Annotated in this window: 93 protein-coding genes, 3 tRNA genes and 1 pseudogene (1 of these 97 running past the window's edge); 47 read left to right on the top strand and 50 right to left on the bottom strand. The window is 68.1% G+C overall.

Annotated elements, in window-relative coordinates; translation table 11 throughout:
• Together tmk and mltG are read right to left on the bottom strand one after the other, a co-directional pair.
• A protein-coding gene (gene tmk / locus U9J41_RS03525; protein WP_322400305.1) for a dTMP kinase crosses the window boundary here: on the bottom strand, window positions 1-305 show its 5' portion. Its footprint begins 322 nt before the window's first position; 305 of the gene's 627 nt are visible here — the first part of the coding sequence; it begins with the start codon at window positions 303-305; the stop codon falls past the left edge of the window.
• A 15-nt stretch (window positions 306-320) separates the two neighbouring features.
• On the bottom strand, window positions 321-1,325 hold the full coding sequence (mltG, locus tag U9J41_RS03520; protein ID WP_322400304.1) for an endolytic transglycosylase MltG: 1,005 nt from the start codon (window positions 1,323-1,325) through the stop codon (window positions 321-323).
• Window positions 1,326-1,429: 104 nt separating this feature from the next.
• On the opposite strand from mltG, the gene ygfZ reads away from it, so the two are divergent.
• From ygfZ to U9J41_RS03500, 4 genes are all read left to right on the top strand, one after another.
• Complete coding sequence (ygfZ, locus tag U9J41_RS03515; RefSeq protein WP_322400303.1) at window positions 1,430-2,488, top strand: CAF17-like 4Fe-4S cluster assembly/insertion protein YgfZ; 1,059 nt, start codon at window positions 1,430-1,432, stop codon at window positions 2,486-2,488.
• A gap of 5 nt (window positions 2,489-2,493) precedes the next feature.
• Entirely contained in the window at window positions 2,494-2,772 is a 279-nt protein-coding gene (locus U9J41_RS03510; protein WP_322400302.1) for a DUF4936 family protein, read from the top strand.
• The gene (locus tag U9J41_RS03505) at window positions 2,763-3,521 is read left to right on the top strand and encodes an NRDE family protein (protein ID WP_322400301.1); all 759 of its coding nucleotides are present in this window, start codon (window positions 2,763-2,765) and stop codon (window positions 3,519-3,521) included. Before U9J41_RS03510 ends, U9J41_RS03505 begins: the two co-directional genes overlap by 10 nt.
• 132 nt (window positions 3,522-3,653) lie before the next feature.
• A complete protein-coding gene (locus U9J41_RS03500; RefSeq protein WP_322400299.1) occupies window positions 3,654-4,619 on the top strand; it encodes an amidohydrolase family protein in 966 nt (321 codons plus the stop codon).
• Here the strand turns inward: U9J41_RS03500 and U9J41_RS03495 are convergent.
• From U9J41_RS03495 to U9J41_RS03485, 3 genes are read right to left on the bottom strand one after another with little or no spacing between them, the layout of a single operon-like run.
• A complete protein-coding gene (locus tag U9J41_RS03495) occupies window positions 4,601-5,512 on the bottom strand; it encodes an SDR family oxidoreductase (protein ID WP_322400297.1) in 912 nt (303 codons plus the stop codon). The two genes, U9J41_RS03500 and U9J41_RS03495, sit on opposite strands and share 19 nt — an antisense overlap.
• 27 nt (window positions 5,513-5,539) lie before the next feature.
• Complete coding sequence (locus U9J41_RS03490; RefSeq protein ID WP_322400295.1) at window positions 5,540-6,322, bottom strand: SDR family oxidoreductase; 783 nt, start codon at window positions 6,320-6,322, stop codon at window positions 5,540-5,542.
• 17 nt (window positions 6,323-6,339) lie between these two features.
• Entirely contained in the window at window positions 6,340-6,642 is a 303-nt protein-coding gene (locus U9J41_RS03485) for a Dabb family protein (RefSeq protein ID WP_322400293.1), read from the bottom strand.
• A 236-nt stretch (window positions 6,643-6,878) separates the two neighbouring features.
• On the opposite strand from U9J41_RS03485, the gene U9J41_RS03480 reads away from it, so the two are divergent.
• On the top strand, window positions 6,879-7,946 hold the full coding sequence (locus U9J41_RS03480; protein WP_322400291.1) for a tyrosine-type recombinase/integrase: 1,068 nt from the start codon (window positions 6,879-6,881) through the stop codon (window positions 7,944-7,946).
• 108 nt (window positions 7,947-8,054) lie between these two features.
• On the top strand, window positions 8,055-9,755 hold the full coding sequence (locus U9J41_RS03475; RefSeq protein WP_322400289.1) for an MFS transporter: 1,701 nt from the start codon (window positions 8,055-8,057) through the stop codon (window positions 9,753-9,755).
• On the opposite strand, the gene U9J41_RS03470 is transcribed toward U9J41_RS03475, so the two are convergent.
• A complete protein-coding gene (locus U9J41_RS03470; protein WP_322400287.1) occupies window positions 9,740-10,429 on the bottom strand; it encodes a TetR/AcrR family transcriptional regulator in 690 nt (229 codons plus the stop codon). The two genes, U9J41_RS03475 and U9J41_RS03470, sit on opposite strands and share 16 nt — an antisense overlap.
• Window positions 10,430-10,495: 66 nt before the next feature.
• Between U9J41_RS03470 and U9J41_RS03465 the strand changes: the two genes are divergently transcribed.
• A complete protein-coding gene (locus U9J41_RS03465; RefSeq protein WP_322400285.1) occupies window positions 10,496-11,545 on the top strand; it encodes a glycoside hydrolase family 5 protein in 1,050 nt (349 codons plus the stop codon).
• Between the two features lie 20 nt (window positions 11,546-11,565).
• On the opposite strand, the gene U9J41_RS03460 is transcribed toward U9J41_RS03465, so the two are convergent.
• The 4 genes from U9J41_RS03460 to U9J41_RS03445 form a co-directional block, all read right to left on the bottom strand.
• Complete coding sequence (locus U9J41_RS03460; RefSeq protein ID WP_322400283.1) at window positions 11,566-12,186, bottom strand: XAC2610-related protein; 621 nt, start codon at window positions 12,184-12,186, stop codon at window positions 11,566-11,568.
• A complete protein-coding gene (locus tag U9J41_RS03455; RefSeq protein WP_322400281.1) occupies window positions 12,183-13,400 on the bottom strand; it encodes an MFS transporter in 1,218 nt (405 codons plus the stop codon). The genes U9J41_RS03460 and U9J41_RS03455 overlap by 4 nt, the downstream gene beginning before the upstream one ends.
• Window positions 13,401-13,469: 69 nt before the next feature.
• Window positions 13,470-15,557: a 3-hydroxyacyl-CoA dehydrogenase NAD-binding domain-containing protein gene (locus tag U9J41_RS03450; protein ID WP_322400279.1), complete on the bottom strand. Its 2,088-nt coding sequence runs from the start codon at window positions 15,555-15,557 to the stop codon at window positions 13,470-13,472.
• Window positions 15,558-15,665: 108 nt separating this feature from the next.
• Window positions 15,666-17,318 carry a 3-(methylthio)propionyl-CoA ligase gene (locus U9J41_RS03445; RefSeq protein ID WP_322400278.1) on the bottom strand — a complete coding sequence of 551 codons (1,653 nt, stop codon included), beginning with the start codon at window positions 17,316-17,318 and terminating at the stop codon, window positions 15,666-15,668.
• 216 nt (window positions 17,319-17,534) lie between these two features.
• On the opposite strand from U9J41_RS03445, the gene U9J41_RS03440 reads away from it, so the two are divergent.
• The 9 genes from U9J41_RS03440 to U9J41_RS03400 all read left to right on the top strand — a co-directional run bounded on the left by U9J41_RS03440 (window position 17,535) and on the right by U9J41_RS03400 (window position 25,040).
• Window positions 17,535-19,022 carry a protein adenylyltransferase SelO gene (locus U9J41_RS03440; protein ID WP_425260023.1) on the top strand — a complete coding sequence of 496 codons (1,488 nt, stop codon included), beginning with the start codon at window positions 17,535-17,537 and terminating at the stop codon, window positions 19,020-19,022.
• 21 nt (window positions 19,023-19,043) lie between these two features.
• On the top strand, window positions 19,044-19,448 hold the full coding sequence (gene msrB, locus U9J41_RS03435; protein ID WP_322400276.1) for a peptide-methionine (R)-S-oxide reductase MsrB: 405 nt from the start codon (window positions 19,044-19,046) through the stop codon (window positions 19,446-19,448).
• A 19-nt stretch (window positions 19,449-19,467) separates the two neighbouring features.
• Complete coding sequence (locus U9J41_RS03430) at window positions 19,468-20,127, top strand: septation protein A (protein WP_322400274.1); 660 nt, start codon at window positions 19,468-19,470, stop codon at window positions 20,125-20,127.
• Window positions 20,124-20,399, top strand: a complete 276-nt coding sequence (locus U9J41_RS03425) for a BolA family protein (RefSeq protein ID WP_322400272.1) — start codon at window positions 20,124-20,126, stop codon at window positions 20,397-20,399. Before U9J41_RS03430 ends, U9J41_RS03425 begins: the two co-directional genes overlap by 4 nt.
• A gap of 117 nt (window positions 20,400-20,516) precedes the next feature.
• Entirely contained in the window at window positions 20,517-21,308 is a 792-nt protein-coding gene (locus U9J41_RS03420; protein ID WP_322400270.1) for a peptidylprolyl isomerase, read from the top strand.
• Window positions 21,309-21,409: 101 nt separating this feature from the next.
• Window positions 21,410-22,189 (top strand): peptidylprolyl isomerase, encoded by a 780-nt coding sequence (locus tag U9J41_RS03415; protein ID WP_322400268.1) that lies wholly within the window; start codon window positions 21,410-21,412, stop codon window positions 22,187-22,189.
• Window positions 22,190-22,273: 84 nt separating this feature from the next.
• Window positions 22,274-23,575 (top strand): GDSL-type esterase/lipase family protein, encoded by a 1,302-nt coding sequence (locus U9J41_RS03410; RefSeq protein ID WP_322400266.1) that lies wholly within the window; start codon window positions 22,274-22,276, stop codon window positions 23,573-23,575.
• The gene (locus U9J41_RS03405; protein ID WP_322400264.1) at window positions 23,575-24,591 is read left to right on the top strand and encodes a nucleoside hydrolase; all 1,017 of its coding nucleotides are present in this window, start codon (window positions 23,575-23,577) and stop codon (window positions 24,589-24,591) included. The genes U9J41_RS03410 and U9J41_RS03405 overlap by 1 nt, the downstream gene beginning before the upstream one ends.
• 89 nt (window positions 24,592-24,680) lie before the next feature.
• Window positions 24,681-25,040 carry a DUF1304 domain-containing protein gene (locus U9J41_RS03400; protein WP_322400262.1) on the top strand — a complete coding sequence of 120 codons (360 nt, stop codon included), beginning with the start codon at window positions 24,681-24,683 and terminating at the stop codon, window positions 25,038-25,040.
• 4 nt (window positions 25,041-25,044) lie between these two features.
• On the opposite strand, the gene U9J41_RS03395 is transcribed toward U9J41_RS03400, so the two are convergent.
• Window positions 25,045-25,521 carry a hypothetical protein gene (locus U9J41_RS03395; protein WP_322400261.1) on the bottom strand — a complete coding sequence of 159 codons (477 nt, stop codon included), beginning with the start codon at window positions 25,519-25,521 and terminating at the stop codon, window positions 25,045-25,047.
• 179 nt (window positions 25,522-25,700) lie between these two features.
• Complete coding sequence (gene purL / locus U9J41_RS03390) at window positions 25,701-29,765, bottom strand: phosphoribosylformylglycinamidine synthase (RefSeq protein WP_322400259.1); 4,065 nt, start codon at window positions 29,763-29,765, stop codon at window positions 25,701-25,703.
• 181 nt (window positions 29,766-29,946) lie between these two features.
• Here purL and U9J41_RS03385 point away from each other — a divergent pair, with 181 nt between their 5' ends.
• Window positions 29,947-31,659, top strand: a complete 1,713-nt coding sequence (locus U9J41_RS03385; RefSeq protein ID WP_322400257.1) for a tetratricopeptide repeat protein — start codon at window positions 29,947-29,949, stop codon at window positions 31,657-31,659.
• A 34-nt stretch (window positions 31,660-31,693) separates the two neighbouring features.
• Here U9J41_RS03385 and U9J41_RS03380 read toward each other — a convergent pair whose 3' ends face one another.
• Complete coding sequence (locus tag U9J41_RS03380) at window positions 31,694-35,296, bottom strand: hydantoinase B/oxoprolinase family protein (RefSeq protein WP_322400255.1); 3,603 nt, start codon at window positions 35,294-35,296, stop codon at window positions 31,694-31,696.
• A 108-nt stretch (window positions 35,297-35,404) separates the two neighbouring features.
• On the opposite strand from U9J41_RS03380, the gene U9J41_RS03375 reads away from it, so the two are divergent.
• Window positions 35,405-36,901: an NAD(P)H-hydrate dehydratase gene (locus tag U9J41_RS03375; RefSeq protein ID WP_322400253.1), complete on the top strand. Its 1,497-nt coding sequence runs from the start codon at window positions 35,405-35,407 to the stop codon at window positions 36,899-36,901.
• 6 nt (window positions 36,902-36,907) lie between these two features.
• On the opposite strand, the gene U9J41_RS03370 is transcribed toward U9J41_RS03375, so the two are convergent.
• A complete protein-coding gene (locus tag U9J41_RS03370) occupies window positions 36,908-37,627 on the bottom strand; it encodes an ABC transporter ATP-binding protein (RefSeq protein WP_322400251.1) in 720 nt (239 codons plus the stop codon).
• Between U9J41_RS03370 and U9J41_RS03365 the strand changes: the two genes are divergently transcribed.
• Both U9J41_RS03365 and mnmH read left to right on the top strand, forming a co-directional pair.
• Complete coding sequence (locus U9J41_RS03365) at window positions 37,626-38,258, top strand: arylesterase (protein WP_322400249.1); 633 nt, start codon at window positions 37,626-37,628, stop codon at window positions 38,256-38,258. The genes U9J41_RS03370 and U9J41_RS03365 overlap by 2 nt on opposite strands.
• Window positions 38,258-39,310 (top strand): tRNA 2-selenouridine(34) synthase MnmH, encoded by a 1,053-nt coding sequence (gene mnmH / locus U9J41_RS03360; RefSeq protein ID WP_322400248.1) that lies wholly within the window; start codon window positions 38,258-38,260, stop codon window positions 39,308-39,310. Before U9J41_RS03365 ends, mnmH begins: the two co-directional genes overlap by 1 nt.
• A gap of 68 nt (window positions 39,311-39,378) precedes the next feature.
• On the opposite strand, the gene U9J41_RS03355 is transcribed toward mnmH, so the two are convergent.
• From U9J41_RS03355 to U9J41_RS03300, 12 genes are all read right to left on the bottom strand, one after another.
• Window positions 39,379-39,807: a GNAT family N-acetyltransferase gene (locus U9J41_RS03355; RefSeq protein WP_322400247.1), complete on the bottom strand. Its 429-nt coding sequence runs from the start codon at window positions 39,805-39,807 to the stop codon at window positions 39,379-39,381.
• A 109-nt stretch (window positions 39,808-39,916) separates the two neighbouring features.
• Window positions 39,917-41,833 carry a SurA N-terminal domain-containing protein gene (locus U9J41_RS03350; RefSeq protein WP_322400246.1) on the bottom strand — a complete coding sequence of 639 codons (1,917 nt, stop codon included), beginning with the start codon at window positions 41,831-41,833 and terminating at the stop codon, window positions 39,917-39,919.
• A 201-nt stretch (window positions 41,834-42,034) separates the two neighbouring features.
• Window positions 42,035-42,111, bottom strand: a tRNA-Asp gene (locus U9J41_RS03345).
• 53 nt (window positions 42,112-42,164) lie between these two features.
• Window positions 42,165-42,241 (bottom strand) — tRNA-Asp (locus U9J41_RS03340).
• A 73-nt stretch (window positions 42,242-42,314) separates the two neighbouring features.
• On the bottom strand, window positions 42,315-42,725 hold the full coding sequence (locus tag U9J41_RS03335) for an HU family DNA-binding protein (protein WP_322400245.1): 411 nt from the start codon (window positions 42,723-42,725) through the stop codon (window positions 42,315-42,317).
• A 56-nt stretch (window positions 42,726-42,781) separates the two neighbouring features.
• A complete protein-coding gene (lon, locus tag U9J41_RS03330) occupies window positions 42,782-45,193 on the bottom strand; it encodes an endopeptidase La (RefSeq protein ID WP_322400244.1) in 2,412 nt (803 codons plus the stop codon).
• 268 nt (window positions 45,194-45,461) lie between these two features.
• Window positions 45,462-46,730: an ATP-dependent Clp protease ATP-binding subunit ClpX gene (gene clpX, locus U9J41_RS03325; protein ID WP_322400243.1), complete on the bottom strand. Its 1,269-nt coding sequence runs from the start codon at window positions 46,728-46,730 to the stop codon at window positions 45,462-45,464.
• 179 nt (window positions 46,731-46,909) lie between these two features.
• The gene (gene clpP, locus U9J41_RS03320; RefSeq protein WP_082548189.1) at window positions 46,910-47,527 is read right to left on the bottom strand and encodes an ATP-dependent Clp endopeptidase proteolytic subunit ClpP; all 618 of its coding nucleotides are present in this window, start codon (window positions 47,525-47,527) and stop codon (window positions 46,910-46,912) included.
• 171 nt (window positions 47,528-47,698) lie between these two features.
• Window positions 47,699-49,039 carry a trigger factor gene (tig, locus tag U9J41_RS03315; protein WP_322400242.1) on the bottom strand — a complete coding sequence of 447 codons (1,341 nt, stop codon included), beginning with the start codon at window positions 49,037-49,039 and terminating at the stop codon, window positions 47,699-47,701.
• A 32-nt stretch (window positions 49,040-49,071) separates the two neighbouring features.
• Window positions 49,072-49,158, bottom strand: a tRNA-Leu gene (locus U9J41_RS03310).
• 218 nt (window positions 49,159-49,376) lie between these two features.
• A complete protein-coding gene (locus U9J41_RS03305; protein ID WP_322400240.1) occupies window positions 49,377-52,460 on the bottom strand; it encodes an efflux RND transporter permease subunit in 3,084 nt (1,027 codons plus the stop codon).
• Entirely contained in the window at window positions 52,457-53,662 is a 1,206-nt protein-coding gene (locus U9J41_RS03300) for an efflux RND transporter periplasmic adaptor subunit (RefSeq protein ID WP_322400238.1), read from the bottom strand. Before U9J41_RS03300 ends, U9J41_RS03305 begins: the two co-directional genes overlap by 4 nt.
• 120 nt (window positions 53,663-53,782) lie before the next feature.
• On the opposite strand from U9J41_RS03300, the gene hpnC reads away from it, so the two are divergent.
• The 6 genes from hpnC to U9J41_RS03270 all read left to right on the top strand — a co-directional run bounded on the left by hpnC (window position 53,783) and on the right by U9J41_RS03270 (window position 58,729).
• Window positions 53,783-54,592, top strand: coding sequence for a squalene synthase HpnC (gene hpnC, locus U9J41_RS03295; RefSeq protein ID WP_322400236.1), 810 nt, complete (start codon window positions 53,783-53,785; stop codon window positions 54,590-54,592).
• A 63-nt stretch (window positions 54,593-54,655) separates the two neighbouring features.
• Complete coding sequence (hpnD, locus tag U9J41_RS03290; protein ID WP_322400234.1) at window positions 54,656-55,489, top strand: presqualene diphosphate synthase HpnD; 834 nt, start codon at window positions 54,656-54,658, stop codon at window positions 55,487-55,489.
• Window positions 55,476-56,834 carry a hydroxysqualene dehydroxylase HpnE gene (gene hpnE, locus U9J41_RS03285; protein WP_322400232.1) on the top strand — a complete coding sequence of 453 codons (1,359 nt, stop codon included), beginning with the start codon at window positions 55,476-55,478 and terminating at the stop codon, window positions 56,832-56,834. Before hpnD ends, hpnE begins: the two co-directional genes overlap by 14 nt.
• Before the next feature lie 129 nt (window positions 56,835-56,963).
• Window positions 56,964-57,095, top strand: coding sequence for a hypothetical protein (locus U9J41_RS03280; protein ID WP_322400231.1), 132 nt, complete (start codon window positions 56,964-56,966; stop codon window positions 57,093-57,095).
• A 22-nt stretch (window positions 57,096-57,117) separates the two neighbouring features.
• Window positions 57,118-57,912, top strand: coding sequence for a DUF1700 domain-containing protein (locus U9J41_RS03275; RefSeq protein ID WP_322400229.1), 795 nt, complete (start codon window positions 57,118-57,120; stop codon window positions 57,910-57,912).
• A 7-nt stretch (window positions 57,913-57,919) separates the two neighbouring features.
• Window positions 57,920-58,729 (top strand): head GIN domain-containing protein, encoded by an 810-nt coding sequence (locus U9J41_RS03270; protein WP_322400227.1) that lies wholly within the window; start codon window positions 57,920-57,922, stop codon window positions 58,727-58,729.
• Here U9J41_RS03270 and U9J41_RS03265 read toward each other — a convergent pair.
• A complete protein-coding gene (locus U9J41_RS03265; protein ID WP_322400226.1) occupies window positions 58,713-59,969 on the bottom strand; it encodes a TIGR03862 family flavoprotein in 1,257 nt (418 codons plus the stop codon). The genes U9J41_RS03270 and U9J41_RS03265 overlap by 17 nt on opposite strands.
• A 142-nt stretch (window positions 59,970-60,111) precedes the next feature.
• On the opposite strand from U9J41_RS03265, the gene U9J41_RS03260 reads away from it, so the two are divergent.
• The 5 genes from U9J41_RS03260 to dctP all read left to right on the top strand — a co-directional run bounded on the left by U9J41_RS03260 (window position 60,112) and on the right by dctP (window position 64,612).
• Entirely contained in the window at window positions 60,112-60,513 is a 402-nt protein-coding gene (locus U9J41_RS03260) for a hypothetical protein (protein ID WP_322400225.1), read from the top strand.
• Window positions 60,510-60,713, top strand: a complete 204-nt coding sequence (locus U9J41_RS03255; protein ID WP_322400223.1) for a helix-turn-helix transcriptional regulator — start codon at window positions 60,510-60,512, stop codon at window positions 60,711-60,713. Before U9J41_RS03260 ends, U9J41_RS03255 begins: the two co-directional genes overlap by 4 nt.
• Entirely contained in the window at window positions 60,710-61,660 is a 951-nt protein-coding gene (locus tag U9J41_RS03250) for an alpha/beta fold hydrolase (RefSeq protein ID WP_322400222.1), read from the top strand. Before U9J41_RS03255 ends, U9J41_RS03250 begins: the two co-directional genes overlap by 4 nt.
• A gap of 159 nt (window positions 61,661-61,819) precedes the next feature.
• On the top strand, window positions 61,820-63,184 hold the full coding sequence (locus tag U9J41_RS03245; protein ID WP_322400221.1) for a M28 family peptidase: 1,365 nt from the start codon (window positions 61,820-61,822) through the stop codon (window positions 63,182-63,184).
• 408 nt (window positions 63,185-63,592) lie between these two features.
• Window positions 63,593-64,612, top strand: coding sequence for a TRAP transporter substrate-binding protein DctP (gene dctP / locus U9J41_RS03240; RefSeq protein ID WP_322400220.1), 1,020 nt, complete (start codon window positions 63,593-63,595; stop codon window positions 64,610-64,612).
• 221 nt (window positions 64,613-64,833) lie between these two features.
• Here dctP and moaD read toward each other — a convergent pair whose 3' ends face one another.
• The 6 genes from moaD to kbl form a co-directional block, all read right to left on the bottom strand.
• Window positions 64,834-65,091, bottom strand: coding sequence for a molybdopterin converting factor subunit 1 (gene moaD / locus U9J41_RS03235; RefSeq protein WP_322400218.1), 258 nt, complete (start codon window positions 65,089-65,091; stop codon window positions 64,834-64,836).
• Window positions 65,092-65,100: 9 nt separating this feature from the next.
• The gene (locus U9J41_RS03230; protein WP_322400724.1) at window positions 65,101-66,312 is read right to left on the bottom strand and encodes a molybdopterin molybdotransferase MoeA; all 1,212 of its coding nucleotides are present in this window, start codon (window positions 66,310-66,312) and stop codon (window positions 65,101-65,103) included.
• A 35-nt stretch (window positions 66,313-66,347) separates the two neighbouring features.
• Window positions 66,348-67,829, bottom strand: a complete 1,482-nt coding sequence (thrC, locus tag U9J41_RS03225) for a threonine synthase (protein WP_322400216.1) — start codon at window positions 67,827-67,829, stop codon at window positions 66,348-66,350.
• A 321-nt stretch (window positions 67,830-68,150) separates the two neighbouring features.
• Window positions 68,151-69,527 carry an L-serine ammonia-lyase gene (locus U9J41_RS03220; RefSeq protein ID WP_322400214.1) on the bottom strand — a complete coding sequence of 459 codons (1,377 nt, stop codon included), beginning with the start codon at window positions 69,525-69,527 and terminating at the stop codon, window positions 68,151-68,153.
• 318 nt (window positions 69,528-69,845) lie between these two features.
• Window positions 69,846-70,808 (bottom strand): NAD-dependent epimerase/dehydratase family protein, encoded by a 963-nt coding sequence (locus U9J41_RS03215; protein WP_322400212.1) that lies wholly within the window; start codon window positions 70,806-70,808, stop codon window positions 69,846-69,848.
• 99 nt (window positions 70,809-70,907) lie between these two features.
• Window positions 70,908-72,113, bottom strand: a complete 1,206-nt coding sequence (gene kbl, locus U9J41_RS03210; protein WP_322400211.1) for a glycine C-acetyltransferase — start codon at window positions 72,111-72,113, stop codon at window positions 70,908-70,910.
• Between the two features lie 133 nt (window positions 72,114-72,246).
• Here kbl and U9J41_RS03205 point away from each other — a divergent pair, with 133 nt between their 5' ends.
• Window positions 72,247-72,822 carry a helix-turn-helix domain-containing protein gene (locus U9J41_RS03205; protein ID WP_322400209.1) on the top strand — a complete coding sequence of 192 codons (576 nt, stop codon included), beginning with the start codon at window positions 72,247-72,249 and terminating at the stop codon, window positions 72,820-72,822.
• A gap of 97 nt (window positions 72,823-72,919) precedes the next feature.
• Here the strand turns inward: U9J41_RS03205 and U9J41_RS03200 are convergent, their stop codons facing one another.
• From U9J41_RS03200 to U9J41_RS03185, 4 genes are all read right to left on the bottom strand, one after another.
• Window positions 72,920-73,075: a hypothetical protein gene (locus U9J41_RS03200; RefSeq protein ID WP_322400208.1), complete on the bottom strand. Its 156-nt coding sequence runs from the start codon at window positions 73,073-73,075 to the stop codon at window positions 72,920-72,922.
• A 173-nt stretch (window positions 73,076-73,248) separates the two neighbouring features.
• Window positions 73,249-74,703, bottom strand: coding sequence for a tetratricopeptide repeat protein (locus U9J41_RS03195; protein WP_322400207.1), 1,455 nt, complete (start codon window positions 74,701-74,703; stop codon window positions 73,249-73,251).
• A 249-nt stretch (window positions 74,704-74,952) separates the two neighbouring features.
• Window positions 74,953-75,588, bottom strand: coding sequence for a 3'-5' exonuclease (locus U9J41_RS03190; RefSeq protein WP_322400205.1), 636 nt, complete (start codon window positions 75,586-75,588; stop codon window positions 74,953-74,955).
• A gap of 22 nt (window positions 75,589-75,610) precedes the next feature.
• Window positions 75,611-76,861, bottom strand: coding sequence for an Hsp70 family protein (locus tag U9J41_RS03185; protein ID WP_322400203.1), 1,251 nt, complete (start codon window positions 76,859-76,861; stop codon window positions 75,611-75,613).
• A 437-nt stretch (window positions 76,862-77,298) separates the two neighbouring features.
• On the opposite strand from U9J41_RS03185, the gene U9J41_RS03180 reads away from it, so the two are divergent.
• From U9J41_RS03180 to cphA, 4 genes are all read left to right on the top strand, one after another.
• Window positions 77,299-77,751: a DUF2244 domain-containing protein gene (locus tag U9J41_RS03180; protein ID WP_322400201.1), complete on the top strand. Its 453-nt coding sequence runs from the start codon at window positions 77,299-77,301 to the stop codon at window positions 77,749-77,751.
• A gap of 194 nt (window positions 77,752-77,945) precedes the next feature.
• Window positions 77,946-78,860, top strand: coding sequence for an isoaspartyl peptidase/L-asparaginase (locus U9J41_RS03175; RefSeq protein ID WP_322400200.1), 915 nt, complete (start codon window positions 77,946-77,948; stop codon window positions 78,858-78,860).
• Window positions 78,857-79,777 carry a cyanophycinase gene (locus tag U9J41_RS03170; protein ID WP_322400198.1) on the top strand — a complete coding sequence of 307 codons (921 nt, stop codon included), beginning with the start codon at window positions 78,857-78,859 and terminating at the stop codon, window positions 79,775-79,777. Before U9J41_RS03175 ends, U9J41_RS03170 begins: the two co-directional genes overlap by 4 nt.
• Entirely contained in the window at window positions 79,774-82,365 is a 2,592-nt protein-coding gene (gene cphA, locus U9J41_RS03165; RefSeq protein ID WP_322400197.1) for a cyanophycin synthetase, read from the top strand. Before U9J41_RS03170 ends, cphA begins: the two co-directional genes overlap by 4 nt.
• A gap of 26 nt (window positions 82,366-82,391) precedes the next feature.
• Here cphA and U9J41_RS03160 read toward each other — a convergent pair whose 3' ends face one another.
• From U9J41_RS03160 to U9J41_RS03145, 4 genes are all read right to left on the bottom strand, one after another.
• The gene (locus tag U9J41_RS03160) at window positions 82,392-84,818 is read right to left on the bottom strand and encodes a cyanophycin synthetase family protein (RefSeq protein ID WP_322400195.1); all 2,427 of its coding nucleotides are present in this window, start codon (window positions 84,816-84,818) and stop codon (window positions 82,392-82,394) included.
• A 28-nt stretch (window positions 84,819-84,846) separates the two neighbouring features.
• A complete protein-coding gene (locus U9J41_RS03155) occupies window positions 84,847-86,304 on the bottom strand; it encodes an iron-containing redox enzyme family protein (protein ID WP_322400193.1) in 1,458 nt (485 codons plus the stop codon).
• A gap of 184 nt (window positions 86,305-86,488) precedes the next feature.
• A complete protein-coding gene (bcaP, locus tag U9J41_RS03150) occupies window positions 86,489-87,895 on the bottom strand; it encodes a branched-chain amino acid transporter BcaP (protein WP_322400191.1) in 1,407 nt (468 codons plus the stop codon).
• Window positions 87,896-88,145: 250 nt separating this feature from the next.
• Window positions 88,146-88,991, bottom strand: coding sequence for a metallophosphoesterase (locus U9J41_RS03145; protein ID WP_322400189.1), 846 nt, complete (start codon window positions 88,989-88,991; stop codon window positions 88,146-88,148).
• 121 nt (window positions 88,992-89,112) lie between these two features.
• Between U9J41_RS03145 and U9J41_RS03140 the strand changes: the two genes are divergently transcribed.
• The 4 genes from U9J41_RS03140 to U9J41_RS03125 all read left to right on the top strand — a co-directional run bounded on the left by U9J41_RS03140 (window position 89,113) and on the right by U9J41_RS03125 (window position 94,429).
• Window positions 89,113-89,739, top strand: a complete 627-nt coding sequence (locus U9J41_RS03140; RefSeq protein WP_322400187.1) for a LysE family translocator — start codon at window positions 89,113-89,115, stop codon at window positions 89,737-89,739.
• A gap of 91 nt (window positions 89,740-89,830) precedes the next feature.
• Window positions 89,831-91,693: an AI-2E family transporter gene (locus tag U9J41_RS03135; RefSeq protein WP_322400185.1), complete on the top strand. Its 1,863-nt coding sequence runs from the start codon at window positions 89,831-89,833 to the stop codon at window positions 91,691-91,693.
• A 58-nt stretch (window positions 91,694-91,751) separates the two neighbouring features.
• Window positions 91,752-94,010, top strand: a complete 2,259-nt coding sequence (locus tag U9J41_RS03130; RefSeq protein WP_322400183.1) for a protein kinase domain-containing protein — start codon at window positions 91,752-91,754, stop codon at window positions 94,008-94,010.
• Window positions 94,011-94,054: 44 nt separating this feature from the next.
• Window positions 94,055-94,429 (top strand): hypothetical protein, encoded by a 375-nt coding sequence (locus U9J41_RS03125; RefSeq protein WP_322400182.1) that lies wholly within the window; start codon window positions 94,055-94,057, stop codon window positions 94,427-94,429.
• On the opposite strand, the gene U9J41_RS03120 is transcribed toward U9J41_RS03125, so the two are convergent.
• On the bottom strand, window positions 94,430-95,950 hold the full coding sequence (locus tag U9J41_RS03120) for a sigma 54-interacting transcriptional regulator (protein WP_322400180.1): 1,521 nt from the start codon (window positions 95,948-95,950) through the stop codon (window positions 94,430-94,432).
• A 179-nt stretch (window positions 95,951-96,129) separates the two neighbouring features.
• On the opposite strand from U9J41_RS03120, the gene U9J41_RS03115 reads away from it, so the two are divergent.
• Entirely contained in the window at window positions 96,130-97,143 is a 1,014-nt protein-coding gene (locus tag U9J41_RS03115; RefSeq protein ID WP_322400178.1) for a P-loop NTPase family protein, read from the top strand.
• Between the two features lie 58 nt (window positions 97,144-97,201).
• Here U9J41_RS03115 and U9J41_RS03110 read toward each other — a convergent pair whose 3' ends face one another.
• The 3 genes and pseudogenes from U9J41_RS03110 to U9J41_RS03105 all read right to left on the bottom strand — a co-directional run bounded on the left by U9J41_RS03110 (window position 97,202) and on the right by U9J41_RS03105 (window position 98,263).
• The gene (locus tag U9J41_RS03110) at window positions 97,202-97,573 is read right to left on the bottom strand and encodes a DUF427 domain-containing protein (RefSeq protein WP_322400176.1); all 372 of its coding nucleotides are present in this window, start codon (window positions 97,571-97,573) and stop codon (window positions 97,202-97,204) included.
• Between the two features lie 82 nt (window positions 97,574-97,655).
• Window positions 97,656-97,805: pseudogene (locus U9J41_RS29295) on the bottom strand (DUF308 domain-containing protein); the annotation flags it as partial.
• A gap of 86 nt (window positions 97,806-97,891) precedes the next feature.
• The gene (locus U9J41_RS03105) at window positions 97,892-98,263 is read right to left on the bottom strand and encodes a DUF2784 domain-containing protein (RefSeq protein ID WP_322400174.1); all 372 of its coding nucleotides are present in this window, start codon (window positions 98,261-98,263) and stop codon (window positions 97,892-97,894) included.
• 179 nt (window positions 98,264-98,442) lie between these two features.
• On the opposite strand from U9J41_RS03105, the gene U9J41_RS03100 reads away from it, so the two are divergent.
• The gene (locus tag U9J41_RS03100; protein WP_322400172.1) at window positions 98,443-99,249 is read left to right on the top strand and encodes a lipid-binding SYLF domain-containing protein; all 807 of its coding nucleotides are present in this window, start codon (window positions 98,443-98,445) and stop codon (window positions 99,247-99,249) included.
• Window positions 99,250-99,368: 119 nt separating this feature from the next.
• Here U9J41_RS03100 and U9J41_RS03095 read toward each other — a convergent pair whose 3' ends face one another.
• Together U9J41_RS03095 and U9J41_RS03090 are read right to left on the bottom strand one after the other, a co-directional pair.
• Window positions 99,369-99,968 (bottom strand): NF038129 family PEP-CTERM protein, encoded by a 600-nt coding sequence (locus U9J41_RS03095; protein WP_322400171.1) that lies wholly within the window; start codon window positions 99,966-99,968, stop codon window positions 99,369-99,371.
• 10 nt (window positions 99,969-99,978) lie between these two features.
• Entirely contained in the window at window positions 99,979-102,993 is a 3,015-nt protein-coding gene (locus tag U9J41_RS03090; protein ID WP_322400169.1) for a putative Ig domain-containing protein, read from the bottom strand.
• Between the two features lie 448 nt (window positions 102,994-103,441).
• Between U9J41_RS03090 and U9J41_RS03085 the strand changes: the two genes are divergently transcribed.
• The 5 genes from U9J41_RS03085 to U9J41_RS03065 are packed head-to-tail and all read left to right on the top strand — an operon-like array spanning window position 103,442 to window position 108,217.
• On the top strand, window positions 103,442-104,041 hold the full coding sequence (locus U9J41_RS03085) for a hypothetical protein (protein WP_322400168.1): 600 nt from the start codon (window positions 103,442-103,444) through the stop codon (window positions 104,039-104,041).
• 27 nt (window positions 104,042-104,068) lie between these two features.
• Window positions 104,069-105,340 (top strand): glycosyltransferase family 32 protein, encoded by a 1,272-nt coding sequence (locus U9J41_RS03080; protein WP_322400167.1) that lies wholly within the window; start codon window positions 104,069-104,071, stop codon window positions 105,338-105,340.
• A complete protein-coding gene (locus U9J41_RS03075; RefSeq protein WP_322400165.1) occupies window positions 105,337-106,533 on the top strand; it encodes a glycosyltransferase family protein in 1,197 nt (398 codons plus the stop codon). The genes U9J41_RS03080 and U9J41_RS03075 overlap by 4 nt, the downstream gene beginning before the upstream one ends.
• A 5-nt stretch (window positions 106,534-106,538) precedes the next feature.
• Window positions 106,539-107,366, top strand: a complete 828-nt coding sequence (locus tag U9J41_RS03070) for a glycosyltransferase (RefSeq protein WP_322400163.1) — start codon at window positions 106,539-106,541, stop codon at window positions 107,364-107,366.
• Window positions 107,363-108,217 carry a glycosyltransferase family 2 protein gene (locus U9J41_RS03065; RefSeq protein WP_322400162.1) on the top strand — a complete coding sequence of 285 codons (855 nt, stop codon included), beginning with the start codon at window positions 107,363-107,365 and terminating at the stop codon, window positions 108,215-108,217. Before U9J41_RS03070 ends, U9J41_RS03065 begins: the two co-directional genes overlap by 4 nt.
• Here the strand turns inward: U9J41_RS03065 and U9J41_RS03060 are convergent.
• The 3 genes from U9J41_RS03060 to U9J41_RS03050 all read right to left on the bottom strand — a co-directional run.
• Window positions 108,214-108,990: a hypothetical protein gene (locus U9J41_RS03060; protein ID WP_322400160.1), complete on the bottom strand. Its 777-nt coding sequence runs from the start codon at window positions 108,988-108,990 to the stop codon at window positions 108,214-108,216. The genes U9J41_RS03065 and U9J41_RS03060 overlap by 4 nt on opposite strands.
• Entirely contained in the window at window positions 108,987-109,763 is a 777-nt protein-coding gene (locus U9J41_RS03055) for a hypothetical protein (protein WP_322400158.1), read from the bottom strand. The genes U9J41_RS03060 and U9J41_RS03055 overlap by 4 nt, the downstream gene beginning before the upstream one ends.
• Window positions 109,764-109,829: 66 nt before the next feature.
• On the bottom strand, window positions 109,830-115,343 hold a 5,514-nt coding region (locus tag U9J41_RS03050; RefSeq protein WP_322400155.1), incomplete at its 5' end, for an autotransporter-associated beta strand repeat-containing protein.

The following is a 115,343-nucleotide window of genomic DNA, read 5'->3' as shown; positions in this document are numbered from 1 at the left end:
TCGGTGAAACGGTCGGACAGCACCCAGTCGCCGCGCGCGAGCGCCGGTGCGATGACCTGCGCCACGTGTTCGCGGCGGCTGGCGAACATCAACAGCGCCTCCGTCTCGAGGTGCATTTTTTCGTGCAGCACCAGGTCGCGCAGCTTTTCGCCCAGCGGCGTGCCGCCCGGCTCGCGGGTCGAGACGACGGTCTTGCCGGCGCCTTCGAGCAGGGCGATGACGTGGCCGATGTGCGTGGACTTGCCGGCGCCGTCGATGCCTTCGAAGGTGATGAAACGCCCGCGGGTGGCATCGTTGTGGTTCATTGCATTCATTCGTATTTACTGGGGCGCCTGGTTGCGCTGGTACTGGTTGACGGCCTTGTTATGCTCGGTGAGGTTCACCGAGAAATGGCTCGTGCCGTCGCCGCGCGAGACGAAATACAGGGCTTCCGTCTTCGCGGGCGCCGTCGCGGCCGCGAGCGACTGGACGCCCGGCAGCGCGATCGGCGTCGGCGGCAGGCCGGCGCGCGTATAGGTATTGTACGGGGTGTCGGTCTCGAGGTCCTTCTTGCGGATCTTGCCGTCGTAGCGGTCGCCCATGCCGTAGATGACGGTGGGGTCGGTCTGGAGCAGCATGCCGGCCTTGAGGCGGTTCACGAAGACGCCGGCGATCATAGCCCGTTCGCTCTTCTTGCCGGTTTCCTTTTCCACGAGCGAGGCCATGATCAGGGCCTGGTACGGGTCGGTGTACGGCAGGCCCGGGTCGCGCTTCTCCCAGGCGGCCTTCAGGCGCTTCATCATCATGTCGTGCGCCTGCCGGTAGATCGACAGGTCGCTCGCATTCTTGGCGAACAGATACGTGTCGGGGAAGAACAGGCCTTCCGGCGCCTTGTAGTCGGGCGCCACCTTCGCCAGCAATTCCTGGTCGGACAGCTTCGCCGTGTCGTGCTTCAGGTTCGGCGCCGCGTCGACGGCCTGGCGCATCTGGCGGAACGTCCACCCTTCGATGATCGTCAGCGATTCCTGCGCGAACTCGCCGCGCACGAGCTGGGTGAGGAGGCGGCGCGGGGTCGTATCCGGTTTGAGCTCGTAGCTCCCTGCCTTGATCCGGCTGGCCTTGCCCGTGGTGCGCACCAGCACCCCGAACAGGAAGGCGTTGACGGGCACGCCCGCCGTCGCCATCTGCTGCGCCGCGCCGGCCACGCCGCTGCCCTGCGCGATCGCGAACGGGATGACGGGGGCGCCGTCCGGTGTGATCGGCTGCCTGCTCCACCACTGGAAGCCGGCGCCGGCTGCCGCGAGCCCGATCACGCCCGCGACGATGAGTTTTCTGATCAGTGCCATGCTGGTTTCGGTTTTTCGCCGTCGTCGGCGCGTTTTTGAAGGCGAACTTATAATGAGGCCGTAATCATAAAGCCGATACTCCTAAACCGGAAATAATTCGTGTCATGAACCATTGGATCGACCACCTCGCCACCCTGGGCGCCCGTTTCCACCCCGATAGCCCGACGCAAGTCGAGGACTTCGGCCACGTGCCCGGCACCGCCGCCCTCGAACAAGGGTTCGTCGCCGCCGTCACCGACCTGGGCCTGATCGCCGTCGCCGGCGAGGACGCCGCCGGCTTCCTGCACAACCAGCTCACCAACGACGTCGAACATCTCGGCATGGCGGAGGCTCGCCTGGCCGGCTATTGCACGCCGAAGGGCCGCCTGCAGGCCACGTTCCTGATGTGGCGCGACGCCGACGCCGTCTACCTGCAACTGCCGCGCGCCATCCAGCCGCCGCTGCAGAAGCGCCTGGCCATGTTCGTGCTGCGGTCGAAAGCGAAGCTGCGCGACGCCACCGACGAAGCGCGCAACGCGGCCGTCCTCGGCCTGGGCGGCGCGGCGGCGGCCGACGCCCTGCGTACCCAGGTCGGCGCCCTGCCCGAGGCACCGTATGCGAAGATCGACGGCGCGTTCGGCACCGTGATCCGCCTCGCCGACGCCTTCGGCCACCCCCGCTACCTGTGGCTGACGGCGGCCGACGACGGCGTCAAGGCCTTGTCCGCGCTGCGCGCGACGCTCGCGCTGGGCGGCAACGCCGCCTGGCAGCTGGCGGCCGTCCATGCCGGCGTGCCGCAGATCGGCCAGGCGACGCAGGAGCAGTTCGTCCCGCAGATGATCAACTACGAGCTGCTCGGCGGCGTCAATTTCAAGAAGGGCTGCTATCCGGGCCAGGAAATCGTCGCCCGCAGCCAGTACCTCGGCAAGCTGAAACGCCGCATGACGCTGGCCACGCTCGCCGACGCGGCCGCGCGGCCCGGCGACGAGGTCTATTCGGTCGCCGATCCGGACCAGCCGTCCGGCATGATCGTCAACGTGGCGCCCAACGGCGCCGGCGGCGCCGACGCGCTCGTCGAGATCAAGCTGGCCGCGCTGGACGGCGACGTGCGCCACGGTTCGGCCGGCGGCACGAAGCTGGATTTCCTGCCGCTGCCGTATCCGCTCGACGCGCTGGACGCCTGAGCCGCATGATCGACCTCTACGTCTATTACAAGGTGCGCGCGGACGACGCCCCGGCGCTGGCGCCGCGCGTGCGCGCGTTGCAGGCGCGCGTGGGCGGGCAGGCGCAGTTGAAACGCCGGCCCGACGTGCGCGACGGCCTGCAGACCTGGATGGAAGTCTATCCGGGCGTGGACGACGGTTTTCCCGCGCGGCTCGACGCCGCCGCGCAGGGTGCCGGCTTCGAGGGCCTGATCGACGGCCCCCGCCGCGCCGAAATCTTTACGGATCTCCCACCATGTGCCTGATCGTTTTTGCCTGGCGCGTGATCCCGGGCCTGCCGCTGGTCGCCTGCGCGAACCGCGACGAATACTATGATCGTCCCGCCACCCCGGCCGGCCCGTGGCCGGACGCGCCCAACATCGTCGCCGGCCGCGACCTGCGCGGCGGCGGCAGCTGGATGGGCGTGACGAAGACCGGTCCGCACGGTCCGAAATTCGCGGCGCTCACGAACATCCGCGCGCCCAGCGACTGGCGCACGGACGCGCCGACGCGCGGCGCCCTCGTCGCCGATTTCCTCAAGGACGACCTCGACGTACCGGCCTACCTGGAACGCATCGCGCCCGACGCGGACGCGTACAACGGCTTCAACCTGATCCTGGGCGACGCCGCCGGCATGTACTGGTTCTCGAACCGCGCCGGCGCCGACCCGCGCAACGGCAAGCCGCTGGAACCGGGCATCTACGGCGTGTCGAACGGCCTCCTGGACGCGCCCTGGCCCAAGGTCCTGCGCACCAAGGCCACGTTCGCGAGCCTGCTGCTGCAGGGCGCTCCGGAAGAAGCCTATTTCGAAATGCTGGCCGACACGACCCGCGCACCGGACATGCGCCTGCCCGACACGGGCGTGCCCATCGACCTGGAACGGCAGCTGTCCGCCGTCTGCATCGAGATCCCCGGCTACGGCACGCGCACGTCCACCGTCGTCAAGCTGTACGCCGACGCCGGGCCGGAGCTGCATGAACGCGTCCTCAAACCCGGCGACCAGGCCGCGGCGTGATCGGCACGTCGTCGCAGCGCAGGCCGGGACCGGATTTTGCGCGCGCGGCCTGCCCGACTTGGGTTCCGCCGTCGCGGGAACGACGTAAAATTCGTGCTGCCGGCCTTTCGTCAGTCGGATAGGCCCTACCGCATGCATGCCATCCGCGCCGCCGTCGCCGCCCTGCTGCTCGCGGGCGCGGCGCATGCCCAGACCGTCCCCGCCGGCGACTTCCACCAGCACGTGTTCAGCGCCGCCGACATTGCTTTAACCGGCCCGGCGTCCGGCCTCGTCACGCTGGACGCCGGCCAGCTGATCGCATTGCTCGACGCGGCCGGCATCCGCAAGGCCGTGCTGCTGTCCGTCGCCTATATGTACGGGAGCCCGGCGCGCACGGTCGACGACGAATACGCGCAGGTGCGGCTCGAAAACGACTGGACGGCCGCGCAGGCCGCGCGCTATCCCGGACGGCTGATCGCGTTCTGCAGCTTCAATCCGCTCAAGGACTATGCGCTCGCGGAACTCGAACGGTGCGCGAACAAGCCCGGCCTGGACCACGGGATCAAGCTGCACATCGGGAATTCGGACGTCCAGCTGGACGACCCGGCCCACGTCGCGCGCCTGCGCCAGGTGTTCGCGGCCGCGAACGCGCACGGCATGGCGATCGTCATCCATCTACGTGCCAACATCGGCAAGCGACGGCCGTACGGCGCGGCGCAGGCGCGCATCTTCCTCGACCAGGTCATGCCGGCCGCGCCGGACGTGCCGGTGCAGGTGGCGCATTTCGCCGGCTCGGGCCCCGGCTACGACGACCCGGCCGCGCAGGCGGCGATGGGCGTCCTGGCCGCCGCCGTCGAGAACCACGATCCGCACGCGTACAACCTGTGGTTCGACGTGGCGTCCATCGTCGACAGCGACATCGATCCCGCTACGGCAGCCCTGCTGGTGAAATACATCCGCCAGGTCGGCGTCGGCCACGTGCTGTACGGGACGGATTCCGCCCAGGGCGCCAACCTGCGCCCGCGCGAGTCGTGGGCCGCGTTCCGCAAGCTCCCGCTGTCCCCGGCGGAATTCGCGCACATCGCGGCGAACGTGCCGCCCTACTTTCCGGATCCCTGAACGGCCGCCCTGAGCGTGGCGGTGAACTGCGGCGTCGCCGCGTAGGCGTCGGCCGGCAGCTTGCCGTGCACGATGGCGTCCATGCGGTCGGCGACAGCCTGCAGCGCCTGCGGATGGGTGTGGATGTAGAAATCGCCGCGCCGGACGCCGTCGAACGTGATGCGGGCGACGTCCGCCGCAGTCAACCTGCCCGACGCGACGGCCTGTTCGAGCAATGACTGGGCCGCCTGCTGGCTGGGCGTCGGCGCCGCATCGTGGCGGACCTCGGCCGGACGGTGCGCATCCGCGTGGGCAATCCCCGTCGGGACAAAATACGGGCACACGACGGACGCCTTGACCCGCGCATCGACGAGGCGCAGGTCGTGGTACAGGCTCTCCGACAACGCCACGACGGCATGCTTGGACGCGTTGTAGACGCCCATCGCCGGCGGCGCCAGCAGCCCGGCCATCGACGCCGTGTTCACGATATGGCCTTCGTAGCCGGGATCGCGCCGCGCCGCCTCGAGCATCAGCGGCGTGAACACGCGCACGCCGTGGATCACGCCCCACAGGTTCACGCCCAGCACCCATTCCCAATCGGCGTCGCTGGCTTCCCAGATCAGCCCCGCGGCACCCACGCCGGCATTGTTGAACAGCAGGTGCACGCCGTGGAAGCGGATCATCGCGGCGTCCGCGAGTTCTTCCACGTGGGCCGCCTTGCGCACGTCGCAGACCATGGCCAGCACGTCGCCGCCGGCCGCCTGCAATGCGCTGCTGACCTGTCCGAGCGCCTGCGCGTCGATGTCGGCCAGGACCAGCTTCATGCCGAGCCTGGCCGCCTCGCCGGCGAGCTCGCGGCCGATACCGCTGCCCGCTCCGGTGATGACGGCCACCCGTCCCGCAAAATCGTCCATGGCGTCCTCCTGTGGACTGCGTCCAGTTCAGACGGCGGACACCCCGCCGTCCACGGCCAGCACCTGGCCGGTGATGTGTTTGCCGGCGTCCGACGCGAACAGCGCGACGGCGCCTTTCAGGTCGTCGTCGTCGCCGAGGCGGCCCAGCGGCGCATCCTTGGCGAGACGATCCGCGCCGACGGCGTCGAGCAGGCCCTGCGTCATCTTCGACGGGAAGAAACCCGGCGCGATGGCGTTGACGGTGATGCCGTAGCGGCCCCACTCGCCCGCGAGCGTGCGCGTGAGGTTGATCACGGCCGCTTTCGACGTGTTGTAGGCAACGGTCTGCATCGTGCCGGGCGGATTGCCGGCCAGTCCGGCGATCGACGCGACGTTGACGATGCGGCCCGCGCGCGCGGGAATCATCGCCCGCTTGCCGACGGCCTGCGCCAGCAGGAAGACGCTGCGCACGTTCAGGTTCATCACCTTGTCCCAGGCGTCGAGCGGATAGTCCTCGGCCGGCGCGCCCCAGGTCGCGCCCGCATTGTTGACGAGGACGTCGATGCGGCCCAGCCGGGCCAGCGCAGCGTCGACGAACGGCGCGACGGCCGTCTCGTCGGCCAGGTCGACGGCCACCCCCACGGCCTCGACGCCGCGCGCGGCCAGATGGGCCACGGCCGCATCGAGCTCGCCGCGCTTGCGCGCCGCGATGAGCACGCGCGCCCCCTGCTCGCCGAGGGCCTCGGCCATCTGCAGGCCGAGGCCGCGCGAGCCGCCCGTGACGATGGCCGTGCGGCCCCGCAGCGAGAACAATTCCTGTACCGTGCGCATGGCGGCCTCCCCGTCCGTCAGACTTCGTAGTCCATGCACTGGCGCGCCTCGCGGATCGCGCCGATGAACGGTATGACTGCCTGGTGCAGCGGATGTTTCACGTATGCCTCGAGCGCGGCCTTGTCTTCGAATTCGGAATACAGCACGACGTCGTAGGTGGCTTCCAGGCCGGGCTGGGCGACGACGACCTCGAACTTGTGCTGGCCCGGCACGACGTTGGCGCACGCGTCCAGGCGGCGCTTCATCTCGATGGCGTTGGCGGCGCGGTCGGCGCCTTCGGCGTGTTCTTTCAGTTTCCACATGACGATGTGCTTGAGCATGGATTTCCTTCGCTGGTGTTTGGTGGGTGTGCTCCGGCTATTATAAGAGCGATAAGGCGCGCGCGTGCCTCCCGCCCTGGTGGCGGGTTTTGGGTTTGGTGGTGGCAAGCCGAGTGTCGGTTAGTTGCAAAATTTACTTAGCTGACCCGACAGTAGCACGCGCTCGCCGCAGCGCACCCTTGACCATCCGAGTCGGTTAGTTGCAGTATGATGGCAACGTCCATCCCGCCACCGCCATGAGCCAGCCACCTTCCCACGCCGACTGGGACGCCCGCCCGTTCGATGCCTTCGCCGCCTTCGTGGTCACCCCGGAGTTCGTGCTGACGTCCAGCCGCCAGAGCGACCCCGTGCCCCTGCCGATCTCGGCCGAATCCGCGACGATCTATAAATTCATGTTCGGCAAGTTCGCCACGTGGATGCTCGAGCGCGGCCTGACGATGTCGACCGTGAACGCGGCGGACCTGCGCCGCTTCGTCGAGCTGTCGAAAGACGGCCAGCGCGACCTCAACAGCAAGATCGCCTACCGCTACCTGCGCCTGCTGGAGCGCTGCTTCGAGTACCTGGGCCGCGCGCCGAACCCCGCCCGCCAGGCCATCGTCGCGACCGACCGCGCCCACCTGGCCGAGGATGCCCCGATGGCGGCCCTGAGCGCCGACGACCTGCAACGCTTCCTGGTCGCCCTGCCCGCCGGGCGCGGCGACGACACGGCGGGGCACGCCGGCTGGAAACGCCGGCGCGACCGCGCGATGCAGATCGTGATGGCGCTCGCCGGGCTGCGCGTGGCGGAAGCCATCGGCCTGCTCGTGGACGAAGTCGGCCGCCAGCCCGACATCGACGGCGGCCTCGCATTGAACATCACGCCCGAAGCCAAGCACCGCACGAGCTACGAACATACGACGACCCTGCCGCGCGCCGGCGTCGCCGAGCTGACGGCGTGGCTGAAGGAACGCGCGGAACTCGCGATCCCCGGCGACCTCGTGTTCCCCGCGAACCTGGAAGGCGAACCGCTGCACAAGGCAACCGTGTACCGGCAGACGCGCGCGACCTTCGAACGGGCCGGCATCGCCGTCGCGCGCGCGGGCGGGCGCACGCTGCGCAACAGCTTCGCGGTCCAGCAGCTGGAACAGGGCGTGCCGCGCGGCGAGCTGACGACGGTCCTGGGCCTGGCGCTGGAGCGCTCGACCGACGCGTACCGCTACGCGCGGCTGCACGAGACGCCGAACGACGGCGCGGCGCAAGACGGATCGGCGGACGACGCGGACGACGCGGACGAACCGGACGCTCCCCACGCGCCTGCGCCGTAAGCACCACGTAAGTTTGCAGCAAGCATCGCGTAAGTTTCCCGGCGCACAGTCGACCGGCGGCCCGTGCCATCGGGCCGCGCATCAGAATAATCACGACAGGAGACCTCAATGGCAATCACACCCGGCATGGCTGCGGGCGGCAAACCCACGCCGTCGGGCGTCGGGCTGACCAAGGAAGAGCGCAAGATCGTCTTCGCGTCCTCGCTCGGCACCGTTTTCGAATGGTACGACTTTTACCTGTACGGCTCCCTCGCGACCGTGATCGCCAAGCAGTTCTTCATCGGCGATCCGGCCACGTCGTTCATCTTCGCGCTGCTCGCCTTCGCGGCCGGGTTCATCGTGCGGCCGTTCGGCGCGCTCGTGTTCGGACGCCTGGGCGACATGATCGGCCGCAAGCACACCTTCCTCATCACGATCCTGATCATGGGCGGCTCGACGTTCATCGTCGGCCTGCTGCCGGGCTACGCGGCGATCGGCATCGTCGCGCCGATCGTCCTCGTCACCCTGCGCATCCTGCAAGGCCTCGCGCTCGGCGGCGAGTACGGCGGGGCCGCCACCTATGTCGCCGAATACGCGCCCCAGGGCCGCCGCGGCTACTTCACGTCGTGGATCCAGACGACGGCCACGCTCGGGCTGTTCCTGTCGCTGCTCGTGATCACCGGCGTGCGCGCCGGCATGGACGCGGCCGCGTTCGACGCGTGGGGCTGGCGGATTCCGTTCCTCGTCTCCGTGCTGCTGCTGGCCGTCTCGGTCTGGATCCGCATGTCGATGAGCGAGTCGCCCGCGTTCGCGCGCATGAAGGCCCGGGGCCGGACATCGAAAGCGCCGCTCAGCGAAGCCTTCCTGACCTGGAAGAACGGCCGCATCGCGCTGGTCGCGCTGCTGGGCGTCGTGATGGGCCAGGCCGTCGTGTGGTACACCGGCCAGTTCTACGCCCTGTTCTTCCTGACCAAGACCCTGAAGATCGACGATGCGACGGCCAACGTCCTGATCGCCGTCGCGCTCGCGCTGGCGACGCCGTTCTTCATCGTCTTCGGCGCCCTGTCGGACCGCATCGGCCGCAAGACGATCATCCTGGCCGGCTGCCTGGTCGCCGCGCTGACCTACTTCCCCATCTTCAAGGGCCTCACGCACTACGGCAACCCGGCACTGGAGGCGGCGCTGAACAATTCGCCCGTCGTCGTCGTGGCCGACCCGGCAGCCTGCCACTTCCAGTTCAACGCCACGGGCACGAAGAAATTCCCCTCGTCGTGCGACATCGCCACCGCCCAGCTGACGGGCGCTTCCGTCAGCTACACGCGCCAGGACGCGCCGACCGGCACCATCGCCAGCGTCAAGGTCGGCGACCGGGTCTACCCGTCCTTCGACGCGACGATGACCGCGGACGGCCTGAACTTCGACCAGGCCAGCAAGGACCGCGAGACCGTGCTCAAAAAGAGCCTGGGCGCCGCCCTCAAGGCCGCCGGCTATCCGGCCAAGGCCGACCCGGTCCAGTTGAACAAGCCCATGCTGGTACTGCTGCTGTTCGTGCTCGTGCTGTATGTGACGATGGTGTACGGCCCCATCGCCGCGATGCTCGTCGAGATGTTCCCGACCCGCATCCGCTACACGTCGATGTCGCTGCCCTACCATATTGGCAACGGCTGGTTCGGCGGGCTGCTGCCGACGACCGCGTTCGCGCTCGTCGCGGCCAACGGCAACATCTATTACGGCTTGTGGTATCCCAGCGTGATCGCGCTCGCGACCGTCGTCATCGGCATGCTGTTCGTGCGCGAGACGAAGGACAACGACATCTACGCCGCGGACTGAGCCTGGCCGGCCGCCGCGAGCGCCGGTATGGCCAGCCGGCGGAACAGCTGGTCGATCTCGTCGACGGCCATCGGTGCGCGCGCCTCCAGCCACCACGACAGCAAGCCGACGAACGCACCCGCAAAGAACTGCGTCAGCGCGTCCAGCTCGCGCGCCGGGCGGCCGCCGTGCAGCCGTTTCAGCTCGGCCTTCGAACAGTCCACGAGCAAGCGCTGCAGGTGCTGGCGCACCGCGGCCCCACCCCGTTCTTTCGCCATGGCGTAATAGACGGGACGGTACGGCGCCACGTGCGCGAAGATGTGGTGGCTGAAGGCGAACAGCCGCCCTTCCGGATCCCGCGCGTGCGCCGCGTCGCGCTGCAACTGCTTCAGCTCCTCGCGCAGCACGTCGAAGCCGCACAGCAGCAGCTCATCCTTGTTGCTGAAATGGGCGTAGAACGTGGCGCGGCCCACGTTGGCGCGGTCGATGATGTCCTGCACCGACAACGCGTCATAGCCTTGTTCCCTGATCAGCGCGAACAGGCTGGCGCGCAGGAGGTCGCGGGTGCGCTGGACGCGCCGGGCGGACGGATCGTCGCCTGCCGGTACGGGGAGCATGCGGACGACCACCTGTCCGTCGACGAGCTGATCGCGCTGGCGGCCGCGGCGCAACCGGCCCGTGCGCCGGCGTGACACGGATTCGCTTGGCGCGCGACCGAGATAGCGCTACCATCCTGAACGACAATCACGATGGAGACTCTCATGCCCACGCTGCCGCGCCTTGCCGCCGCCGTCACGTTCGCCCTCGCCGCACAGGCCGTCCTGGCCGCCGATCCGCCGCCCAACCCGCCGCCCGCGACGTCGCAGTTCAAGGACATCGATGCGCACGAGCAGGTACGCCTGATGGGCCGCGGCGTGAACATCATCGGCTACGACCCGTTCTGGCGCGACGGCGCCGAGGGCAACTACAAGGACGAGCACTTCGCGAAGATCAAGGCGGCCGGCTTCTCGACGGTGCGCGCGGTGCTGTTCGCGTTCCGCGCCCTCGATGCGCGGAACCGGCTCGATCCGAAATGGTTGAACCGCGTGGACTGGGTCGTCGCCACGGCGAGGAAGCACGGCCTCAACGTCATCATCGACGAACACGATTTCGAGGACTGTTCGAAGGACGCCGCCGCCTGCCTGCCCAGGCTGAAAGCCGTGTGGGGACAGCTGGCGGCACGCTACCGCAACGAGCCGAACACCGTCGTCTTCGAGCTGCTGAACGAACCGCACGGCCAGTTCGACGCGGCAACGTGGAACGCCAGCTTCCCGCAGGTGCTGGCCGTGATGCGCGAGACGAACCCCACGCGCAACGTCATCATCGGCGGCGTGCGCTGGAACAGCCGCGACACGCTCAAGGACCTGCAACTGCCGGCCGCCGACAAGCACATCATCGCGACCTTCCACTACTATGATCCGTTCCCGTTCACGCACCAGGGCGCGTCGTGGGCCGATGAACCGATCCGGTCGACCACGGGCATCCGCTTCGGCAAGCCGGCCGAACTGGCGCGGATCGACGCCGACTTCGCGGCCGTGAAGGCGTGGAGCGACGCGAGCGGCCGTCCCGTCTTCCTCGGCGAATTCGGCGCCTACGACAAGGGCGCCATGGACGACCGCGTGCTGTGGACGGCGACCGTCGCGCGCACGGCGGAAAAATACGGTTTCGCGTGGGCGTACTGGCAGTTTTCCAGCGACTTCGTGCTGTACGACTTCAAGCGCAACGACTTCGTGCGGCCGATCCTGAAGGCGCTGGTGCCGGAAACGCGCTAGGCCCGGGTCCGCGGGCGGCCTCAGAAGCGCTTCGTGCAATCCCTGCGCTCGCGCTTCCTGCCGCCAGCGTGCGTCGTCTCGCTATGCTCGAAACAGGAGAACGTGCCGGTCTTCTTGTCGTACATAGGCCGCACGCTGTAGTCGTTCGTCTTGACGAGCTTGCCCTTGCGCCAGCAATAGCGCTCACCGCCGACGTCGTCCGCGCCGCCTTTCCAGTCACCCGTCAGGCAGTTCGGATCGCGGCTGTCGACGTTGATGTCGCCGATGGCGGACAGCGCCTCGCTGAACACGAAACGCCCGCTCGCGCGGTCGTACAGATAAATCGTGCTGGTCCGGTTGCCGATGGGCGCCACCTCGGTCGTCACGACGAGGTCCGGACAGCCGTCGTTGTTCAGGTCCTGCGCGAACAACCCGTCGTCGTTGCCGTAGTAATTCTGGACGCCGTCCAGGACCTGCACCGTGCGGCCGGTGCGCGTGTCGACGACGTGGACGCTGCCGGATGCCGGTGCGCCGGCATCCGCCGGGCGCCACGCGAAGCCGGCGTGCGCGTCGCACGCGGGGCCGGCCGCCAACGCGGCCAGCGGCACGAGGCCGGCAAGGCCGGCGAGCACGCGCTTCACCATGTACCGCGGCGCCTTCATTTCGCCCCCCCGGCCGGCGACCCGGCGACCGCGGTGCCGCCCCACGTCCGCATGCGGTTCGCGGCCCACGCCGTGAGGATCGCGCCGACCAGCAGCACGAGCCGCGTGTCGATGAGCGTCAGCACCGCACCGGCCGCCGCCATCAGGATGTTCGCAAGGCAGAACGTGGTCGACAGCAGCCCCATGACGGCGCCCTGTCCGTGGCCGCCGCCGAAACGGTCCGCGGCCCACGCCTGCACGACTGCGTTGTAGAACGCATGCGGCAGGCCGAAGGCCATGATGCCGACGAGACCCACCCACAGGTGCCCGACGCCCAGCGACCCGATGGCCAGCGCGACGCACGCCGCGAGCCAGGCGGCGCGGCGCATCGGTTCGGTGCGGCTGGCGCGGCCCGCGAACAGCGCGGAACACGTCATGAGGCCGCACATGCCGACATTCACGAGGGCGATCGCGCGGGTGTCGTAATGCCCGATCTCGACGAGCCACAGCGGATAGAATTCATAGAACGCGGTGACGCCGCACGTGTATGCGAGCTGCACGCCGAACAGCGCGCGCAGGCCGTCGTGGCGCAGCAGGTTGAACGCGTGCCGTTCGCGCGCGACGCGCCACCACGACGGCCCGTCCGTGCGCGGCGTGCGCTCCAGCGCCACGCCGACGAGGATCGCGCCCAGCAGCAGCGCGCCGGCCGCGATGTAGAACGGCACGGTGATGCCCCACGCGATCGTGAACCCGGCCAGCAACGGCCCGAACAACCAGCCCAAGTGCAGCGCGCCGTTCAGCCACGACAGCGCGTGGTTGCGCAGCGGGCCTTGCAGGCGGTCGGCCAGCATCGCGCGCACGATCGCGCTGTGGCCTTCCAGCAGGCCCGTGCCGAAACGGGCGGCGAGGAACAGCGGATACGAGCGGCTCGCCAGCGCCCATGCCGTGAGCACGTGGCCGACGGCGGCGCCGGCGGCCGTGACGAGCAGCAGCGGACGGCGGCCATAGCGGTCGGACAGCGACCCGAGCACCGCGGTGCCCAGCAACAGGCCGACCGGGTTGACCATCAGCGCCAGCGCGAACAGCAGTTTCGGCGGCAGCCCGAGGAAGTGCGTCAGGCTGTCCTGCGCACCGTTCACGAACAGCGGCGGGAGGATCGGGTAAGGCAGCGACGCGCCCGTCGTGGACAGGAGTCCGAGCAGGCAGGCGGTCGCGATCAGGAGGGCGTTCTTCATGTCGGCTCGATCGTCGCGTTGACGGCTAGCCTAGCACGCGCCGCACCCTCCTTGCAGCAGGGGCATTCGTCAGCCGTTGAAGGCCTTGCCTTCGCCCGCCAGGCGCACGAGCAGCGGCGCCGGCGTCCACGCTTCGCCGTGGTAGCCGCGCGCATAGGTCTCGACCGCGGCCAGCACCTCGGGCAGGCCGACGGTGTCGGCGTAGAACATCGGGCCGCCGCGGAACAGCGGGAAGCCGTAGCCGGACAGGTAGACCATATCGATGTCCGACGCGCGCAGCGCGATGCCCTCTTCCAGGATCTTCGCGCCCTCGTTGACGAGCGCGTAGACGAGGCGCCCGACGATCTCCTCGTCCGGAATCGCGCGGCGCGCGACGCCCAGCGCCTGCGAGTGCGCGACGATCATGTCGTCGACCCACTTCGACGGCTGCGGCGTGCGGTCGCCCGCCTGGTAGTCGTACCAGCCGGCGCCCGTCTTCTGGCCAAAGCGGCCCTGTTCGCACAGGAGGTCCGCCGTCCGCGAGTACTTCACCTCCGGCATCTCGACGGCGCGGCGCTTGCGGATGTACCAGCCGATGTCGTTGCCGGCCAGGTCGCCCATGCGGAACGGCCCCATGGCGAACCCGAACTGCTCGATGGCCGCATCGACCTGCTGCGGCAGCGCGCCCTCGTCCAGCAGGAAGCCGGCCTGGCGGATGTACTGCTCGACCATGCGGTTGCCGATGAAACCGTCGCATACGCCGGACACCACGCCCGTCTTCCTGATCTTCTTCGACAGCGCCAGCGCCGTCGCCAGCACGTCCTTGCCCGTCGCCGCGCCGCGCACGATTTCCAGGAGCTTCATCACGTTGGCGGGGCTGAAGAAATGCAGGCCGATGACGTCCTGCGGGCGCGCCGTGAACGACGCGATGCGGTTCAGGTCCAGCGTCGACGTGTTCGACGCGAGGATCGCGCCCGGCTTCATCACCGCGTCGAGCTGGCGGAACACGGTCTCCTTCACGCCCATGTCTTCGAACACGGCTTCGATGACGATGTCGGCCTGGGCGATGTCCGCGTAGTCGAGCGTACCGCGGACCAGGCCGATGCGCTCCTCGGCCTTCTCGGGCGCCAGCTTGCCCTTCCTGACGGTGTTTTCGTAATTCTTGCGGATGGTGGCCAGGCCCTTGTCCAGCGCATCCTGCTTCGTCTCCAGGATCGTGACGGGGATGCCGGCGTTCGCGAAATTCATCGCGATGCCGCCGCCCATCGTGCCGGCGCCGACGACGGCCGCGCTGCGGATGTCACGCACCGGCGTGTCGGCCGGAACGTCCGGCACCTTGCCGGCGGCGCGCTCGGCGAAGAACGCGTGGCGCAGCGCCTTCGATGCGGTCGTCTGGGTCAGGTGGATGAAACGCTCGCGCTCGAATTTCAGGCCGTCCTCGAACGGCTTTTCGACCGACGCGGCGACCGTCTCCACGCATTCGACGGGCGCCGGGAACGGCCCCGCCTCGACCTTCACGCGCGCCCGCGCGGCGGCGAGGAACGCGGCCGCGTCGGGATGCTCGACCCGGCGCTCGCGCACCTTGGGCAGCGGCCGCACGTCCGCCACGCGGCGGGCAAAGGCGACGGCGCCGGCCACGAGGTCCGAGCCGGCCGGCAGCAGTTCGTCGAACAGCGGCGTGCCGGCCAGTTTTTCGGACAGTACCGGCGTCCCCGTCACGATCATGTTCAGCGCGGTTTCCAGGCCCAGCACGCGCGGCAGCCGCTGCGTGCCGCCCGCGCCGGGCAGGAGGCCCAGCTTGACTTCCGGCAGCGCGATCTGGGCGCCCGGCAGCGCCACGCGGTAATTGGCGCCGAGCGCCAGCTCCAGGCCGCCGCCCATGCACACGGTGTGGACGGCGGCGACGGTCGGCTTGTCCGAATCCTCGACCGTGCGGATCAGGGTGTGCAGCGTGGGTTCCGTGAGCGCCTTGGGCGAATTGAATTCGCGGATGTCGGCGCCGCCGGAGAACGCCTTGCCCGCGCCCGTGATGACGATGGCCCTGACGGCCGGGTCCCCCGCCGCGCGCCGCAGGCCTTCCACCGCGGCGGTGCGCGTCGCCAGGCCGAGGCCATTGACGGGCGGGTTGTTCAGCGTGATGACGGCGACGTCGTCGATGACCTGGTAGTCGGCGCTCATGGGTCTCCTTGTGTATGTGTGATGAGAGGTGGCGACAATATAACCCGCAAAAGAACGGTCGTGTTATTTCGTGGGGCGGGCACCCCGTGCCCACGCGTGCGCCGGCCGTCAACCGCCTCCGGGCAGCCGATACGCCGCGAACTGTTCGCGCAAGCGGTTCTTCTGGATCTTGCCGGTCGCCCCGGTCGGCAGCGCGTCCACGAACACGACGTCGTCCGGCATCCAGAATTTCGCGATCCTGCCTTCGAAGAAGCGCAGCATCTCCTCGCGCGTGAGGCTCGCCCCGGGCCGCCGCACGACCACGAGCACGGGCCGCTCGTCCCACTTCGGATGATGCACGCCGATGCACGCCGCCTGCAGCACGGCCGGATGCCCCATCGCGATGTTCTCGATGTCGATCGACCCGATCCACTCGCCGCCCGACTTGATGACGTCCTTGCTGCGGTCCGTGATCTGCATGAAGCCGTCCGCGTCGATCGTCGCCACGTCGCCGGTCGGGAACCAGCCGTCCCGCAGCACGTCGCCGCCCTCGTCGCGAAAGTAGCGCGAGACGATCCACGGCCCCTTCACGAGCAGGTGCCCGGACGTGCGGCCGTCCCACGGCAGTTCGCGGCCGCCGTCGTCGACGATCTTCATGTCCACGCCGAAGATAGCATGGCCCTGTTTCCGCAGGATGGCGCGCTGGCTCTCCACGGGCAGGTCGCGGTGCTTCGCCAGCAGGCCGCCGGTCGTGCCGAGCGGCGACATTTCCGTCATGCCCCAGGCGTGGATGACCTTGACCCCGAGGCGGTCGATCAACGTGTCCATCAGCGCCGGCGGGCACGCGGCGCCGCCGATCACGGTGCGCCGGAACGTCGAGAACGCGAGCCCGTTCTGCAGCGCGTAATTGACCAGCCCGAGCCAGACGGTCGGCACGCCGGCGGAAAACGTCACGCCCTCCGTCTCGAACAACTCGTACAGCGACTTGCCGTCGAGCGCCGCGCCCGGCAACACGAGCTTCGCGCCCGCCAGCAGCACGGAATACGGCAAGCCCCACGCATTCACGTGGAACATCGGCACGACGGGCAGCACGACGTCGGCCGCGCCCACGTTCAGCGCATTCGGCATGGCCGACGCGTACGCGTGCAGCACGGTCGAGCGATGCGAGTACAGCGCGCCTTTCGGATTGCCCGTCGTGCCGGACGTGTAGCACAGCGACGCGGCCGCGTGTTCGTCGAACTCGGGCCAGGTGTAGTCGGCGGGCGCGGCGTCGAGCAGGTCTTCGTAGCACAGCAGGTTGGCGATGCTGTCGCCGGCCGGCATGTGGTCCCGGTCGCTCATCAGCACGAACGCCTTCACCGTCGGGCAGCGCGGCGCGATCGCCTCGACCAGCGGCAGGAAGGTCAGGTCGAAGAACAGCAACCGGTCTTCGGCGTGGTTGACGATGTAGGCGATCTGGTCCGGATGCAGGCGCGGATTGATCGTGTGCAGCACGGCGCCCGAGCCGGATACCGCGTAATACAGTTCCATGTGCCGGTAGCCGTTCCAGGCGAGCGTGCCGACCCGCTCGCCCGGCGCGACGTGCTGCGCCCGCAGCACGTCGGCGAGCCGGCGCGCCCGCGCCTCGCAGTCGCGTACCGTGTAGCGGTGCACGTCGCCCTCGACGCGGCGCGAGACGATCTCGCTGCCGCCGTAATGCCGCGCGGCGAACCGGATGATGCTCGAAATCAGGAGTGGCTGGTCCATCATCGCGCCCATGAGCGGCGGCTGCGGGTTCGTCATCGGTCTCTCGAGGATGTTGTCGGAATATCCAGTTTCGAACGATCGTGCGGACAGCGTCAACGGAAATCGATGCTGCATCGCAGCATCGCCGTTGACCCAACATTACAAAAGGGTTACGGGATGTAACGTGCATAGGTCGTGCACAGGTGGAGCCATAGAATTCGCGCGTGTGCGGTAAAATCCGCCCACCCGCCATCATTTAAACGAGGAAGCGATATCAGCACCCGCACCGCCGACGACCTGCCGTTCGACAATGCCTTTGCCGGGTTGCCGCCCGCGTTCTACACGCGCCTGATGCCGACGCCCCTGCCCGCGCCGTATATCGTCGCGGCCAGCACGCCGGCCGCGCGGCTCGTCGGACTCGACCCGGCCGACCTCGCACATGAGGATATCGTCGCCGTCTTCACGGGTAACGAGGTGCCGCGGCGCGCGCAGCCGCTGGCGGCCGTGTATTCCGGCCACCAGTTCGGCCATTGGGCGGGCCAGCTGGGCGACGGCCGCGCGATCTTGCTGGGCGACATCGCCGGGCCGGACGGCCGCATGGAACTCCAGCTCAAGGGCGCCGGCATGACGCCGTATTCGCGCATGGGCGACGGCCGTGCCGTGCTGCGCTCGTCGATCCGCGAATTCCTGTGCTCGGAGGCGATGGCCGCCCTCGGCATCCCGACGACCCGCGCGCTGATGGTGACGGGTTCGAACCAGGGCGTGATCCGCGAAACGATGGAGACGGCCGCCGTCGTCACCCGCATGGCGCCCAGCTTCGTGCGCTTCGGTTCCTTTGAGCACTGGCGCTACAACAACAAGCCGGAAGAACTGCGCATCCTCGCCGACTACGTCATCAAGACCTTTTACCCGGCACTGGCGGGCGCCCCGAATCCCTACGTCGCCCTGCTCGAGGAAGTCACGCGCCGCACGGCACGGATGATCGCGCACTGGCAGGCCGTCGGCTTCATGCATGGCGTGATGAACACCGACAATATGTCGATCCTCGGCATCACGCTGGATTACGGGCCGTTCGGCTTCATGGAAGCGTTCGACGCCGACCACATCTGCAACCACACGGACCAGGGCGGCCGCTATTCGTATGCGAACCAGGTCCCGGTCGGCCACTGGAACTGCTACGCGCTCGCCAACGCCCTGCTCCCGCTGATCGACGACCACGAAGCGGCGCAGGCCGCGCTGGACGTGTATGTCGACGCCTACGGCGAAAAGTTCGACGAACTTGTTCATGCCAAGCTCGGCCTCAAATCGACGCAAGAGAACGACCGCGTGCTGGCCGACGATATGTTCAAGCTCATGCAGGAGAACCGCGTCGACTTCACACTGTTCTTCCGCCGCCTGGGCGAACTGAAGGTGGACGTGTCCGACGCGCAGCGCGAAACATCGGATGCGCCGCTGCGCGACCTGTTCCTCGACCGCTCCGGCTTCGACGCCTGGGCCGCACGATACCGCGAGCGCCTGCGCCTTGAAGGCAGCGTCGATGCGGCGCGCCGGGTTGCGATGCACGCGGCGAACCCCAAGTATGTGCTGCGCAACTACCTCGCCCAGGTGGCGATCGAAAAGGCGCAGAATGGCGACTTCGACGAAGTGCGAAGGCTGCTGGCCGTGCTCGAGCATCCGTTCGACGAACAGCCCGAACACGACAGCTATGCGGCGCTGCCGCCGGACTGGGCATCCCACCTCGAAGTCAGCTGCTCTTCCTGATTCCATGACGACAGAACAATCATGACCGACAAAGTGACAAAAGTGATCAAGGCGGACGCCGAATGGCGCGCCGAGCTGGACCCGATGGAATACCAGGTGACGCGCCACGCGGCCACCGAACGCGCCTTCACGGGCAAGTACTGGGACCACCACGAGCACGGCATCTACCGCTGCGTGTGCTGCGGCACGCCGCTGTTCGAATCGGACGCCAAGTTCGAATCCGGCTGCGGCTGGCCCAGCTATTTCCGCGCCCTCGATCCGGACAACGTGATCGAAAAGACCGACCGCACCCACGGCATGGTGCGCACCGAAATCATCTGCGCCGTCTGCGACGCCCACCTGGGCCACGTGTTCCCGGACGGCCCGCCGCCGACCGGCCTGCGCTATTGCATCAACTCGGCCGCGCTCCGCTTCGAGCCGGCCTGAACGAGGATAGAGTCCGCTTATGAAATTCCTGTTCGACCTGTTCCCGGTCATCCTGTTCTTCATCGTCTTTAAGTTCGCGGACGGCCACCAGGACGCGGCGCATGCGCTCGCGGTCCAGTACATGGGAGGCCTGATTTCGGGCGGCAACGTCACGCCGGAGCAGGCGCCGATCATGCTGGCGTCCCTCGTGGGCATCGTCGCGACGATCCTGCAGATCCTGTACCTGCTGGCGCGCGGCCGCAAGGTGGACGGCATGCTGTGGCTGTCCCTCGGCGTCATCGTCGTGACGGGCGGCGCCACGATCTACTTCCACGACGAAAGCTTCATCAAGTGGAAGCCGACGATCTTGTACTGGGCCTTCGCGCTGGCGCTGTTCGTCGCCCAGGCCGGCTTCCGCAACAACCTGATGCGCAAGGTGATGGAAGCGCAGATCAGGCTGCCGGACGCCGTCTGGACCAAGGTGGGCTATGCGTGGATGACCTTCTTCGCCGCGATCGGCGTGCTGAACCTCGTCATGGCCTTCATCGTCTTCAAGGGCAATACGGGCGCGTGGGTGAACTTCAAGTTGTTCGGCATCACGGGCATTTTCTTCGCGTTCATCGTCGCCCAGGCGCTGATGCTGTCGAAGTACATCGAAGAGCACGAACAGCCGCAAGGCCAAGGCAAGGGAGACGCATGATGAGCGAGCGCGTGGAACGCATCCGCCAGTTGTTGGACGCCGCGTTGAGCCCGTCCGTACTGGAAGTCGGCGACGATTCGCACCTGCACGCGGGCCATGCCGGCGCGGCCTCCGGCGGGGGGCATTACCGAGTGAAAATCGTTTCCGAACGCTTCGAGGGAGTGAGGCTGGTCATGCGTCATCGACTGGTATATGATGCCGTGCAAGGTATGATGCACGCCGACATACATGCCCTGGCGATCACCGCCCTCGCACCGTCCGAACAGTCGTGACGGCGCGGCTTCAGGGAGTTTTAAGCGAGTTGTAAGTAAGCTGATTCAGAATCCGCTACGCATCACAATAATTATTAATCAAATCTTCGTCCAAGCAACCCCCTCACAGGAAACAAAATGACTTTTAAGCCAGCGCGGCTACTGTTAGCCCTGATCGCTATCGCCGCATCCTTCGCATACTCGCCTTCGTTCGCACAGAACCTCGCCGTGGTGAATGGCAAGGCGATCCCCTCTTCGCGCGCCGACGCCATCGTCAAGCAGGTCGTGGCGCAAGGCCAGGGCACCGACAGCCCGCAGCTGCGTGAGGCGATCAAGAAGGACCTGATCTCGCGCGAAGTGATGATGCAGGAAGCGATCAAGCAGGGCTACGAAAAGAATCCGGAAGTCAAGGCGGCATTGGAGAACGCCCGCCAGACCATCGTGATCAACGCCCTCGCGCGCGACTACATCACGAAGCATCCTGTGACGGACGCCGAAGTCAAGGCCGAGTACGACCGCTTCGCCAAGCAGACGGGCGACAAGGAATACCATGTGCGCCATATCCTGTTCGCGACGGAAGACGAAGCGAAGGCGGCCATCGCCAAGCTGAAAGGCGGCGCCAAGTTCGAGGACCTGGCCAAGCAGTCGAAGGACACCGGCACCGCCAACAACGGCGGCGACCTGGATTGGGCGAGCCCGTCCTCGTTCCCGCCGGAATTTGCCGCCGGCTTCACCAGTCTGCAGAAAGGCGCGATCACCGACACCCCGGTCAAGACCCAGGTGGGCTACCACGTGATCAAGCTGGACGACGTCCGCCCGGCCAAGCTGCCGGCGCTGGCCGAAGTCAAGCCGCAGATCTCCGAGGCGCTGACCCAGCAAAAGCTGGCCGCGTACCAGGAAGAAATGGTCAAAAAAGCAAAGGTGCAGTAACATTGCAGCGCCGGCGGCCCGCGCCGCCGGTTTTCGTCGCCCTGGCGACTTTTCGTGTTGACTACCGGACACCACCACCGGTTTTAGATAGGATCGAATAAATGATTGTGAAGCCAGCCCGCTTGTTGTTAGCCATGACCGCGATGGTAGCCCTGCCGTCGTTCGCGCAGAACGTTGCGACCGTCAATGGCAAGCCCATTCCCGCGGCCAAGGTTGACCAGGTGGTCAAACAGGTCGTCGCCCAAGGCAAGGCAACCGATTCCCCGCAACTGCGCGAGGCAATCAAGAAGGACCTGATCGGCCGCGAAGTCTTGATCCAGGAAGCCGACAAGCAAGGCGTCGGCACCCGTCCGGACGTCAAGAACGCAATCGACAACGCGCGCCAGAGCATCATCATCAATGCGATGCTGGCCGATTACATCAAGAAGAATCCGGTCAAGGATGCGGACATCAAGGCCGAGTACGACAAGTACAAGGCGCAAGTGGGCGACAAGGAATACCACGCCCGCCACATCCTCGTCGGCACGGAAGACGAAGCCAAGCAGATCATCGCCAAGCTGAAGGGCGGCGCCAAGTTCGAAGACCTGGCCAAGCAGTCGAAGGACCCGGGTTCGGCACCGAACGGCGGCGACCTGGACTGGGCAAACCCGGCCTCGTTCGTGCCTGAGTTCTCGAAGGCCATGACCTCGCTGCAAAAAGGTCAAGTCACCGAGACCCCGGTGCACACCCAGTTCGGCTGGCACGTGATCAAGCTGGAAGACGTCCGTCCGGCCAAGGTCCCGCCGCTGGAAGAAGTGAAGCAGCAGGTCGCGGAATCGCTGCAGCAGCGCAAGCTGGCTGCGTTCCGCGAAGAGCTGATGAAGAAAGCCAAGATCCAGTAAGCTGGCTCGGCAAGAGAAAGCGCTCCGTCCGGGGCGCTTTTTTTTGACCTATTTGTTCGACCAAACAACCAAACACGAGACACCATGACTCTCCGCCATTCCACCGCCTTCATCCTGTCCGCACTCGCCGCGACGGCAGCCGCGGCCGCGCCCACGGCGCCCACCCTGCCCCTGTACGTCGCCCAGCCTCTCGCCGGCGCCCATGTGATGTTCGGCGACTTCGACATCCAGAAGCCGCTGACGGCCGACACGGGCCGCATGGACAACGATCCGAAACTGCCGAGCGCCGTCGTCGAAGTGCGCCGCACGAACAAGGACGCGACCGCCGACGCGCTCGGCCTGAGCTGGAAGAACGCCTGGTTCTCGACCGTGCGCGTGGACAGCGCCCCGCTCGACCTGCGCCCCTACCTGGCCAAGGGCACGGTGTCGTTCGACCTGAAGGTGAACGAACTGGCGAAGGGTGGCCTGACCTACCGTATCGATTGCGGCCATGACTGCGAGCGCAAGGTCGTCGACGTGATCCCGGCGCGCGCGGCCCAGGGCAAGGGCTGGCGCCACCTGAGCTATGCGCTGTCGTGCTTCTACCGCAAGGGCGACGATTTCAGCGCCGTGACGACGCCGTTCGCGCTGGACGGCACCGGCGACGGCGACGTCGAGATCGCCAACATCCGCATCGACCGCACCGGCAAGGCCAACGAGACCTGCCCCGACTATCGCACCGCGAGCGTGACACCGTCGCCGCTGAACGAATCGTGGTCGCTCGACTGGTGGATGCCGCGCCACCAGGAAAAACTGGCCGAGATCGCGCGCCGCAAGGCCGCGGGCGAACCGACGGACCTCGTCTTCATCGGCGACTCCATCACGCACAACTGGGAACAGCACAACAAGCCGCTGTGGGACGAGTTCTGGGGCAAGTATCACGCGTTGAACCTGGGCTATGGCGGCGACCGCACGGAAAACGTCCTGTGGCGCCTGCAGCACGGCGAGATCGACGGCATCGCGCCGAAGGTCGCCGTCATGATGATCGGCACGAACAACACGGGCCAACGCCACGAGGCGCCGGAACTGATCTACGCCGGCATCAAGCGCGACATCGAGGAAATCCGCAAGCACCAGCCGCACACGAAGATCCTGCTGCTGGCGATCTTCCCGCGCGGCGCGAAGCCCGACGACGACCTGCGCCTGAACAACGAGAAAGTGAACGCGCTGCTGCCCAAGCTGGCCGACGGCAAGCACGTGTTCTTCCTCGACATCGGCAAGGCATTCCTCGCGCCGGACGGCACGCTGTCGAAGGACATCTTCCCCGACCTGCTGCATCCGAACGGCGACGGCTACAAGATCTGGCAGCGCGAGATGCAGCCGACGCTCGACAAGCTGATGCACTGATGACCCCGCGATCCGTTGCGCGGCGGACGTTCCTGTGCGCGGGCCTGGCCGCGGCGACGCTCGGCCTGCCCCGCCCGGCGGCGGCGCTCGCCGCCGTCCCGCGCCAGCGCGTCATCCTCGACAACGATTTCTCGGGCGATCCCGACGGCTTGTTCCAGCTGGCGCACCATCTCGCATCGCCGTCGGTCGAGATTCCCTTCGTGATCGGTTCCCACATCCATGCCGGCGACTTCCTGGACCGGTCCACGCGCCAGCCGGAGAACGCCGTCGCCACCGTGCAGGCGCTGTACGCGACGATGCGGCTGGACCGCCCGCCGCCAGTCGTGCCGGGCCGCAATGGCGGATCGACGCAGCAAGTCCCGACGGCGCCGACCGAGGCCGCGCGCCGCATCATCGCGGAAGCGCTGCGCACCGACACCAGGCTGCCGCTCTACTATGCTGCCGGCGCGGGTCTGACGGACCTGGCCGTCGCCCTGATGCTCGAACCCCGTATCGGCAGGCGCCTGAAACTCGTCTGGATCGGAGGCATGGAACATCCCGACCTGCTGCCAGGCGTGCCGGCGCGGCACGACCTCGAATACAACCTGACGATCGACCTGCCGGCCGCCCGGTGGATCTTCAACCATGCCGACGTCGAGATCTGGCAGGTGCCGCGCAACGTCTACCGCCAGCTCATCATCAGCCACGCCGAACTGGATGCCGGCCTGCGCGCCGCGGGCAAGCTCGGCACGTTCCTGGTCCAGCAGCTGGAACGGGTAACGGCACTGATGAACGGAGAACTCGGGGAAACGTATATCCTCGGCGACAGCCCGCTCGTCACCCTCACGGCGCTGCAATCCTCGTTCGAGCCGGACAGCGCGTCGAGCGCCTACGTCGTCCGGCCCACGCCGCGCATCGCTGCCGACGGCCGCTACGTTGCCGCGCCCGACGGGCGCCCGATGCGGGTCTACCAGACCATCGACACCCGCCTGACGTTCGCCGACATGTTCGCGAAGTTCGCGCGCGCCGGCCTCTGAGCCGGCATCCGGTCGATCAATGCGTCCGGAAGGCCGCGAACGCGCGCGAATACGGTACAGTACGTACATCTTTCTCGACTGGAACATTCATGCTGCTGATCGCCACCACCCTCACCGCCCTCGTCATCGCCATCCACGTCTACATCGTCCTCATCGAGACCGTCCTGTTCCGCACCCGCGGCAGGAAGGTCTTCGGGATCAAGGAAGGCCAGGTGGACGCGCTGGCGCCGCTGATGTCGAACCAGGGCTGCTACAACGGCTTCCTGGCGGCCATGCTGGGGGTGGGGCTGCTGCATCCCGATCCGGTCGTCGGCCGCGCCTTCGTCGTGTTCGGGCTCGTCTGCGTGGCCATCGCGGGCGTCTGGGGCGCCGCGACCGTATCGCGGCGTATCCTGTTCGTGCAAACCGTGCCGGCCGGGCTGGCGCTGATCGCCCTGCTGTTCGCCTGATCGTTCAGGAATTGCTCCAGGAATTGTTCCAGGAATGTAAAGTCGCGCACATCGCGTTATAGACGGCGGCCGAGTCCGCCAAGATGGTGTTCCAGTCCGTGTTCGTACCGACGTAGGACAGCTTCTGACCGGTGCGCGACGTATAGGAGATGTTCGCGACCGAGCCGTCCATATTGCATGTGATGTGCCCATGCGGCAAGACGGTTCGGTATGTCGCCGTCGGCGCTTCGACAAAGAAGAATTCCTGGTTCAATGCCCCGGGGTCCGTCCCGTCATACGCGACGCCCATCGCAATCGCCGCAACCGGCGTCGACGATGGCTCGAAGACGGCCGCGCTGGCGCTGAGCGTGGACGTCTGCCCGGGCGCCGGATCGGCATCGATCGCCCCTGGCGGGTGACAATTGCACATCATTGGACTCGGCAGCGTAGGGCCGATATAGGTTTTCAGGCATTCAACGCATTGATAACGCGACGTTGTCATAGGTCTCCCTTGTTGGATGCATTCATGCGCCGGCCAATGGGGCTCGTTCGTCCCCGTTTGTAACATTTTTCGTTTAGTAAAATATAACAAAAACCGGCCCGGATACGGGCGGCCGTTCGTGATCGACAAAATAAAAGCGCTCCCGAGGGAGCGCTTCGCGAGCCGGTGCAGGCAGGAAATCAACCCACCCACTTCCTCGCATTCTGGAACATCCGCGCCCACGGCGAATCCTCGCCCCAGCCATCCGGATGCCACGACATGGTGACGGTACGCGCCACGCGCTCCGCGTGCGGCATCATGACGGTGAAGCGGCCGTCCGGCGTCGTGACGGCCGTGAGGCCCTCCGGCGAGCCGTTCGGATTGAACGGATACGCCTCGGTCGCCGCGCCGCGGTTGTCGATGTAGCGCAGCGCCTTCGCGACCTTGGTGATGTCGCCGGTCTGCGAGAAGTCCGCGTAGCCTTCGCCGTGCGCGATCGCCAGCGGCGCGTGCGTGCCCGCCAGGCCCTGGAAGAAGATCGACGGCGACTCCATCACCTCGACCATGCCGAAGCGCGCTTCGAACTGTTCCGACTTGTTGCGGGTGAACTTCGGCCACGCTTCCGCGCCCGGGATGATCGCCTTCAGGTTGCTCATCATCTGGCAGCCGTTGCACACGCCCAGGCCGAACGTATCGGCGCGGCCGAAGAACTGCGCGAACGCGGCCTTCAGCTCGGCGTTGAACAGGATCGTCTTGGCCCAGCCTTCGCCGGCGCCCAGCACGTCGCCGTACGAGAAGCCGCCCACGGCGATCAGGCCCTTGAAGTCGTCCAGCGTCGCGCGGCCCGAGATCAGGTCGCTCATGTGCACGTCGACGGCCTTGAAGCCCGCCTGGTGCATCGCCCACGCCGTCTCGATGTGCGAGTTGACGCCCTGCTCGCGCAGGATCGCGACCGTGGGGCGGGCACCGGTCGCGATGAACGGCGCGGCGATGTTGACCGACGTATCGTGCACCAGCTTCGGCGTGAAGCCCGGGTCCTGCTCGTCCAGCAGGCGGTCGTATTCCTGGTCGACGCAGGCCGGGTTGTCGCGCAGGCGCGCGATGCGCCAGCTCGTCTCGCTCCACAGGCGGTGCAGTTCGCTGCGGCGCTTGCTGTAGATGATCTTCGTGTCGCGCGTGAATTCCACGACGCCGCGGTCATTGACCTTGCCGATGATGTGGCTGCACGCGCCCAGGTCGAACGTCCGCAGCACGTTCATCACGGCCGATTTCTCGGCCGTCCGCACCTGCACGACGGCGCCCAGCTCTTCGTTGAACAGCGCGCGCAGCGTCATCTCGTTGCGGCGCTCGCCCACCTGCGCCGCCCAGTTCTTGGCGTCGCCGTGGTCGGAGGCGTGCTCGCCTTCCATCGTCAGGATGTCGAGGTTGACGGAGACGCCCGCGCGGCCCGCGAACGCCATCTCGCACAGCGTGGCGTACAGGCCGCCGTCCGAACGGTCGTGGTAGGCCAGCAGCTTGCCGGCGTCGTTCAGTTGCTGGATCGCGGCGAAGAAGGCTTTCAGGTCGGCCGGATTGTCGACGTCCGGCGTGTCGTTGCCCAGCTGCTGCGTGACTTGCGCCAGCGCGGACGCGCCCAGGCGGTTCTTGCCGCGCCCCAGGTCGATCAGGATCAGCGACGTCTCGCCCAGGTCCGTGCGCAGTTGCGGCGTCAGGGTCTTGCGCACGTCGGTGACGGGCGCGAAGCTCGACACGATCAGCGACACCGGCGACACGACGGCCTTGTTGTCGCCGTCCTCGCTCCACGTCGTCCGCATCGACAGCGAATCCTTGCCGACCGGGATCGACACGCCCAGCGCCGGGCACAATTCCATGCCCACGGCCTTCACCGTGTCGAACAGCGCGGCGTCCTGGCCCGGCTGGCCGCACGCGGCCATCCAGTTGGCGGACAGCTTGATCGCCGAGATATCGGCGATCGGCGCGGCGGCGATGTTCGTGATGGCCTCGCCGACGGCCATGCGGCCCGACGCGGCGGCGTCGATGACGGCCAGCGGCGTGCGCTCGCCCATCGCCATCCCTTCGCCCTTGTAGCCTTCGAAGCTCAAGGTGGTGACGGCGCAGTCGGCGACGGGCACCTGCCACGGGCCGACCATCTGGTCGCGCACGCTCATGCCGCCCACGGTGCGGTCGCCGATCGTGATCAGGAACGACTTGTCGGCCACGGTCGGCAGCAGCAGCACGCGGCGCGCGACTTCTTCCAGGTCCAGTCCCGTGACGTCGACGGGTTTGAATTCATTCACCACGTGCTCGACGTTGCGGTGCATCTTCGGCGGCTTGCCGAGCAGGACGTCCATCGGCATGTCGACCGGGGACGCGCCTCCGTCCTTTTCCGTGATCGGGTCGATGAGGCGCAGCCGGCGCTCTTCCGTGGCGACGCCCACCGCCGCGAACGGGCAGCGCTCGCGTTCGCAGATGGCGGCGAAGTGCGCCAGGTCGTCCGGCGCGATCGCCAGCACGTAGCGCTCCTGCGATTCGTTGCTCCAGATTTCCTTCGGCGACATGCCGCTTTCTTCCAGCGGCACCTTGCGCAGGTCGAAGGTGGCGCCGCGCCTGGCGTCGTTGGTGATTTCCGGGAAGGCGTTCGAGATGCCGCCCGCGCCCACGTCGTGGATCGAGATGATCGGGTTCGCGTCGCCCAGCTGCCAGCAGGCGTTGATGACTTCCTGCGCGCGCCGCTCCATCTCCGGGTTGCCGCGCTGGACCGAGTCGAAGTCCAGGTCGGCGGTGTTGGTGCCGGTCGCCATCGACGACGCGGCCGCGCCGGCCATGCCGATGCGCATGCCCGGACCGCCCAGCTGCAGCAGCAGGCTGCCGACCGGGATATCGTTCTTGTGCGTGTGGCCGCCCGCGATGTTGCCGATGCCGCCCGCGATCATGATCGGCTTGTGGTAGCCGAACACGGTGTCGCCGCCGGTCTTGGAACTGAGCGCCGTCGGGCCCACGTTCTGTTCGTAGACCCGGAAGTAGCCGCCCAGGTTCGGCCGGCCGAATTCGTTGTTGAACGCGGCGCCGCCCAGCGGACCGTCGACCATGATCTGCAGCGGCGACGCGATGCGTTCCGGCTTGCCGTAGACCTGGTCGGCGCCGGCCTTGTCCGCGCCGTTGACGTTGGCCGCGTTTTCCCACGGCCGCACCGCGTCCGGCAGGTACAGGTTCGACACCGTGAAGCCCGTCAGGCCGGCCTTCGGCTTGGCGCCGCGGCCGGTCGCGCCCTCGTCGCGGATCTCGCCGCCGGCGCCCGTCGAGGCGCCCGGGAACGGGGAGATCGCCGTCGGGTGGTTGTGGGTCTCGACCTTCATCAGCGTGTGCGTCAGGTCCGTGACCGGTGCGTATTCCTGGCTGCCGGCCTGCGGGAAGAAGCGCAGGGCCTCGGCGCCTTCCATGATGGCCGAGTTGTCGCTGTACGCGACGATCGTGCCCTTCGGCTGCAGCTGGTGCGTGTTCTTGATCATCTGGAACAGGCTCTTGTCCTGTTTCGCGCCGTCGATGGTCCACTCGGCGTTGAAGATCTTGTGGCGGCAGTGCTCGGAGTTCGCCTGCGCGAACATCATCAGCTCGACGTCGGTCGGGTTGCGCTGCACGCGCGAGAAGGCGTCGAACAGGTAGTCGATCTCGTCCTCGGCCAGCGCCAGGCCCATGCCGGCATTCGCCTCGGCCAGCGCCACGCGGCCGCGACCCAGCACGTCGATCTGCTCGAGCGGGCGGCTTTCCAGGTCCGTGAACAGCGCGTGCGCCTGGGAGGCGGCACGCAGCACCGTCTCCGTCATGCGGTCGTGCAGGAGCGCGGCGACGGCCGCGATCTCGTCGTCCGCGAGCTTCTTCGGCGCGCCGAACCCCGTGCCGAGGATGCCGCTCTTCAGTACGACCGTGAAGGCGACGCCGCGCTCGACGCGGTGGATGTGGGCCATGCCGCAGTTGTGGGCGATGTCGGTGGCCTTCGAGGCCCACGGCGAGATCGTGCCCAGGCGCGGGATCACGAAGAATTCCTCGGTCACGCCCTCGTACTGCGTTTCCGGCACAGGCTCGCCATAGGTGAGCATTGCGCTCAAGCGTTCCGTGTCCTCCGTGGTGAGGGGGGCGCTTGCATCGATGAAGTGGTAGTAGCGCGCCGACACGTCGGCAATCGTCGGGGCGACGGCTTGCAGTTGCGCGAGGAGGCGTTGGCTACGGAAGGCAGAGAGGGCGTTGGAACCCGGCAGAATCAACATGGCTTGAAAGTCGGTTGATGCAGCGTGGCTGCGGGTGAAAGAAGCCCGCTATTATACAGCGTCGGCCCCGTCCCGGTCGGCCGCCAGGGGCGCACGCGAAGCGAAAAGTTGCCGACCTTGCAGCTTAGCGGTATCGTAGTGCAGAAAAATACCTCGCGCGGACCGACGGATACCGAAACGCATGCCAGAAAATAGCTCATCCAGCCAGTCCGGCACGCCGGCGGCCAATCAACCGGGCGCCCAACTGAATGCTCAGTTGAGCGTGCTGATCGTCGATCCCAACGCCGGCATCCGCGCGAACCTGCAGAACATGCTCAACCAGGCGGGCGTGACGCGGATCGAGTCGGCCGTGAACGCGGGCACCGCGATCAAGGCGCTCGGCCGCAAGTCGTTCGACATCGTGCTGTGCGAGTACGACCTGGGCAGCGGCACGAGAGGGGCGGACGGCGGCGGCGAAGGCCAGGACGGCCAGCAGTTGCTGGAAGACCTGCGCCACCACCGCATCATCCCGCCCTGGTCCATCTTCATCATGCTGACGGCGGAAGGCACGTACGGCAAGGTGGTCAGCGCGGCCGAGCTGACGCCGACCGACTACATCCTGAAACCGTTCACGGTCCAGGTGCTGCACGAACGCATCCAGAAAGCCGTCGCGCGCCGCGCCGCCCTGCTTCCCGTCTACCAGCTGATCGCCCAGGCGAAGCCGCGCGAAGCCATCGCCGCGGCCATCGAATCGGCCCGCACGCGGCCCGCACATGCGCTCGACTTTGCCCGGCTGCGCGCGGAGCTGCACGCCTCGCTCAAGGAGCACGACCTGGCCGAAACCGTGTACCGCGACGTGCTGGCGGCGAAACCGGTGGGCTGGGCGCGGCTCGGGCTCGCGCGCGCCGTCGCCGCCCAGGGCCGCACTGACGAAGCGATCCCGCTGCTCGAACACATCGTGGCCGACAATCCGCGCCTGATGGCCGCGTACGACCTGCTCGCGCGCTGCCAGCAGGAGCGCGGCGACGCGGCGCAGGCCAAGAAGACGCTGGAAGACGCCGTCGCGATCTCGCCCTACGTCGTGCGCCGCCTGCGCCGGCTGGGCGAGGTGGCGCTCGAAACGGGCGACACGGACGGCGCCGAAAAATCGTTCCGCCAGGTCGTCACGCGCTCGCGCTATTCGGAATTCCGCAATCCCGAAGACCACGTCAACCTCGTCCGCGCGCTCGTCGGCAAGGGCGATCCGGCCGGCGCGTCGACCGTCATCCGCGATCTCGAACGCTCGCTGCGCGGCACGCCGGCAGCGGACGCCTGCAAGGCGATCTCGGTGGCGCTGCTGCACGACGCGGCGGGCAACGGCGCCGCCGCGGTCAAGGAACTCAAGCTGGCCGTCGACGCCGTGCGCGCGGGCGGCGCGCTGTCGCCGCATATGCGCGTGGGGCTGGCGCAATCGTGCCTCACGCACCACATGGACGACGAGGCCTCGGAAGTCATGCTGGGCGCGCTGAACGGCGGCGACGACGCGCTGTCGCCGCAGCAGGCGCTGAACGTGTTCGTCAGGGCCGGCCGCCCCGACCTCGCGGACGGCATCGGCAAGCAGCTGCGCGCGCAGGCGCAGATCCTGCTCGGCGTGGCGGACGAAAAGCGCAACATGGGCGACGTGCGCGGCGCCGTGCAAACCCTGCTGGAAGCGCTGCACATGGCGCCGAACAACCTGCAGGTGATGGTCGCCGTCGTCGGCGGTGTGCTCCGCCAGATCATGGAGATGGGCTGGGACCACCCGCTCGCCGCGCTGTCGGAAGAGCAGCTGGAACACATCCGCGCACTCGATCCGGACCATCCGCGCCTGCTCGCGCTCGATGCGGAGCTGGCGGCCGCCAAGCGCAAATACGGTATCGCGACGTCGGGCGCCTAGGATCTATCCGACCGATGCGGGGCAAAAGGCGCGATTATTGCGATTCGCCGTACCCGCCCCCGCCCGGCGTCTCGATGATGAACTGGTCGCCCGTCGCCATCTCGGTCTTGCCGATGTGGCCCAGTTCCTCGACGCGGCCGTCGGCCCGCTCGACGACGTTGCGGCCGCGCGCGCCGGGCGCCCCGCCCGCCATGCCGAACGGCGCGTGCACGCGGTTGTTGGACAGGATCGCCGCCGTCATCGGTTCCAGGAAGCGGATCCGGCGCACGCCGCCGTTGCCGCCATGCCAGCGCCCGGCGCCGCCCGAGCCGGGCCGGATCGCATAGCTCTCCAGCCGCACGGGAAAGCGGAACTCCAGGATCTCAGGGTCGGTGAGGCGCGAGTTCGTCATGTTCGTCTGCACGACGTCGGTGCCGTCGAATCCCGGTCCGGCGCCGGCGCCGCCGGAGATGGTCTCGTAATACTGGTGGCGCGCGTTCCCGAACGTGAAGTTGTTCATCGTGCCCTGCGCGGCCGCCATCACCCGCAGCGCGCCGTACAGCGCGTTCGTGATGCACGTTGACGTCTCCACATTGCCGGAGACGACGGCCGCCGGATAATGCGGATTGAGCATGGAACCGGGTGGGATGATCACCTTCAGCGGCTTGAGGCAGCCCGCGTTCAGCGGGATCTCGTCGTCCACGAGCGTGCGGAACACGTACAGCACGGCCGCCATGCACACGGCGGACGGCGCGTTGAAGTTGTTCGGCAGCTGGGCGGACGTCCCCGTAAAATCGATCTCCGCGCTGCGCGCCGGGCGGTCGACGCGGATCGCGACCTCGATGCGCGCGCCGTTATCGAGCTCGTTCACGAAATGGCCGTCCGAGAGCGCGGTGATGACGCGCCGCACGGCTTCCTCGGCATTGTCCTGCACGTGCCCCATGTAGGCGCGCACGACGTCCAGCCCGAAATGCGCGACCATCTTGCGCAGCTCGTCGACACCCTTCTGGTTGGCCGCCACCTGGGCGCGCAGGTCGGCCATGTTCTGGTCCGGATTGCGCGCCGGCCAGCGCGCGCCGGCCAGCAGCGCGCGCATTTCCGCGTCGCGCAGCACGCCGTCGGCGCCGTCGACCAGCTTGACGTTGTCGATCAGGACGCCCTCTTCCTCGATGTGCGTCGAATCCGGCGGCATCGAGCCGGGCGTCGTGCCGCCGATGTCCGCATGGTGGCCGCGCGAGCCCACATAGAACAGGATGTGCGCCCCCGCTTCGTCGAACACGGGCGAGATCACCGTCACGTCGGGCAGGTGCGTGCCGCCGTTGTACGGGTCGTTCAGCACGTACACGTCGCCTGCCTGCATGCGGCCGGTGTTCTTGCGCATGACGGCCTTGATGCTCTCGCCCATCGACCCCAGGTGCACCGGCATGTGCGGCGCGTTGGCCACGAGGTTGCCGTCGGCATCGAAGATGGCGCAGCTGAAGTCCAGGCGCTCCTTGATGTTGACGGAGTACGCCGTGTTCTGCAGGCGCAGGCCCATCTGCTCGGCGATGGACATGAACAGGTTGTTGAAGATCTCCAGCATCACCGGGTCGACCGTCGTCCCGATCGCATGCCTTTGCGGCAGCGCCCGCACGCGGCGCAGCACGAGGTGGCCGTACGGCGTGACCTCGGCGCGCCAGCCCGCCTCCACGACCGTCGTCGCATTCGCTTCCGCGACGATGGCGGGGCCGTCGATCGCATCGCCCGGCACGATGTCCTCGCGGCGGTACACGTGCGTGTCGCGCCAGGCGCCGTCGGCGTACATCCGCGCCGTCTCGAACGCCGCCGGCGCGCCGGCGCGCGGCGCGCCCGGTACCGGTTGCTCGGACGGCGCGTCGGAACGGCCCAGCGCTTCCACCGACACGGCTTCCACGACGAGCGCCTTGCCCGGCATGAGGAAGGAAAAGCGGCGGCGGTACGCGTGTTCGAACCGGGCCTGCAGCGCGGCGCGGTCCCCATCCATCACGACGATGGCCGAATCCGTACCGTCGTAGCGCAGGTGCACGCGGCGCAGCACGGCGATGCGGTCGGCCGCCACGCCCTGCGCCAGCAGGTCGGCGCGGGCTGCAGTGGCCAGCGCATCCAGTTCGACCGCCAGCTCGTCGGCGTCCAAGGCGTCCAGCCGGCGCTCGACGGCCCGTTCGCGCATCGCGCCCTGGTCCGCGAGACCCATGCCGTACGCGGACAGCACGCCCGCCAGCGAATGGATGAATACCGTCTTCATGCCCAGTGCGTCCGCCACGAGGCAGGCGTGCTGGCCGCCGGCGCCACCGAAGCTCGTGAGCGCGTAATCCGTCACGTCGTGGCCGCGCTGCACCGAGATCTGCTTGATCGCGTTCGCCATATTGCCCACGGCGATGCGGATGAAACCTTCGGCGACGGCTTCCGGGGCGGGCCGCGCGCCGGACGCGCGTTCGATCGCGTCGGCCATGGCGTCGAAGCCGGCGCGCACGGCGTCCGCGTCGAGCGGCTGGTCGGCGTCCGGGCCGAACACGTGCGGGAAGTGCCGCGGCTGGATCTTGCCCAGCATGACGTTGCAGTCCGTGACAGCAAGCGGCCCGCCGCGCCGGTAGCTGGCCGGCCCCGGGTTCGCGCCGGCGCTGTCCGGCCCGACGCGGTAGCGGCTGCCGTCGAAATGCAGGATCGAGCCGCCGCCCGCCGCGACGGTGTGGATGCTCATCATGGGCGCGCGCATGCGCACGCCCGCGACCAGCGTCTCGAACACGCGCTCGAATTCGCCCGCGTAATGCGAGACGTCGGTCGACGTCCCGCCCATGTCGAAGCCGATGACGCGCTCGAATCCGGCGAGCCGGCTGGCGCGCACCATGCCGACGATGCCGCCGGCTGGGCCGGACAGGATGCTGTCCTTGCCCTGGAACGCGCGCGCATCCGTCAGGCCGCCGCTGGACTGCATGAACTGCAGGTTCACGCCCGGCAGCTCGGCCGCCACCTGGTCGACGTAGCGGCGCAGGATCGGCGACAGGTACGCATCGACGACCGTCGTGTCGCCGCGCGCCACGAGCTTCATCAGCGGACTGGCCTCATGCGACACCGAGACCTGGGTGAAGCCGATGTCGCGGGCGATGCGCGCGACGGCATCCTCGTGGGCATGGTAGCGATAGCCGTGCATGAACACGATGGCCAGCGCGCGGATGCCGCCGTCGTACACGGCCTGCAGGTCGCGCCGCGCCGCCGCCTCGTCGAGCTGCGTCACGACGTCGCCGTGCGCGCCGATGCGCTCGACGATCTCGACGACGCGGCCGTACAGCAGCTCGGGCAGGACGATGTGGCGGTCGAACAGGCGCGGGCGGTTCTGGTAGGCGATGCGCAGGGCGTCGCCGAAACCGCGGGTGATCGCGAGCGCCGTGCGCTCGCCCTTGCGCTCCAGCAGCGCATTGGTGGCGACCGTCGTGCCCATCTTGACGGCCTCCACCCGCCCCGCCGGGAGCGCCGCGTCCGGCGCCAGGCCGAGCAGGTGGCGGATGCCGGCGACGGCCGCGTCGCGGTAGCGTTCCGGATTGTCCGACAGCAGCTTGTGCGTGACCAGGCTCCCGTCGGGCCGGCGCGCCACGATATCCGTGAAGGTGCCGCCGCGGTCGATCCAGAACTGCCAGTCCATCGTTTCCCCATCGTCAAAGTCAAGCCAGCGCTATTGTAGTCGCGCGATGTGCCGATTTTAGCGAAAATGCATGTTCCGCACCGTCGTGCGTTTTCTATCGGAACCAGCATGGACAATCCGCTCTACAGCGTCGCGCAGATCCGCGCCATCGAACAGGCAGCCCAGCCGCAGCTGCCGCCCGGCACACTGATGGCGCGCGCGGGCGAGGCCGCATCCGCCTACGCGCTCGAAGTGCTCGGCGGCCTGCCGACCCGACGCGTCCTCGTGCTGGCCGGCCCCGGCAACAACGGCGGCGACGCGCTGGAGGTCGCCGCGAACCTGGCCAATCTCGGCGCCAGCGTCGACGTCGTCCACCTCGCGGGCGCGGCGCCGTCGCCGGAAACGCAGCGTGCCCTCGAACGCGCCCGGGCCAGTTGCGCGCGCTTCGTCGACGCGATCGGCGACGGCCGCGGCGGCTGCCTCGTCGTCGACGGCCTGTTCGGCATCGGCCTCGCGCGCCCGCTCGCGGGACGCGCGCGCGAACTCGTCGAGGCGACGCACCGGATGGGGTGTCCCGTACTGGCGCTGGACGTCCCGAGCGGCCTCGATGCCGACACGGGCGGCGTCATCGGCCCGGACGGCGTGGCCGTGCGCGCCACGCACACGATCACCTTCCTCGGCGACAAACCGGGCCTGCACACGGGCGACGGCTGCGACCACGCGGGCCGCGTGCACGTGGACCGCCTCGGCACGGCCGGCCTGCACGCGGAGACGGCGCACGCGCGGTTGAACGCGCCCGCGCTGTTCGCCGGCCTGCTCGCGCCGCGCCGGCGCAATTCCCATAAAGGCACATACGGCGACGTGGCCGTGCTGGGCGGCGCACGCGGCATGGCCGGCGCCGCCATCCTGGCCGCGCGCACCGCGCTGTATGCGGGCGCGGGCCGCGTGTTCGTCGCCGCCGTCGATCCGGGCCCGGGCCTGGACCCGGTGCAGCCGGAGATCATGTTCCGCGACGCCGCCGGCTTCACGTTCGCCGGCCGCACGGTCGTCGCGGGCCCCGGCATGGGCGATTCGGCCGGCGCCACGCACCTGCTGTCGAAGGTGATCGACGGCACCGGGCCGCTGCTGGTCGACGCCGACGCGCTGAACCTGTGCGCGGCCAGCCCCGACCTGGCCGCGCGCCTGGCGGCGCACGACGGCGCGACGGTCGTCACGCCGCACCCGCTGGAAGCCGCGCGCCTGCTGGGCGTGACGGCCCCCATCGTCCAGGCCGACCGGCTGGAGAATGCGCGCGAGCTGGCGCAGCGGCTGGACGCCGTCGTCGTGCTCAAGGGCGCCGGCAGCGTCATCGCGCGGCCGGACGGCGAGGTGGCGCTGAACGCGACGGGCAACCCGGGCCTCGCCACGGGCGGCACGGGCGACGTGCTGGCGGGCCTGATCGGCACCCTGCTGAGCCAGGGCTGGCCGGCGTGGGAAGCCGCGCTGGCGGGCGTCTGGCTGCATGGCGCGGCGGCGGACCGGCTCGTCGCCGCGGGCAAGGGCCCGATCGGCCTGACGGCGGGCGAATTGCCGCGCGCGATCCGCGCCGAGCTCAATGCGCTCGTGGCCGACGCGGGCCGCGCGTGAACGGGGTCAGACGGCGAGCCGGCCGGCCGCGATGGTGAGCGTGCGGCCGCAGCGCGCGGCCATGGCGGGATCGTGGGTGACGAGGACGAGCGTCGAGCCCCGTTCGCGATTCAGCTCGAACATCAGCTGGATGACGGCTTCGCCGGTGGCGGCGTCGAGGCTGCCCGTGGGCTCGTCCGCGAACAGCAGCGGCGGTTCGGTGACGAAGGCACGGGCGAGGGCCACGCGCTGCTGCTCGCCGCCCGACAGATACTTGGGATAGTGGCGCAGGCGGCTCGCCAGGCCCACGCGGCCGAGCATCGCCTCGGCCCTGGCGCGGGCGTCGGGATCGCCCCGCAATTCCAGCGGCAGCATCACGTTTTCCAGCGCGTTCAGGTGCGCGAGCAGCTGGAACGACTGGAACACGAACCCCAGCCTGGCCTTGCGGAACGCCGCGCGGCCGTCCTCGTCGAGGGCGAAGATATCGGTCCCGTCGAGCAGCACCTGGCCGGACGACGGCGTGTCCAGGCCGGCCAACAGGCCGAGCAACGTGGACTTGCCGGAACCGGAGGCGCCGACGAGGGCAAGCGTCTCGGCCGGTTGCACGGTAAAATCCACCTCGTGCAGGATGGTGAGCGAGCCGCTGGCATCGAGCACGCGCTTGGAGAGCCCGCGCACTTCGATCGCGGGCCGGCCGCCTCCAGCCTGTCCTGCACCGCCTTTTGACGCCTCGGGAATATCACGCATGCTTGCTTTACTCAGGAAATGGACGATAGCTGCCGTCGCGGTTCTCGGAATGACCGCGGCGGGGAGCGCCTATTCTGCCCCAAAAACCGTGCTCGTGGTGGGCGACAGCCTGTCGGCCGAATACGGCCTCGCGCACGGCACCGGCTGGGTCGCCCTGCTCGAGCAGCGCCTCCAGGCACAGAAGATCGACGCGCACGTCGTCAACGCCAGCATCAGCGGCGAGACGACGAGCGGCGGCCGCACCCGCCTGCCCGCCCTGCTGCGCCAGCACCGGCCGGACGTCGTCGTGCTGGAACTGGGCGCCAACGACGGCCTGCGCGGCCTCCCCGTGGCGGCGGCCGAGGACAACCTGCGCACGATGATCCGGCTGGCACAGGAGAACAAGGCGAAGGTCCTGCTCGTCGGCATGCGCATGCCACCCAACTACGGCCGCGCCTACACCGAACGCTTCGCCGGCATGTACAAGGATCTCGCCGGCACGTATAAAGTACCGCTGGTGCCGTTCATGCTGGACGGCGTCGTGCAGGACCCGGCCAACTTCCAGGCCGACCGCATGCACCCGCTGGCGACGGCCCATCCGACCATCCTCAACAACATCTGGCCGCAATTCGCGCCTCTCGTGAAACGATAATGAAATACCCCGCTGTCCTCGGCGTCGACGACGTCCTGCCCATGCTCGACCAGTTCGACACCATCATCGACGCGCGCAGCGAGTCCGAGTTCGCGCTCGACCGCATCCCCGGCGCCATCAACTGCCCCACCCTGGACGACGCGCAGCGCATCCTCGTCGGCACCACCTACAAGCAGGTGGGCGCCTTCGAAGCCAAGAAGATCGGCGCCCCGCTCGTCGCGCAGAACATCGCGCGCTACGTCGAGACGCTGTTCGCCGCCAAGCCCAAGGACTGGAAGCCGCTCGTCTACTGCTGGCGCGGCGGCAACCGCAGCGGCTCGATGGCGCTGATCTTCGCCAAGATCGGCTGGCCCGTCGTGCAGCTCGACGGCGGCTACAAGGCCTTTCGCGCCTACGTCGCCACGGCGCTGGACAACCCGCCGCCGCTGGACTTCCGCGTCGTATGCGGCACCACGGGCAGTGGCAAGAGCCGCCTGCTGGAGACGCTCGACGCCATCGGCGCGCAGGTGCTCGACCTCGAGCAGATGGCCGCGCACCGGGGCTCCGTCCTCGGCAACCTGCCGGGCGAGCCGCAGCCGAGCCAGAAGATGTTCGAGACGCGCATCTGGGACAAGCTGCGCCGCTTCGATCCGGCCAGGCCGGTATTCGTCGAATCGGAGAGCAAGAAGGTGGGCAACCTGCGCGTGCCGGATGCCGTCATGGAGCGCATGCGCGCGGCGCCCTGCATCGCGCTGCAGCTCGACCGCCCGCTGCGCGTGCAGCTGCTGATGGAAGACTATCACCACTTCTGCGCCGACCCGGCCGCGCTGAATTCGCAGCTGGACCACCTCGTGCAACTGCACGGCCGCGCGCGCATCGAGTCCTGGCACGACCTGGCCAACACGGGCCGCATGCCGGAGCTCGTGGACCAGCTGCTCGTCGAGCATTACGATCCGGCCTATCTGCGCTCGATCGACCGGAATTTCGCGCAGTATCCGCGGGCGGAAGTGCTCACGCTTCCCGGGATTTCGAAGGACGACTTCATCGCGGCCGCACGGCACCTGCACGCGTGACGTTCCCGACGTGCCGGCGTAACGCGTGGGCACGTCGCGTTTGAGGCCCCCGGCCTCAAACGCCCGCCCTACGGCGCCAGATAGCCGCGCGCGACCGCCTTGTCCGGCTCCTCGAAGATGGCCATCGCCGTCGTCATGCGCCGGAACCCGTGGCGCGCATAAAAGCCTTCCTTGCCGGGCACCGCGTACAGGATGATCTTCGCGTGCCCACGCGACAGCTCGACCAGCTGCGCGATCAGCTCGTTGCCCAGGCCGCGCCCCTGGTGGCTGGGCAGGATCGCGACGTCGCAGATGTAGGAACAATCGAGGCCATCGGCCAGCGCGCGGCCCGCGGCCACCAGCGCGCCGTCTTCGTAGGCAAAGCGGCGGAACATGCTGTTCGAAAACACCGTCTTCAGGCGCGCCGGGGATTTGTCGCCCAGCGGGGCCTTGCGGTACAGGTCGGAGAGTTCGGTCCAGTCGACGCCGTCCAGTGAATCGGTCCAGGCCAGGGTCATGTCATTCCCGTTAGGTTGTTGATCGAACCACGATTGTAACGGCCGGCGCCCCGAAACGAAAAAGCCCGGTCCGCTCGCGCGGCCGGGCTGTCGTGTGACGCGTGCGGGATTACTCGGACTTGGTACCGAGGTCCGCCGCCTTGACGTTGACCTTCGCCTTCGCCTTGTGCTTCAGCGCTTCGATGAAGCCGTACGTCTCGGCATTGCCGACGGCGCGGCCGATCTGCTCGGCTTCCTGCTTGCGGCGCGCGACGTCCGGCTGCGCCGGCTGGCTCACCTTGGTGATGCGGTACACGCCATAGCCCTGGCCCGGGATGTCGACGCCCACATAGGCCGGCAGCTTGCTCGCGTCGGCCTTGAGCACGGCGACCGCGGCCGTCTCGTTGATCGGCGGCTGCTTCGTGCGGGTGACGGTCTTGGCCTCGCCGAAGCCGGCCGCGTCGCCCGACGCCTTGGCGGCCGCCAGCTTCGCTTCGCCGGCCTGACGCGCCAGGCGCTCCGCTTCTTCCAGCGTGACGCGCTGGCGGATCTGGGCGTCGACCTCGGCCAGCGGACGCTTCGTCGCCGGCTTGAACTCGACGACGCGGCCCGCGACCAGCGTGCTCGGCGCCACTTCGACGGCTTCGGTATTGCGCTTGTTGGTCAGTGCGTCGCTCGAGAAGATCGCCTTCAGGAATTTCTCGTTGTTGACGGGCGAATTGCCCAGGGCCGGGTTCGGCGTACGGGTCAGGCCGTCGACGGTCTGGATGGTCAATCCGAGCTTGTCGGCGACCGGCTTCAGGCTGTCCGACTGCTCGTACACGGTGTTCGTGAACGTCTCGGCCAGTTCCGAATACTTGGCCGACATCTTAGCCTTCTTCAGCTCGGCAACGATCTCCGGCTTGGCTTCTTCCAGCGATTTCTGGGCTTCCGGCACGATCTTCGTGATCTTGATGATGTGGTAGCCGAATTCCGAGCGCACGAGACCGCTGACTTCGCCTTCCTTGAGGCCGTAGATCGCGTCTTCGACGGGCTTGACGAACACGCCCTTCTGCACGACGCCCAGGTCGCCGCCCAGCTCGGCCGAGCCCGGATCCTGCGATTGGGCCTTGGCGATCTTGGCGAAGTCGTTCGGATTCTTGCGCACTTCATCGAGGATCGCTTGCGCCTTGGCCTTCGCGGCGGCGTCCTCGGCTGCCGAGGCACCCTTCTTCACGTTGATCAGGATGTGGCTGGCCGTGCGCTTTTCCGGCGTCGAGAAGCGCGCCTTGTTCTTGTTGTACGCGTCGGCGACTTCGGCATCCGAAACGGTGACCTGTTTCTCGACGGTCGATGCGTCGAACACGACGTATTTGGCGTTGACGGATTCCGGTACCTGGAACTGGGTGGCGTGCTTGTCGTAATAAGCCTTGACCATGTCGTCCGTAACCTTGACCTGCGAAACGTAGTTCGCGGCCGGGAACAGCAGTTCCTGCACTTCGCGTTCCTCGTCGTTGATGTCCGACAGGCGGTTGGCGACGGTGCGCGGCGCGAACGCGGTCTGCTGCACGGAGCCGACGAGCTGCTGCACGGCCAGGTCGTGGCGCATGCGCTGGTCGAACATCTCCGGCGTCATGCCCTGGGCGGCCAGCGCGGCCTTGTAGCGGTCCATGTCGAAGGTGCCGTCGTCCTTGCGGAACGCCTGGATGTCGAGGATGGCCTTCTGCAGCGCGGCGTCGCCCACCGTCAGGTTCTTATGGACGATCTCGGCATTGATGGCGCGCTCGGCGACGAGTTGGTCCAGCACGGCCTGCTTCGCTTCGGGCGTGTCGAACAGTTTCTGGTCGAACTTGTCGCCCATCATCTGGCGCGCCTGGTCGAGCTGGCGGCGCTGCGCGCCTTCCCACTCCTGCTGGGTGATCGTTTTCCCGTCCACGGTCGCCACGCCATCGCTGCTGCCGCCGCGATTGTTGTAGCTGGTCACGCCGACCAGCACGAACGACGGCAGGATCAGCAGCAACAGGAGGAGCTGCATCAGCCGCTGGTGAGTACGGATAAATTCAAACATGGTCAGCCAATCAAGGTTGAAAATGCGTTATCGAAAAAACTTAAAAAAAAAGGCGAACCTAGGTTCGCCTCTCTTTCAGTATCTGGCGGAGCGGACGGGGCTCGCCTACGTTCCGCAGGCCGCGGAGCCGCTTGCATGCGGCTCCCTTCGAGCCCCAGCCCGTGCCGCCCGCAGGGGCGACACTCTTTACTCCTGATAATCTGGCGGAGCGGACGGGGCTCGAACCCGCGACCCCCGGCGTGACAGGCCGGTATTCTAACCAACTGAACTACCGCTCCAAATTCGTGTATTTCTCAATCACTCAGCTTCAGCCGACAAGGCCGATGTTTCGTGGCGGAGCGGACGGGACTCGAACCCGCGACCCCCGGCGTGACAGGCCGGTATTCTAACCAACTGAACTACCGCTCCACGAAATACCCTGGTACTGCACAACCGAATGGAATCCAGTTGTCTCCTGCCGCGTGTCAGCGCAGCGGAGGCATTAGTTTACTGCATCTTTCAGTGCTTTACCAGCCTTAAATTTCGGGACCTTGGCGGCCTTGATCTTGATGGCTTCCTTCGTGCGCGGATCGCGGCCCGTACGTGCGGCGCGTTCGCCCACCGTGAAGGTGCCGAAGCCGACCAGCGTCACGCTGTCGTTGTTCTTCAGGGTATTGGTCACAGCAGTGATCATGGCATCGAGGGCGCGCGCCGCAGAAGCTTTGGTCAGGTCCGCGGACTTCGCGATTTCTTCGATCAGTTCAGTTTTGTTCACTTTCTTCCCTCGTTGTGCGTTCTGGACACGGCCGGCGCCACCGGGTCGGATTGACCCTCGGCAAAAAAACCGCAAGGGCGTATTAAACAAGCCGACAATGCCTTGTGTCAAGTCACGCACGACCGACAAGGTGGACATGAATCGACATAAAAAAACGGCACCCGGAGGTGCCGTCTTCGCTTGCAAAACCAGGCTTAGTGCTTGACGACGCCGCCCTGCGCGTCGGTCGAGGTGGTCGCCACGGACGACGAGGCCACCGCCGGCACCTCGACGATCGGTTCCGGCGGGCGCTCCAGGGCCACTTCCAGCACCTTTTCGATCCAGCGCACCGGCACGATCTCGAGCTTGTTCTTGACGTTGTCCGGAATGTCGGCCAGGTCCTTCACGTTCTGCTCGGGGATCAAGACGGTCTTGATGCCGCCGCGCTGCGCCGCCAGCAGTTTTTCCTTGAGGCCGCCGATCGGCAGGACTTCGCCGCGCAGCGTGATCTCGCCCGTCATCGCCACGTCGGCGCGGACCGGGATGCCGGTGAACACGGACACCAGCGCCGTCGTCAGGCCGATACCGGCGGACGGACCGTCCTTCGGCGTCGCGCCTTCCGGCAGGTGGACGTGGATGTCGGTCTTCTCGAACACGTCGGCCTTGATGCCCAGGCGCGCCGCACGGCTGCGCACGACGGTGCGGGCGGCTTCGATCGATTCCTTCATCACGTCGCCCAGCGTACCGGTGCGGATGACGGCGCCCTTGCCCGGCACCTGCACGGCTTCGATGGTCAAGAGGTCGCCGCCCACTTCGGTCCATGCGAGACCCGACACCTGGCCGACCTGGTTCTCTTTCTCGGCCACGCCGAAATCGTAGCGGCGCACGCCCAGGAATTTATCCAGGTTCTTCGACGACACGATCACGCGCTTGTTGTCCTTCTTGAGCAGCAGCATCTTGACGACCTTGCGGCAGATCTTCGAGATTTCGCGCTCGACCGAACGCACGCCGGCTTCCCGGGTGTAGTAGCGGATGATGTCGCGGATCGCGGCCTCGTCGACCTTGATCTCCTCGTCCTTCAGGCCGTTCGCCTTGATCTGCTTCGGCAGCAGGTAGCGCTGCGCGATGCTGGTCTTTTCGTCCTCGGTGTAACCCGACAGGCGGATCACTTCCATCCGGTCCAGCAGCGCCGGCGGGATGTTGAACGAGTTCGACGTCGCGACGAACATCACGTCCGACAGGTCGAAGTCGACCTCGACGTAGTGGTCCGAGAACGTGTGGTTCTGGGCCGGATCCAGCACCTCGAGCAGCGCGGACGACGGATCGCCGCGGAAGTCGGCGCCCATCTTGTCGATCTCGTCCAGCAGGAACAACGGGTTGCGCACGCCGACCTTCGCCAGCGACTGCAGCACCTTGCCCGGCATCGAGCCGATATAGGTACGGCGGTGGCCGCGGATCTCGGCTTCGTCGCGCACACCGCCCAGGGCCATGCGGACGTACTTGCGGTTCGTCGCGCGCGCGATCGACTCGCCCAGCGACGTCTTGCCGACGCCCGGAGGGCCGACGAAGCACAGGATCGGGGCCTTCAGCTTGTCGACGCGCTGTTGCACCGCGAGATACTCGAGGATGCGTTCCTTGATCTTGTCGAGGCCGTAGTGATCGGCTTCCAGCACTTCCTGGGCCTTTTCCAGGTCGATCGTGACCTTGGATTTCTTTTTCCACGGCAGCGAGACGAGCGTGTCGATGTAATTGCGCACGACGGTGGCCTCGGCCGACATCGGCGACATCAGCTTGAGCTTCTTGATCTCGGCCTGGGCCTTTTCCAGGGCTTCCTTCGGCATCTTGGCGGCGATGACCTTCTTCTCGAGTTCCTCGATGTCGGCACCTTCTTCGCCCTCGCCCAGTTCCTTCTGGATGGCCTTGACCTGTTCGTTCAGGTAGTACTCGCGCTGCGATTTCTCCATCTGGCGCTTGACGCGGCCGCGGATGCGCTTTTCGACCTGCAGGATATCCAGCTCGCCTTCCAGCTGGCCGAGCAGATGCTCCAGGCGCTTGGCGACGTTGAAGATTTCGAGGATGACCTGCTTCTGCTCGAGTTTCAGCGGCAGGTGGGCGGCGACCGTATCGGCCAGGCGGCCGGCGTCGTCGATACCGGCCAGCGACGCCAGGATCTCGGGCGGGATCTTCTTGTTCAGTTTGACGTACTGGTCGAACTGCTGGACGATCGCGCGGCGCATCGCCTCGACTTCGGAGTCGTCGCCGATTTCCGAATTGATCGGCGTCAACTCGGCGATGAAATGGCTCGGACCATCATTGATGTTCGTGATTTTTGCACGCTGCGCGCCTTCGACCAGCACCTTCACGGTGCCGTCGGGCAGCTTCAGCATTTGCAGAATATTGGCCACGCAGCCGATCTCGTAGATGTCTGCGGCCGAAGGTTCGTCCTTGGCAGCGGCCTTTTGGGCTGCGAGCATGATGCTCTTGCCCTGTTCCATGGCGGCTTCGAGCGCCTTGATGGATTTCGGGCGGCCGACGAACAGCGGTATCACCATATGCGGAAACACGACCACGTCGCGCAACGGCAGGAGGGGCAGCGTCATTTGCTCGGTCAATTTGGAAGTTGTCATGGCATACCTTATAGAAAGCGTGTTGACGATGTGGGAGCACACCCCCGAAACACAAGACCGGCCTAATAAAAATTTTCTACAAGTAAAAAAATTTAACTTGATACGAATAATAGCCGTTTCTACAAAAGCGGAGGATTCAAATAAAAAAGCCACTTCACAGCGTTGGCCGCGAGTGGCTTTTCGATTGAAGCCGTCTTTTGTTGAGATTGATTGTACCGCCTCAACTCAACGATTCAATACCTTTGTTGTGTTTGCGCCCGGAAATTTTTCAGTTTTCGCCGGCAGCTTTCGGCGATTCACTGTAAATCAGCAAAGGTTTCGCGCCATTCGTGATCGTATTTTCATCGATGACGACTTTCACGACATTTTGCTGGCTCGGCAATTCATACATCACGTCGAGCAGGGCGTGTTCCAGGATGGAGCGCAGGCCGCGTGCACCGGTCTTGCGCGCCAATGCCTTTTTCGCAATCGCATGCAGGGCCGCCGGGCGGATTTCCAATTCGGCGCCTTCCATATCCAGCAGTTTCGAATACTGCTTGATAAGGGCATTTTTCGGTTCGACGAGGATCTGGATCAAAGCGTCTTCCGTCAGCTCGCTCAGCGTAGCTACGACCGGCAGGCGCCCGACAAGTTCCGGGATCAGGCCGAACTTGATCAGGTCTTCCGGTTCCGCTTCCAGCAGGATATCGCTGACGGAACGCTGGGTCTGGCTCTTGACGCTGGCCGCGAAGCCGATGCCGCTCTTTTCCGAACGGTTCTGGATGATCTTGTCCAGGCCATCGAATGCGCCGCCGCAGATGAACATGATGTTGGTCGTGTCGATCTGCACGAAATCCTGGTTCGGATGCTTGCGGCCGCCTTGCGGAGGCACCGAGGCCATCGTGCCTTCGATCAGCTTCAGCAGCGCCTGCTGGACGCCCTCGCCCGACACGTCGCGGGTGATGGACGGGTTGTCCGACTTGCGCGAGATCTTGTCGATCTCGTCGATGTAGACGATGCCGCGCTGGGCCTTCTCGACTTCGTAGTTGCAGCTCTGCAGCAGCTTCTGGATGATGTTCTCGACGTCCTCGCCGACATAGCCGGCTTCCGTCAGCGTGGTCGCGTCGGCGATCACGAACGGGACGTTCAGCATGCGCGCCAGCGTCTGGGCCAGCAGGGTCTTGCCGGAACCGGTGGGACCGACGAGCAGGATATTGCTCTTGGCCAGTTCGACATCGTCCTTCTTGCCGAGATGCTTCAGGCGCTTGTAATGGTTGTACACCGCCACCGACAGGATGCGCTTCGCGGTCTGCTGGCCGATGACGTATTGATCGAGCAGCTCGGCGATCTCGTGCGGCGTCGGCAGGTCGGACTTGGCGCCCGCCACCGATTCCACGTTCGAGGTCTCATCGCGGATGATGTCATTGCACAAGTCGATGCACTCGTCGCAAATGAAGACCGAAGGCCCTGCGATGAGCTTCTTGACCTCGTGCTGGCTCTTGCCGCAGAACGAGCAGTACAGGAGTTTTTCGCCGCTAGAGGATTTTTTGTCTGACATGGGGCAGGTTTCTGTTGAATTGCTATGAATATAACGCTAATACGAGGGCGCAACAAGTGCACACGGACTCCATGCTACCCGATTTGAAAACAAAACGCCCGAAGCGCTGTCGCGTCCGGGCGTATTTGAGCAACAGTTATCGAGTGCTAAACGCGATCTCGGAAATCCGTTGAAGAACCTCAGCCGCGGTTCGTCAGGACCTTATCGATGAGGCCATATTCCACGGCTTCGTCGCTCGACATGAAACGGTCGCGGTCGGTATCCTTGTGGATCTGCTCGATCGTCTGGCCGGTGTTGTCCGCCATGATGCGGGCCAGGCGTTCGCGCAGGTACAGGATTTCCTTGGCCTGGATCTCGATGTCCGACGCCATGCCCTGCGAACCACCGGACGGCTGGTGGATCATGACACGCGAGTTCGGCAGCGAGAAACGCTTGCCCTTGGCGCCGGCGGCCAGCAGGAACGCGCCCATCGAGGCGGCCAGGCCGGTGCACAAGGTCGACACGTCGGGCTTGATGAAGTTCATCGTGTCGAAGATGGCGAGGCCGGCCGACACCGAACCGCCCGGCGAGTTGATGTACAGCGAGATGTCCTTGTCCGGATTCTCGCTTTCCAGGAACAGCAGCTGGGCCACGATGAGGTTGGCCATCTGGTCGTTGACAGGGCCGACCAGGAAAATCACGCGCTCCTTCAGCAGGCGCGAGTAGATGTCGTAGGCACGCTCGCCGCGGCCGCTCTGCTCGATCACCATCGGCACGAGGCCGAGGGCTTGGGTATCCAATGCCGGATTACGATTCATACCTGTCAATTCCTTTGTAAGAGTTAAGGGGGCGCGATACACCTGCTGCGCGTCGGATGTTCGGCCTGCGGCGCGCCGCTACGGCTGCGCTTCCCGGCCAACACGCCTTCCGTTCGCCACGGTTTCCCGAGCCCCCTGCGGGGCGCCGAACGACGCGCCCCATCAAGGAAGTCAAGCCTGGCCGACGCTTCCCATCAGTTCGTCAAAGGCGATGTCCTTGGCCGTCACCTTTGCCTTGCCAAGCACATAGTTAACGACGTTTTCTTCCAATACAAGAGCTTCCACTTCGCCCAGGCGGCGACGGTCGCTGTAGTAGTACTTCAGGACTTCCTTCGGATCTTCGTAGCTCTGCGAGAAGTCTTCGATCTGGGCTTTCACCTGGTCCTGGGTGGCTTGCAGGCTGTTTTCCTGGACCAGTTGCGACAGGATCAGACCCAGGCGCACGCGGCGCTCGGCCTTGGTGGCAAACAGGTCGGCAGGGAACGGCAGGCTCTTGACGTCCATGCCGCGCTGGGCCATGTCCTGGCGGGTCTGCTCGGCCAGGCGCTGCGAATCCTGCTCGATCATGACCTTCGGCACGTCCATTTCGGTGTGCTTGACGAGGGCATCCATCACGGCTTCCTTGTTGCGGGCCTTGATGCGGGCGTTGACTTCACGCTCCAGGTTGACCTTGATGTCTTCGCGCATTTTTTCGATGCTGCCGTCTTCGATACCCAGCGACTTGGCGAAATCGGCGTCGACTTCCGGCAGGTGCGCCCATTCCAGCTTCTTCAGCGTGATGGTGAACTCGGCGGTTTTACCGGCCACGTCCTTGCCATGGTAGTCTTCCGGGAAAGCCAGCGGGAAGGTCTTGCTCTCGCCCACTTTCAGGCCGACGGTCGCGGCTTCGAATTCCGGCAGCATGCGGCCTTCGCCCAGCACGAATGCGTAGTCTTCGGCTTTACCGCCCGGGAATTCGACGTTGTCGATGACGCCGATGAAGTCCACGGTCGCGCGGTCGCCGTTGGCTGCGACCGGCTCGCCGCCATCGCCATGCTCGCCGGCTTCGCCCTTGGTGTGGAAGTGCACGCGCTGCTTGCGCAGGATGTCGATGGTCTTGTCGATTTCAGCGTCGGTCACGTCGGTCTTGACGGTTTCGATCTCGACGTCGGCCAGCGCCGGCAGCGTGACTTCCGGGTAGACTTCGAACGTCGCGTCGAAGGACAGCATGCCTTCCGGCGCGTCCTGCTTCGGCTCGATTTTCGGCATGCCGGCGACGCGCAGCTGGGCTTCGTCGGCGGCGACGCTGAAGGCCTGGCCGACTTTGTCGTTCAGCACGTCGGATTCGATCTGGTAGCCGTACTGTGCGGCGACCATCTTCAGTGGCACCTTGCCCGGACGGAAGCCCGGAGCGCGCGCGGTCTTGGCCTGCTTCTTGAGGCGCTTTTCAACTTCCGTACGTACGTCGCTCAGCGGAAAAGAGATCGTCAAGCGACGCTCGAGTTTACCCAGGTTTTCGACAGCAGTTGCCATTGTAAAAATCGTCCAAAAAAATTAATTATTCGTGGTGCGAGGAAGGGGACTCGAACCCCTACACCATTGCTGGCGTCAGGACCTAAACCTGGTGCGTCTACCAATTTCGCCATCCTCGCTCAGGATTGCTCATCTTGCCACAAAAACAAAGGGCGCCCGACAACGAAACCGGCCGCCCTGCATCCAATGTCTAGGGGCTACAACTTCAACCCGATATTTTACTGGATTTTCTGACACGATTGGGCACAATTTAATTCGTACGCGCCCTTTGAGAATTCGTCAGCCAATTCAAGCATTTGCGTAGGGTGGGCTCCCCGAGCCCACGGAAACGTTTGCCTTACGCGCGCACGGGACGCTTCACGCGGAACCACGCGGCGTACAGCGCCGGCAGGAACAGCAGCGTGAGCGCCGTCGCCACCAGCAGCCCACCCATGATCGCCACCGCCATCGGCCCCCAGAACACCGAGCGCGACAGCGGAATCATCGCCAGCGCCGCCGCGGCGGCCGTCAGCAGGATCGGCCGGCAGCGCCGCACGGCGCTCCCGACGATCGCATCCCACGGCGCGTGCCCGGCCGCGATATCCTTCTCGATCTGGTCGACGAGGATCACGGAATTGCGCACCACCATCCCGAACAGCGCGATCACGCCCAGGTTGGCGACGAAGCCGAACGGCTCGTGCGACACCAGCAGTGCCATCGCCGCGCCGGCGATGCCCAGCGGGCCCGTGAGGAAGACCATCACGGCGCGCGAGAAACTGTGCAGCTGGAGCATCAACAGGGTGAACACGATGAACAGCACGAGCGGCACGTTGGCCGCGATCGAGTCCTCCGCCGTCGAACTGTTCGCCGCCGCGCCCTCCAGTTTGATGCGGTAGCCGGCCGGCAGCTTCGCGCGCAGCGTCGCCAGCTTCGCGCCCACCTGGTCCGACACGGTCGGCCCCTGCACGCCCTCGACGACGTCGGACTGGACCATGATCGCCCACTCGCGCCCGTAGCGCTGCACGACGCCCGGCTCCCACACGAATTCGATGCGCGCGAGCTGCGACAGCGGCACGGCCTTGCCGGACGGCGTCGCCACGTTCGTGTTCGCCAGCACCGACATGCTCGAGCGCTCGTCCAGCGGCTGGCGCACGACGATGTCGATCAGGCGGTTACTCTCGCGGAACTGGCCCACCGTCGTCCCCGACAGCACCGTGGCGACGGTGCGGCGCACCGCCTGCGACGTGACGCCGAGCGCGCGCAGCTTGTCCTGGTCGAGGTCGAGGCGCAGCACTTTCACGGATTCGTTCCAGTTGTCGTTGACGCCCACCGTGTTCGGGTTGGCGATCATGATCTCCTTCACCTGGTCCGCGACCTTGCGCACGACGCCAATGTCCGGCCCCATCACCTGGAACTGGACGGGATACGGCACCGGCGGCCCGTTCGGCAGCAGTTTCACGCGCCCGCGCACTTCCGGGAAATCGGTCTTGAACAGGTTCTCGATCTTGTGGCGCAGGGCTTCGCGCTGGGCGACCGTCTTCGGCAGCACGACGAACTGCGACACGTTCGACGCCGGGAAGATCTGGTCCAGCGGCAGGTAGAAGCGCGGGCTGCCCGTGCCGATGTACGACGTCACGCTGTCCGTTTCGGGCTGCGCGCGCGCGAAGGCCTCGAACTTCTTCGCCAGCGTTTCATTGACGGCGAAGCTGGTGCCTTCCGGCGTCCACATCTCCACCATCAGCTCGGGGCGGCTGGAATCCGGGAAGAACTGCTTTTCGATGAACTTGAAGCCGAACACGCCCAGCAGGAATATGGCCAGCGTCAGCGCGATGGTCGTCATGCGCCACTCGACGCAGCGGTCGACGAGGCGGCGGAAGCGCGCGTACAGCGGCGTGTCGTACACGTCGTGGTGACCGTGGCCGTGCGGTTGCACGCGCAGCAGGATGAAGCCGATATACGGCGTGAACGTGACGGCGACCACCCACGACACGACGAGCGCGATCGCGTTCACGGAAAACATCGCGAACGTGTATTCGCCGGCCGCCGATTTCGCCAGGCCGATCGGCAGGAAACCCGCCGCCGTGATCAGGGTCCCGGTCAGCATCGGGAACGCGGTCGACGTGTAGGCGAACGTGGCGGCGTCGAAGCGCGACATGCCCTCCTCCATCTTCCGCACCATCATCTCGACGGCGATGATGGCGTCGTCCACGAGCAGGCCGAGTGCGATGATCAGGGCGCCCAGCGAGATCTTGTGCAGCGAGATGTCGAATACGCGCATGAACAGGAACGTGATCGCCAGCACGAGCGGGATCGTCAGCGCCACGACGAGGCCGGGCCGCACGTCCAGCCGCAGTTTCGGCTTCTGGTGCAGGCCGAGGGCGACGAACGACACGCCGAGCACGATGACGATGGCCTCGATCAGGCTGCTCATGAATTCGCCGACGGACGCCTTGACGGCGGCCGGCTGGTTCGACACGCGTTCCAGCTCGATGCCGACCGGGAGCTCGTTCCTGATGTGCTCCACCGTCTTTTCCAGGCCCTTGCCCAGCTCGATGATATTGCCGCCCTTTTCCATCGACACGCCGAGGCCGATGACTTCCTTGCCGTTGAAGCGCATCTTGTCGTGCGGCGGGTCGGCGTACGCGCGCTGGATCGTGGCGAAGTCGCCCAGGCGGAACGTCGTGTTCCCCGCGCGCAGGCTCAGGTCTTCCAGCTGCTTGATGGTCTTCAGGCCACCCGTCACGCGCACCTGCAGGTTTTCCATCGGCGTGACGAGCACGCCGGCCGACTCGATGCCGTTCTGCGTGGCGATCTGGTTCACGATCTGCTCGAACGGCACGCCCAGCTGCGCGAATTTCTGCTGCGAGAACAGGATGTTGACCTTCTCTTCCTGCACGCCGAACTGCTCGACCTTCGCCACCAGCGGCACCGCGAGCAGCTGCTGGCGCACGAAGTCGGCATAGTCGCGCATCTCGGCATACGTGAAGCCGTCGCCGGACAGCGCGAAGATCGAGCCGTACGTGTCGCCAAATTCGTCGTTGAAGAACGGCCCGGCCACGCCCGGTGGCAGCGTGCCCGCGATGTCGCCGACCTTCTTGCGCACCTGGTACCAGATGCCGGGGACGTCCTTCGGCGGCGCCGATTCGCGCAGCTCGAGGATGATGGTCGTCTCGCCCGGCTTGGAAAAACTGCGCAGCTTGTCGACGTACGGCGTCTCCTGCAGCTTTCGCTCCAGTTTATCCGCGACCTGCTGGGCCATCTGCACGGCCGTGGCGCCGGGCCAGTACGCGGTGATCACCATCGCACGGAAGGTGAACGGCGGGTCCTCATCCTGGCCCAGTTTGCCGTAGCTGACGATGCCGCCGATGAGCAGCGCGGCGATCAGGTAGCGGGTCAGCGGGATGTTTTCCAGCGCCCAGCGCGACAGGTTGAAACCCTTCATTTCGCTGCCCCAGCGGCGGCTTGCCCGGCCGGTGCGGCTTGCCCGACGGGTGTCCCCCGGAGACCCGTCGCCTCGGCCTCCGCATCGCCGCGGCGCGCGACGTCGGCCGCCAGCACCTTGACCTTCTGGCCCGGCTTGAGCAGGTTGACGCCCGCCGTGACGATGGTCTGGCCCGGCTTCACGCCGCCGGCCAGCAGCACGTCGTTGCCGGACACGCCGCCCACCTGCACGGGCACGAGGCGCACGGCGCCGTTCTCGATCAGCCACACGGACGTCGCGCCCTTGTTCTGGTACAGCGCCGACAACGGCACCTTGATCGCCGATCCGCCGCCGCCGGCCTGGGCCAGCTGGACGACGGCCGTCATGCCGAGGCGGATATCGTCCCGCGCCGGGATCGACACCTTCACCGTGTAGGTGCGCGTGGCCGGATCGGCCACCGGCGACACTTCACGGATCTTGCCGTCGATGCTGCGGTTCGGATCGGCCCACAGCCTGACCTTCACCGTGCTCACATGGCGCAGCTCGTCGACCTGGTCTTCCGGCACGCCGATCACCACTTCCTTTTCATCGGTCCGCGCCACGCGCACGACGGGCGTACCCGCCTGCACGACCTGGCCGACCTCGGCGTCGATGCCGGTGACGACGCCGTCGGTGTCCGATTCGAGGCTGGCATATCCGGTCTGGTTGGCCTGTTCGCGCAACGCGGCACGGGCCGCCTCCACGGTCGCCTGGGCCGAGTGCGCGGCCGCCAGCTTCTGGTCGAGCACGGCCTGGGCGACGAAATTCTGGCTGCGCAGGTCCTGGTAGCGCTTGAGGTCCGCGCGCGCCAGGTCGTAATTCGTCTGCGCCGCGCGCAGGTTCGCCTGGGCCTGGGCCTGGCCGAGGCGCAGGTCCTGCGGGTCCAGCTGCATCAGCACCTGGCCGCGCTTGACGACCGTGCCCACGTCGACCTTGCGCGCGCTGATCTTGCCGCCGACACGGAATCCGAGCCGCGATTCGTAGCGCGGGCGCACGTCGCCGGAAAACTCCGCGGACGTGCCGACCATCCCCGTCGCCAGTGTCAGCGCGCGTACGGGGCGGACATCCTCCGGCGGCGGCGCGTCGCGGGAACACCCGGCGAGCAACGCCGCGGCGAGGACCAGGGGAAGGAAGAACGGTGCGGCGCCGCGCGGCCGCAGGGACATCGAGAGAAAAGCAGGCATTGGTTTCCTCATGCTGGCCCGGCCGGGACGGCGAGGCACTGTCGTGGATTTAACCTAGCAATTATAATCATGCAATTAACGCCAGTAAATGACTTTAGAGTCAGCTATCTATCGAGTCGCATGGCCGTCGACCATTACGAAAACTTTCCTGTCGCTTCGATCCTGCTGCCGCGCCGCCTCGTGCCCGCGGTGGAGGCGATCTATGCGTTCGCGCGCAGCGCCGACGATCTCGCCGACGAGGGCGACGCCACCCCGGCCGAACGCCTGGCCGCGCTGCAGGCCTACGACGCCGCGCTGGACGCCATCGCGGCCGGCACGCCGCAGCACGACCCCATGTTCCGGCGTCTCGCCGACGTACTCGCCGAATTCCGCCTGCCGCTGCAACCGCTGCGCGACCTGCTCAGCGCCTTCAGGCAGGACGTCGTCACGACGCGCTACGCGAACTATGCGCAACTGCAGGATTATTGCCGACGATCCGCCGACCCTGTCGGACGGTTGATGCTGGGCCTGTATCGCGTCGACGACCCGGCGCGCCTGCGCGAGTCGGATGCGATCTGCACGGCGCTGCAACTCATCAACTTCTGGCAGGACGTCGCCATCGACATCGCCAAGGGCCGCATCTACCTGCCGCTGGACGACCTGGCGCGCTTCGGCGTGACGGCGGACGCGATCGAACAGGGGCGCACGGGACCGGCATGGCGCGCGCTGATGCGCTTCGAAGTGGAGCGGGCGCGCGCGCTGATGCTGGAAGGCGCGCCGCTGGCCACGCGGCTGCCGGGGCGCATCGGCTGGGAATTACGGATGGTCGTGCAGGGCGGCCTGCGCATCCTGGAAGCGATCGAGCGCGTGGACTACGACGTGTTCCGGCGCCGTCCGCGCCTGAAACGCCTCGACTGGATCACGGTCGGCTGGCGCGCGGTATGCATGTGATGCGGCTTGTGCTGCCGCATCGGATAAGATAGCGGACTGGCTCCGCGCAATCACACTTTTTTTATGTCCCCCGACGAATACTGCCAACAAAAGACCGCACAAAGCGGCTCCAGCTTCTACTACAGCTTCCTGTTCCTGCCGCCGGAGCGCCGGCGCGCGATCACGGCGCTGTACGCGTTCTGCCGGGAAGTCGACGACACCGTCGACGAGACGACCGACCAATCGGTCGCGCGCATCAAGCTCGCCTGGTGGCGCAACGAGGTCGCCCAGGCGTATGCGGGCACGCCGACTCACCCCGTGATGCTCGCGCTGCAGCCGCACCTGCAGCCGTACGACCTGAAACAGGAACACCTGCAAGCCATCATCGACGGCATGGAGATGGACCTGGACCAGTCGCGCTACCTCGATTATCCGAACCTGAAAAAATACTGCTGGCACGTGGCGGGCGTCGTCGGGATCCTGTCGGCCAGCATCTTCGGCGTGACGACGCCGCAGACCCTGCGGTACGCCGAAACGCTGGGCCTCGCCTTCCAGCTCACGAACATCATCCGCGACGTGGGCGAAGACGCGCGCAAGGGCCGCATCTACCTGCCGATCAGCGAACTGCAGCAGTTCAACGTGACGGCCGCCGACCTGCTGAACGCGCGCCACAGCGACAAGTTCGAAGCGCTGATGAAGTTCCAGGCCGACCGCGCCCAGGGCCTGTACGACGAAGCGTTCGCGCTGCTGCCCAAGGCGGACCGGCGCGCCCAGCGTCCCGGCCTCATGATGGCCGCCATCTACCGCACGCTGCTCGGCGAGATCGAGCGCGACGGCTTCCACGTCCTCACCCAGAAGATCTCCCTGACGCCGCTGCGCAAGCTGTGGCTGGCCTGGAAGACCTATGTCCGCGGCTGACGAGCGCCGGGGCGCCGGCCGCCGGATCGCCGTCGTCGGCGGCGGCTGGGCCGGGTGCGCGGCGGCCGTCGCGCTGCTGGACGCCGGCTGCGACGTCACGCTGTTCGAAGCCGCGCGCACCCTGGGCGGCCGCGCCCGCGCCATCGAGACGAACGGGCGCCTGCTCGACAACGGCCAGCACATCATGCTGGGCGCCTATGCGGACACGCTGCGCCTGATGCGCCGCGTCGGCGTCGAGCCCGGCCAGGCCCTGCTGCGGCTGCCGCTGCAGATGCGCTATCCGGCGGCGGACGACGGCATGGACTTCGTCGCCCCGCGCCTGCCCGCGCCGCTGCACATGCTCGCCGCGCTGCTGCGCGCGCGCGGGCTGGACCGGCACGACAAGCTGGCGCTGGCCCGCTTCACGACGAGCGCCCGCTGGATGGGCTGGCAGTTGTACACCGACTGCAGCGTGGCGGAACTGCTGGCGCGCTTCGACCAGACGGCGCGCCTCGGGCGCCTGATGTGGCGCCCCCTGTGCCTGGCCGCGCTGAACACGCCGCCCGAGCGGGCGTCGGCGCAAGTCTTCCTGGCCGTGCTGCGCGACAGCCTCGGTGCGCACCGCGCCGCGTCCGACATGCTGATTCCGCGCGTGCTGCTGGACGCCTTGTTCCCGGAAGCGGCCCGCCGCCACCTCGAAGGCCGCGGCGCCGCCGTGCGCACGAGCGCCCGCATCGACGCGCTGGAACCGGACGGCGGCGCGTGGCGGCTGCGTGGCGGCTGCGATGATCAAGCGTTCGACGGCGTCGTCCTCGCCGCCCCGCCGTGGCAGGCGGCGGCGCTGCTGCGGCCCCTGGACGGCGCCGCCGACGTCGTGGCGCAACTGGATGCGCTGGCCTACGAGCCCATCGCCACCGTCTACCTGCAGTACGCGCCGGGATTGCGCCTGCCCCTGCCCTTTTGCGCGCTGGCCGATGCGCCCCACGACAACCGCTGGGGCCAGTTCGTGTTCGACCGCGGCCAGCTCGATCCGGGCCAGGATGGCTTGCTGGCCGTCGTGATCAGTGGCGCGGACCCCGCCGGCGCCATCGGCCAGGAGGCGCTGGCCGCGGCCGTCGCGGCGCAGCTGGCCGCATCGTTCGGGCAGCCGGCGCTCGCAGCGCCGCTGTGGCGCCGCACGATCACGGAAAAACGCGCCACCTTCGCCTGCACGCCCGCCCTGGCCCGACCGGCCAACGCGACCAACCTGCCCGGCCTGGCGCTGGCCGGGGACTACACGGCGTCCGACTATCCGGCCACGCTGGAGGCGGCGGTACGCAGCGGCGTCATCGCGGCCGGCGTCATGACGGGAGCAACACCGCGATGACGGCGTGCCGGCCGTCGCGCCGGGGTGCGCCCTGCCCCGCCAAATCCGCAGCCTGTCGCACAGCGGTGGCGCGCGCCGTCCGCGCACCGTACAGTGGCAACATCGAAACACATGTTGGCGGAAATGCAAATGAACATCCATCTCGGCTTGCGTACCCTTGCCGTGCTGGCCGTCGTGGCGGCCGCGACGATCATTCTGGTCCACGCCGGCGCGGCGGCCGCGCCGGCACTGAACGGCATGCTGTTGCTCGGCCGCGGCTGATATCGCCCTGGAAGGAGTCCTGATGGGCAAACTGGAATACCTCGACGCGCTCAAGCGGGCCATGCTCGGCCTGCCGCCCGACGTCCAGGCGAAGACGCTGGCGTATTACGAGCAGCGCTTCGTCGACGGCAGCGCCGCCGGACGGGGCGAGCCGGACGTGGCGCGCGAGCTCGACGACCCGAAAAAGATCGCCATGACCCTGCGCGCGAGCGCGCACCTGGATGCGTTCAGCGACAAGAAGAACCCGGCCAACCTGCTGCGCCTGATGGTGTCGGCCGTCGGGCTGGCCATCTTCAATCTGTTCATGCTCGTCCCGGCGCTGGTCTACTCCGCGCTGGTGCTCTGCCTGTACGTCGCCGCGCTGACGTTCTACCTGGCCGGCATCGCCACCACCGCCAGCGGCCTCGCCGGCGCCAATGAACTCGTGCTGGACTGGCCGAGCCGCTTCGTCACCATCGACGACGACGGGCGCGGGCGCCAGATGCGCATCGATATCGGCGATCGCGGCATCCTCGTCAAGGAGGAGCGCCCGCAGGTCGCGGACCCGCTGCCGCCCGACGACAAGTCCGATGCGGGCGCCGGCCTCCGGCGCGAGCACTCGCGCGCCCTGCGCGGCGCCGCGGCGCTCGCGGACAGCACGCTGCGCATCAGCACCGACATGGACGCGGAATCGCGCACGACGCAGACCCTGTTCGGCTGCGGCCTCGTGCTGGGCGGGATCGCGCTGTTCCTGCTGTCCCTCGTCGTCACGCGCTATACCTTCATCGGCCTGAAGCGTTACGTCCAGATGAACCGATCCCTGCTCAGGGGCAGTTGAGGGCACGATGCGCGCTTTACTCAAGATCGGTTTCAGCCTCCTGGTCCTCGCGTTCCTGCTGATCGGCGTGTCGTACAGCATGCTGCGCGCCCACGGCACGAACGGACCGTCGACCCCGGGCAGCCGCCTCGTCGCCACCGAAAGCCGCCCGTTCGACAAGGCCGTCGCCAAGGTGGAGCTGACCGGCCCCCTCAACCTCACGCTGCGCCAGGGCGCCACGCCTGCGCTCGAAGTACGGGGCGAACAGCGGCTGCTGGCCAACATCGACACGAGCGTCGACGGCGACGTGCTGCGCATCGGCCCGCGCGGCATCCTGCTGCGCCACCGCACGCCGATCGAGGTGACGGTCACGCTGCCGACGCTGGAATCGCTGAGCGTCAACGGCAGCGGCGAGCACACCGTCAGCGGCTTCGCCGGCGACCACCTGGACGTGGTGCTGGACGGTTCCGGCAACATGCGGTTCAACGGCCGCTACCGCGACATCGTGGCCGCGCTGCGCGGCAGCGGCGACCTGGAACTGACGGGCGGCACGAGCGACACGGTCGATGCCGCCGTCATCGGCACGGGCCGCCTCACGCTGGTCGGATCGAGCCGCGAACTGCACGCCCGTTCGCGCGGCTCGGGCGACCTGGACGCGCGCCACCTGCGCGCGGACGAGGTCGACCTGCTGCAACAGGGTTCCGGCGACAGCGCCGTGTATGCCCGCAAGCGCCTGCACGTCGAATTGCTGGGGAGCGGCGAAACGCGCGTGTTCGGCAATCCGGACGAACGCTCGGTCAGCCGGAAGGGGAGCGGGTCGGTCAGTTTCGACGATTGACGTCTTGCGCCAGCCACGCAAGCGCCGCCCGCCCCGCCGCGCGGCCGCTGCCGAAACACGCCGTCAGCAGATAACCGCCGGTCGGCGCTTCCCAGTCGACCATCTCGCCGGCCACGAACACGCCGGGCACACCGCGCAGCATGGTCCCGCCATCCAGCGCGTCGAAGCGCACGCCGCCCGCGCTGCTGATCGCCTCGTCGATCGGGCGCGCGCGCGTCAGCACGAGCGGCAAGGCCTTCAACGCCCGCGCCAGCTTCGCCGGGTCCGCGTAATCGGCCTTGCCCAGGCACTCGTGCAGCAGGCCCGATTTCACACCCCTGATGCCCAGGCGGCTCTGCAGATGGCTGGCCATCGAGCGCGCCCCGCGCGGGTGCGCGACCTCGTCCAGCACGCGCCGCGGATCGTGGTCGGGCAACAGGTCCAGCAGGACAGTCGCGCGGCCGTCGCGGGCGATGCGGTCGCGGATCGGTGCCGACAGCGCGTACACGAGGCTGCCCTCGATGCCCGTCTTCGTCACGACGAACTGCCCCTTGCGGAACGCACCGCCCTCCAGTGCCAGCGCCACGGTGGTCAGCGGGCTGCCCGCGTGGCGCTCCGCGAAATGCGCACTCCAGTCGGCATCGAAGCCGCAGTTGGACGGCACCAGCGGCGCCACGTCGACGCCGCGCCCGGCGAGCAGCGGCACCCAGGCGCCATCGGAACCGAGCCGCGCCCAGCTCGCGCCGCCCAGCGCCAGCACGGTCGCGGCGCCCGTCGCGTCCACCACGTGCTCGCCGTCGGGCGTGGCGAACAGGAGTCCGCCGTCGCGCCAGCCCAGCCAGCGGTGCCGCATGTGGAACGTGACGCCCGCGTCGCGCAACCGGTGCAGCCACGCGCGCAGCAGCGGCGCCGCCTTCATGTCGGCCGGGAACACGCGGCCGGACGTGCCGACGAACGTGGCGATGCCGAGGCCGTGGATCCACGCCCGCACCTGCGCGGGCGGGAACGTATCCAGCCACGCCCGCACCGCGCCGGCGCGCGCACCGTAGCGGGCCACGAACGCATCGTGGCCTTCCGCGTGCGTGATATTCATGCCGCCCTTGCCCGCGAGGAGGAATTTGCGGCCGACGGACGGCATCGCGTCGTACAGGTCGACCCGCGCGCCGCCCGCGGCCAGCACTTCGGCCGCCATCAGGCCGGCGGGGCCGCCGCCGATGACGATGGCGTGGCGGGAACGTGCTTCGGTGCGGGACTCGGACATGGCGGCATCAAGGAAAACGGAGGCGAGCATTGTAGTCGAACGGGCGCAAAAAAAGGATGTAAAGGAAGCTTGACATCGGCCCGAAGCCCATCTACGATGTAAAGCATACTTTACATGATGTCCCGTCAAAAGGAGGTGTGCGATGCATGAGAAACGTGTGGCCCGGGCTTACCGCTACGAGTTGTGGACGGCGATCGCCGTGTATGTGGTGCTGCTGGCCGCGTCCATCCGCTACGGCCGGCCGCTGGCCGAGGGGCCGCTACGTACCATCGCCCTCCTGGCGCCGATGATCGGCTTCGGCCTGATGATCCGCGCGATCGCGCGCCACGTCGCGCGCATCGACGAATACCAGCGCCTGCGCCTGCTGGAAGGCGTCGCCCTCGCCTTCGCCATCACGGCCGCCGTCACGTTCAGCTACGGCTTCCTCGAGACGGCGGGATTCCCGAAGCTGTCGATGTTCAGCGTGTGGATCTTGATGGGCGCAAGCTGGGGCCTCGTGAACATCGTGCGCGGCCTCGTCGCCCGCCGCACCGTCGAACCATGAAGAACGCCATCCGCGACCTGCGCGCGACGCACGGCTGGAGCCAGGCGCACCTGGCCGCGCTGCTGGACGTGTCGCGCCAGACCGTCATCGCCATCGAGACGGGACGCTACGACCCGAGCCTGCCGCTGGCGTTCGCGCTGGCCAGGCTGTTCGGACAACCGATCGAAACCATTTTCTTCCCCGACCAGGAGACCGCATGACCCGCCTTCGCAACAAAGCCGCACTCGCCGCCGTTTTCGTCGCCCTCGTCGGCGGCGCCCTCCCCGCGAGCCGCGCCGCCGATGCCGCCCCTGAACCGAACCGCTACGCCGCCACGATCGCGCCGGCCGAGCGCTTCGAGGTGGCCGGTGTGCTCGTCGAACGCCACGGCGCCCGCGGCCGGCCGCTGATCCTGATCCCGGGCCTGGCGAGCGGCAGCTGGGTGTGGCAAGACACCATCCGCGCCTTCGCCCCCGACCACGCCGTCTACGTGCTGACCTTGCCCGGCTTCGACGGCAGGCCAAAGGCCGGACCGGCGCCGTTCGCGGCGGCGCGCGCCGCCGTCGAGGAACTGATCGCGGGCCGCCACCTCGACAAGCCCGTCATCGTGGGACACAGCCTGGGCGGCATCCTGGCCCTCGCCGTCGCCGAGGACAAGCCGGCATCCGTCGGCGGCATCGTCAGCATCGACGGCCTGCCCGTGATGCCCGGCACGGAAGACCTGCCGCCGGAACGGCGCGCGCAGTTCGCCGAGCGCACGCGCGCCCAGATCGGCAAGCAGCCGCCGGACCTGTTCGCGCAGCAGCAGCAGGGGTATATGCGGACGATCGGCGTGCTGGACATGTCCCGGGCCGACGCCCTGGCGCAGCTGACGGCGCGCAGCGATCCCGCCTCGGTCGGCGCCTGGGCCGCGGACGTGCTGACGCTCGACCTGCGGCCCGGCCTGAAGGCGATCCAGGCGCCGGTGCTGACCATCGTGCCCTACCTGGACCTGGACGGCGCGCAGCAAGGCTTGACGCCCGCCGGCAAGGCGGATTACTACCGTGCGCTGATGGGAGGCACGCCGACGCTGCAGGTCGCGACCGTGGCGCCGGCGCGCCATTTTGCGATGTTCGACCAGCCCGACGCCGTCATCGCCGCGATCCGCTCCTTCCTCGGGACCCTGTGACACCGGCTGGACGGCGGCGCGCGGCGTAAAGCTTCCCCGCCGCGCCGCCGTCCGGTACAGTGCATCCCGGCGGCCGCCGCGCATCCCGCACGCGCCCCTTGCACAACAACAGCCGGACCGCGCGATCCGCGGCGCCGTTTCGTCAGCCCAAGGAGTCCCATGCATCCCGTACTCAAGACCACCCTCCCCATCCTGCTGCTGGCCGGCGCCGGCGCGCAGGCGGCACCGCCCGCCGACGCGGCGCTGCCCGCGCGCCAGGCCGAGATCGACGCCATCGTGCGCGAGATCTCGCCGCAGCGGATCCACGCCTACGTCGACAAGCTCGTCGGCTTCGGCACCCGCCACACGATGTCCGACACGGCGTCGGACACGCGCGGCATCGGCGCGGCGCGGCGCTGGATCAAGTCCGAGCTGGAACGCTGCGGCGCCGGCAGGCTGGACGTGCGGTTCCAGAGCCACGTGCACCCGGTCGACAAGCGGATCACGCGGCCGACCGAGATCGTCAACGTGGTGGCCACCCTGCCGGGCACGCAGGCGGCGTCGAAGGACCGCTACTATGTCGTCAGCGGCCATTACGATTCGCGCGTGACCGACGTGATGAACGCCACGGCCGACGCGCCCGGCGCCAACGACGATGCGTCGGGCACCGCGGCCGTCATCGAAATGGCGTGCGTGATGGCGCGCCACAAGTTCGACGCGTCGCTCGTGTTCATGACCGTCGCGGCGGAGGAACAGGGCCTGTACGGTTCCGGCGACTATGCGGCCAGGGCCCGGGCCGCCGGGATGAACATCGCCGGCATGCTGAACAACGACATCATCGGCAGCTCGCACGACGAACACGGCAAGCTGGATAACGGCGAGGTGCGCCTGTTCGCGGAAGGCGTCCCGCCCGTGAAGGAAACAACGCCGGCGCTGCGCACCCCGATCCAGACCGGCGGCGAAAACGATTCGATCACGCGCCAGCTCGCGCGCCACGTCAAGGAGACGGGCGAGCGCTACGTCCCCGGCTTCAAGGTCGACATCATCTACCGGCGCGACCGCTACCTGCGCGGCGGCGACCACAGTCCGTTCCTCGACGCCGGTTATGCGGCCGTGCGCTTCACGGAACCGCACGAAGACTTCAACCACCAGCACCAGGACCTGCGCACCGACAACGGCAGGAAGATCGGCGACCTGCCGGAGTACGTCGATCCCGACTACGTGGCGCAGGTCGCGCGCGTGAACGCCGCGTCGCTCGCCTCGCTCGCGCTGGCGCCGGCGGTGCCGCAGGAGGTCAAGATCAGGACGGCGAACCTGGACAACGGCACCGACCTCGCGTGGAAGGCGAACGCCGAGCCGGACCTGGCCGGCTACCGCATCGTGTGGCGCGACACGACGGCCCCGCAGTGGCAGGGATCGACGTTCGTCGGCAACGTGACGAACTACCGCCTCGACCTGTCGAAGGACAATCTGCTGTTCGGCGTGCAGGCCGTCGACAAGGACGGCAACGTCAGTCCGGCCACGTATCCGCTCCCCGCGCGCTGACCACGTCGCGCCCCGTTCCATGCGGGGCGCATGCCGGGCCGGCGCTGCGCCGCCCCGGTTCCTTGTCCCACCCTGCATGATCTGTCAAAAAACGCTAACGACCGTCCGGTAACGGCGCCAACATTCGCGGCGCCGCAGCAAACGCGGACCGGACGCCCATCAGATCCAGCGCAAGGATAGGCGACGTCGGCGCGCGATACTGCGTCCCTGGCCGCTTGATTTATCGCGCCTGTTTTATGCTGCGACGCATGGTTTTTTATTGCAATATTTTCTTGACAAGCCTACAGCTGAGCCTATTCTTATACGCACAACAAAATGTGAAATCGCGAACGATGTACGCCTCAGGCGGTCGTCAAGAGGGGTCCACGATTCGTCCGGTAGTCCGTAATATCATCTTGGAGGATGTTTATGTCGGTATTGACGCGTAGGACATTGCTGGTCGGAATCGCGGCCAGCCCGCTCTTGCTGCACGCTGCATGGGCCCAGCCCACGAATCTCAAGATTTCCCACCAATTCCCCGGCGGCAGCGTGGCCGAAGGCGATTTCCGCGACCGCCTGTGCCGCATGTTCGCCACCGAGACGGAACGGCGGACCAAGGGACGCGTCAAGTTCTCGATCTACCCCCACTCCTCGCTGATGAAGAGCGAAGCGCAGATCCCGGCACTGGCCAGGGGCGCGCTCGACATCTCGCTCGTGCCGCTGTCGTATGCCGGCGCCGAGCTGCCCGAGGTGAACATCGGCCTCATGCCGGGCCTCGTCACGTCGTACGAACAGGGCTATGCCTGGAAGAACCAAGAGATCGGCAAGGAATTCAACCGCGTGCTGGCCGACAAGGGCCTCATCATGCTGAGCTGGATCTGGCAGGCGGGCGGCATGGCGTCGCGCGGCAAGCCGATCGTCGACCCGGAAGACGCGGCCGGCCTCAGGGTGCGCGGCGGCTCGCCGGAAATGGACATGATCCTCAAGGAAGCGGGCGCCAATGTCGTGTCGATGCCGTCGAACGACATCCGCGGCGCGCTGGAAAAGGGCCAGCTCGACGCGGCCATGACGTCGTCCTCGTCGCTGATCTCGTTCCGCCTCGACGAGGTCAGCAAGTCCGTCACGACGGCACGCGGCGGCACCTACTGGTTCATGCTGGAGCCCCTGATCATGTCGCGCGCCGCCTTCGACCGGCTGCCGCGCGACCAGCAGGCCGTGCTGCTCTCGGTGGGCGCCGACCTGGAAGCGTTCGCGCGCAAATCGGCCCAGATGGACGATGCGGCGGTGGCCGCGCTGTTCCAGGGCGCCGGCGGCCGCACGGTGGACCTGGACGGCGACTCGCTGCGCAAGTGGCAGGACCTCGCGCGCGCGACCGCGTGGCGCGACTACGCCGAGCGCAATGCGGATTGCGCGAAACTGCTGGCGCTGGCGGAGAAGACGATCGTCTGATCGACTACGTTACTTGAAAACGTCGTCCCCGCGCAGGCGGGGACCCAAGTGAAGCCTGCAGTACTGCGCACCTCACGGCAACGCTGCGTAAATTGGGTTCCCGCCTGCGCGGGAACGACGGGGTGCTGCAGACCCCTCGGCAACGCTGCGTAAATTGGGTTCCCGCCTGCGCGGGAACGATGGACTACGGCACGCCCGCGGCAGTGCCATGTAAACCGGGTTCAGCCGCCTGTCACCGGTGGGAAGAACGCCACTTCGCCGCCTTCGGCGATGGCCGTCCCCGGTTCGCACATGACCTGATTGAACGCCATGCGCAGCGCGCGCTCGTGCGCGAGCGCATCGGCCCACGGACCGCCACGGGCGATCAGGAAGTCGCGCACGGCGCCCACGGTCGCCACGTCCGCCGGCAGGTCGACGGACTCGCCCGAGCTGCCCACGGCTTCGCGCACGCTGGCAAAGAATCGCAGATTGATCTTCATTGTCGTCTTTCAGTACTGCAGCGCGCTGAACGGGATGAATCGCACGATGTCGCCCCGTGCGATCGCCTGGCCCGGCGGATTGTCGATCAACCCGTCCGCCCAGACGGTCGACGTGAGCACGCCGGAACCCTGGTTCGGAAACAGGTCGAGGCCCCCGGCATCGTTGATGCGGGCGCGCAGGAATTCGTTGCGGCGGTCCGGCTTCGGCCAGTCGAAGTCCGCGCGCAGCGGCAGCGCACGCGGTTCGACGGCGCCCGTCACGCCCTGCAGGCGCAGCAGGAACGGCCGCACGAACAGCAGGAAGGTGATGAAGCTGGACACCGGGTTCCCCGGGAGGCCCAGGAAGAACGCGTTGCCGTTGCCCTCGTCCCGCCGCACTTCGCCGAACGCGAGCGGCTTGCCCGGCTTGACGGCGATCTGCCACATGTTCAACCGCCCTTCCGCTTCCACGGCCGGCTTGATGTGGTCTTCCTCGCCGACGGATACCCCGCCCGACGTGATGATCAGGTCGTGCTGCGCGGCGGCGGCGCGCAAGGTGTCGCGCGTGGCCTGCAGCGAATCCGGCACGATACCGTAGTCGGCGATGTCGCAACCCAGGTTTTCCAGCAGGCCGCGCAAGGTGAAGCGGTTCGAATTGTAGATGGCGCCCGGCTTGAGCGCCTCGCCCGGCATCGCCAGCTCGTCGCCGGTGAAGAACACGGCCACGCGCAGGCGCCGGCGCACGGGCAGTCGCGCGAGGCCGACCGAGCTGGCGAGGCCGAGCTCCTGGCTGCGCAGCCGCGTGCCGGCCGGCAGGATCACGGCGCCGGCCACGATGTCCTCGCCGGCGCGGCGGATCCATTCGCCCGGCTGCGGCGCATGCTTCACGGTGACCTGGTCGCCGCTCGCTTCGCACTGTTCCTGCATGACGACGGCATCCGCACCTGCCGGGATCAGGGCGCCCGTGAAGATGCGCGCCGCGGTGCCCGGTTCGAGCGGCCGGCCGACGGTGCCCGCCGGGATGCGCTGGGCGATGCGCAACGTGGCCGCACCGCTCGCGCAGTCGACCGAACGCACCGCATAGCCGTCCATCTGGGTGTTGTCGGCCGACGGCACGTTCAGCCCCGACACCTGGTCGACGGCCAGCACGCGGCCGTTGGCGGCCAGCGTGTCGACTTCCTCCACGCCGTCCACGACGCGCGCCGCGGCCAGCAGGACGTCGAGCGCCGCGCGCACCGGCATCAGGGGCTTGCGCGCAAGGTGGGCGGACTGCGGATTCACTTTGCCAGCCCCGTGTGGGCCGCGATGAATTCCTTCATCTGGGCGACGTTCGCGTGCATCACGACGAAGCGCTGCGGCAGGGTCTCGATGTCCTCGAAGCCGGCCGGACGCTCGGCGTCGGTGCCCAGCGCTTCCAGGATGGTCTCGTTGAACTTGGCGGCCAGCGCCGTCTCCAGCACGATCATCGGCACGCCCGGCTCCACGTGCTCGCGCGCGACCTTGATGCCGTCCGCGGTGTGCGTGTCGATGGTGATGCCATAGTCGTCGGCCACGTCGCGGATGGTCGCGAGGCGGTCTTCGTGCGTCGAGCAGCCGGACTGGAAACCGTAGTTCGCGACCAGCCTGAATTCGTCGCCGTCGCTGCCCGGCGCGCCGGACAGGTCGAAGCCGCCGTGCGTGTCGACCTTGCGGAACAACGCGTGCGTGCGGTCCGCGTCGCGGCCGACCAGGTCGTACACGAAGCGTTCGAAGTTCGACGCCTTCGAGATATCCATCGACGGACTCGACGTGTGATAGGTCTCGGCCGACTTGCGCACACGGTACACGCCGGTGCGGAAGAATTCGTCCAGCACATTGTTTTCGTTGGTCGCGACGACCAGCTTCGCGATCGGCAAGCCCATCATGCGGGCGATGTGGCCGGCGCAGATATTGCCGAAGTTGCCCGACGGGACCGTGAACGACACCTTCTGGTCGTTCGACGTCGTGGCCGCCAGGTAGCCCCGGAAGTAGTACACGACCTGCGCCACGACGCGCGCCCAGTTGATCGAATTGACGGTGCCGATTTTTTGGCGGACCTTGAATTCGAGGTCGTTCGACACGGCCTTGACCATGTCCTGGCAGTCGTCGAACACGCCTTCGACGGCGATGTTGAAGATGTTCGGGTCCTGCAGGCTGAACATCTGCGCGGTCTGGAATGCGCTCATCTTCTTGTGCGGTGACAGCATGAACACACGGATGCCGCGCTTGCCGCGCATCGCGTATTCCGCCGCGCTGCCCGTGTCGCCCGAGGTGGCGCCGAAGATGTTCAGCTCGTCGCCGTTCTTCGCCAGCGCGTATTCGAACAGGTTGCCCAGCAACTGCATCGCCATGTCCTTGAAGGCCAGCGTGGGGCCGTTCGACAGGCCTTGCAGGATCAGCGTACGGTCCGGGCTTTGCTCCAGCACGCGCAGCGGCGTGATCTCGGTGGCGGACTCGTCGGCGCGCGCGTTCTTGTACACGGCGGCCGTGTAGGTCTTCGCGGTCAGCGCCTTCAGGTCGGCGTCCGGAATGTCGGTGGCGAACTTGCGCAGGATCTCGTAGGCCAGTTCGGCATACGACAGCTTGCGCCAGGCGTCGAGCTCGGCGCCGGTGACCTGCGGATACTCGGCCGGCAGATACAGCCCGCCGTCCGGCGCCAGGCCGCCCAGCAGGATGTCGGAAAAGGATTGGGGATTACGTGCTGCGGACGCGCTCGTCGCGCGGGTGGACACATATTGCATACGGTAGAAAAGATCGGAGTTGGCTGGCGGTGGATATTTATTATAGTCTGGACCGGGCAATATTGTCTTTTTGCCGAATATTGTTCACTCGATTCGCGCATCGGCGACCTGTTTCAGGGCCCGTGGGCACCCCGTGCCCACGCAACCGCAGCCCGTTGCCCGATGCATCGAATATCGTAGAGGTGAAGGGCTTAATCTACACTCGAAGGTCGATGCCTTAAGGGTGGGCACAAGCTGGTCTTCACCTCAGTTGATGGTAGCTAACCATCAACTCTATCAAGATACAAGGGTGGGCGGCCCCCGCCCACGCTCACCGCTCGATCAGCACGCCGCGTGGTTGACCGTCACCACGTGAATGGCCAGTCCGCCCAGCGACGTCTCCTTGTACTTGGCCTGCATGTCGAAGCCCGTCTGCCGCATCGTCTCGATGACCTCGTCCAGGCTGACGAAGTGCGTACCATCGCCCTTCATCGCCAGCGACGCCGCCGTGATGGCCTTGATGGCCCCCATGCCGTTGCGCTCGATGCACGGGATCTGCACGAGGCCGCCGATCGGGTCGCAGGTCATGCCCAGGTGATGTTCGATGCCGATCTCGGCCGCGTTCTCGATCTGGCCGTTGGATCCGCCCAGCGCCGCCACGAGGCCCGCCGCCGCCATCGCGCACGCGACGCCGACTTCGCCCTGGCAGCCGATCTCGGCGCCGGAAATGGATGCGTTTTTCTTGCACAGCATGCCGATGGCCGCCGCCGTCAACAGGAAATCGTGGATGCCGCGCCGCGCGTCGGTGGGCCGGCAATCCTCGGCGTAATAGCGCAGCACGGCCGGGATGATGCCGGCCGCGCCGTTCGTCGGCGCCGTCACGACGCGCCCGCCGGCCGCATTCTCTTCGTTGACGGCCATCGCGTACAGGCTGACCTGGTTGACGGCATCGTGCGGCAGGTGGTTCGCCGCGTTGCGCGCTTCCCGTTCCTGGCGCCACAGCTTGGCCGCGCGGCGCTTCACGTTCAGCCCGCCAGGCAGCTCGCCTTCCGTCACGAGGCCATGCGCGATACAGCCGCGCATCACCTCCCAGATGCGGTCGATGCCGGCATCGAGCGCGTCGTCCGTCATGCGCGCGCACTCGTTGGCGCGCAGCATGGCGGGAATCGTCAGGCCTTGCCGGATGCCGTGCTCCAGCAGGTCGCGCATCGTGTCGAACGGGAACGGGATCGGCGCCGCCGCGCGCGTCGCCTGGGTTTCGCCCGGCGCCGTGATGAAACCACCGCCGATCGAATAATAGATGCGCTCGATGACGCTGCCGTCCGCCAGTTTCAGCACGAAGCGCATGCCGTTCGGGTGGTCCGGCAAGGTCGACTGCTTGTGCCAGACGAGGCCCGTGCGGCTGGAAAACGGCACGGGCTGCGTGCCGAGCAGGTGCAGCACGCCGTCCAGCTCGGCCTCGGCGAGCTTGTCGTCGACGGTGTCGGGGTCGACGTCCTGCGGCGTCTCGCCCATCAGGCCGAGGATCACGGCCTTGTCGGTGGCGTGGCCGACGCCGGTCAGCGCCAGCGAGCCGTACAGGTGGACTTCCACGCCGACCGCATGGTCCAGCGCACCGCATTCGACGAGGAAGCGCCGCGCCGCCACCATCGGTCCGACCGTGTGCGAACTCGATGGGCCGATGCCGATCTTGAAAAGATCAAATACGCTCATGTCCATGAGCTGTCTCCTGGTTTTACTTGTTGACGGGCTGATGAACGTCTCGTGGACGCCGCCCCAAATACGTCGTTGCCGCGGCAGCGGGAACCCGATGTTGCTTGCGTCGCCGCTGCCCCAAATACGTCGTTGCCGCGGCAGCGGGAACCTGATGTTGCTTGCGTTGCCGCCGCCCCAAATACGTCGTTCCCGCGGCGGCGGGAACCCAATCTTGCGTGCGTTGCCGCTGCGGCTGGAAATCAGATTCCCGCCTGCGCGGGAACGACGGTCTTTCTACGCGTTCCACTTGTGGTGAATGCGCGCAGCGCTTTCATTCGGAAATCACGCCGCCTTGCTCATGCCGACATCGACATTGGCCAACATGTCCGCGACCATCTCGTCCACGCCGATGCGCGCCTTCCAGCCCCAGTCCGCGGTCGCGCGGCTGTCGTCGAGGCTCTTCGGCCAGGAATCGGCGATCTGCTGGCGGCTGTCGGGTCGATAGGCGATGCGGAACGCGGGCAGCGTCTTCTGGATGGCCGCCGCCAGTTCACGCGGATTGAACGAGACGCCCGCCACGTTGTAGGAGGAGCGAATCGCGACCTTCTCCGCCGGCGCATCCATCAGCTCGACGGTGGCGCGGATCGCGTCCGGCATATAGATCATCGGCAGCGTCGTGTCCGGGCCAAGGAAGCATTCGTAGGTCTCGCCGCGCAGCGCAGCGTGGAAGATCGCGATCGCGTAGTCCGTCGTGCCGCCGCCCGGCGGCGACTTGTAGCTGATGATGCCGGGGTAGCGGATGCTGCGCACGTCGACGCCGTATTTCGCGTGGTAGTACTCGCACAGGCGCTCGCCCGCCAGCTTGCTGATGCCGTAGATCGACGTCGGGTCCATGACCGCGTACTGCGGCGTGGACTCGGCCGGCGTGTTCGGGCCGAACGCGGCGATCGACGACGGCCAGAATACCTTCAGCGGCGTGCCCGCCTCGCCCCGCTCGCGCGCGATCTCGAGGATGTTCAGCAGGCCGTCCATGTTCAGCGTCCATGCCTTCAACGGCGCCTTCTCGCCCGTGGCCGACAGCAGCGCCGCCAGCTGGTAGACCTGGGTGACGCCTTCGTCGGCGATCAGCCGCGCCACCGCGTCCTGGTCGAGCACGTCGACGCGCACGTAGCGCGTCGCGCCATACAGGTTGTCGGTGCCGATGTCGGCGGCGATCACGTTGGCGGCGCCGTGCTGCTGCGCGAGGGCGGCCACCAGTTCACTGCCGATCTGGCCGTTGGCGCCGATGATGAGGATGCGTTCCATGCTTGTCGTCCTTGCTCTTTTTGCGGCTTCGTGAGCCTGTTTCCGGCGCGCCGCTTCGTGGGCGGCGCCGTCCGGCCGATCGCTGATCCCGTGCGCCGCTCAGGCGGCGTTGATGATGCCCAGCTCGCGCCCGGCCTGCTCGAAGGCGGCCAGCACCTTGTCGAGCTGTTCGCGGGTGTGCGCGGCCGACAGCTGCACGCGCACGCGCGCCTGGCCCATCGGCACCACCGGGTAGAAGAAGCCCGACAGCAGCACGCCCAGTTCGAACATGCGCGCCGCGAATTTCTGCGCCACGGGCGCGTCGAACAGCATCACCGGCACCACCGGGTGCGTGCCCGGCTTGATGGTGAAGCCGATGCGCTCGATCTCGCGGCGGAAGTATGCGGTGTTTTCATGCAGCCGGTCGCGCAGTTCGGTCGACTTGCCGATGCGCTCCAGCACGGCCAGCGACGCGCCGGCGATCATCGGCGCCAGCGTGTTCGAGAACAGATAGGGACGCGATTTCTGGCGCAGCGTCTCGATGACTTCGCGGCGGCCGGACGTGAAGCCGCCCATCGCGCCGCCCAGCGCCTTGCCGAGCGTGCCCGTGATGATGTCGATCTTGCCGATCACGCCGCAGTGCTCGTGCGTGCCGCGGCCCGTCCTGCCCATGAAGCCGGAGGCGTGCGATTCGTCGATCATCGTCAGCGCGCCATATTTCTGCGCCAGTTCGACGATCCGGTCCAGCTGCGCGATCGTACCGTCCATCGAGAACACGCCGTCCGTGACGATGATCTTGTGGCGCTTGCCGGCGCTCGCCGCGGCCTGCAACTGCGTTTCCAGGTCCGCCATGTCGTTGTTGGCGTAGCGGTAGCGCGCGGCCTTGCACAGGCGAACGCCGTCGATGATCGACGCGTGGTTCAGCGCGTCCGAGATGATGGCGTCGTTCTCGTCGAACAGCGGCTCGAACACGCCGCCGTTGGCGTCGAAGGCGGCGGCGTACAGGATCGTGTCTTCCGTGCCGAGGAAGTCGGACAGCTTCTTCTCCAGTTCCTTGTGCACCGTCTGCGTGCCGCAGATGAAGCGCACGGACGACAGGCCGTAGCCGTACTTCTGCAGCGCCGCCTCGGCCGCCTGTTGCGTTTCGAGGTCGCCCGACAGGCCGAGGTAGTTGTTGGCGCACATATTGATCAGCGTGCGGCCGTCCGCGGCGACCACTTCGGCGCCCTGGCGCGAGGCGAGCACGCGTTCGGGCTTGAACAGGCCTTCGGTCTTGAGCGTCTCGAGTTTCTGCTGCAGGCCGCTATAGAATGCTGGGTCGCTCATGTTTCCTCGTCCTTGTCGGTTGCGAATGGTATAGTGTGGATTCGTTCGATGTATGGAACTTGTTCTATATTTCGAACAGAATTTCAATATATTGAATCTTACTCCCGGCCATTGAACTTGGCAAGCAAGCTCCATGAACAAAACGGTCACCACCAGCGCCCCTCCCGAAGTCGGGGCGACCCTGCAGCGCATGCGCCTGGCGCGCGGCCTCACGCTCGAGGACCTGTCGCGCATCGCCGGCGTCTCCAAGTCGATGCTGTCGCAGATCGAACGCGAAAAAGCCAACCCCACCATCGCCATCACGTGGCGCCTGGCCAATGCGCTCGGCGTACAGATCGGCGAACTGCTGTCGTCCGAGGTGCGCGCCGTCGACCTGATCCGTGTCGTCGATGCCCACGAGATCCCCACCCTGCCCGGCAGCCACGCGGGCTACTCGCTGCGCATCCTGGGACCGATGGACCTTGCCGGCAAGTACGAATGGTATGAACTGACGCTGCAACCGGGCGGCGAACTGGCATCGCAGGCCCACGATCCCGGTACTAACGAGCACTTGACCGTGGTAACGGGGACGGTGGAACTGGAGGTCGGGGCCGAGAAGCGAAAAATCAAGCACGGCGCGACGGCGCGTTATCCGGCCGATCAGAATCATGTCATCCGGAATGCCGGGAAGACGGAGGCGAAGGCGTTGCTGGTGGTCGTGCACCGTTAGCAACGGGCAAACAAAAACCCCCGCTCGGGGCGGGGGTCGTTATGCGCGGTGCGCGGCGCGGTCCCGCCACGGCGGGAATGAGGGTCTTGCGCGACGCTTACAGCGGCGGCTGCAGGCCGTTCTGGTAGGCCGCCCCGACGATTTCGATCGCACGACGGGCTTCCGCGCAGAACGTGCGGAACAGGCGGGCAAGGGTGCCCTCGGTGGCGCTGCGGGTCGAGGTCGGGCTCGTGGTCGTGGTGTAGGCGTTCATGTCAGCTCCATCGTCGATTCGTTCAGTGATGATGCAAGTTTACGGTGGCGCCAGATATAAATCCAATTTCCGTTTCCGATCTCCGTAATACGTTTTACTGATTTCTCGCCCGTTGCCATATCACGGTCGGCAACAACCGGGATCACCACGGCTTATATCCCTCCGCGCCGCGATCATGCGGCGCGCCGCTCGGGCCCCGCGTACAGCCGGGCGTCCCGCCACCGGCGCCGCATGTCGATCGCGCTCTCGATCTGTTCCTGCGACAGGCGGCGCGCGACCATGGCCTTGCCGGCGCTGGCGGCCGCGTCGCCGGCATCGGCCGCCAGCAACATCCACATGTAGGAACGCACGGTGTCGCGCGCCACGCCGCGGCCGCTGTTGTACATGCCGCCGAGGTTGTATTGCGCCAGCGCATGACCCTGCTCGGCCGCGAGGCGATACCAGTACACGGCCTGCTCGTCGTCCTGCGGCACGCCCTGTCCGTTGGCCAGCATGACGCCGAGGTTGTTCTGGGCGCTCGCGTCGCCCTGCTCGGCCGCGCGGCGATACCAGTCGGCGGCCTGCGCCTCGTCGCGGCGCACGCCCTGCCCGCCCGCATACATCACACCGAGCGTGAACTGGGCCTTGGGGGCGCCCTGCTCGGCCGCGCGGCGGTACCAGTACAGCGCCCGCTCGGCGTCGGGCGCGACGCCCCGCCCGTAGGCGTACCGGTGGCCGAGGTTGACCTGGGCCGCCACGTGCCCCTGCCCGGCCGCCGCCAGCGTCCAGGCCAGCGCCGCGCCGCCCGGGTCCGCACCGGGCGCACCAGGCACACCAGGCGCGGCCTCCGCGCCCTTGCCGTGCGTGCCCGCGAGGACATCCGCGTCGGCCGCACCCAGCAACTGGGCAAGGCTGAACTGCGCTTCCGCATCGCCCTGCTCGGCCGCGCATTCGAGCCAGGCCTGCGCGCCCAGCGCGTCGGCCGGCGCGCCGCGTCCCGCCAGGTACGACAGGCCCAGCAGCCGCTGCGCGGGCGCATGGCCACGCGCGGCGGCGCGCCGGAACCAGTACAGCGCCTCCGGCTCGCTGGGGGCGACGCCCTGGCCGCGCCGGTACATCAGGCCGAGGCAGACCTCGGCTTCCGCGTCCTCCAGCAGCGCCGCCTTGCGGAACCACGCCATCGCGAGCGGCTGGCTGCGCGCGACACCTTCGCCGTCCAGGTAGCAGGCGGCGAGCAGCCGCTGGGCACTGGGCAGTTCCTGCTCGGCCGCCTTGTAGTACCAGGCGACGGCCAGGGCCGGGTCGTGCGATACGCCCCGCCCGGTCCGGTACAAGTCGCCCAGGTTCTGCTGCGCCGACGCGTCGCCCTGGGCGGCGGCCAGGCGGAACCAGTACGCCGCCTCGTGGTCGGACCGCGCCACACCCCGCCCCTGGAAATACATGCTGCCCAGGTGGTTCTGGGCGAACACGAGACCCTTGCGGGCGGCCCGCTCCAGCCACCGGCAGGCCGCGACGTCGTCCTGCGGCGCGCCGTCGCCATCCTTGTACATCATGCCGAGATTGAACTGCGCATAGGGGTTGCCGCGCGCCGCGGCGCGGGCGAACCAGGCGAGCGCGCCGGCGCGCGGAAGAGACTCGTGACTGTGCATGCGATTGCTCCTGACGGCAAGCGTGGCCGGCCCCGCGCGCGCGCCGCCGGCCAGCCGGCCGCCCACGCAGGGAGTCAAAGAATTGCCAAAAGTGTAATGATGCGATGCATCATGGATTTGACTTGCGCCAACGTGGAGGGGATGGACGGACGCGAAAACGACGTCGGCGCGACGGGTCGGCCGACAGGGCCACTGGCACGCTACGAAGACGTGCTGACGGCAGGAAATAAAGCGGGCGGAAGCCGCCGCTCAGGCCGGCACGCGCCGCCCGGCCGCGTACACGCCCATGAACGCGCCGACCTTCGCCGCCGCCACCCGGTTGAGCGACACCAGCAGGTCCGGATCGACCGCGCGCAGGCCGTACGCGTCGCCCAGGTGGCGGCCGATGTGCAGCAGCAGCCGGGCCGCGACTTCGGCGTCGGCCTCGGCCCGGTGGGCGCGGCTGTTGAACGCGATGCCCAGCGCATGCGCCAGTTGCCCCAGCTTGTAGCTCGGCAGGCCCGGGAATACGCGGCGCGACAGCTTGAGCGAGCACACGAGGCCGCCGTGACGGCAGCCGTGGCCCAGCATCGCGCCCTCGGCCTTGAGGAATTTTTCGTCGAAGCTGGCATTGTGCGCGGCCAGGACGTCGCCGCCGATGAAGTCGATCAGCGCCGGCACGACCTCGGCGGCCGGCGGCGCGCCGTCGACCATCCCCTGCGTGATGCCCGTGAGCTGGGTGATGAACGACGGCACGCGCACGCCGCAATTCACGAGCGAGACGTAGCGCTCGACGATCTGGCCGCCCGCGATGCGCAGGGCCGCCACTTCCGTGATCCGGTCGCCGCCTTCGGGCGACAGGCCGGTGGTCTCGAAGTCGAGCATGACGATGGGGCGTTCGAACAAGGTGCTTCCTTTCTGTGTGAAATCAGCCGAACTTGCGGGCGGCGTCGATGGCCAGGCCGGCGCCGATGCTGCCGAACAGGTCGCCCTCGACGCGGCGCGCGTCGGGGACGATGGCCGCGATCCGTTCGCGCAGGCTGGCCACGCCGCTGGAGCCGCCGGTGAAGAACACGGTGTCGACGCGCTCCGGCGCGATCCCCGCTTCGTCCAGCAGCCGCTGCACGGTCGCGCCCACGCTGTCGATCATGCCGCCGATCGACGCCGTGAACAGGTCGCGCCCCACGCGCAACACCTCGGGCGGATCGAGCCGGTCGAGGTCGAGATCGACCTCCGGCGTGTCCGACAGCGCGATCTTCGCCTCTTCCACGCGCATCGCCAGCCAGTGGCCGGCGCGCTCGTCGATCAGGCGCTGCAGGCGCTTGAGCTTGTCCGGCTCGGCCGCGTCGCGCACGAGGTCGGCCAACTGCACGATGCTCTTGCGCGTATAGGCCTGGTTGATCGTATGCCACGTCGCCAGGTTGAAGTAATAGCTCGACGGCACCGCGGCGCCCGACAGCAGCGCGCTGCCGTGGCCCAGCAGCGGCATGACGGCCGCCAGGCTGAGGTATTTGTCGAAGTCGGTGCCGCCGATATGCACGCCGCCGGTGGCGAGGATGTCGTCGCGGCGGTCGGTGCGGCTGGTGCGCTCGGGCCCCAGGCGCACGAGCGAAAAGTCGGACGTGCCGCCGCCAATGTCGGCGATCAGCACCAGTTCCTCGCGCTCGATGCGCGATTCGTAGTCGAACGCGGCGGCGATCGGTTCGTACTGGAAGCCGATGTCGCGGAAACCCACCGAACGGGCGATGTCGGCCAGCGTATCCTCGGCCAGGCGGTCGGCGTCCGGGTCGTCGTCGACGAAATACACGGGCCGGCCGAACACGGCGCAGTCGAAGGCGCGCCCGGCCTCGCGCTCGGCGCGGCGCTTGATCTCGCCGATGAAGTGGCCCAGCAGTTGACGGAACGGCAACGAACGGCCCGCGACCTCGGTCTGGCCTTCCATCAGGCTCGTGCCCAGCAGGCTCTTCAGCGAGCGCATCAGCCGTCCCTCGTAGCCTTCCAGGTAGTCCGCCAGCGCCGCGCGGCCATAGCGCACCTGCTCGTCGTCCGCATTGAAGAACACGACGGACGGCAGGGTGGACTTGCCGTCCTCGAGGGGCAGCAGCGTGGGCTGGCCGGGCCGCACCCAGCCAACGGTGGAGTTGGACGTGCCGAAATCGACGCCGCAAGCGTTCGCCATGGAAGCCTTTCGATGAAAAGGGGCGGAATGTTACCAGATTCCGGGCCGCGCGGCACCTGTGGCCGGCTCCCGATTGGCACGGAACCAACGCCGGGCCGGCTTGTCTCATGCGCGCCACGGCGCCGCGCGCGTCGAGCCCATCCTCTCCGTGGCGCCCGTCCATATCCGGACGCAGGATACTGGCGACATGATCGCGCACTTCCACCATGGGTCGGTGGCCGGGCCGCTGTTCGCCCGGTTCGCCGCCCATTACTATCGGGCGCCGAAATGGACCGGACACACGATCGACGTACGGCGGCGGAGATGCCATTCCGGCACGTTCCCCGTCCGCGTCCGCGCGTGCCCCGAGCCCCGCAAGCCTCGTTCCCCGATGCATTTCCTCGGGCGCACCGCGATCCCGGTGCGGCCGCCGGCCGATCGATCCCGCGGGGCCGGCCATGACGCGCGAATGGACATTGCGGCGCAACTGCTCGCTGTCCCCGCGCCAGGTCGCGCGCGCCTATGCCGTACTGTGCATCGGCTCGCTCGCCGTCGCCGTCGGCTTCCTGGTCCGTGGCATCTGGTTCGTGCTCGCGTTCTCGCTGGTCGAGCTGGCGCTCGTCGGCCTCGCCATGCTCGTCCACGCGCGCCACGCGACGGACCACGAGCGCATCGCCCTGTCCGAATCCGGCCTGCTCGTCACCTGCGTGCACGCCGACCGGCGCGAGCTCGTCCGGCTCGATCCGCTGTGGACCCGCGTCGTCGTGCCGGATGAGCGCCCGCGCACGCTCATCCGGCTGGAATCGCGCGGCGTCAAGGTCGAGATCGGCCGCTTCGTCGACGACAGCCGGCGCCGCCAGGTGGCGCGCGAACTGCGCCAGGCGCTGCGCAGCGTGTCCGCGATGCGCTAGCACGCACGCGCGCCGCCCCGGCCGTAAACATCGGCGCTGCGATGACCGACTGAGCCGTGTAAGCCGCGTCCGACAACCACACGGCCACGCTACCGATGTTTCTAATAGTTTATGTTTTGCATAATTCGGTATCTGCCGCGCGGCATGCTCCCGGTGCGCGCACGGCGCCAGTATCGCAAGGAGAAAACAACAACATGAGTGTCACGCAAGGATATGCAATCGTCGTGCACGGCGGCGCCGGCAGTTCGCGCGCGTACGCCGACGGCTGCGCGCGCGCGGCCCAACTGGCCGTGGAAGAACTGGCCATCAGCGCGGACGCCCTCGACGCCGCCATCGCCGCCGTCGCGTCGATGGAAGACGACGGCCGCTTCAACGCGGGCAGCGGATCGGTCCTGTGCCTGGACGGCGCGACCGTCGAAATGGACGCCTCCATCATGGACACCCGCGGCCGCCTCGGCGCCGTCGCGTGCGTCCAGGGCGTCAAGAACCCGGTATTGCTGGCGCGGGCCGTCGCCGAGACGCCGCACTGGCTGCTGGCGGGCGACGGCGCGAACCGCTTCGCCGCCGCCATCGGCCACCCGGCCCACACGACGATTTCGGAACGCCAGCGCGCGGCGCACGCCAAGGTCGTCCGCGCACTGGCCGGCAGCGTGCCCGCGATGCCGGGCATCGCGCCGGAAGCGAAAGCCTTCCTGCGCTTCTGGAATTACCAGACGCCGCTCGACCTGCCCGCGCACGCGGCCTGCGACACCGTCGGCGCCGTCGTGCGCGGCCCGGACGGCCATTTCGCCGTGGCGCTGTCCACTGGCGGCTCGGCGCCGTCGCTGCTGGGCCGCGTGGGCGACACGCCCATCATCGGCAGCGGCTTCTATGCCGGCCCGGCGGGCGCCGTCGCCACGACCGGCATCGGCGAACAGATCGTACGCCACCTGCTGGCGCGCACCGTCTACGGCTGGATCGAAGACGGCATGCCGCTCGACCAGGCGCTCCGGCGCGGCGTGGACCTGTTCGACCCCAAGGTGCCGGTCGGCCTGATCGCCGCCAGCCGCACGGAGGCGGGCAGCCACAGCAACCAGGACATGCCCAGCGCGAGGATCGTCGCGCCATGACCGCCCAGGAGCACAGCGCGGTCGCCAGGGCCGCACAGGCGGAACGGGTGGCCAGAAGCCACGGCCACCTCGTCATCATCGGCGGCGGCGAGGACAAGCAGGACGACATGGCGATCCTCACGCGCTTCGTCGAGCTGTGCGGCGGCCCGTCCGCCAAGATCGTCGTCATCACGGCGGCGAGCGCCGTGTGCGAACACATGTGGGAGACGTACGACCGCGCGTTCCGCGACCTCGGCGTCACCCGCCACGTGCACCTGCACCTGCAAAGCCGCCGCGACGCCAACGACGAGGCGCTCATCCGCGACGTCGCCGACGCCGACGGCATCTTCATGACCGGCGGCGACCAGAAACGCCTGCTCGCCATCATCGGCGGCACCGCGCTGGACGCCGCGATGCACGCCGCCCTCAAGCTGCGCGGCGCCTGCATCGGCGGCACGAGCGCCGGCGCGTCCGCAATGTCCGGCCACATGCTGGCCCAGGGCCGCGCCGAGCTGCACCCGGAAAAGGGCTCCGTGAGCCTGGGCGCGGGCCTCGGCTTCCTGCACAAGGTCGTCATCGACCAGCACTTCTCCGAGCGCCAGCGCCTGTCGCGGCTGTTGTCCGTCGTGGCCCAGAACCCGTATTTGCAGGGCATCGGCATCGACGAGGACACCGCGCTCGTCGTCGAACGCGGGGTCGGCATCGAGGTGCTGGGCGAAGGCGCCGTCACCATCGTGGACGGCCGCTCGATGTCGACGAACGTGGCGGAGATCGCCGACCACGCGACGCCGGAACTGATCGACGTGCGCCTCCACCTGCTCCCCGCCGGCAGCCGGTATGCCCTGCCGGGCGCCGGCGGCGCAGGCGACGACAGACGCATTCCCGCGCCGCTGCTCGAGTTCTTGGAAAACATCACGAAACGGAATCCGATCTCATGAAAATCGCAGAACACCGCTTCCTGCGCGGTCCGAGCCTGTATGCCGCGACGCCCTGCCTGCTGGCCATCGTCGACATCGCCGCGCAGCGGAAAGCCGCCGGCCTCGGCAGCCGCCTGCTGGCCCTGTTGCCCGCGATTTCCTTCGAGGCGGCCGCGCGCCTGTCCGATTGCCAGGCCGCGCACGAAGCGCTCGAACCCGTCGTGATGGAATTGCAGCGCCTGGCGGGCGCGCCCGGCGCGTTCAGCCTGATGCTGACCGACCCCGCCAGGCCGCTGCGGGCGCGCGTCGTCTGCGGCTACACGATCGAGCAGGTGGCCGGCCAGGCGCTGCGCACGGCCGCGGCGCTGATCGAGGCCTGCGCGCGCCAGGACGCGTTCGACCTGGAGGCGGCGCTGGCCGCGCTGCGCGACACCGCGCACCGCCACGCCATCGGCACGAGCACGGCGGCGGTGCTGGCCGCCGCGCACCGGCGCGGCATCCCGAGCCTGCGCCTGACCGAGGACGCGAACCTGTTCCAGCTGGGCTGGGGCAGCCGCCAGAGACGCCTGCAGGCGACCATCACCGGCGCCACCAACCACGTGGCCGTCGGCATCGCCAGCGACAAGCAGCTCACCAAGACCCTGCTCGACCAGGCCGGCGTGCCCGTGCCGGCCGGCGTCACCGTCACCACGCTGGACGCGGCCCTGCGCGTGGCACGCCGGCTCGGCGGCGCCGTCACCGTGAAACCGCTGGACGCGAACCAGGGCAAGGGCGTCACGGTCGCCTGCGCGACGCCGGACGACGTCGCACGCGCATTCGACTTCGCCCGCCAGTACGGGCCCCACGTCATCGTCGAGGAACATCTGCAGGGGCGCGACTACCGCGTGCTCGTCACCGGCCGCAAGATCGCCGCCGCGTCGTGGCGCCGGCCGCCGCACGTGACGGGCGACGGCGTGTCGACCGTGCGCGCACTGGTCGACGCCGAGAACCGCAACCCGGCGCGCGGCGACGGCCACGCGAACATCCTGACGAAAATCCCGCTGGACGACCTCGCGCTGCAGGTGCTGGCACGCCAGGGCCACGACCTCGACACCGTCCCGGCGGCCGGCGCGCAGGTCGACCTGCGCGGCAACGCGAACCTGTCGACCGGCGGCACGGCGGAGGACGTGACGGACCTGCTGCCGGAAGAGACCCGCGACACCTGCATCCGCGCCGCGCGCACGATCGGCCTGGACGTCGCCGGCATCGACATCGTCTGCCAGGACATCGCCCGGCCGCTGCGCGACCAGAACGGCGGCATCATCGAAGTCAACGCGGCGCCGGGCATCCGCATGCACCAGTATCCGAGCCGCGGCACGCCGCGCGACGCCGGCGCGGCCATCGTCGACGCGCTGTTCGGCGACGACGACGGCCGCATCCCCGTCGTGGCCGTGACGGGCACGAACGGCAAGACGACGACGAGCCTCCTCATCGCCCACGCGACGCGCCTCGCCGGCCTGTCCACGGGCGTCACGACGACCGAAGGCGTGTACGTCGACGGCGAGCGCATCGCGAAAGGCGACTGCACCGGCAACCGCCCGGCGCGCACCGTGCTCGCCGCGCCGGACGTCGATTTCGCCGTGCTGGAGACCGCGCACGGCGGCATCCTCGAGCACGGGCTCGCGTTCGACCAGTGCGACGTCGCGGTCGTGCTGAACGTCTCGGCCGACCACCTGGGCCTGGACGGCATCGACACGGTCGAGGAACTGGCGCGCGTCAAATACGTCTGCGCCGAACGGGCCCGCCGCGCCGTCGTGCTGAACGCCGAGGACGACCATTGCGTCGCGATGGCACCGGGACTGCGCCACGCCGTGGAGATCCTGTACTTCGCGCTCGACGCCGACAACCCGGTCCTGCTGCGCCACCTGGAAAACGGCGGCCGCGCCGTCTACCTCGAAGACAATATGATCGTGCTCGCGAACGGCGCCCGTCACGAGGCGCTGCTGGACGTGCGCACGATGCCGTGCACGATGCGGGGCGCCGCGCGCTACAACATCGCCAACGGGCTGGCCGCCGCCGCCGCGCTGGCCGCGACGGGCTTCGGCAACGCCGAGATCGCGGCCGGCCTGCGCACGTTCGTCTCCGACTGGAAGCACAACCCGCTGCGCTCGAACGTGTTCGACGTCGACGGCGTCACGGTCATCTTCGACAACGCGCACAACACTGCCGCATATGCCGCGCTGGCCGAGACGGCGCGCGCGCTGACGCCGGGCCGCCTCGTGGGCGTCGTCGCCTCCCCCGGCGACCGCCGCGACGAGGACCTGATCGCGCTCGGCGAGACCTGCGCGGCCGGCTTCGACGAGCTGGTCGTGTACGAGACCGAGAATCGCGGCCGTGCGGCCGGCGCGGTGGCGGCGCTGCTCGTGCTGGGTGCGCACGTCGCCAAGTTCGAGGCCGATCACCTGCAGGTGCAGCTGAACGCGCAGGAAGCGATCCGCGCCGGCCTCGCGCGCTGCGTGCCGGGCGACGTGCTGGTGTTCGGGTGCGGGTCGTCGATCACGGAACTCACCGAGGCCATTCGTCCGACGTCGCCGGCGACGGCCAGCCGGATCGAGGCCCAGGCCGTGTAATACGCGTGGACGGCGGGCCGTCCATCCTACCCGACCTGCGCGGCGATCCTTGCGGCGCTCTCCGGATCCGCCTGGCGGATCGCCTCCACGAACACGGCGAGCGACGAGCCGCACGCGAACACGAGCACGTCGCCGCGCCGGCACAACGACAGGCCGAGGCGGATCGCTTCGCCCACGTCCAGTTCGCGGTGCAGGGTGTCGGTCTTGCCGACGACGTCCTCGGCGCCCTGCAGGATCAGGTCGACGGCGCCGCCGAACTCACGGCCGCGGCTGGACGATTCGTACACCACGAGTTCATCGAAGCGGGCGGCGCACACGCGGCCCACCTCGAACAGGTCGGCGTCGCGGCGGTCGCCCGGGGCCGTGACGATGCCCACCAGCTGGCCGGGCAGCAGCGCGCGCGCCATCTCGGCCAGGGCCGCATAGGCCGCCGGGTTATGGGCATAGTCGACGATCACCGTCACGCCGCGCACGTCGAACACGTTCGTGCGCAGCGGGTTCGTCTTGCCGTCGCTGACGAACGTCGACAGCCCGGTGGCGATCTGCAGGCTGGAAAAGCCCGCCGCCATCAGGCCGGCCGCCGCCGCGAGGCCGTTCGCGACGTTATAGCGCGCGCGGCCGCCGAACGCGATCGGCATCGCCTCCACCCGCAGCAGCTCCTGGTGGTAGGTGGCGTCGGCGACGACGAGCGAATTGTCCTGCAGGTAGACCGCGCAGCCGCCCTCTTCCAGGTGGCGCAGCAGCACCGGGTTGTCGGCCTCCATCGAGAAGTACACGACCTCCACGTCCGGGTGCACGCGGCGCGCCATCGCCACGCACAGCGGGTCTTCGGCATTCAGCACGACGGCGCGGCTCGCCGCCAGCGGCACGACGGCCTTCACCTGCGCGAGGTCTTCGACCGTGTCGACGCCGTCCAGCCCCAGGTGGTCCGGCGCCACGTTCAGCACCATGCCGACGTCGCAGCGGTCGAACGCCAGGCCGCGCTTGAGGATGCCGCCGCGCGCCGTCTCCAGCACCGCGAACTCGACGTCCGGCGACGACAGCACCGTCCGCGCCGACCAGTAGCCCGTGCAATCGCCCCTGCTGACTTCCTTGCCGCCGATGGTGACGCCGTGCGTCGTCGCCACGCCTGTGACGCGGCCCGCCAGGCGCGCCGTGTGCGCCATCAGCAGCGTGGTCGTCGTCTTGCCGTTCGTGCCCGTGCAGGCGATGATCGGAATGCGGCCGTCCGAATCGCCCATCAGGCCCGTGACGATGGCGTCGCCGACGTCGCGCGCCGCCGCGTCGCCCGCATGGCGGTGCATGTCGATGCCGGGTGCCGCGTGCAGGTCGATCACGGCACCGCCCTGGTCGACCAGCGGCAGCGCGATGTCGCGGCAGACGATGTCGATGCCCGCCACGTCCAGCCCGATCTTCGCGGCCGCGCGCACGCACAGGCGGCGCGTGGATTCCGGCAGCAGGGCCGTCACGTCCGCGTCCGCGCCGGCGCCGTCCACGGCCCCCCGCAGCGACGCGGCCGCGACCTTGCCGCCCGCGACCAGCACGCGGCAGGCCGCGCCGTCGATGCAGCGCTCGACGATGACGTGACGACCGAACGTGCGCGCAAGGGCATAGGCCCGCTCGATCTCGTCGTCCGTGCGGCATGCCGCCGTCACGCCCTCGTCCCCGGTGGCGTCGAGCGGCTTGAGCGTCACCGGCGCGGCCAGCTCGCGCGCCACGCGCAGCGCGTCTTCGACGGTGGCGACGGCTTCGCCCTCCGGCACGGGCACGCCCGCCTCGGCCAGCAGGCGCCGGGTCAGTTGCCGGTCGCCGGCGATGCGCACCGCGATGGTCCCGGTGTCGCCCGTGATGGTGGCCTGGATGCGTTTCTGCTTCACGCCCCAGCCCAGCTGGAACAGGTTGGCGTCCTCCGCGATGCGCGTCACCGGAATGCCGCGGTCCTGCGCGGCGGCCAGCACGGCAGCGGTGCTCGTGCCGACGGCATAGTGTTCCGTCAGGTCGCGCAGCTCGTCCAGGCGCGGCGCCAGGTCGAACGGTTCGTCGTGCGCCAGCGCGTCGACGATGTCCACGGCGAGCGCGAACGCGGGCTGCGCGACCTTTTCCAGCTGGTAGGCGCAGACGATGCGGAACTGCCCCGGCTCGCCGGTCACGGGCCGCGTGCGTCCGAAGGCGACCGGCGCACCGGCCAGGCATTGCAGGCCCAGCGTCACGTGTTCGATCACGCGCGCGAGATACGTCCCTTCGCGCAGGCGCTGCGCGAACCCGCCCGGCTGCCCGGTCGGCACGAGATAGTCGGCCAGCGACGGCAGCAGCTCCAGCAGCGCGTCGTTGAAGCGCGGGAGGTCGCGCGTGGAGACGCCATACAGGTCGTCCAGGTCCAGCACGGACAACAGGCACGGGGTGGCGGCGTGGATGTTGGGTCCGCGCAGGAAGCGTTGTTCGAGTATTTGCACAGGATATCCTCGTGTCGCCCGGTCATGCTCAGGCGTCCAGCAATTGCGAATACATCCGCGTGGCCATCAGGCCCACCGCCGTATGATGCACCGATGGCGACATCAGGCGCGCCAGCATGGCCATCGCCTCCGGCTTGCCGGCGGCATTGGCCACGCGCCGTTCCAGCTGGTGCAGTTCGGTGTCGCCGTCGGCGTCGGCGGCGCGGCGCCGGATCAGGCCCCGCTCGGGATGGCCGCCGCGCTGCGCGTGCTGCGTGAGGCTGTCGAGCGTGCGCTGGCGCGCGCGGTGGCTCAGCACGCGGGTGGTGCGGGCCGCGGCCGACGCGGCCCGCGGCGTGACGATCCAGTCGCGCAGCACCTGCTGCTCGTAGCTGGAAAACACGCCGAACATCTCGGCGCGCTCGCCCTGGATCAGGCGCCAGAACCGGCTGTGCTCCACGTCCTCGCCGCGCTGGATCCAGCCGGCGTCTTCCAGCGCCGTCAGGAACGCGGGGATCTGTTTCGGGTCCGCCAGCCAGTCGTTGACGGCGCGGCCGCCCACGCGGCAGTAATCCGAGTGCATGTTCTTGCCGATGGCCGCCTTCGCGGACAGGATCTCGACCAGTTCCGCTTCCAGGTCGAACCCGCCGATGACGGACGTCGTGCATGCGCCCAGGTCGTTCAGGCGGTAGCCGTCCAGCACGCGCCCGAAGAACGCGGCCGGATCGGACGACTGTGCCATCAGATTGCGCAGCGCCTGCACGGCCTTGTGCGCGTGCCCGCTGCCGGCATTGTCCACCGTGACGTGCAGGGTGAAGTAATACGGATCGATCCCGAGCTCGTTCAACTCGTACGCCGTGATCAAGAGGTGCAGCGGCAGCTGTTCGTAGCCGAGGTTATAGCCCACGACCTCCGGCAGGACATCGTCCGCATGATGGGCCAGCGCCAGCTGGATCGCGCCCTGCACGAAGTGGTCCTCGGCCAGCGCCTCCCAGTGTTCGCAGCCGTGCGCCGCGAGCAGCCGCCGGTACAACGTGACGTGGTTCTTGTCCGGGACGCCGTCGCCCAGTTCTTCGAGGTAGGTCTTGATCAGCGGGTGGAAGTCGGGATCGTCCCAGCGCGGCAGCAGGCCGTACAGCCAGGCGCCGTCGACGAGCTTGGTCGGTGCGACGCCCTTGAGGAAGTACAGCGCATGCGCCTTGTTCGTGAAGTAGCGGCGCGGCGCGCCGTTCTTGCGCGCGCCCAGGTATTCGCGGTAGGCGATGCCGACGGACTCGGCGCAGCCCTGGATCCAGCCCTGCAGCTGCCAGACGGCGTCCGGCAATTCGCACGGTTCGGCCCGCGCCAGCCCGATCTGCGCGTGCAGGAAGGCGTGCGCCGCGGCGCGGCATCCGGCCGGATCGTCCAGCAACGAAAAATACAGGGCTTTGGCGGCCGGCACCTGGGCGGGACGGGCATCGCGCGCGGCGGCGCGTTGCTGGCTGTCGACGACGTAAGTGGAGGTCATAATAAATCTTGTGGTCAATGTTCTACCACGATTATGCGGACCCGGCGCTGTTGGCGTAATCGGTACGCTTCCCTCCGGAATGTCGGACAGAGATTACAAGAATTGTATCGTTCGGATGGAGCGGAAACGACGGGCGGCGCCGCAGCGCCGCCCGGGAGACGGAGGCGGCTCGGGCCGCCCTTGCTTACGACTGGGTCGCGCCGTTCAGCGCCGAACGGGAACGGGCATAGCCGAAATAGACGATCAGGCCCAGCACGAGCCAGATGCCGAAGGCGATCCAGGTGATCGCGGACAGGAACGCCATCAGCGCCAGGCAGAACACGACGGCGATGCCGGGCACGATCGGCACGCCGGGGCAGCGGAACGCGCGCTTGAGGTCCGGACGCTTCTTGCGCAGCACGATCACCGCGATCGACACGAGGCAGAACGCGGCCAGCGTGCCGATGTTGACCAGTTCGGCCAGCACGTTCAGCGGCACGAACGCGGCGATGAGGCCGAACAGGATGCCCACGACCCAGGTGGCGAAGAACGGGGTGCCGAATTTCGGATGCACGGTCGACAGCCTGGCCGGCAGCAGGCCGTCGCGCGACATCGCGAAGATGATGCGGGTCTGGCCATAGGCCATCACCAGGATCACGGTGGTCATGCCCAGGATCGCGCCCAGGTCGACCCAGCCGGAGAACCAGTTTTCGCCCGCGTACTGCAGCGCCAGCGAGACGGGGTGGTCGATATGGCCCTCGAACAGCCGGAACGGAACGATGCCGGTCATGATCGCGGACACGATCACGTACAGGATGGTGCAGATGGTCAGCGAACCGATGATGCCGATCGGAAGGTCGCGTTCCGGGCGCTTGACTTCCTCGGCGGCCGACGTGACGGCATCGAAACCGATGAATGCGAAGAACACGACGGCGGCGGCGCCCATGATGCCCTTGCCGCCGAACGGCGCGAACGGGTGCCAGTTGGCCGGCGTGACGTGCTTGACGCCCACGACGATGAACAGCAACACGACGGTGATCTTGATGACGACCATGACGTTGTTGACGCGGGCCGATTCCCGCACACCCCACGACAGCATCGCGGTCAGCACGAGCATGATGCACAGCGCGGGCAGGTTCATGATGGTGTGCACGCCCGGCAGCGCGCCCGGCGCGGCGCTGAGCGCTTGCGGGATGGCGATGCCGAAGCCGGACAGCAGCGACTGGAAATAGCCGGACCAGCCGACGGACACCGCCGACGTCGCCAGCCCGTATTCGAGCAGCAAGTCCCAGCCGATCATCCAGGCGACGAGTTCGCCCAGCACGGCATAGCTGTAGGTATAGATCGAACCGGCGACCGGTACGGTGGACGCGAATTCCGCGTAGCACATGGCCGCGAAGCCGCAGGCGATGGCGGCGACGATGAACGACACGGTAAGCGCCGGTCCGGCCGTCAAGGCGCCGGTACCGGTCAGCACGAAGATACCGGTGCCGACGATCGCCCCGATGCCCATGAGGATGAGGTCGGTTGGCCCCAGCACTTTCTTCAGCCCGCCCGGGGTACGGGTGGCTGCGACCATGTTGTCGAGATTCTTGGTTCTGAAAAGACTCACTGCTTTCTCCAATCGATAGTAGATAGATCCCGGTCCCTGATTATTGTGCGCGCGGCGGGCAGGCGGTTGGCCTGCACATACATACGCCGAAGGGGGTCTCCTCCTCGGGCTCGGACCGTCAAGCAGCCTGACATGCAAAAACAGTGCCGGTCAGGAACTTAGCGGCGTGCCATTATCTCTATTCTGTTATCGAGAATCAAAGGAAATACTCAATAATTACGGCCGCGGCGAACGGGCCAGCCCGAAAACGCTAGCGCAGCGTGCAGACCAGGAGTTCCGGATCGGCGTTCAGCCGCAGCGGAATGCCGGAACAGCCGACGCCGCGGCTGACGATCAGCGGTCCGTTGTCCGCCAGGTCGTAGCGGCCATAGGTGTATTCGCGCGAGCACGGACCGCTGGGCCGGAACAGCGGCGCACCGTCCGGGAGCGCGATCTGGCCGCCGTGGGTATGGCCGGCGAAACCGACGTCGAAGCGCTGGCGCTCCAGGCGGAACAAGCCGTCCGGCGAATGCATCAGGTAGATCCGGACCGCGCCGGCGCCATCGAACGTGGCGCTGGCGGACGGCTCGCCGGTCCACGGATCGTCGATGCCGCACACGCTGACGTGGCCGAACGGCGCCGGCAAGGCCGCGTTGCGGTTGACGAGCACGTCCACGCCGGCCGCGCGCAAGGCGTCCTCGACGACGCCGCGGCCGTTCCAGATATCGTGGTTACCCACCACGCCATACACGCCCAGCGGCGCCCGCACGCCGTCCAGGAAGGCGCGCAGGCCGGCCACGTTGCGGGCGTCGAACGACACGTAGTCGCCGCCCAGCAGCAGCACGTCCGGCCGCTCGGCGCGGACCGCCGCCAGCAGGTCGTCGAACAGCGCCGGATGCGTCGTCGGGCCGGCGTGGAAATCGGAGGCAAAGCCGATGCGCAGCGGCTGCGCGAGCCGCCGTTCCGCCCCCAGTTCGACGTCCTGGTAGGTCACGCGCACCCGTCCCAGTCCGCCGAGCCGGTAGCTCAGTCCGGCCAGCCAGCCCTTCATCAGGACGGCGTTCAGGATGCGTTCGGTGGCGTTGCGGATGGGACGCTGGTGCTTGTGCCTGGGCATGCGGAAGAAGCTTGTAAAAATCGCACTGTACACGAATGCCCTCCCCTTTGTCGCCGTATCCCCACGCACTGGTGCAATCGAGCTAGCCACGGTAACATTGCTCTTTCAACAGGAACCGCCCATGCTGACACCCGACCAATTCTTCGCCTTCCTCGCCACCGCCATCCTGCTCACGCTGACGCCGGGGCCGGACAACATGATGGTCTTGAGCGTGGGCGTGTCGAAAGGCCGGGCGCGGGGCATCGCCTTCGGGCTCGGGTGCGCCTTCGGCTGCCTCAGCCACACGCTGCTGGCCGTGATCGGCGTGTCCGCCCTCATCGCCGCGTCGCCGCTGGCGTTCACGACGCTCAAGGTATGCGGCGGCCTGTACCTTGCCTGGATGGGCTGGCACGCGATCCGCAGCCGCGGCGAGGCCCGGCTCGATACCGCCCACGCATCCGCCGCCCCGGCGCGCACGCTGTTTTTCAAGGGCCTCGTGGCGAATGCCATCAATCCCAAGGTCGCGCTGTTCTTCTTGTCGTTCCTGCCGCAGTTCATCGTCGCCCAGCGCGGCGACGCGAACCTGCAGACGGCGCTGCTGGGCCTCACCTTCACCTTGCAGGCCGTCGTACTGTTCGGCCTGCTCGGCTTCTTTTCCGGCGCCATCGGCCAGTGGCTCGCGCGCCGCCCCAAGGCCGGGCAATGGCTCGACCGCGCCGCCGGCACGATCTTCATCGCGCTGGGGCTGCGCCTGATCGTCGCGCGCTGACGGCGCGCCTGAGTCTCAATAAAAAATTTCCATTGCGAAATTTGGTGATCGGCCAAGTTTTTTGCTACATTGGGGGCTTTACCCGCCGCGAATGCGCGATTCCACCCTGTTCAAGCACCTGACCTCCAGCGCGATCGTCACCGCCTGCTGCGTGCTCGGCCTGCTCTATTTCGGCCGCGACGTCCTCGAACCGCTCGCGCTGGCGGTGATCCTGAGCCTCGTCATCGCGCCGCTGATCCGCACCTTGCGCCGCATCGGCCTGGGCCAGGTGCCGGCGACGATGCTGTCCGTGCTGATGATCGGCACGTGCGTCGTCGGCCTGGGCATCGTGCTCGCCTTCCAGCTCGTGGCCGTGACGGGCGACCTGCCGAAATACCGTGCCGCGATCCGCACCAAGGTCGCGGCCGTGCGCGAGCTGACCGAGCGGCCGTTCGCCCGCATCGAGGCCGAGATCAGCGCCGTGCAGCCGCAGGAACGGGGCACCGTCAGCGGCCGGCGCGGCATCAATACGGTGACGGTCAGCCCGACGCAGCCGCTGCCGGTCGAGATCCGCCAGCCGCGCCTGACCACGCGCGACTCGCTCGCCCGGCTGTTCGCGATGGCCTGGGGACCGCTGGGCGAAGCGGGCCTCGTGCTCGTGCTGCTCGTCTTCATCTCGCTCGAACACGATTCGCTGCGCGACCGCCTGATCCGGCTCGCCGGCCAGACCGAAATCAACCGCACGATCCGTACCCTGGGCGACGCGGCCCAGGGCGTATCGCGCTTCTTCCTGTCCCAGTTCACCGTGAACGTGACCTTCGGCACGCTGATCGGCGTGCTGCTGTGGCTCGCCGGCGTGCCGCACGCGGGCCTGTGGGGCGCGCTGTCCGGCATGCTGCGCTTCGTGCCCTACCTGGGCGTGATGGCGGCGGGCGCCGTCATCGCCGTCTTCGTCGCGGCCATCGACCCCGGCTGGCAACTGGCGCTGTCGTGCATCGCCCTGTTCGTCGCGCTCGAACTGTTCGTGGCCAACGTCGTCGAGCCGAAAGTCTACGGCCACAGCTCGGGCCTGTCGCCGCTCGCCGTGATCATCTCGGCCGTGTTCTGGGGCGCGATGTGGGGCCCGGTCGGCCTGCTGCTGTCCACGCCGCTGACCCTGTGCTTCGTCGTCGCCGGACGCCACGTGCGCGGCCTGGAGCCGGTGACGATCCTGCTGGGCGACGCGCCGAACGTCTCGGGCGCCCAGCGCCTGTACCAGCGCCTGCTGACGGCCGACAGCGACACCATCGTGCGCGACGCCCACGCCTACCTGCGCCGCGCCAGCTTCGCGCGCTATTGCGACAAGGTGCTGCTGCCGGGCCTCGCGCTGGCCGGCGCCGACATGCGCGCCGGCCGCATCGACGCCGGCCAGATGGAAACCATGCGCGCCGCGATGGGCCGCGTGGCCGCGACCCTGAACCCGGAAGGCCGCACGCCCGCGCGCACGCGGCGCCGGCGCGACGTCTCGCTGCTCGACGCCAACCTGGGCGCCTACCTGCGCCAGATGCGCGAGACGCGCCAGGGCCGCTGGCAGGGCTCGCTCGACGTGCCGGCCCACTCGGTGGTGCTGTGCGCCGCCCTCGCCGTGGAACGCGACGAGCTGATAAGCGAACTGCTCGTTTCCGCCCTGCGCGAAGCGGACATCGACGCCCGCAGCACCCTGCTGGGCTCGGCCGACCGCCCGGGACCGGAAAAGGCGGAGCTGATCTCCACCGTGATCCTGCCGTACCCGGTCGAGGAGCGGCTGGGCGACTGGCTGAACGCGGCGGCGGAACTGCGCACCCACCTGCCGGATGCGCTGCTGGCCACGGTCAAGCTGCCGTTCGACCAGTCGCCGGTGCCGCAGCCGACCGTCGAAGAACACGTGGACATCGTGTTGCGTTCGTTCGAGGAAGCGCTGGCGTTCGTGGCGCCGGAACGGGCGGCGCGGGGTTAATCCCGGCCGTCGACCGAAACACAACAAATATTATCGGACGGGTCACGATATCCCTTCCGTGGAGTTGCTTTATCGCTATAATGTTGCCGTACATCACATATTTCCGGTCATGGCGGCAAGCATCCTTCCTCAAACAGACGGGACATCCGAACCGACGCGCCGGCCCGGGCAGCCGGGGCATTATGAATTCCGCGCCCGTCTCGGCGAGGGCGGATTCGGCGAGGTCTACGAAGCCTGGGACACCCGGCTGCAGCGCAGTGTCGCGATCAAGACGATCCGCCACGGCGGCTCCGCCGGCACCGACCTCGTGCGCGAGGCGCGTCTCGCCGCATCGCTGCGGCACCCGGCGTTCGTCAACGTCCACGCCGTCGAAGACGACGCGGCCGGCCAGTTCATCATCATGGAACTGGTGCACGGCCACACGCTGAAACATATCCTGCAGGACGGCACGGTGCCGCTGTCGACGGCGCTGGACTACGTCGGCCAGGTCGCGGAAGCGATGCGCGCCGCGCACGCGTCCGGGCTCGTACACGGCGACATCAAGCCGTCCAACCTGATGGTCGAGGACGATGGCCGCGTGCGCATCCTCGATTTCGGCCTCGCGCTGCGCCACGACGCGCTGGCGACGGAAACCGTGTCGCTGGGCGCGACCGCATCCACGGGCCAGACCGACCCCCAGGGCACGATCGCCTACATGGCCCCCGAACGCCTTCAGGGCGCGACGCCCGATCCGCGCGCGGACGTGTATGCGCTCGGCGTCATCCTGTACGAACTCGTGTGCGGCACGCGGCCGTTCGCGACCTTGCACGGACTGGCGCTCGCGGCCGCGCTCGTCCAGACGTCGTCGGACGGGTGGGATTATCCGGACAGTCTCGACACGCCGTTGATTGCGCTGATACGCGCGATGACGGCGCGGCAGGCGGAGCAGCGGATCGCGAACATGGACGAGGTCGTTCGGCGACTGGCGGAGCTGACGGGCGGCGAAGCGTCCCAGAACACACATCCGCCGACACCTGCACCGCGCCGACACCTGCTGCCACGTGTGGCGAAGTTCGCTGCCGGTACGTTGCTGACCGTCGCGATCGGCGGGATCGCGTGGTGGCGGGGTGAGCCGCATCTGGCTGCGCTCGAGACCTCGATGCATAAGGCGATCACACCCTATTCCGAAGCCGTCGAGATGGACCAAGGCCTTGCCTCGCTCAGGTTCTTCGACCGGCCCGGCGCACTCGACACCGCACAGCGCCATTTTGAACGTATCCTCGCGCGGACGCCGAAAAATGCAGCGGCAGTGGCCGGGATTTCGCTGGTGGACAGCCTGCGCTTTGCTGGCGACAGTCAGGACGAAACTTGGATTCAGAAAGCGGATGCGAGCGCGCAGCAAGCCGCCAGACTGGACGATCAGCTCGCACTGGCTCACGTGGCCACTGCCGCGGTGCGCGCGGGACAAGGCCGGTTCGACGACGCCGTCGCGGCCTGCGACAGTGCGCTCCGGCTCGACCCGGCGAATCACTTCGCCTGGTATGTCAAGGCGGAGACACTACGGCACGCACGTCGCTTTCAAGACGCCCGCGCCACATTGGCCGAGGCAATCCACCGCTTCCCTCGGGAGCGTGTTTTTATTGATGAGCTCGGAAGCGTCGAGTATGAACAAGGCCATTATGAGGCCGCCGAACAAGCTTTCCGGCGCAGCATCGCACTGGAACCCGACGCGGTGATCGCCTACGCAAACCTGGCCGCCGTCCTGATGCGCCAGAATCGCGCTGACGACGCCTCACGAATGCTTCAGCGCGGCCTCCAGTTGCGTCCAAACTCCCGCCTTTACACGAACCTGGGCAATATTCTCTTCCTGCGCGGCGATTACGTCGGCGCGGCCGATGCGTTCGAGAACGCGGTCTCGCCTGTCCACGGCGATCCGGGCTCCTATTTCAAGTGGGCAAACCTTGGCGACACGCTGCTCTGGATTCCTGGCCGCGCACAGGAGGCGCGGCAAGCCTACGACAAGGCGCGGCGGCTACTCGCCCCTCGCCTCGAACGCGCCCCGAACGATGTCGTCCTGGTATCGCGCATGGCGCTGTACACGGCACGCGCCGGAGACAAAACGGACGCACGAACTCTGGCCGCGCGAGCGGTCAAGCTCGCACCCGACAGCGCGGATGTCCAGTTCCGCGCCGGCCTCACCTATGAACTCCTCGGGCAGCGCACACTCGCGCTCGCCGCGATCTCGAAGGCCTTAACCCTGGGTTATCCGCTCAAATATGTGGAAGCGGAGCCAGACCTTGTCGCGCTGCGACGCGACCCGGCCTACCACACCAATTAACCCGCGCCATCCCATCCAACCGTTCGATCACCGAAAGGAACATCATGCCGCAAACCCATCAACTTACCATCAGCTATGTTCAGGGCGAGACCCTCGCCACTTGGAGCCTGGACGGGCGTCAACTGCAAGATGGAGACACTTTCACGGCCCAACCGGGAGACAAGGTTGCGTTCCAGTTCGACGGTCCAGGCGACATCGCGGAATGCGTGTTGATTAGCGGCCAGATGCAGAGCGGCTGCGGCTCGTCACCATTCGTCGAAGGAAACCGCATCAATCTCAAATCGCACTCGACGCTGGTGGTGAGCCAACAGATGGGCGTGTGGGGATTCACCGTGTCCTTTTCCGCACACGCCGGAGACGGTACGACAGCGTTCTATTACCTGCCGGACCCGGAGATGGAAGTCGGGTCACACTGCTGATCAAACACTCTCGCGCAGCCGCCGCACCTCCCGCCGCAACGACTCCGTCGGCGTCTTGAGCGCCACCGCGCAGCGCGCCACGTCGCCGTCGCACGCTGCCAGTGTCCGCTCGATCTCATCGGCCGGAATCCGTTCGGCCCAGCGGATCTCCGCGTGGGCGTCGAGCAGCTTGTACATCGTCGGCCGCGAGATGCCGAGGGCGCGCGCCGCCGCCTGGATGTTCCAGTCGTTGCCGGCCATGGCGTCCAGCACGTCGCCATCGGTCAGCTCGGACGGCTTGCGGCGCGGCGGTTCGGCCGCAACCGCGGCGGGCGCCGGCGCCGGCGCGGCCTCCACGCCCGGCATCAGGCGCGCCGCGCTGCCGGACGGCGCCGGCGTCAGGCGCACCAGTTGTTCGAGCTGCGGCGCGCCGCCGTGCTGCACCAGCAGTGCCGCGCGGCGCAGCGTGTGTCCCAGCTGGCGGATGTTGCCCGGCCAGTCGTGGCACGCGATCTCCACCACCAGTTCCACCGGCAGCGCCGGCTGGGCGCCATGCGCCTGCAACAGGTGCACGATCAGCACGCCGATGTCTTCGCGCCGCTCGCGCAGCGGCGGCAGCTGGATCGCGAATCCTTCCAGCCGGCGCAGCAGGGCCTGGTTGAACATGGCCGTGTCCAGGTCCTGGTCGGTCGCCGCGATCAGGCGCGCGCTCGTCTTGCGGTCGTGGCTCGCGCCCAGCGGGCGATAATCGCCGCCTTCCAGCACGCGCAGCAGCATCGGCTGGACGCTGGGCGGGGCGTTGCCGATCTCGTCGAGGAACAGCGTGGCGCCGTCGGCCTCGGCGAACAGGCCGCGGCGCTCCTGCGCCCCCGTGTACGCGCCGCGCGCCGCGCCGAACAACTCGGCGGCCGCCAGCGATTCGTTCAATGCCGCCATGTTCACGGCCACCAGGCGCGTCTGCGCGCGCTGGCCGAGCGCGTGGATGGCGCGCGCCGCGATTTCCTTGCCGGTGCCCGTCTCGCCCAGCAGCAGCACGGGGATGTCGGTCGGCGCCACCATGCGGATCTGGTCGCGCAGCCCGATGGCCGCCGCCCCCACGCCGACGAGGCCGGGCACGGGATTGTGCTTGGGCAGGCAATACATCCAGTGCAGGCACAGCACGACGGCGCGGCCCAGCATCAAAACCTGGCCGCGCGCGACCTCGGCCGCGTCGAACCGCACCTGGCCCGTGGTGGCCCGTCCGTTCAGTTCGACCGGCATGCGGGTGGCGGGCAGGTGCAGCGTGACGCCCTCGCCCTCGCGCACGATCCGCACGGGGTCGCGCGAGATCGTGCCGTGGCCGAGCGGCAGGCCGGCCTGGCCCGGCCGATAGAACAGCGGCGCATAGCGGTTCACTTCCAGCGCGCCGGGGTCGCCGACGAACTGCTCGCCGATGCGCGCCGGGTCCGGGTGCCAGAGGATCGTCAGCGCGAGCAGCGGCCGCGCCGGGATGCCCTGCGCGGACAACTGCAATGTCTGGGTGTATTCGGTGGAGTCGCTCATGCGCGGCACGTCAGATGCACTTTTACATGTAAAAACACATGGCAATTTTACACTCAGAAACACCGGAAGGGCCGTAAACCGGGCCCCACACCCTCCATAGGCTTGGTTATCAGCATGGCACGGCGCTTGCAATAGTGGTAGTGCCGCCATCGGGGCGGCGCCATTTTCCTGAACGCGCCATGACACTCCACTTCGCCTCCTCGCCCATCCTGCCCCTTGACGCCCGCGTCATGCTCGACGTGCACAACCTGAAGGCCCTGCGCCAGCGCCGTGGCGGACGCGACGCGTTGTCCGCACAGTTCCAGGAACGGCGCCAATGCCTCACCCGCGCCGCCATCAACCGGGCCGAGTCCGGCAGGCCCGTCCCCTACCGCACCGTGCGCCACCTGGCCGCGTTCTACGGCATCGGCGTCGAGTCGCTGATCGATGCCGAGCCGCTGCACCACGCGCCGCCGTCACGCCCGGCGCCGGACCCGTCCGACGTCGAACGCCTGCAGTGCCGCGCCGTCATCGACGCCGTCCACGTGGCGGGTCGCGGCCGCATCATCGACATCCAGGGCGCGGAAGGCGCCGGCAAGTCGCGGCTCCTCGCGTTCGGCGCCAGCGACGCCCGCGCGCGCGGCTATGCCTGCGTCGTGCTCGACGGCGGCACGGCCGGGCAGCCCGTCGCCCACACGGCCGCACGCCTGATGCTCGCCCTGCTCGGCCTCGCGCCCGACGCCGCGACGGACGACGCGCCGGACGACGGGCAGCTGGCCGGCCTCGTGCGTGCACGCTGCGCCGCGCTGGCCCTGCCCGCGGCCCACGTCGACGCCTGCGTCAGCCTGATCGACACCGCGCCGGACTGGCCGCTGCCGGCGACCCAGCTGCTGCAGACGGCCGCCCTGTGCGCCCTGCTCCAGCACCGCGTGCAGCACAACGGCGGCAAGCAGCCGCTGCTCATCTGCATCGACGATCTCCAGTGCGCCGACTGGCAACTGGCCATGATCCTGAACGTGGCCGTGCCGGCGACCCTCGACTATCCCGTGCTGTGGATGTTCGCCACCCGCCTGGAACCCGGCCCGGCCCGGCGGCCCCTGGGCGTGCGCATGGATGCACTGGCCCGCACGACCCTGCACCTGACGCCGGCAGCCCCGCGCCCGGGCCGCGCCGACGCCGGCGGCGTGCACCGGCTGAACCGCGCCGCGGTCTAGGTCACCCGCCCGTCCAGGTTCTGGACGCGGCGCCGCTCATCGTGCCACGGCAACGGGCTCAGCTGGTCTCGATCGCATCGACGCGGTCGGGATAGAACGCCAGGTGTCCGCGGATCGCGGCGACCGCGGGATACGGCGACTCGTAGCTCCACGCCGCGTTTTCGCCCTGCGGGCCGGCCGACGCGACGGAGAAATAGGCGCAATCGCCCTTGTACGGACAATGGGTGTACTGGTCGGTGCGTCGCAAGCGGTCCATCGCGACGTCCTCGCGCGGGATGTACAGCACGGGTGGATAATTCGCCTCGCGCAACGCGAGCGCGCGGTCGCTGCTGGCGATCACGGCACCGCCCGCGCGGACGGTCACACGACCGCTCGCGGGACCGATCGTGATCGGGTGGTCGGGGCCAGGCATCTTCATGTTGATCGGCATGCGCGTCTCCCATCGTGGAACGATACGGCCTCATGCTAACAGGTCCGGCGCGTGCCCGCCCGCCGTCCGGCGCGCCGGCCACCGACGCCACGCCGGCAAGGATCGCATGGCCGGCGAACAGGACGGCGAGCGACAGCAACGTCGGCCCCGGCCAGGCGATGGCCAGCACCGCCAACACGATCACGAGCGGCCCACGCACGGCCGGCACCCACCACGAACGCGTACTTTCCATGCGCTTTCTCCCAGGCCGGCAACGCGGCCGTCGTGTGATTGGATCGGACGGCACGCCGGCGGTTCCGCGCGTCGGCAAGACCTGCGTCAACGCCGGTCGGCGCGCACGTCGCGCACGATGCGCATATACATCACCGCGTTCAGTGCCAGCACGGCCGCCGCCAGCAGCCACTGCATGCCGCGCGTGAGGCCGGCCGGATAGATCAGCCCCACGAGGTAATGGTCGACGAAGCCGCCGGCATAGCCCGCCGTTCCCGCGAGCAGCCGCAGCCGGTTCTCGAGCGCGGTGAGCGGACAGGCGGCATCGGCGACCTCGATCGCGACGCCCCACGCCACGGCGGCCAGGTGCAGCGGCAACAAGCGGCGCCGGCGCAGCACGAGGGCCGCGCCGGCCACGACGAACAGGATGAAGCCGAGGTGCAGCAACAGCACCATGGCGGCAAGAAATTGATAGACCATCGACGCGACTCCCGTGCGGCCGGGACCCCATGATACGGTGCGCGCACGCGGACGGGCGCCACCGGCGCACGACTGATACATGTCAAGCGCGCATGCGGGTGCCCCCATATGCTCCACCTGAACCGCCGGGAGTCGGCCGCACATCGCCGGCCGCGTCCGGCCGAACCGAGGAGATCGCCATGACACACGTGATGCCACGCGCAACACCCCCGAGTCCGCGCACGGGCCGACGCCGGTCCGCCCTGCGGCATGCCCTGGTCGGCATCGCCGCCCTGCTCATGCTGGCCTGCGCGCTGCCGGCTGCCACCGCCGCGTCCGGCCGGGCGGCCCGCGCCGCGGACGGCGACACGGCCACGCGCCGCCAGCAGGCCGCCGTCAAGCACATCAGCGATGCCGTCGGCGTCGTGCATACGATGGACAACGAGGCCGGCATGGCCGCCTTGCTGGACCGGGCGCGCGGCGTCTTCATCGTCCCGACCTACGGCCGCGCCGCGCTCGGCGTCGGCGGCGCCGGTGGCGCCGGCGTGCTGATGGTCAGGCGCACGGACGGCACCTGGGGCAACCCGGCGTTCTTCGACATCGGCGGCGTCAGCATCGGACTGCAGGCCGGGGCGGAGGGCGGGCCCATCGCCCTGCTCCTGCTGAACCAGAAAGCCGTCGACAGCTTCCGCAACCGCAACAATTTCTCGGTCAGCGCCGACGCCGGCCTCACCGTCGTCAACTTCGCCCGCATGGCCCAGGGATCGACGGCGGGCGACGTCGTCGTGTGGTCGGGCAGCAAGGGCCTGTTCGGCAATGCGGTCACGGTCGGCGTCAACGACGTGCGCTACAACCGGCGCCTGACCGAGGCGTATTACGGCAAGCCGACGACGGCGCTGCAGGCCATCGACAGCACCGAGGTCAACGCCCAGGCGGACGCGCTGCGCAAGGTGCTCGGCAGTCCGCCGGCGCCGGCGGGAAGCGGCGGCAAGGCCGGCGGGCGCTAGCTGCGGCGGCAGCGGACCACGCCAACGCCGGCGCGCCGTCACCGGCAATATACGGCCCCGCGCGGGCTCGCGGCGACCTCAGGCCCGGCACAGCGACCGGGCCCGGGTCGGGGCGCCGGTCAGCCCGCGCGCCGGCGCCGCGCCGCCAGCAGCCCGCAGCCGGATAGCGCCAGCAGCAGCGTGGACGGCTCCGGCACCGCGCGCACGGTGCTGAACGCGTTGTCCGGCGCGACGGTCAGGCGCGCGTCCGCCGGCGCCTCGGGGTGCAGGTCGATGCTGCCCAGGTTGCCGTCGACGCCGAGGTAGTGCGTATCGTCGAACAGCGACCAGCTGAACGTGCTGCCGTCGCTGCCGGCACCGGTCGCGAAGGTGACGTCGAACCCGAAATGGCCGCCCAGCTGGATGGCCTGGAACCAGTCGCCGCCACCGGCATCGCTCGTGAACGTCAGCACGCCCGCCGGATCGGTCGCCACCGACCCCGTCGCCACGGGGCTGCCCAGCAATGCGCCGGCCAGGTTGGCGACAGTCGCGCTGGCCGGTGTGGCGCCGCCGACGCTGAGGAAGTCGAGGCCGAGGTACGCCGTGCCGGCGCCCAGCGTGGACGTGTCGATGTCGACGTGATGGAACGGCACGAACGGCACGGCCAGCGCCGCGCCGGCGCACAGGCACAGGCAAGTGGCGGCCAGCAGGCGGGCCGCGTGGTGTGTCAGGGTCTGCATCAGGAGTCTCCTAGTATTTTACGTTGATGAGTTGCGGCGTGTACGCGATCACGGCCTTCGCCGGATTCGAGAACGTCGTCGTCAGGGTCACCGTCTGGCCCGGCGCCAGTTCCCCCTGTCCCAGCGTGACGTAGGGCGCACTGTCCTTCACGCCTGTCGCGTTGTCGAGCGTGACGCCGCCGGTCAGGCCGGCCAGCCGGAACTGCAGCGGGCCCGGGAGCGTGGCGTCGCTCGTGTTCGTGATGGTCACCGTGCCCGTGTACTTGAGCGTGAAGCGGTTCATCGCGAGGCCCGAGCGCGCGATCCGCACGCTGCCCGTCACGTCCACGGGCGCCTGCAGGTCGTAGCGCGTGCCGTAGAAGCGAAACTCACCGTACGACGAAATGCCCGGATACGCCGGATCCGTCGGCGGCCCCGGATGGTCGACCCGCGCCATGAAGTAGCGGTACCTCTGGTTCTCCAGGCCCGGCAGCACGGGGATGACTTCCATCTCGAAGTTATGCCCGCTGGTATCGGTCGTCTCGCGGCTCGTGAGCAGCGTCCAGTTCACGTTGTCGTTCGATCCGTACACGTTCGCTCCCTGCGAGCGGTTGGCGAACATGTAGCGTGCCTGGATGCCGAAGCCGTCGACGGACACCCGGTAGTTCTCGCCGAAGTCCATATAGATCGGGGCGCGCAGGTCGCCGGAATAACTGTTGTAGTTACCGTCGACGAGCAGCGCCGGGCGATCCGCGCCGAAGCCGGTGGTCGTCACCATGTCCTTGCTCCAGTCGAGGCTCCCGTCCGAGGCCACGCGCGGATTGACCAGCTCCAGCTTGCGCACGGCCGCCTGCACGGACTTCAGCAAGCCCGCGAAATCGGCGTCGGACACGGTCGTCATCGACTGCTGCAGCGGCGCCAGCTCGGCCTTGAACGTGGCCAGCGACGGCGTCGTATAGGCGGCCGCCGGATCGTAGCCGTCGAGCGCGGCCTGGAATGCCGACGCGCGGTCCGGCTGCACGTTCAGGCGCGCCGTCATCGAGCTGACGGCCACGCCGTCCGTGGCGGCGACGACGACATCGTGCACGCCGACCTGCTCCGGTCCCGGCGTCCAGTCGAACGCGCCGCTGGACGTGTCCAGCCGCGCGCCGGCCGGCACGTTGACGGCTTCGTACGCGACGCTGTCGGCCGTATTCGCGTCCGTGGCGGTATAGGCCGCATGGTAAGGGATGCCCTGCACGACGATTTCCGTCACCGGGAACACGGGCATGGCGAAGCGCGGCGGCGTGAGCTGAGTCGGTGCGGCCATGTTCACGTGGTCGACGTCCACCGTCGTGCCCTCGGGCCCGGAAAACCTGAAGTACATGATGTTGTCGCCGAGCCAGCGCCCCCCGATGGCGGCCGCCGACGTGTCGGGCACGATGTAGCGCCACTGGCCGTGCGTGTCCGGCACGGTCATCAGCGCCCACGGGCTGGCGTCGCGGGCGGCAGCGGCGGACAGCGTCACCGGCGCGGTCGTGCGCACCATGATGCCGACCGGCGCGTACTTCGACCGGTCCGCGTACTGCACGTCGTGGAACACGATCGTCGCGCCGCCCGGCGTGACGGCGCCGTGGCCGAACGTGCGGTCGCCCTCCGTCTGCATGGTCCAGTCGCCGTCGAGGAAGATCGATTTGCGCTCCGTTTCCAGGATGCCCGGCGTGCTCGGCGGCAGGGGTACGCCCGTCAACGCCTGCGGCAAGGTGAGGATGGCGGTCGGGCCCATGTCCTTGTTGTTGGGCGTCGCCGGGCCCCAGGGGATGGCGGGACCGTTGGCGTGGCGCGCGGCCGTGGCGAGGTATGGCGCTTCCGCGTCGACGTCGACACCCTCGACGTATTTGTAGGTGTTGTAGATCTCGGCGATGGCGTCCACCTCGTACAGGCGGCCGCGGTACGCCGACGAGATGCCGGACGTGCCGCCGGTCGTGTCGGCCCACGGCGTGTCGTAGCCGAGCATGTACTCGGCATACGAATTCGCGCCGCGCAGCAGGCGGTCGTCGCCGAAGCGGTAGACGCTCACCGCGTCGCCGCTGCTCGAGGGCTTGCCCGTGAACGGATCGACCTTGGTGCCCTGGGCCGTGACGAGGCGCAGCAGGCCGCCCAGGATGTCGACGTTGTCGCCGGCGTGGGCGCCGTCGCGCGACATTTCCTCGACTTCGTAGAACGTCTGGCCTGTCTTGTTGAGCGGGTTGTCGGTGTCGATCCGGGCGATTGCCTTCATGAGCGCACCGTTGATGTCCTGGCGCGTCGACGTCGCGTTCACCGTCAGCCACTCGACGCTCTCGTCGTAACGGGCGCGGTTGTCCGTGAAGATCGCGCCGGCGATCCGGCCCACGAGCGAATACTGCTGCTGGTTCCGGAACCGCTCGTTACTGGAAAAGAAGGTCCGCTCCATCGGATCGACCAGGTTGTCCTTGAGCTTCTGCGTGTCGGTGTCCGTCCACGCGAGCGGATAGTCGGTGTAGGTCGGATCGGCCGGCGTGTAGCGCATGATCTCGGCGGCCATCAGCATGCGCGACAGCGGCACGCCGTTGTGGATGTGTGCATCCGGGAAATAGGCGTAGCCGTTCGGATTCATGTTGCTCCACGTGCGCAGGATGCGCATCGCGTTGCGGCGGTACTCGTTGCGGCCAGTGACGTAGTACAGGAGCGCCTGCGTCAGCGCGCCCTGCGAATCGTTGATCATGCGCGTCTGCGCCGTCGAACCGTTGTAGTTCGGCGTGTTCGGCGTGTCGACCTTCGTGGCGTCGCGGTTGGTGGGCTGCAGGTTGATGTTCGCGTAGTTGCAGCACACGGTCGCGAGGATGTTGTAGTAGGTCTTGTACGGCTCGACGTCGGCACGGATCTGCTGGCGAACGTACTCCAGCTGCTCGGGCGTGAACCCCAGGTCCGGATGCCGGAAGCCGGCGCTGCTGACCACCGGCTGCGCCATCGGCGTGGCGACGAACGGCACCGCGTACGCCGCGCCGCCCGGCAGCGCCAGCGCTGCCGCCAATGCCAGCGCCACGATGTTTCCTCTCGCGTTGCTGCGCAACGCCCTCCACCTCGGATGTGAATGGTTATACATGATTGTCCTTATTTGTTTGCTAACCAGATCGTTGTCATGCCACCGGTTCCACCGTCTCCACCGCCTGTTGTGTTATCGATAGCGGGCGGATCGTATCACGAAGACAATAAAAGCGGCGCGGATTTGTTATCGTTACCTCGTGTTGCCGGATGCGGCAGTCCCGACCGGGTGGCCGCGCCCGAATCCACGGGCGTGGAAGCACGAGCGGGCCCTAAAAACACCGTCCGGACGGGTGCCCTTGCGCGCGAGGCATGCCCGAAATGGCATAGATACGACGAAAAAATTCATACCTGGCGCGGTGCATACGGCCCGCCGCGAATCCGCGGTTGCCGGAACGGCAACAAGCCACGTACACTGGGCAACCACGCATGTCGATCGGAGCCCTGCCATGAAGCCACTCGTCGTTGCCATCGCGCTGTCTGCCTCGCTGGCGGTCGTCCAGGCGAATGCGGCCGGACCGGACGTTCCCGCCTCCGGCCCGGCCGCGGTGCCGCGCGACGGCCAACACGATTTCGATTGGGAAATCGGTAGCTGGGATACGCACCTGAAACGCCTGCGTGAGCCGCTCAGCGGCAAGACCGACTGGGTCGAGTACACGGGCACGTCGGTCGTGAAGCCGGTCATGGGCGCGCGTGCCAACCTCGTCGAGCTCGATGTGCGCGGCAGTGCCGGCCGCATCGCGGGCGTGTCGCTGCGCCTGTACCAGCCGGCGAGTGGCCAGTGGACCCTGCATTTCGCGAACCTGGCCAATGGCTTGATGACCGACCCGATGCACGGCGCCTTCAAGGACGGCCAGGGCAGCTTCTACGGCCGGGACACGGTGAACGGGCGCGTGGTCCTGGTTCGGTTCCTGATCGTGCCGATCGATGCCGCCAGGTGGCGCTTCGAGCAAGCGTATTCCGCCGATGGCGGTCGGCGCTGGGAAACGAACTGGATCGCCGTCGATACCCGCCGCAATGACGGACCCGCCAAGGCGGGCCGGCGATGAGCGGCGCCTGACGACGCCAGGCGCCGCGTGAAATCGCGCACCGCGGCCATGGCCCGGGACGCCGCGAAGAAGGTCTCGTTACCGTTGCTCCCCCCGCGCACGGCTCGGCGATCGGCGACGGGCGCATGGAATCGCCGGGTCCGGTACCATGTACGGACCATGAATGCCTTCAGTATCCTCATCAACGACCAGGCAGCCGCCGACACCTCCGGTTTGCCGCCGGCGATCGCGCGGAATATCGCGTCGTTCAAGGCCCATCATCCGGACGCCACGCATCGCCTGTTCGACCAGCGCGGCATTCGCGCATTTCTTCGCGAAAACACGGAGCCCGATGTCCTGTGGGCCTACGAGCAACTGCTGCCCTATGCCTATCGCGCGGATCTGGCGCGCCTGTGCCTGCTGCATGAATTCGGCGGCGTGTATGCCGATTTGTCGGTGTTCTTTCACGCGGGCTGGCCCGTTCAACCCGGCAAGATTGCGGTGTTTCGCGACCGCGCCATGGTCGCGCCCTGGATCGTCAGCAATACCATCATCAGCACCCCGGCCCGCTTTCCCGCGCTGGAGGCCGCGATCCGCATGATCGTCGCGCATTGCCGCACGCGCTATCGCGGCGCGTCCCCGCTGTGCCCGACCGGGCCTGTCCTGTTCGGCAAGGCCCTCGCCCTGCATTGCGAACCGGACCAGATTCACATGGGCGAGGTCGCCAACGTATCCGGCCGGAATACGGCCGAAGCCCTGGTCTTCCTCGACGCCACCGATGGCCGCCTGGTGGCCTATCGTACCAAGAGCATGGCCGGGCTGCGCGAACTCGGCCTGCAGGACGGCGTCAACAACTACAACGAGTTCTACCATGCGGGGTTGAGCTATGCCGGCGACTTTCCGGTGACGCTCGGCGCCGACGCCCTGCAGCGGCACGGGCGCAGCGTCTGCGGCCTCGAACACGGCGAACTGGTCTACCGCGGCGACGCGACCGGCGGCGACGCGCAGGAAGTGGCCCTGTGGCTGATGCCCTTTCCCTTCGCCGCCGGGGCTTACCGCGTGCTGCTCGACCTGGCGCAGGCGTCGCCGGGCGCCGTCCTGACCCTGTTCGCGGCCGCCAACGGCACCGGCGAAGTGCTGGCGCGCACGGTCGTCCGGCAGGACGGCGCCGGGCCGGCCGCGCTGGCGCTGGCGCTCGACATGCCGAGCACGCGCAACGACGTCATCGTCGGTATACTCGCGGAGGGCGAGGCGCGGCCGTTGCAATTGCGTATCCGCGGCCTGCGCATCGAACGCCTGCCGGACGACACACCATCATGATCAAGTACATTTCATACGGCGACACCACCGGCTACGGCCTGTCCGGCCTGTCCTACCTGCGCGGGCTCCTCAACCTCGGCCTGGACGTGTACTGGCAGCCGGTGTTCTGGGGCGCGCACGGCCTGCAGTTCTGGCGCCCGGACATGGCGCCGCAGCTGCTCGAATCCGTGCGCGCCAGCGCGGGCGACCCGGCGCTGCGCGACCTGCCGGCCATCCTCGCGCTCACCGCCGCGCCCAGGGATTACCGCATCGTCGTATCGCACATGATCCCCGACTACCTGCCCAGCTGCATCGAAGAAGGCAAGGTCAACGTGGCCTACTGCGCCTGGGAGTCGGACAAGATTCCGGCGCACTGGCCGGCGATCCTGAACCGCTTCGATGCCGTGATGGTGCCGTCGCGCTTCAATGCCGACGTGTTCCGCGCCGGCGGCGTCGCGGTGCCGGTGCACGTGGTGCCGCACATCCGGCGCCATGCGCACGACGAGGTCGCACCCGAGCAGCGCGACGCCCTGCGGCGCCAGCTCGGCATCGGCCCCGACCACTTCGTGTTCTACACCATCGGCGCGTGGATGCTGCGCAAGGACTTGCCGCGCCTGGTCGAAACCTTCCTCGCCGAGTTCGGCGACGCCGAACCGGTCGCGCTGTGCGTCAAGACCTCGGCCAAGCCGGTCCACGCCCCGCTGCCCAATGAGCAGGGCAAGACCTCGCTGCAGCTGGTGCAGGAGACCACGCGCGCGTTCGCCGCGCGCGAGGGGCGCATCCATCTGCCCACGGTCGCCGTGCTGGCCGGCGACGGCGTCAGCGGCGCCTGGATCGACTGCCTGCACCAGATCGGCGACACGTATGTCTCGCTGGCGCGCGCCGAAGGCTGGGGCATGGGTGCGTTCGAGGCCGCCGCCCTGGGCCGGCCGGTGTTGATGACCGGCTGGAGCGGCCACCTGGATTTCCTCGGCAGCGACCATCCCGGCCTGATCGACTACAGGCTCGAACCGATCGACTGGCCCGGCACCACCTATGGCCGCGACCACCAGTGGGCGGTCGCCGACGTCGCCGACGCACGCCGCAGGATGCGCGCCCGCTTCGAACAGCGCGGCCGCCCGGACGCGCACGCGCGGCGCCTCAGCGAGACGATCGCCAACCGCTACGCCGAAGGCGCTGTCATGCGCCAGTTCCGGCGCATCATCGGAGCATGAGCAGCATGGTTCCCCGCATCTTCCACTTCGTGTTCGGCCTCAAGGAACAGACCGGGCCCTTCCACCTGGCGCACTACCTGTGCCTGGAATCCTGCCGCCAGGTCAACCGCCCCGACGCGATTCTCTTCCACTACGCGAACGAGCCCCACGGCCCGCTGTGGGAGCGCATCAAGCCGCACCTGACGCTACGCAAGGTCGTGCGCGAGCCCCTGCCCCAGTCGGCCTACCAGGGCTCCGGCGAGGGCCGGCTGATCGCCGCCTCCGGCTGGAGCTACGCGCACGAGGCCGACTTCATCCGGCTCAAGGTGCTGCTCGAGCACGGCGGCGTGTATGCCGACATCGACACGCTGTTCGTGGCGCCGCTGCCGGACCACCTGTACGACTACGGCTGCGTGCTGGGCGACGAAGGCGCGCTGGCGGACCCGCGCGGCGTGCTGCGCCCGTCGCTGTGCAATGCCCTGATCGCCGCCGCACCCGGCTCGCTGTTCATCACGCGCTGGCTCGAGCAATCCTACGGCGCCTTCGACGGCAAGTGGACCAGCCATTCCTGCGCACTGGCCACGCGCCTGTGGGAACAGCACCCCGAACTGGTGCACGTGGCGCCGCGCCACTACTTCTACCGCCATCCGTGGACCGTGGCCGGGATCCAGTCGCTGTTCGAGCGGCGCGACCCGGACCTGCGCGACGTCTTCAGCCTGCACCTGTGGAGTCACCTGTGGTGGGATGCCGGGCGCACCGACTTCACGACCTTCCACGCCGGCCTGCTGACCGAAGACTACGTGCGCGCCGGCGCCAGCACCTATGCCGCGCTGGCGCGGCCCTACCTGCCATGAGCACGTCCACCGCGGCGACGCTGGCCGACTTCCTGCCGCGGCCCGGCCGCGGCCTCGGTTTCAAGCTCGGCCAGGACGGCGCCCTGGTCCAGCAAGGCACGCTGGACCTGCTGGCGTGGCCGGGGCGCCGGCCGCTGGTGTCCTGCCTGATGGTCACGCGCGGCCGCCTGTTCCCGGCGCGCTTCGCGGTCGACTGCTTCCTGCGCCAGAGCTGGGCCGAGCGCGAGCTGGTGCTGGTGTGCGACGCGCCCGCCACCGAGGTCGAGGCATATTGCCAGGCGCTGGGCGACACCCGCATCCGCATCGTGTACCCGGAAACGGCCGCGGACGCGGCCAGCCTCGGTGCGCTGCGCAACCTGTCGCTGCGCGCGGCGCGCGGCGACTGGATCTGCCAGTGGGACGACGACGACCTCTACCATCCGCAGCGCATCGAGGTCGGCATGCTGCTCCTGCAGTCGATGCAGGCCGACACCCTGTTCCTGAGCCGCTGGATGCTGTGGGCGCCGGCCGCGCGCCGGATCGGCGTGTCCGGCGCACGCGAATGGGAAGGATCGATGCTGGCCCGGGCCGCCGGGGTGCCGGCCTATCCGGCGCTGGCGCGCGGCGAGGACACCGCCGTGATGCATGCGATGGTGGCGCGCGGCCGGGTCGTGCTGCTCGATGCACCCTGGCTCTACACGTACGTGCAGACCGGCGCCAACACCTGGACCTCGCAACATTTCGAGGCGATCTGGCAGGCCGCCAGCCTGGTCGAGACACCCGGGCGCTACGACCAGGCGCTGGCCGCCCTAAGCGCCAGCGGGCCGCATGCGGATTATGCGCGCGCCGCGCTGGCCCAGGCGGCCACCTAGCGGCTCGATTCGATCTTGGCCGCGCCGGCGTAGTCGACGCCCTGGCTGCGGATGAACTCGACGCGGCGCGCATGCAGCGCGTCGTTGGGGTCGAGCGCGCAGCAGACGGTGGCGGCGCCGGTGCAGCCATGCGGCTCGTGGCGCAGCTGCTCGAAAACCAGGCGGTCCTCGCCGTCGCCGGTGGGAAAGGCGGCGCACGACCACAGGTGGACCAGGTGCAGCAGTCGCAGCTTGTCGATCGCCAGGCCGCTCGGCCGCACGAAGCCGCCGAAGCGCTCGGCGTAGATGCCCCGGCCGACGCCGACGCTCTCGAACCCGTCCACGCACAGTTCCTGGCCGGTGTTGCCGTCGGCGTAGATCGAGTACGAGAACGCCCACGCCTTCCCTTCGATGGCGCGCAGGATGGCCGCGCAGTGGTCTTCCTTCAGCCAGTCGTCGTCGTCGAGGTAGACCACCACGCGGCTGTCGGCCAGCAGGGTCAGGGCCGAACGCAGCGCGCCGCCGTAGAACGAGGCATGCGGTCCGCCGTGGCGGCGCGAGGTCGAATAGCCGGGATTGATCAGGGTGAGCGTGACGTGCGCCGGGCATTCCGGCAGCAGCGCCGCCAGCAGGGCCTGCAGGCGGCCGTGCGGATCGCCGTCGACGCCGAGCAGGACCTGGATGCGCGCGCCGTCGGCCAGGCGCTGGCGGAACACCGAGCGCAGCGCGCGCGCCAGCGACAGCCGGCAGGTGGTCAGCAGCACGACCGCGAGCGCGTGGCGGGTATCGTTCATGACGGCCGCAGCGCGAACGGATAGCCGGCCCGGGCCGGGACGCCGGGCCATCCGCGGCCGGCCGCGATGGCATCGGCGATGCGCCGGCGCACCGCTTCGACGCCGGCCGCGCCGGGACGATGGTGGGTGGCGTCGCGCTGCGGCGCGTGGGTCGAATGCAGCGCGACATCGTTGAAGAACAGCGGCACGGTCGCGGTATAGCAAATGCTGCGCCGGTACAGCAGGTGGTCGGCGACCAGCTTGCCGTGCGCGTGCACCCCGCCCAGCTCCAGGTGCTCGCCGTCCGGACAGTAGCGCGCCAGCAGCCGCTCCATCGCCGCGCGCCGGATCAGGTAGGCGCCGGCCGAATAGAAGCTCGGCTCCCATTCATGCCACAGGATGCCGTGCGCAAGATAGAGCTCGCCCAGCGCCAGCACCACCGGCGCATGGCTCACGTGCAGCTGCAGGATTTCCCAGTCAGGCGGCGCGGACGCCATCAGGGCCCGGGCATCGTACACATGATGCGAGCGCACGTCGTCTTCCATCACGACCACGGCCGCGCCGCCGCCGGCGTGCGCGGCGCCGATGGCGCGCAGGTGCGAGACCACGATCGCCAGTTCGGGCAGCGAGTTGGCCAGGGGCTTGCGCAGATTCACCTGCGGCAGGGTGTCGGGCGTGGCCGCCTCCACGCGCGCATGCGCGACACCCGCGCGCGCGAACGCCGCTTCGGCCAGGCGGCGCCGTTCGACGTCGGTCTGGCGGTTGATCCAGTAATGCGGTAATCCTTCGAGCATGGCTGCAGTCTAGCGAAAAAAACACAGGCCGGCAAAAAGCCGGCCTGTGGTGTGGAGCCCCAATGCTTAGAACACGACGCGCACGCCGCCGTTGCCGCCCAGCTGGGTGTAGCCGCTGCGTGCTTCTCCGGTCAGGCCGTAGTACAGGTAGGCGCCCTTCTTCATCTGCAGCGACCCGCTGACGCCGCCCTGCACGAAGACGCGCCCGCTTTCCGGCCCCGCGATCACGGTGCCGGTCTGGGCCAGCGACGCGGCCAGGGTCGGCCGGGCCAGCGCACCGGCGTCGACGCCCGCGCCCAGGTTGAAGCGCCAGGTCGAGGCCTGCAGCGGGTCGGTATTGCGCGAGTCGGCCGACAGGCCGGCCACGATGCGCGTCCCGGTGGCCGCGTAGCGGTCCAGCGCCAGGGCGCCCAGCCCATCCGGGCTTTCGGCGTAGGCGTCGCGCTCGGCCTTCTGCACGGTCACCCGGGCGAAGGGCTCGACCTTGGTACCGTTCACCTCGAGCGGCGCGCGCACGCCGGCGCCCAGCATGGCGCTGTTGCCGCCGGCGTGGCCGCGCAGCAGGAATGCCTGCTCGAACGGATCGGAACGGTTGCTGTCGACCTTGTCGCGGCCGACGCTGCCGATGCCGTCGAACATCAGGCCCGCGGTGGCGGCTTCGCCGTACACGAAGACCTTGTTCTGATGCAGGGTGCCGGAGGCGGCGCCCGCGCTCAGGTTGGTGTTCGCCCGGCTCGCGCCCACGCCCAGGCGCGCGTCGCGCGTGTGCAGCAGGTCACCGCCGACCGTGATCTGGACGGTGTCGGTATCGAAGCCGGACGCCGTCCGGTCGCCCCGCCAGTCGCCGTGGTTGGCGCCGATGTCGATCCACAGGGCGCGGCCGTCATCCTTGGCGTCGCGCTTGAGCACGCTGCGCTGCAGGTTCCAGCCGGCCTGCGGCGCCGCGGCCGCCAGCGCGCCGTGCACCTCGCCCGGCAAGTCCTTGACCAGGATGCCGAGCTTGTCCGCATCGTAGGACGCCGTGCGGTACAGCAGCTGGTCCTGCAGTGTGCTGGCCTGGCCGGACTGGTCCAGGTCGACGATGTGGTCGAGCGCCGCGGCCACCGAACGACCGTTGCCGTTGCCATCCTTGAACCAGGTCTTGTACGAGGCCGGCAGCACCTTCAGCTCGATGCTGTTGTTGCCGCCGTAATCGTAGAAGGCCGCCATGCGCAGACCGTCCAGTCCATCCGGCTGGGCCACCGTATCGAAGCGGCCGACGATGCCGCCGTCCGCCGTGATGATGCGGTAGGTCTGGCCCATCGCCGGCGCCACCGGCGCCGAGCCGTAGCCGGACTCGTTGACCGAATACAGGTCCTTCAGGGTCGGCGCCAGCGTCGCTCCCGGCTGGATCACGAACTGCTTGGTGCCGGTCACGTGCAAATAGGAGTAGTAGCCGGTGGCGCCGATCGGCGAACTGGCCGAGGCCTGCTTGTCACCGCCGATGTCTTCCTTGAAGCGACTGCCGGTCGCCATCGTGACGGTTGCGTCGGCGGTCAGCATGCCCGGCGAATTGCCCGGCGACAGGATACCGCGCACCATCACGTCGCCCCGGATGTGACCGCTGCCACCCAGGGTCGCGCCCGGCGCCACCGTGACATTGCTGGTGTAGCTGCCGTTGGCCAGCAGCTTGCCCTGCGCCACGCAGGTGGCGTCGATGGTGGCCGTGCCGGTGACGTTCAGCGTGCCGGTGCCGGTCTTGGTGAAGCAGCCGTCGCCCACATCGCTCGAGGTCAGCACGCCCGACAGCGTGGTCGTGGTGCCGGAGTCGGTGTTGATGCTGATGTCGTGACCCATGTGGATGGCCTGGCCGGTCAGGATGTCGACGGTCGCGTAGATCGTGCCGGAATTGAAGGTCATGACGCTACCCCAGCCGAGGCCGTACGAATTGGTCACCTTGACGACGCCGTCGTTGACGGTCAGGCCGCCGGTCCAGCCGTCGCCCGGCTGGTTCAGTGCACCGTTGCCGCCGGCGTTGTCGCCCGCCAGCACCAGGGTGCCGGCGCCGTCCTTGTACAGCCGGCCGGCGCCGCTGACGTTGCCGTTCAGGGTCACCACGCTGTCCGCGCCCGCCGTATCGAGATGGCCGTCCTGCGCGCTCACCGTGACGGCGCGCGCGGAGTCGAGCGACGCGCTGGTCTGCACGGTGCCGCCGTCGAAGTTCAGCTTGCCGCCCGCCGCGCCCAGGCTGGCGTCGCTGTCGATGAGCAGGTGGGCGCCACTGCTGACGGTGGTGTCGCCGGTATAGCTGTTCACGCCGGACAACGCGAGCGTACCCTGGGCAACCTTCAGGCCGCCGTTGTTGGCCAGCGTGCCGTTCATGGTCAGCAAGCCGCTGCCCTGCTTGACCAGCGTGCCGCTACCGGACACCGTGCCGGTCTGCGCCAGCGTGGTGCCGGCGTCGACGTCGAGCGTGCCCTGGTTGGTGAGCGTGATCGCGCGGTCGCCGTTCATGCTGGCGGTGGTGTGCAGCGTGGCGTTGTTCAGCTCCAGCGCACTCTGTCCGGTGCCCAGGTTGAGCATCGACGAGATCGTCAGCATCGCATTGTTGACGCTGGTCTTGCCGGTATAGCTGTTGTTGCCCGCCAGCGTGAAGCTGCCGTCGTTGACGTTCAGGCCGCCGTTGCCACTGATGACGCCGCCGAACTGGCCCTGGGCCTTGCTCAGGGTCAGCGAGTTGGCCCCCAGCTTGACCAGGCCCGCGCCGGACAGGCTGCGGATGCCGACGTTGCCGCCGGCGCCCGTGAGGTCGAGCGTGCCCGCGTCGGCCACCGTGCTGGCGGCGATGCTGCCGCTGCCGGCCAGCGCGACGGTCGCGCCGCTGGCGATCGTGGTGGCGCCGCTGTAGTCGTCGTTGCCGGTCAGGGTGACGTTGCCGCCGCTGACCGTCAAGCCGCCACCGGCGCCATGGATGCTGCCCGCCAGGACGCCGGACGCGCCGCTCAGGGTCAGCGTCTTGCCGCCCAGGTTGACGTCGCCCGCGCCGGTCAGGTTGTGCAGCGTGGCGCCGTCGTTGGTCGCGGCGATGTCGAAGGTGCCCGCATTGTCGACCTCGGACGAGGCCGCAATGCTGCCCTGGCCGGCCAGGGCCAGCGTGGCGCCGCTGGCGATCGCGGTGCCGCCGGTGTAGGCGTTCACGCCACTCAGCGTTTCCGTACCGCCGTCGACGTTCAGTCCACCCGCACCGCTGATCGTCCCGGCGAAGTTGCCGTTGGCCTGGGTCAGCGCCAGGGTCCGGGCGCCCAGGTCGACCTGGCCGCTGCCGGACAGGCTCTTGATCGCAGCACCGTCGGTGGTGGCGCCGATGCCGAGATTGCCGTCCACCGTCACCGCGCTGGACGCCGCGATCGCGCCGCTGCCGGCCAGCAGCAGGGTGGCGCCATGGGCGACAGCGGTCGCGCCGGTGTAGCCCTGGGCCGCCGTCAGGGTCTCGGTGCCGCCGGTCACGCTCAAGCCGCCGGCGCCGGACATCCGGCCGCCGAAGCTGTCGCCGGCCGCGCTGAGGGCCAGCGTATTCGCGCCGAGCAGCACGTCGCCGCCGCCGGCCAGGCTCTTGATCGCCGCGCCGCCACGCGCGGCCGAGATGTCCAGCGTGCCGTTATCCACGACGCGGCTGGAGGCGATGCTGCCGGCGCCCGCAAGCGCCAGGGTGGCGCCGTGGCCGATGCCGGTGTCGCCGCTGTAGGTGTTGGTGCCGCTCAGCGTCTCGGTGCCGGACGCGATCGCCAGCCCGCCCGCACCGGAAATCGCGCCGCTGAAGTTGCCGGATGCAGCGGTCAGGGTCAGGCTCTGGCCGCCGAGGATGACGCTGCCCGAACCGGACAGGGTCTTCACCGCAGCCTGGCCGGACAGGCCCGCGATATCCAGCGTGCCGTCGGCCACGACGCCGCTCGACGATGCGATCGATGCCGTGCCGGCCAGCGCCAGCGTGCCGCCATGGCCAACGGTGGTGGCGCCGGTGTGGCTGGTGTTGCCGGTCAGGGTTTCCACGCCGCCGGTCAGCGCCAGGCCACCGGAACCGTTGATGGTGCCGGCGAACACGCCGTTCGCATTCGTGAGCGTCAGGGTCTGGCCGCCCAGGACCACGCTGCCCGAACCGGACAGCGACTTGATCTGCACGCCGTTGCCGGCGGCCGCAATGCTGAGGCTGCCATTGTCGGCGACGCCACTGGACAGCGCGATACTGCCCGAGCCGGACAGCGCCAGGGCCGCGTCCGCGCCAATCGTGGTGGCGCCCGTGTAGCTGTTGGCGCCGGACAGCACCTCGGTGCCGCCGGCGACGTTCACGCCGCCGCAGCCGCCGTCGATCGTGCCCGCAAAGTTGCCGCTCGCATGGGTCAGTGTCAGGTCCTTGCAGCCCAGCACCACGCTGCCCGAGCCGGACAGCGTGCGGATCGCGGCACCGTGGTCGGTGGCGGCGATGTTGAACACGCCGTCGTCGGCCACGCCGCTCGACGTTGCGATGCTGCCGGTGCCAGCCAGCGCCAGCGTGCCGCCCGTGCCGATGGTAGTCGCGCCGGCGTAGGCGTTGGCGCCGCTGAACTGCTGGACACCACCGCTGACGGTGACGGCGCCGCTGCCGGAGACCGCACCTGCGAAGGCCCCGGCCGCATTCGTGAGCGTCAGGGTCTGCGCGCCCAGCAGCACGCTGCCCGAGCCGGACAGCGACTGGATCCGCGTGCCATTGCTGGTTGCCGAGATATCGAGCACGCCATTGTCCGCGACGCCGCTCGACGCCGCGATGCTGCCCAGGCCGGCCAGGCCCAGGGTCGCGCCCGCGTTGATGCTGGTCGCGCCGGTGTAGGTGTTGGCGCCGCTGAGTTGTTCGGTGCCGCCGGCCACGGTCAGGCCGCCGGAACCGGCAATGGTGCCGGAGAAATCGGCGCCCGTGCTGGTCACGACCGGCAGGCCGGGCAAGCCGGGGAGCAGGATGCCGCCCGGGCCGACGATCACGCCGGTCAGGCCGCCGCCGGTCTGGGTGCTGGTCGCGCCGGCATTCGTCAAGGTGAAGGTCTGGCCGCCCAGCAGCACGGTGCCCGAGCCGGACAGCGTCTGGATTTGCGCACCGTTGTTGGTGGCGGCGATGTCGAGCACGCCGTCGTCGACCACGCCGCTCGACAAGGCGATGCTGCCCGAACCGGCCAGGGCCAGCGTGGCGCCCAGATTGACGCTGGTCGCACCGCCGTAGGTGTTGGCGCCGCTCAGGGTCTCGCTGCCGCCCGCGACGGCCAGTCCGCCGGGGCCGGCGATATTGCCCGCGAAGGTGTCGGACGCGTTGGTCAGCGTCAAGGTCTGGGCGCCCAGCGCCACGCTGCCCGAACCGGACAGCGACTGGATCTGCGTGCCGAAGATGCTGGCGGAGACGTCCAGCACGCCGTTGTCCGCGACGCCGCTCGACGACGCGATATTGCCCAGGGCAAGCAGGTTCAGAGTCGCGCCCTGGCCGATCGTGGTGGCGCCGGTGTAGCTGTTGATGCCGGCCAGGATCTCGGTGCCACCGCTGACCGCCAGGCCGCCGGAACCGTTGATGCTGCCCACGAA

This window comes from Massilia luteola (assembly GCF_034420155.1).
GTDB lineage: Bacteria > Pseudomonadota > Gammaproteobacteria > Burkholderiales > Burkholderiaceae_D > Telluria > Telluria luteola.
Note: the sequence above shows the minus strand (reverse complement) of the source record. Positions and strands in the feature narration are given on the sequence as shown.

What these genes read in the sequence shown, in the direction of transcription:
- U9J41_RS03135 (WP_322400185.1), top strand. Translation starts at nt 89,831, where the DNA reads ATGCGCGATTCCACCCTGTTCAAGCACCTGACCTCCAGCGCGATCGTC.
- U9J41_RS03085 (WP_322400168.1), top strand. Translation starts at nt 103,442, where the DNA reads ATGAAGCCACTCGTCGTTGCCATCGCGCTGTCTGCCTCGCTGGCGGTC.
- purL (WP_322400259.1), bottom strand. Translation starts at nt 29,765, where the DNA reads ATGTTGATTCTGCCGGGTTCCAACGCCCTCTCTGCCTTCCGTAGCCAA.
- U9J41_RS03115 (WP_322400178.1), top strand. Translation starts at nt 96,130, where the DNA reads ATGACACTCCACTTCGCCTCCTCGCCCATCCTGCCCCTTGACGCCCGC.
- U9J41_RS03245 (WP_322400221.1), top strand. Translation starts at nt 61,820, where the DNA reads ATGCATCCCGTACTCAAGACCACCCTCCCCATCCTGCTGCTGGCCGGC.
- U9J41_RS03475 (WP_322400289.1), top strand. Translation starts at nt 8,055, where the DNA reads ATGGCAATCACACCCGGCATGGCTGCGGGCGGCAAACCCACGCCGTCG.
- lon (WP_322400244.1), bottom strand. Translation starts at nt 45,193, where the DNA reads ATGACAACTTCCAAATTGACCGAGCAAATGACGCTGCCCCTCCTGCCG.
- U9J41_RS03385 (WP_322400257.1), top strand. Translation starts at nt 29,947, where the DNA reads ATGCCAGAAAATAGCTCATCCAGCCAGTCCGGCACGCCGGCGGCCAAT.
- U9J41_RS03445 (WP_322400278.1), bottom strand. Translation starts at nt 17,318, where the DNA reads ATGACGAACCCGCAGCCGCCGCTCATGGGCGCGATGATGGACCAGCCA.
- U9J41_RS03220 (WP_322400214.1), bottom strand. Translation starts at nt 69,527, where the DNA reads ATGGACATGAGCGTATTTGATCTTTTCAAGATCGGCATCGGCCCATCG.
- U9J41_RS03055 (WP_322400158.1), bottom strand. Translation starts at nt 109,763, where the DNA reads ATGCTCGAAGGATTACCGCATTACTGGATCAACCGCCAGACCGACGTC.
- U9J41_RS03300 (WP_322400238.1), bottom strand. Translation starts at nt 53,662, where the DNA reads ATGCCTGCTTTTCTCTCGATGTCCCTGCGGCCGCGCGGCGCCGCACCG.
- U9J41_RS03480 (WP_322400291.1), top strand. Translation starts at nt 6,879, where the DNA reads ATGAGCCAGCCACCTTCCCACGCCGACTGGGACGCCCGCCCGTTCGAT.
- U9J41_RS03100 (WP_322400172.1), top strand. Translation starts at nt 98,443, where the DNA reads ATGACACACGTGATGCCACGCGCAACACCCCCGAGTCCGCGCACGGGC.
- U9J41_RS03500 (WP_322400299.1), top strand. Translation starts at nt 3,654, where the DNA reads ATGCATGCCATCCGCGCCGCCGTCGCCGCCCTGCTGCTCGCGGGCGCG.
- U9J41_RS03450 (WP_322400279.1), bottom strand. Translation starts at nt 15,557, where the DNA reads ATGAGCGCCGACTACCAGGTCATCGACGACGTCGCCGTCATCACGCTG.
- U9J41_RS03075 (WP_322400165.1), top strand. Translation starts at nt 105,337, where the DNA reads ATGATCAAGTACATTTCATACGGCGACACCACCGGCTACGGCCTGTCC.
- U9J41_RS03270 (WP_322400227.1), top strand. Translation starts at nt 57,920, where the DNA reads ATGCGCGCTTTACTCAAGATCGGTTTCAGCCTCCTGGTCCTCGCGTTC.
- U9J41_RS03305 (WP_322400240.1), bottom strand. Translation starts at nt 52,460, where the DNA reads ATGAAGGGTTTCAACCTGTCGCGCTGGGCGCTGGAAAACATCCCGCTG.
- U9J41_RS03125 (WP_322400182.1), top strand. Translation starts at nt 94,055, where the DNA reads ATGCCGCAAACCCATCAACTTACCATCAGCTATGTTCAGGGCGAGACC.
- U9J41_RS03175 (WP_322400200.1), top strand. Translation starts at nt 77,946, where the DNA reads ATGAGTGTCACGCAAGGATATGCAATCGTCGTGCACGGCGGCGCCGGC.
- U9J41_RS03415 (WP_322400268.1), top strand. Translation starts at nt 21,410, where the DNA reads ATGATTGTGAAGCCAGCCCGCTTGTTGTTAGCCATGACCGCGATGGTA.
- mnmH (WP_322400248.1), top strand. Translation starts at nt 38,258, where the DNA reads ATGAAATACCCCGCTGTCCTCGGCGTCGACGACGTCCTGCCCATGCTC.
- U9J41_RS03155 (WP_322400193.1), bottom strand. Translation starts at nt 86,304, where the DNA reads ATGACCTCCACTTACGTCGTCGACAGCCAGCAACGCGCCGCCGCGCGC.
- hpnC (WP_322400236.1), top strand. Translation starts at nt 53,783, where the DNA reads ATGGCCGTCGACCATTACGAAAACTTTCCTGTCGCTTCGATCCTGCTG.
- U9J41_RS03505 (WP_322400301.1), top strand. Translation starts at nt 2,763, where the DNA reads ATGTGCCTGATCGTTTTTGCCTGGCGCGTGATCCCGGGCCTGCCGCTG.
- U9J41_RS03145 (WP_322400189.1), bottom strand. Translation starts at nt 88,991, where the DNA reads ATGCCCAGGCACAAGCACCAGCGTCCCATCCGCAACGCCACCGAACGC.
- U9J41_RS03200 (WP_322400208.1), bottom strand. Translation starts at nt 73,075, where the DNA reads ATGAACGCCTACACCACGACCACGAGCCCGACCTCGACCCGCAGCGCC.
- U9J41_RS03265 (WP_322400226.1), bottom strand. Translation starts at nt 59,969, where the DNA reads ATGTCCGAGTCCCGCACCGAAGCACGTTCCCGCCACGCCATCGTCATC.
- U9J41_RS03495 (WP_322400297.1), bottom strand. Translation starts at nt 5,512, where the DNA reads ATGGACGATTTTGCGGGACGGGTGGCCGTCATCACCGGAGCGGGCAGC.
- U9J41_RS03460 (WP_322400283.1), bottom strand. Translation starts at nt 12,186, where the DNA reads ATGAAGGCGCCGCGGTACATGGTGAAGCGCGTGCTCGCCGGCCTTGCC.
- U9J41_RS03230 (WP_322400724.1), bottom strand. Translation starts at nt 66,312, where the DNA reads ATGCCGGTGCGCGCGGCGCTCGACGTCCTGCTGGCCGCGGCGCGCGTC.
- U9J41_RS03195 (WP_322400207.1), bottom strand. Translation starts at nt 74,703, where the DNA reads ATGCACAGTCACGAGTCTCTTCCGCGCGCCGGCGCGCTCGCCTGGTTC.
- U9J41_RS03400 (WP_322400262.1), top strand. Translation starts at nt 24,681, where the DNA reads ATGCTGCTGATCGCCACCACCCTCACCGCCCTCGTCATCGCCATCCAC.
- U9J41_RS03510 (WP_322400302.1), top strand. Translation starts at nt 2,494, where the DNA reads ATGATCGACCTCTACGTCTATTACAAGGTGCGCGCGGACGACGCCCCG.
- U9J41_RS03350 (WP_322400246.1), bottom strand. Translation starts at nt 41,833, where the DNA reads ATGTTTGAATTTATCCGTACTCACCAGCGGCTGATGCAGCTCCTCCTG.
- U9J41_RS03260 (WP_322400225.1), top strand. Translation starts at nt 60,112, where the DNA reads ATGCATGAGAAACGTGTGGCCCGGGCTTACCGCTACGAGTTGTGGACG.
- U9J41_RS03275 (WP_322400229.1), top strand. Translation starts at nt 57,118, where the DNA reads ATGGGCAAACTGGAATACCTCGACGCGCTCAAGCGGGCCATGCTCGGC.
- U9J41_RS03405 (WP_322400264.1), top strand. Translation starts at nt 23,575, where the DNA reads ATGACCCCGCGATCCGTTGCGCGGCGGACGTTCCTGTGCGCGGGCCTG.
- U9J41_RS03255 (WP_322400223.1), top strand. Translation starts at nt 60,510, where the DNA reads ATGAAGAACGCCATCCGCGACCTGCGCGCGACGCACGGCTGGAGCCAG.
- kbl (WP_322400211.1), bottom strand. Translation starts at nt 72,113, where the DNA reads ATGAGCGACCCAGCATTCTATAGCGGCCTGCAGCAGAAACTCGAGACG.
- U9J41_RS03065 (WP_322400162.1), top strand. Translation starts at nt 107,363, where the DNA reads ATGAGCACGTCCACCGCGGCGACGCTGGCCGACTTCCTGCCGCGGCCC.
- U9J41_RS03110 (WP_322400176.1), bottom strand. Translation starts at nt 97,573, where the DNA reads ATGCCGATCAACATGAAGATGCCTGGCCCCGACCACCCGATCACGATC.
- U9J41_RS03120 (WP_322400180.1), bottom strand. Translation starts at nt 95,950, where the DNA reads ATGAGCGACTCCACCGAATACACCCAGACATTGCAGTTGTCCGCGCAG.
- U9J41_RS03380 (WP_322400255.1), bottom strand. Translation starts at nt 35,296, where the DNA reads ATGGACTGGCAGTTCTGGATCGACCGCGGCGGCACCTTCACGGATATC.
- U9J41_RS03205 (WP_322400209.1), top strand. Translation starts at nt 72,247, where the DNA reads ATGAACAAAACGGTCACCACCAGCGCCCCTCCCGAAGTCGGGGCGACC.
- U9J41_RS03140 (WP_322400187.1), top strand. Translation starts at nt 89,113, where the DNA reads ATGCTGACACCCGACCAATTCTTCGCCTTCCTCGCCACCGCCATCCTG.
- U9J41_RS03095 (WP_322400171.1), bottom strand. Translation starts at nt 99,968, where the DNA reads ATGCAGACCCTGACACACCACGCGGCCCGCCTGCTGGCCGCCACTTGC.
- U9J41_RS03280 (WP_322400231.1), top strand. Translation starts at nt 56,964, where the DNA reads ATGAACATCCATCTCGGCTTGCGTACCCTTGCCGTGCTGGCCGTCGTG.
- U9J41_RS03455 (WP_322400281.1), bottom strand. Translation starts at nt 13,400, where the DNA reads ATGAAGAACGCCCTCCTGATCGCGACCGCCTGCCTGCTCGGACTCCTG.
- U9J41_RS03170 (WP_322400198.1), top strand. Translation starts at nt 78,857, where the DNA reads ATGACCGCCCAGGAGCACAGCGCGGTCGCCAGGGCCGCACAGGCGGAA.
- U9J41_RS03425 (WP_322400272.1), top strand. Translation starts at nt 20,124, where the DNA reads ATGATGAGCGAGCGCGTGGAACGCATCCGCCAGTTGTTGGACGCCGCG.
- ygfZ (WP_322400303.1), top strand. Translation starts at nt 1,430, where the DNA reads ATGAACCATTGGATCGACCACCTCGCCACCCTGGGCGCCCGTTTCCAC.
- U9J41_RS03365 (WP_322400249.1), top strand. Translation starts at nt 37,626, where the DNA reads ATGCTTGCTTTACTCAGGAAATGGACGATAGCTGCCGTCGCGGTTCTC.
- U9J41_RS03490 (WP_322400295.1), bottom strand. Translation starts at nt 6,322, where the DNA reads ATGCGCACGGTACAGGAATTGTTCTCGCTGCGGGGCCGCACGGCCATC.
- hpnD (WP_322400234.1), top strand. Translation starts at nt 54,656, where the DNA reads ATGTCCCCCGACGAATACTGCCAACAAAAGACCGCACAAAGCGGCTCC.
- tig (WP_322400242.1), bottom strand. Translation starts at nt 49,039, where the DNA reads ATGGCAACTGCTGTCGAAAACCTGGGTAAACTCGAGCGTCGCTTGACG.
- dctP (WP_322400220.1), top strand. Translation starts at nt 63,593, where the DNA reads ATGTCGGTATTGACGCGTAGGACATTGCTGGTCGGAATCGCGGCCAGC.
- U9J41_RS03355 (WP_322400247.1), bottom strand. Translation starts at nt 39,807, where the DNA reads ATGACCCTGGCCTGGACCGATTCACTGGACGGCGTCGACTGGACCGAA.
- clpX (WP_322400243.1), bottom strand. Translation starts at nt 46,730, where the DNA reads ATGTCAGACAAAAAATCCTCTAGCGGCGAAAAACTCCTGTACTGCTCG.
- msrB (WP_322400276.1), top strand. Translation starts at nt 19,044, where the DNA reads ATGACCGACAAAGTGACAAAAGTGATCAAGGCGGACGCCGAATGGCGC.
- mltG (WP_322400304.1), bottom strand. Translation starts at nt 1,325, where the DNA reads ATGGCACTGATCAGAAAACTCATCGTCGCGGGCGTGATCGGGCTCGCG.
- U9J41_RS03485 (WP_322400293.1), bottom strand. Translation starts at nt 6,642, where the DNA reads ATGCTCAAGCACATCGTCATGTGGAAACTGAAAGAACACGCCGAAGGC.
- U9J41_RS03370 (WP_322400251.1), bottom strand. Translation starts at nt 37,627, where the DNA reads ATGCGTGATATTCCCGAGGCGTCAAAAGGCGGTGCAGGACAGGCTGGA.
- cphA (WP_322400197.1), top strand. Translation starts at nt 79,774, where the DNA reads ATGAAAATCGCAGAACACCGCTTCCTGCGCGGTCCGAGCCTGTATGCC.
- moaD (WP_322400218.1), bottom strand. Translation starts at nt 65,091, where the DNA reads ATGAAGATCAATCTGCGATTCTTTGCCAGCGTGCGCGAAGCCGTGGGC.
- U9J41_RS03070 (WP_322400163.1), top strand. Translation starts at nt 106,539, where the DNA reads ATGGTTCCCCGCATCTTCCACTTCGTGTTCGGCCTCAAGGAACAGACC.
- U9J41_RS03215 (WP_322400212.1), bottom strand. Translation starts at nt 70,808, where the DNA reads ATGGAACGCATCCTCATCATCGGCGCCAACGGCCAGATCGGCAGTGAA.
- U9J41_RS03410 (WP_322400266.1), top strand. Translation starts at nt 22,274, where the DNA reads ATGACTCTCCGCCATTCCACCGCCTTCATCCTGTCCGCACTCGCCGCG.
- thrC (WP_322400216.1), bottom strand. Translation starts at nt 67,829, where the DNA reads ATGCAATATGTGTCCACCCGCGCGACGAGCGCGTCCGCAGCACGTAAT.
- U9J41_RS03185 (WP_322400203.1), bottom strand. Translation starts at nt 76,861, where the DNA reads ATGGCGAACGCTTGCGGCGTCGATTTCGGCACGTCCAACTCCACCGTT.
- U9J41_RS03395 (WP_322400261.1), bottom strand. Translation starts at nt 25,521, where the DNA reads ATGACAACGTCGCGTTATCAATGCGTTGAATGCCTGAAAACCTATATC.
- U9J41_RS03105 (WP_322400174.1), bottom strand. Translation starts at nt 98,263, where the DNA reads ATGGTCTATCAATTTCTTGCCGCCATGGTGCTGTTGCTGCACCTCGGC.
- hpnE (WP_322400232.1), top strand. Translation starts at nt 55,476, where the DNA reads ATGTCCGCGGCTGACGAGCGCCGGGGCGCCGGCCGCCGGATCGCCGTC.
- U9J41_RS03060 (WP_322400160.1), bottom strand. Translation starts at nt 108,990, where the DNA reads ATGAACGATACCCGCCACGCGCTCGCGGTCGTGCTGCTGACCACCTGC.
- U9J41_RS03375 (WP_322400253.1), top strand. Translation starts at nt 35,405, where the DNA reads ATGGACAATCCGCTCTACAGCGTCGCGCAGATCCGCGCCATCGAACAG.
- clpP (WP_082548189.1), bottom strand. Translation starts at nt 47,527, where the DNA reads ATGAATCGTAATCCGGCATTGGATACCCAAGCCCTCGGCCTCGTGCCG.
- U9J41_RS03250 (WP_322400222.1), top strand. Translation starts at nt 60,710, where the DNA reads ATGACCCGCCTTCGCAACAAAGCCGCACTCGCCGCCGTTTTCGTCGCC.
- U9J41_RS03335 (WP_322400245.1), bottom strand. Translation starts at nt 42,725, where the DNA reads ATGTCCACCTTGTCGGTCGTGCGTGACTTGACACAAGGCATTGTCGGC.
- U9J41_RS03420 (WP_322400270.1), top strand. Translation starts at nt 20,517, where the DNA reads ATGACTTTTAAGCCAGCGCGGCTACTGTTAGCCCTGATCGCTATCGCC.
- U9J41_RS03430 (WP_322400274.1), top strand. Translation starts at nt 19,468, where the DNA reads ATGAAATTCCTGTTCGACCTGTTCCCGGTCATCCTGTTCTTCATCGTC.
- U9J41_RS03465 (WP_322400285.1), top strand. Translation starts at nt 10,496, where the DNA reads ATGCCCACGCTGCCGCGCCTTGCCGCCGCCGTCACGTTCGCCCTCGCC.
- U9J41_RS03180 (WP_322400201.1), top strand. Translation starts at nt 77,299, where the DNA reads ATGACGCGCGAATGGACATTGCGGCGCAACTGCTCGCTGTCCCCGCGC.